89 protein-coding genes, 4 tRNA genes and 1 pseudogene (2 of these 94 cut by a window edge) are annotated in these 115,343 nt (G+C 49.6%); 24 read left to right on the top strand and 70 right to left on the bottom strand.

Features of this window, described 5'->3' with window-relative positions; genetic code table 11:
* Both AC1EK1_RS02290 and purB read left to right on the top strand, forming a co-directional pair.
* Positions 1–549, top strand: the 3' portion of a protein-coding gene (locus tag AC1EK1_RS02290; RefSeq protein ID WP_480305449.1) for a hypothetical protein. 429 nt of this gene lie to the left of the window's left edge; only the last 549 of its 978 coding nucleotides appear in the window; its start codon lies off the left edge, out of view; its stop codon occupies positions 547–549.
* A 15-nt stretch (positions 550–564) separates the two neighbouring features.
* Positions 565–1,932: an adenylosuccinate lyase gene (purB, locus tag AC1EK1_RS02285; protein ID WP_480305448.1), complete on the top strand. Its 1,368-nt coding sequence runs from the start codon at positions 565–567 to the stop codon at positions 1,930–1,932.
* Between the two features lie 182 nt (positions 1,933–2,114).
* On the opposite strand, the gene AC1EK1_RS02280 is transcribed toward purB, so the two are convergent.
* The 12 genes from AC1EK1_RS02280 to AC1EK1_RS02225 form a co-directional block, all read right to left on the bottom strand.
* Positions 2,115–2,471, bottom strand: coding sequence for a hypothetical protein (locus tag AC1EK1_RS02280; protein WP_480305447.1), 357 nt, complete (start codon positions 2,469–2,471; stop codon positions 2,115–2,117).
* Positions 2,472–2,532: 61 nt separating this feature from the next.
* Entirely contained in the window at positions 2,533–3,114 is a 582-nt protein-coding gene (locus tag AC1EK1_RS02275; RefSeq protein WP_480305445.1) for a hypothetical protein, read from the bottom strand.
* 290 nt (positions 3,115–3,404) lie between these two features.
* Entirely contained in the window at positions 3,405–3,695 is a 291-nt protein-coding gene (locus AC1EK1_RS02270; protein WP_480305444.1) for a hypothetical protein, read from the bottom strand.
* A 30-nt stretch (positions 3,696–3,725) separates the two neighbouring features.
* Positions 3,726–4,670: a tyrosine-type recombinase/integrase gene (locus AC1EK1_RS02265; RefSeq protein WP_480305443.1), complete on the bottom strand. Its 945-nt coding sequence runs from the start codon at positions 4,668–4,670 to the stop codon at positions 3,726–3,728.
* Positions 4,667–7,780 carry a glycoside hydrolase family 2 TIM barrel-domain containing protein gene (locus AC1EK1_RS02260; RefSeq protein ID WP_480305442.1) on the bottom strand — a complete coding sequence of 1,038 codons (3,114 nt, stop codon included), beginning with the start codon at positions 7,778–7,780 and terminating at the stop codon, positions 4,667–4,669. The genes AC1EK1_RS02265 and AC1EK1_RS02260 overlap by 4 nt, the downstream gene beginning before the upstream one ends.
* Before the next feature lie 23 nt (positions 7,781–7,803).
* The gene (mutL, locus tag AC1EK1_RS02255) at positions 7,804–9,636 is read right to left on the bottom strand and encodes a DNA mismatch repair endonuclease MutL (RefSeq protein WP_480305441.1); all 1,833 of its coding nucleotides are present in this window, start codon (positions 9,634–9,636) and stop codon (positions 7,804–7,806) included.
* An 85-nt stretch (positions 9,637–9,721) separates the two neighbouring features.
* Positions 9,722–10,066 (bottom strand): hypothetical protein, encoded by a 345-nt coding sequence (locus AC1EK1_RS02250; RefSeq protein ID WP_480305440.1) that lies wholly within the window; start codon positions 10,064–10,066, stop codon positions 9,722–9,724.
* Entirely contained in the window at positions 10,035–11,834 is a 1,800-nt protein-coding gene (locus tag AC1EK1_RS02245; RefSeq protein WP_480305438.1) for an OstA-like protein, read from the bottom strand. Before AC1EK1_RS02245 ends, AC1EK1_RS02250 begins: the two co-directional genes overlap by 32 nt.
* A gap of 18 nt (positions 11,835–11,852) precedes the next feature.
* Complete coding sequence (locus tag AC1EK1_RS02240) at positions 11,853–13,232, bottom strand: peptidylprolyl isomerase (protein WP_480305437.1); 1,380 nt, start codon at positions 13,230–13,232, stop codon at positions 11,853–11,855.
* Between the two features lie 44 nt (positions 13,233–13,276).
* A complete protein-coding gene (locus AC1EK1_RS02235; RefSeq protein ID WP_480305436.1) occupies positions 13,277–14,968 on the bottom strand; it encodes a glutamine--tRNA ligase/YqeY domain fusion protein in 1,692 nt (563 codons plus the stop codon).
* Positions 14,969–14,993: 25 nt separating this feature from the next.
* Positions 14,994–15,722 (bottom strand): ABC transporter ATP-binding protein, encoded by a 729-nt coding sequence (locus tag AC1EK1_RS02230; RefSeq protein ID WP_480305435.1) that lies wholly within the window; start codon positions 15,720–15,722, stop codon positions 14,994–14,996.
* Complete coding sequence (locus tag AC1EK1_RS02225) at positions 15,719–16,462, bottom strand: MlaE family ABC transporter permease (RefSeq protein WP_480305434.1); 744 nt, start codon at positions 16,460–16,462, stop codon at positions 15,719–15,721. Before AC1EK1_RS02225 ends, AC1EK1_RS02230 begins: the two co-directional genes overlap by 4 nt.
* A 537-nt stretch (positions 16,463–16,999) precedes the next feature.
* On the opposite strand from AC1EK1_RS02225, the gene AC1EK1_RS02220 reads away from it, so the two are divergent.
* Together AC1EK1_RS02220 and AC1EK1_RS02215 are read left to right on the top strand one after the other, a co-directional pair.
* A complete protein-coding gene (locus AC1EK1_RS02220; protein ID WP_480305433.1) occupies positions 17,000–18,307 on the top strand; it encodes an MFS transporter in 1,308 nt (435 codons plus the stop codon).
* Positions 18,308–18,342: 35 nt separating this feature from the next.
* On the top strand, positions 18,343–19,341 hold the full coding sequence (locus AC1EK1_RS02215) for a glycoside hydrolase family 130 protein (RefSeq protein WP_480305432.1): 999 nt from the start codon (positions 18,343–18,345) through the stop codon (positions 19,339–19,341).
* A 98-nt stretch (positions 19,342–19,439) separates the two neighbouring features.
* Here the strand turns inward: AC1EK1_RS02215 and AC1EK1_RS02210 are convergent, their stop codons facing one another.
* Entirely contained in the window at positions 19,440–20,945 is a 1,506-nt protein-coding gene (locus tag AC1EK1_RS02210; protein WP_480305431.1) for a M16 family metallopeptidase, read from the bottom strand.
* Positions 20,946–21,433: 488 nt separating this feature from the next.
* Here AC1EK1_RS02210 and AC1EK1_RS02205 point away from each other — a divergent pair, with 488 nt between their 5' ends.
* From AC1EK1_RS02205 to AC1EK1_RS02190, 4 genes are all read left to right on the top strand, one after another.
* Positions 21,434–22,654, top strand: coding sequence for an L-serine ammonia-lyase (locus AC1EK1_RS02205; RefSeq protein WP_480305430.1), 1,221 nt, complete (start codon positions 21,434–21,436; stop codon positions 22,652–22,654).
* Positions 22,655–22,745: 91 nt separating this feature from the next.
* A complete protein-coding gene (locus AC1EK1_RS02200) occupies positions 22,746–23,462 on the top strand; it encodes a hypothetical protein (protein ID WP_480305429.1) in 717 nt (238 codons plus the stop codon).
* On the top strand, positions 23,462–24,067 hold the full coding sequence (locus AC1EK1_RS02195) for a response regulator transcription factor (protein ID WP_480305428.1): 606 nt from the start codon (positions 23,462–23,464) through the stop codon (positions 24,065–24,067). Before AC1EK1_RS02200 ends, AC1EK1_RS02195 begins: the two co-directional genes overlap by 1 nt.
* A gap of 3 nt (positions 24,068–24,070) precedes the next feature.
* On the top strand, positions 24,071–25,963 hold the full coding sequence (locus AC1EK1_RS02190; protein WP_480305427.1) for an ABC-F family ATP-binding cassette domain-containing protein: 1,893 nt from the start codon (positions 24,071–24,073) through the stop codon (positions 25,961–25,963).
* A gap of 4 nt (positions 25,964–25,967) precedes the next feature.
* Here AC1EK1_RS02190 and rodA read toward each other — a convergent pair whose 3' ends face one another.
* The 8 genes from rodA to AC1EK1_RS02150 form a co-directional block, all read right to left on the bottom strand.
* The gene (gene rodA / locus AC1EK1_RS02185) at positions 25,968–27,422 is read right to left on the bottom strand and encodes a rod shape-determining protein RodA (protein WP_480305426.1); all 1,455 of its coding nucleotides are present in this window, start codon (positions 27,420–27,422) and stop codon (positions 25,968–25,970) included.
* A gap of 2 nt (positions 27,423–27,424) precedes the next feature.
* Complete coding sequence (locus AC1EK1_RS02180; RefSeq protein ID WP_480305425.1) at positions 27,425–29,272, bottom strand: penicillin-binding transpeptidase domain-containing protein; 1,848 nt, start codon at positions 29,270–29,272, stop codon at positions 27,425–27,427.
* Positions 29,273–29,797 carry a rod shape-determining protein MreD gene (locus AC1EK1_RS02175; RefSeq protein WP_480305424.1) on the bottom strand — a complete coding sequence of 175 codons (525 nt, stop codon included), beginning with the start codon at positions 29,795–29,797 and terminating at the stop codon, positions 29,273–29,275. It abuts the gene before it with no gap.
* Positions 29,798–29,828: 31 nt separating this feature from the next.
* Positions 29,829–30,689: a rod shape-determining protein MreC gene (gene mreC, locus AC1EK1_RS02170; protein ID WP_480305423.1), complete on the bottom strand. Its 861-nt coding sequence runs from the start codon at positions 30,687–30,689 to the stop codon at positions 29,829–29,831.
* A gap of 24 nt (positions 30,690–30,713) precedes the next feature.
* A complete protein-coding gene (gene mreB / locus AC1EK1_RS02165) occupies positions 30,714–31,733 on the bottom strand; it encodes a rod shape-determining protein MreB (RefSeq protein WP_480305422.1) in 1,020 nt (339 codons plus the stop codon).
* 53 nt (positions 31,734–31,786) lie between these two features.
* Positions 31,787–33,313, bottom strand: coding sequence for a bifunctional phosphoribosylaminoimidazolecarboxamide formyltransferase/IMP cyclohydrolase (gene purH / locus AC1EK1_RS02160; protein ID WP_480305421.1), 1,527 nt, complete (start codon positions 33,311–33,313; stop codon positions 31,787–31,789).
* Between the two features lie 382 nt (positions 33,314–33,695).
* Positions 33,696–33,768: transfer RNA gene (locus AC1EK1_RS02155), tRNA-Thr, on the bottom strand.
* Between the two features lie 204 nt (positions 33,769–33,972).
* Positions 33,973–34,045 (bottom strand) — tRNA-Gly (locus AC1EK1_RS02150).
* A gap of 542 nt (positions 34,046–34,587) precedes the next feature.
* Between AC1EK1_RS02150 and AC1EK1_RS02145 the strand changes: the two genes are divergently transcribed.
* From AC1EK1_RS02145 to clpX, 5 genes are all read left to right on the top strand, one after another.
* Positions 34,588–34,664 (top strand) — tRNA-Arg (locus AC1EK1_RS02145).
* Between the two features lie 111 nt (positions 34,665–34,775).
* Entirely contained in the window at positions 34,776–34,961 is a 186-nt protein-coding gene (locus AC1EK1_RS02140) for a hypothetical protein (protein ID WP_480305419.1), read from the top strand.
* A gap of 360 nt (positions 34,962–35,321) precedes the next feature.
* Positions 35,322–36,854, top strand: coding sequence for an NAD(P)H-hydrate dehydratase (locus tag AC1EK1_RS02135; protein ID WP_480305418.1), 1,533 nt, complete (start codon positions 35,322–35,324; stop codon positions 36,852–36,854).
* Positions 36,855–36,923: 69 nt separating this feature from the next.
* A complete protein-coding gene (gene clpP / locus AC1EK1_RS02130; protein ID WP_480305416.1) occupies positions 36,924–37,616 on the top strand; it encodes an ATP-dependent Clp endopeptidase proteolytic subunit ClpP in 693 nt (230 codons plus the stop codon).
* Positions 37,617–38,912: an ATP-dependent Clp protease ATP-binding subunit ClpX gene (gene clpX / locus AC1EK1_RS02125; protein WP_480305415.1), complete on the top strand. Its 1,296-nt coding sequence runs from the start codon at positions 37,617–37,619 to the stop codon at positions 38,910–38,912.
* Positions 38,913–39,082: 170 nt separating this feature from the next.
* Here the strand turns inward: clpX and AC1EK1_RS02120 are convergent.
* Positions 39,083–39,155, bottom strand: a tRNA-Gly gene (locus AC1EK1_RS02120).
* A 276-nt stretch (positions 39,156–39,431) separates the two neighbouring features.
* On the opposite strand from AC1EK1_RS02120, the gene ppdK reads away from it, so the two are divergent.
* The 8 genes from ppdK to AC1EK1_RS02080 all read left to right on the top strand — a co-directional run bounded on the left by ppdK (position 39,432) and on the right by AC1EK1_RS02080 (position 49,400).
* Positions 39,432–42,173 (top strand): pyruvate, phosphate dikinase, encoded by a 2,742-nt coding sequence (ppdK, locus tag AC1EK1_RS02115; RefSeq protein ID WP_480305413.1) that lies wholly within the window; start codon positions 39,432–39,434, stop codon positions 42,171–42,173.
* A gap of 563 nt (positions 42,174–42,736) precedes the next feature.
* The gene (locus AC1EK1_RS02110; protein WP_480305411.1) at positions 42,737–43,585 is read left to right on the top strand and encodes a hypothetical protein; all 849 of its coding nucleotides are present in this window, start codon (positions 42,737–42,739) and stop codon (positions 43,583–43,585) included.
* A 22-nt stretch (positions 43,586–43,607) separates the two neighbouring features.
* A complete protein-coding gene (locus tag AC1EK1_RS02105) occupies positions 43,608–44,894 on the top strand; it encodes a mechanosensitive ion channel family protein (RefSeq protein ID WP_480305409.1) in 1,287 nt (428 codons plus the stop codon).
* Between the two features lie 149 nt (positions 44,895–45,043).
* A complete protein-coding gene (hemG, locus tag AC1EK1_RS02100) occupies positions 45,044–46,453 on the top strand; it encodes a protoporphyrinogen oxidase (protein WP_480305407.1) in 1,410 nt (469 codons plus the stop codon).
* A complete protein-coding gene (locus AC1EK1_RS02095; RefSeq protein WP_480305406.1) occupies positions 46,450–46,806 on the top strand; it encodes a putative signal transducing protein in 357 nt (118 codons plus the stop codon). The genes hemG and AC1EK1_RS02095 overlap by 4 nt, the downstream gene beginning before the upstream one ends.
* Positions 46,803–47,012, top strand: a complete 210-nt coding sequence (locus AC1EK1_RS02090) for a hypothetical protein (protein WP_480305405.1) — start codon at positions 46,803–46,805, stop codon at positions 47,010–47,012. Before AC1EK1_RS02095 ends, AC1EK1_RS02090 begins: the two co-directional genes overlap by 4 nt.
* Before the next feature lie 49 nt (positions 47,013–47,061).
* Positions 47,062–47,904 (top strand): pantoate--beta-alanine ligase, encoded by an 843-nt coding sequence (gene panC / locus AC1EK1_RS02085; protein ID WP_480305404.1) that lies wholly within the window; start codon positions 47,062–47,064, stop codon positions 47,902–47,904.
* Entirely contained in the window at positions 47,901–49,400 is a 1,500-nt protein-coding gene (locus tag AC1EK1_RS02080; RefSeq protein WP_480305403.1) for a glycoside hydrolase family 10-like protein, read from the top strand. Before panC ends, AC1EK1_RS02080 begins: the two co-directional genes overlap by 4 nt.
* A gap of 213 nt (positions 49,401–49,613) precedes the next feature.
* Here the strand turns inward: AC1EK1_RS02080 and AC1EK1_RS02075 are convergent, their stop codons facing one another.
* From AC1EK1_RS02075 to AC1EK1_RS01955, 25 genes and pseudogenes are all read right to left on the bottom strand, one after another.
* Positions 49,614–50,951 (bottom strand): MATE family efflux transporter, encoded by a 1,338-nt coding sequence (locus tag AC1EK1_RS02075; protein WP_480305401.1) that lies wholly within the window; start codon positions 50,949–50,951, stop codon positions 49,614–49,616.
* Between the two features lie 198 nt (positions 50,952–51,149).
* A pseudogene (locus tag AC1EK1_RS02070) lies at positions 51,150–51,563 on the bottom strand (YqaA family protein); the annotation flags it as partial.
* A gap of 3 nt (positions 51,564–51,566) precedes the next feature.
* Positions 51,567–52,451: a hypothetical protein gene (locus tag AC1EK1_RS02065; RefSeq protein WP_480305400.1), complete on the bottom strand. Its 885-nt coding sequence runs from the start codon at positions 52,449–52,451 to the stop codon at positions 51,567–51,569.
* A gap of 4 nt (positions 52,452–52,455) precedes the next feature.
* Positions 52,456–53,727: a phosphoribosylamine--glycine ligase gene (purD, locus tag AC1EK1_RS02060; protein WP_480305399.1), complete on the bottom strand. Its 1,272-nt coding sequence runs from the start codon at positions 53,725–53,727 to the stop codon at positions 52,456–52,458.
* A complete protein-coding gene (locus tag AC1EK1_RS02055) occupies positions 53,724–55,871 on the bottom strand; it encodes a S9 family peptidase (RefSeq protein ID WP_480305398.1) in 2,148 nt (715 codons plus the stop codon). The genes purD and AC1EK1_RS02055 overlap by 4 nt, the downstream gene beginning before the upstream one ends.
* Positions 55,872–56,238: 367 nt before the next feature.
* Positions 56,239–56,553 (bottom strand): thioredoxin, encoded by a 315-nt coding sequence (gene trxA, locus AC1EK1_RS02050; RefSeq protein WP_480305397.1) that lies wholly within the window; start codon positions 56,551–56,553, stop codon positions 56,239–56,241.
* A 91-nt stretch (positions 56,554–56,644) separates the two neighbouring features.
* Positions 56,645–60,280 carry a DNA polymerase III subunit alpha gene (dnaE, locus tag AC1EK1_RS02045; protein WP_480305396.1) on the bottom strand — a complete coding sequence of 1,212 codons (3,636 nt, stop codon included), beginning with the start codon at positions 60,278–60,280 and terminating at the stop codon, positions 56,645–56,647.
* 16 nt (positions 60,281–60,296) lie between these two features.
* Positions 60,297–62,342: an NAD-dependent DNA ligase LigA gene (gene ligA / locus AC1EK1_RS02040; RefSeq protein ID WP_480305394.1), complete on the bottom strand. Its 2,046-nt coding sequence runs from the start codon at positions 62,340–62,342 to the stop codon at positions 60,297–60,299.
* Between the two features lie 5 nt (positions 62,343–62,347).
* The gene (locus AC1EK1_RS02035; RefSeq protein WP_480305392.1) at positions 62,348–63,082 is read right to left on the bottom strand and encodes an SIMPL domain-containing protein; all 735 of its coding nucleotides are present in this window, start codon (positions 63,080–63,082) and stop codon (positions 62,348–62,350) included.
* A gap of 284 nt (positions 63,083–63,366) precedes the next feature.
* Positions 63,367–66,165: a putative LPS assembly protein LptD gene (locus AC1EK1_RS02030; RefSeq protein WP_480305391.1), complete on the bottom strand. Its 2,799-nt coding sequence runs from the start codon at positions 66,163–66,165 to the stop codon at positions 63,367–63,369.
* Positions 66,166–66,246: 81 nt separating this feature from the next.
* Positions 66,247–67,437: a M24 family metallopeptidase gene (locus tag AC1EK1_RS02025; RefSeq protein ID WP_480305389.1), complete on the bottom strand. Its 1,191-nt coding sequence runs from the start codon at positions 67,435–67,437 to the stop codon at positions 66,247–66,249.
* 341 nt (positions 67,438–67,778) lie between these two features.
* A complete protein-coding gene (gene purE, locus AC1EK1_RS02020; protein ID WP_480305388.1) occupies positions 67,779–68,294 on the bottom strand; it encodes a 5-(carboxyamino)imidazole ribonucleotide mutase in 516 nt (171 codons plus the stop codon).
* Positions 68,295–68,297: 3 nt separating this feature from the next.
* Positions 68,298–68,678 carry a glycine cleavage system protein GcvH gene (gene gcvH, locus AC1EK1_RS02015; RefSeq protein WP_480305387.1) on the bottom strand — a complete coding sequence of 127 codons (381 nt, stop codon included), beginning with the start codon at positions 68,676–68,678 and terminating at the stop codon, positions 68,298–68,300.
* A 64-nt stretch (positions 68,679–68,742) separates the two neighbouring features.
* The gene (gene rpoN, locus AC1EK1_RS02010; protein ID WP_480305385.1) at positions 68,743–70,194 is read right to left on the bottom strand and encodes an RNA polymerase factor sigma-54; all 1,452 of its coding nucleotides are present in this window, start codon (positions 70,192–70,194) and stop codon (positions 68,743–68,745) included.
* Positions 70,181–71,203 carry an FAD:protein FMN transferase gene (locus AC1EK1_RS02005; RefSeq protein WP_480305383.1) on the bottom strand — a complete coding sequence of 341 codons (1,023 nt, stop codon included), beginning with the start codon at positions 71,201–71,203 and terminating at the stop codon, positions 70,181–70,183. The genes rpoN and AC1EK1_RS02005 overlap by 14 nt, the downstream gene beginning before the upstream one ends.
* 2 nt (positions 71,204–71,205) lie before the next feature.
* Positions 71,206–72,183: a glycosyltransferase family 2 protein gene (locus tag AC1EK1_RS02000; protein ID WP_480305381.1), complete on the bottom strand. Its 978-nt coding sequence runs from the start codon at positions 72,181–72,183 to the stop codon at positions 71,206–71,208.
* Positions 72,180–72,728, bottom strand: coding sequence for a DUF4199 domain-containing protein (locus tag AC1EK1_RS01995; protein ID WP_480305380.1), 549 nt, complete (start codon positions 72,726–72,728; stop codon positions 72,180–72,182). The genes AC1EK1_RS02000 and AC1EK1_RS01995 overlap by 4 nt, the downstream gene beginning before the upstream one ends.
* Positions 72,729–73,159: 431 nt before the next feature.
* Positions 73,160–76,177 (bottom strand): protein translocase subunit SecDF, encoded by a 3,018-nt coding sequence (secDF, locus tag AC1EK1_RS01990; RefSeq protein ID WP_480305379.1) that lies wholly within the window; start codon positions 76,175–76,177, stop codon positions 73,160–73,162.
* A gap of 152 nt (positions 76,178–76,329) precedes the next feature.
* The gene (locus tag AC1EK1_RS01985; protein WP_480305378.1) at positions 76,330–77,154 is read right to left on the bottom strand and encodes a hypothetical protein; all 825 of its coding nucleotides are present in this window, start codon (positions 77,152–77,154) and stop codon (positions 76,330–76,332) included.
* A 323-nt stretch (positions 77,155–77,477) separates the two neighbouring features.
* Positions 77,478–77,825 carry a 50S ribosomal protein L20 gene (rplT, locus tag AC1EK1_RS01980; RefSeq protein ID WP_480305377.1) on the bottom strand — a complete coding sequence of 116 codons (348 nt, stop codon included), beginning with the start codon at positions 77,823–77,825 and terminating at the stop codon, positions 77,478–77,480.
* Positions 77,826–77,953: 128 nt separating this feature from the next.
* Positions 77,954–78,148 (bottom strand): 50S ribosomal protein L35, encoded by a 195-nt coding sequence (gene rpmI / locus AC1EK1_RS01975; protein ID WP_480305376.1) that lies wholly within the window; start codon positions 78,146–78,148, stop codon positions 77,954–77,956.
* Positions 78,149–78,224: 76 nt separating this feature from the next.
* Positions 78,225–78,794: a translation initiation factor IF-3 gene (gene infC / locus AC1EK1_RS01970; RefSeq protein ID WP_480305375.1), complete on the bottom strand. Its 570-nt coding sequence runs from the start codon at positions 78,792–78,794 to the stop codon at positions 78,225–78,227.
* Between the two features lie 98 nt (positions 78,795–78,892).
* Positions 78,893–80,869, bottom strand: coding sequence for a threonine--tRNA ligase (gene thrS / locus AC1EK1_RS01965; protein ID WP_480305373.1), 1,977 nt, complete (start codon positions 80,867–80,869; stop codon positions 78,893–78,895).
* A 165-nt stretch (positions 80,870–81,034) separates the two neighbouring features.
* A complete protein-coding gene (locus AC1EK1_RS01960; protein ID WP_480305372.1) occupies positions 81,035–81,532 on the bottom strand; it encodes a hypothetical protein in 498 nt (165 codons plus the stop codon).
* 391 nt (positions 81,533–81,923) lie between these two features.
* Positions 81,924–82,490 carry a type IV toxin-antitoxin system AbiEi family antitoxin domain-containing protein gene (locus AC1EK1_RS01955; protein ID WP_480305371.1) on the bottom strand — a complete coding sequence of 189 codons (567 nt, stop codon included), beginning with the start codon at positions 82,488–82,490 and terminating at the stop codon, positions 81,924–81,926.
* Positions 82,491–82,674: 184 nt separating this feature from the next.
* Here AC1EK1_RS01955 and AC1EK1_RS01950 point away from each other — a divergent pair, with 184 nt between their 5' ends.
* From AC1EK1_RS01950 to AC1EK1_RS01940, 3 genes are all read left to right on the top strand, one after another.
* The gene (locus AC1EK1_RS01950) at positions 82,675–83,292 is read left to right on the top strand and encodes a type IV toxin-antitoxin system AbiEi family antitoxin domain-containing protein (protein ID WP_480305370.1); all 618 of its coding nucleotides are present in this window, start codon (positions 82,675–82,677) and stop codon (positions 83,290–83,292) included.
* Between the two features lie 254 nt (positions 83,293–83,546).
* A complete protein-coding gene (locus AC1EK1_RS01945; RefSeq protein WP_480305369.1) occupies positions 83,547–84,512 on the top strand; it encodes a helix-turn-helix transcriptional regulator in 966 nt (321 codons plus the stop codon).
* Positions 84,512–85,027 carry a 3'-5' exonuclease gene (locus AC1EK1_RS01940; protein ID WP_480305368.1) on the top strand — a complete coding sequence of 172 codons (516 nt, stop codon included), beginning with the start codon at positions 84,512–84,514 and terminating at the stop codon, positions 85,025–85,027. The genes AC1EK1_RS01945 and AC1EK1_RS01940 overlap by 1 nt, the downstream gene beginning before the upstream one ends.
* Positions 85,028–85,071: 44 nt before the next feature.
* Here AC1EK1_RS01940 and AC1EK1_RS01935 read toward each other — a convergent pair whose 3' ends face one another.
* From AC1EK1_RS01935 to coaBC, 23 genes are all read right to left on the bottom strand, one after another.
* Positions 85,072–87,552 (bottom strand): alpha/beta hydrolase family protein, encoded by a 2,481-nt coding sequence (locus AC1EK1_RS01935; RefSeq protein ID WP_480305367.1) that lies wholly within the window; start codon positions 87,550–87,552, stop codon positions 85,072–85,074.
* A complete protein-coding gene (ispE, locus tag AC1EK1_RS01930) occupies positions 87,549–88,337 on the bottom strand; it encodes a 4-(cytidine 5'-diphospho)-2-C-methyl-D-erythritol kinase (RefSeq protein WP_480305365.1) in 789 nt (262 codons plus the stop codon). Before ispE ends, AC1EK1_RS01935 begins: the two co-directional genes overlap by 4 nt.
* Positions 88,334–89,188 (bottom strand): deoxyribonuclease IV, encoded by an 855-nt coding sequence (nfo, locus tag AC1EK1_RS01925; protein ID WP_480305363.1) that lies wholly within the window; start codon positions 89,186–89,188, stop codon positions 88,334–88,336. Before nfo ends, ispE begins: the two co-directional genes overlap by 4 nt.
* Positions 89,185–90,918: an alpha-L-fucosidase gene (locus AC1EK1_RS01920; protein ID WP_480305589.1), complete on the bottom strand. Its 1,734-nt coding sequence runs from the start codon at positions 90,916–90,918 to the stop codon at positions 89,185–89,187. Before AC1EK1_RS01920 ends, nfo begins: the two co-directional genes overlap by 4 nt.
* Before the next feature lie 53 nt (positions 90,919–90,971).
* Positions 90,972–91,829: a CPBP family intramembrane glutamic endopeptidase gene (locus AC1EK1_RS01915; RefSeq protein ID WP_480305362.1), complete on the bottom strand. Its 858-nt coding sequence runs from the start codon at positions 91,827–91,829 to the stop codon at positions 90,972–90,974.
* A 406-nt stretch (positions 91,830–92,235) separates the two neighbouring features.
* Complete coding sequence (locus AC1EK1_RS01910; protein WP_480305361.1) at positions 92,236–93,186, bottom strand: NAD-dependent epimerase/dehydratase family protein; 951 nt, start codon at positions 93,184–93,186, stop codon at positions 92,236–92,238.
* 33 nt (positions 93,187–93,219) lie between these two features.
* A complete protein-coding gene (locus AC1EK1_RS01905) occupies positions 93,220–94,110 on the bottom strand; it encodes an MlaD family protein (RefSeq protein WP_480305360.1) in 891 nt (296 codons plus the stop codon).
* A gap of 23 nt (positions 94,111–94,133) precedes the next feature.
* Positions 94,134–95,228, bottom strand: coding sequence for an N-acetylmuramoyl-L-alanine amidase family protein (locus tag AC1EK1_RS01900; protein WP_480305359.1), 1,095 nt, complete (start codon positions 95,226–95,228; stop codon positions 94,134–94,136).
* Positions 95,225–95,866, bottom strand: a complete 642-nt coding sequence (pdxH, locus tag AC1EK1_RS01895; protein WP_480305358.1) for a pyridoxamine 5'-phosphate oxidase — start codon at positions 95,864–95,866, stop codon at positions 95,225–95,227. The genes AC1EK1_RS01900 and pdxH overlap by 4 nt, the downstream gene beginning before the upstream one ends.
* A 24-nt stretch (positions 95,867–95,890) precedes the next feature.
* The gene (locus AC1EK1_RS01890) at positions 95,891–97,399 is read right to left on the bottom strand and encodes a TrkH family potassium uptake protein (RefSeq protein ID WP_480305357.1); all 1,509 of its coding nucleotides are present in this window, start codon (positions 97,397–97,399) and stop codon (positions 95,891–95,893) included.
* Positions 97,400–97,405: 6 nt separating this feature from the next.
* The gene (gene trkA, locus AC1EK1_RS01885) at positions 97,406–98,749 is read right to left on the bottom strand and encodes a Trk system potassium transporter TrkA (protein WP_480305356.1); all 1,344 of its coding nucleotides are present in this window, start codon (positions 98,747–98,749) and stop codon (positions 97,406–97,408) included.
* A complete protein-coding gene (gene dxs, locus AC1EK1_RS01880; RefSeq protein WP_480307223.1) occupies positions 98,746–100,689 on the bottom strand; it encodes a 1-deoxy-D-xylulose-5-phosphate synthase in 1,944 nt (647 codons plus the stop codon). Before dxs ends, trkA begins: the two co-directional genes overlap by 4 nt.
* Positions 100,690–100,973: 284 nt before the next feature.
* Positions 100,974–102,602, bottom strand: coding sequence for a M16 family metallopeptidase (locus tag AC1EK1_RS01875; RefSeq protein WP_480305355.1), 1,629 nt, complete (start codon positions 102,600–102,602; stop codon positions 100,974–100,976).
* Positions 102,565–103,812 carry a M16 family metallopeptidase gene (locus AC1EK1_RS01870; RefSeq protein WP_480305354.1) on the bottom strand — a complete coding sequence of 416 codons (1,248 nt, stop codon included), beginning with the start codon at positions 103,810–103,812 and terminating at the stop codon, positions 102,565–102,567. Before AC1EK1_RS01870 ends, AC1EK1_RS01875 begins: the two co-directional genes overlap by 38 nt.
* A gap of 15 nt (positions 103,813–103,827) precedes the next feature.
* Positions 103,828–104,562, bottom strand: a complete 735-nt coding sequence (gene tsaB, locus AC1EK1_RS01865) for a tRNA (adenosine(37)-N6)-threonylcarbamoyltransferase complex dimerization subunit type 1 TsaB (RefSeq protein ID WP_480305353.1) — start codon at positions 104,560–104,562, stop codon at positions 103,828–103,830.
* The gene (gene topA, locus AC1EK1_RS01860; RefSeq protein ID WP_480305352.1) at positions 104,562–106,913 is read right to left on the bottom strand and encodes a type I DNA topoisomerase; all 2,352 of its coding nucleotides are present in this window, start codon (positions 106,911–106,913) and stop codon (positions 104,562–104,564) included. Before topA ends, tsaB begins: the two co-directional genes overlap by 1 nt.
* Before the next feature lie 143 nt (positions 106,914–107,056).
* The gene (locus AC1EK1_RS01855; protein ID WP_480305351.1) at positions 107,057–108,430 is read right to left on the bottom strand and encodes a membrane dipeptidase; all 1,374 of its coding nucleotides are present in this window, start codon (positions 108,428–108,430) and stop codon (positions 107,057–107,059) included.
* 82 nt (positions 108,431–108,512) lie between these two features.
* Entirely contained in the window at positions 108,513–110,480 is a 1,968-nt protein-coding gene (gene gyrB, locus AC1EK1_RS01850; RefSeq protein ID WP_480305350.1) for a DNA topoisomerase (ATP-hydrolyzing) subunit B, read from the bottom strand.
* A gap of 555 nt (positions 110,481–111,035) precedes the next feature.
* Entirely contained in the window at positions 111,036–111,416 is a 381-nt protein-coding gene (locus AC1EK1_RS01845) for a Rid family detoxifying hydrolase (protein ID WP_480305349.1), read from the bottom strand.
* 23 nt (positions 111,417–111,439) lie between these two features.
* On the bottom strand, positions 111,440–112,183 hold the full coding sequence (rlmB, locus tag AC1EK1_RS01840) for a 23S rRNA (guanosine(2251)-2'-O)-methyltransferase RlmB (protein WP_480305348.1): 744 nt from the start codon (positions 112,181–112,183) through the stop codon (positions 111,440–111,442).
* Position 112,184: 1 nt separating this feature from the next.
* Positions 112,185–113,858 (bottom strand): DNA repair protein RecN, encoded by a 1,674-nt coding sequence (recN, locus tag AC1EK1_RS01835; protein WP_480305347.1) that lies wholly within the window; start codon positions 113,856–113,858, stop codon positions 112,185–112,187.
* On the bottom strand, positions 113,855–114,742 hold the full coding sequence (locus AC1EK1_RS01830; protein WP_480305346.1) for a type IX secretion component PorD family protein: 888 nt from the start codon (positions 114,740–114,742) through the stop codon (positions 113,855–113,857). The genes recN and AC1EK1_RS01830 overlap by 4 nt, the downstream gene beginning before the upstream one ends.
* Before the next feature lies 1 nt (position 114,743).
* On the bottom strand, positions 114,744–115,343 hold the end of the coding sequence (coaBC, locus tag AC1EK1_RS01825) for a bifunctional phosphopantothenoylcysteine decarboxylase/phosphopantothenate--cysteine ligase CoaBC (RefSeq protein ID WP_480305344.1). 603 nt of this gene lie beyond the right edge of the window; only the last 600 of its 1,203 coding nucleotides appear in the window; the start codon falls outside the window, past its right edge — the gene reads right to left on this strand; its stop codon occupies positions 114,744–114,746.

The raw sequence follows: 115,343 nt of genomic DNA, 5'->3' as shown, positions 1-115,343 counted from the left end.
CCTCTAGCAAAGCACATGCTCCTCAATAGCGAGATCCACGCCTACTCGGTGGCCGGGAAGACGGAGTCTTTCTCAAGATCCAAGCCCGAAAAAGGACTTAGCTATGACGTGATTTTTGACACCTTTCAGGTCAATCAGCCACTCGGACATAGCCATGTCAGCGAGATCAAAACGACCCTGGCGGACCTCCAAAAAAGTTTTCGACAGGAGGTCAATCTGATCCCACTACGTGGTGGCTTCAATCGAGGGCTCTACACCACGACCTATATGGAGACACCGGTGGAGCTCAAGCAGATCCGCGAGATCTATGAGAGCTACTTTGAGGACCATTCCTTCGTGCGTATCGTCGAGGACTATCCGGATGTCCGCGATGCGATCAATACCAATAATGTCCTGATCCACCTCAGCAAGCATCACGGAAAGCTCCTGATCGTCAGCACTATGGACAACCTGATGAAAGGGGCCGCCGGCAATGCCATACATATCATGAACCTCATGTGCTCGCTTGTGGAGACCACCGGCCTTCAGATCAAACCCACTGTATTCTAAACAATCACACCCCTTATGACCCTTTCATCCCTTACTGCTGTATCACCAATCGATGGCCGGTATCGCCGTCAGATCACTGAGCTAAGTGCCTATACTTCTGAGTATGCATTGATCCATTACCGTGTGATGGTAGAGATCAAGTACCTGCTTGCCCTCAGCAAGGTCCTACCTGTGCTACACAAGCTACAGGAACCACACTACATAGAGGAGCTCCAGGCGATCTATACTCACTTCTCTGAAAAGGATGCCGAGCGGGTCAAGGCAATAGAGGCAGTGACAAACCACGATGTCAAGGCTGTCGAGTACTTCATCAAAGAACGGCTAAAGGACTCAGACTTGGACGATGTCTTGGAGTTCGTACACTTTGGGCTAACATCTCAAGATATCAACAACACCGCACAGCCAATGATGTTGCGAGATGCCCTCCACCGATATTGGCTCCCCCTGATGGACCAGCTCACAGCTAGGATTCGACACTATGCGGAAGAGTGGAAAGATATCCCCATGCTGGCGCGTACACATGGGCAGCCGGCATCACCTACTACGTTGGGAAAGGAGTTTCGGGTCTTTTCGTACCGTCTTGAGCAACAGCTGGATGCGCTCCAAAAGGTGCCACAATCTGTCAAATTTGGAGGTGCCACCGGCAATATGAATGCCCACCACATTGCTTATCCGGGCATTGATTGGCGTCACTTTGCTCGCAATTTTGCTGAGCAGGATCTGCAGATGAAGCTGGAGGAGTACACGACCCAGATCTCCAACTACGACAACCTTGCCGCACTCTTGGATGCCATCAAGCGACTCTGTGTCATCCTCAAGGACTTTGCACAAGACATGTGGCTGTACATCAGTGAGGAGTATTTCAAGCAGAAAATAAAGGAGGGTGAGGTCGGGTCCTCAGCCATGCCGCATAAAGTGAACCCTATCGACTACGAAAACGCCGAGGGAAACCTTGGGATCGCCATCGCCTACCTCGAGCATCTCGCCCACAAGCTACCGGTCTCTCGTCTCCAGCGTGACCTCACCGACTCCACAGTTATGCGCAATATCGGGATGCCACTTGCCTACAGTGCTATAGCCATAAACAGCCTGCTCAAAGGCTTGGACAAAATCCTGCTCAATGAGGCTAAAATCCTCAAGGATCTGGACGATGCACTCCCGGTTATCGCTGAGGCACTACAGACCATCCTCAGAAGAGAGGGCTACCCCCAACCCTATGAGGCACTCAAGGCACTGACCCGAACCAATGAGAAGCTGACACGCGAGCGGGTAGACGACTTCATTGATCATCTGGATATCTGTGACGACATAAAGGCAGAGATGAAGCGTGTCACACCTCGCAACTATACCGGTGTCTACTCCTCAACCGAAAATCAAGCATAGGTAGGGAGTTTGGCTCCATATGATGATGCCATTGATAATCTGAGGATTATTTTTACAACTCCCGATTTGAGGCATTCCCCAGATTAACGAAAAAGAGCTCGGCACAATACCGAGCTCTTTCTTTTACCGGAAAGTGTTTAGCCTATCCAACTTTTTGGAGAAACTTCATGTCGATACGTCTATCAGACATATCCACGTGTCATCAATTTGTAGATCAAGACGCCAACAGTCTCAATACCTATAATAACAAGATTAAGCCCCAGAGAAATGAAAAGCCTTTCACGAGCAGTCTTGACATCCAGTAGTATTCTTTTGATGACGGCAAAGAGCAACATTGTCAAAGACGTTACAAATGAAGTGACCATAAACGAAACGCCTCCTTTAATGAAAATAATACCAAGAGGATTGCTGTGATATATTTCGATAACATCTTCTTTACTTCCCAATGAAAAGTAGGATAGAAAGATGATTATTGGAAACTCAATCACAGCAAATGCTACGGTCATCGTCCAGCTATTATTTTTTAGTGCCGTTTTCATTAAACACGATGATTGTTCTTCACACGAACGCCATTCCTCCGCCAAGTGAACATACAAATTCTTAGTTTAATTTGTCTATAATTATTTTAGGCAGAAAAGCTTCGGGGATGTTACTTGAAATTAAACTCAAAGAACTATCCAGTCCATAAGTTTCGTGTATGGTATCTTCTATGGTATCATCTTCCAAGTTTCTTTTTATCTTACGAAAGATTTCAACCTTATCACCTCTTAGCTTGTAAAAGATTGTAGGTGTATCACCTCCAATAGAACTGTATACATGGAGCTTGTATGCTATTTTATCTTCGGATTCGATGTAAGAAGCTATATAGCGATCTATTGAGTAACCATCTGTTATTTCATACATTAACAGCCAATAGTTTCTCGCTTCGACTTTGCAAACAGGAAAATAGCGTAACTTATATCCATTCTCCGGATTAATAAAACAATCATTTCTGGTATTGCATAGGTAATCCGAAACGACACTTTCAGGGATTGGCGACACCTGAGCAAGAGCAAACCAATCTACAGAGTCGGGAAATACTTCTTTCTTATCCCAATAGTTGAGAACTTTATCTTGACCAAACATTAGTGTTGAGCTTGAAATAAGCGCAAGCGCCAAAAAACAGATTACTTTCTCTTTCATTTACCTTTATTCCTTCTTATTTCAGTTACCATGTATAAGAGAAGACTCCACACCCCTAAGCACCGCACAGTTCCTAGAGTTTCACAGTTTGGAAAGTGTATTGCCTTTAAGTGATTAGACCTATGGGCAAAATTATCCTACCTGGAAACAGATCGCTACTATCCGTCAAATCATTTTCTTTCCTACTGGAAACATTTCCCTTCTATCCGTCAAATTTTTTCCCCCTCCCCGAGCGGCAAAAATAGGGGGACTTGATGCCTTGTCGTTTTCCGTAGTTTGTCTTCCATGCGCTACTTGATGTCGTAATCAGCTCCAAACTCATATACTATTGTAGCCTGCCCTGTCTCTCCATAAAGAGTCGTAATGCTCTTTGATATTTTCCCGTTTACATAAGTTACTTTAGCTTCTGCACCTTCACTGCTTATTCCTTCGATATTATACGTGATTATTGTTTCATTTGTCGCTGTACTAAAGTATGAGTCGCCACTTGCCTTCTTCTCTGTCTTATGTATGAGATTACATGACGCAAACGAAAAAGGCAGAAGAAACGCAAGGAGTAGTCGGATTGTTGTATACTTCATCTCCTTACGGTATTAAAAAGGTGTTGGGGATTACTCTTCTCTGTTCCTGGGGTGGGCTTGGTAGTTTTTGCGAAGCTCTTCAAAGGTGGTGTGGGTGTAGATGGAGGTTGTCGCCACATCTTCGTGTCCCAGTAGCTCCTTGACACTCATGAGGTCGGCACCGCCATTGAGTAGGGCGGTGGCAAAGCTGTGTCGCAGGATGTGCGGGCTCTTGTGGTTGTACTGGCTAAGTGGCTCCAATGCCTGTGTGACAACTCGATACAAAAAACTGTGTGTGGCGGCTTTGCCTCTACTGTTGAGCAAGAAGGCCGGCTCGTCGGGTGTAGCCGGGGTGCGGTAATGGGCTAGGTACTCGGACAGAGTGTTGAGGATACCGGGTCCAAGTGGTATGATTCGCTCTTTGTTGCGCTTGCCCAGTACTTTAAGGGTCTGTGTACCAAAGTTGATGTCCGTGACTCGAAGCCCACATAGTTCGGCAGAGCGCATGCCGGTTTGAAACAGTAGGTCAATGATAAAGGCCTGCATCCAAATCGCCTGCTTTTCTTTGGCATCCTCGTTTTGCCTATCGGCTTCCTCGTATAGTTCTTTGATTCGTCGTGTGAGTGCGTCGGGGTTGAGAAACGTTGGGAGCTCCTTGGAGCTTTTGGGAGGACGTACAGATCTGAAGGGATCAGTGCTGACCACTCCATGGCGCAACAAGAACCGATAAAACGAACGAATAGAGGCCAAGCGACGGCGCACTGTGCGTGCGCTGTCGCCGGCTTCCATGAACTTTAGGACCGACTTGCGTGCTGTACGGGTATCTACCGTCCGAACCATCAACTCAAGGGTGGCGTCATCGGAGGGGTCGTGCCCCTCGACGATGAGCCACTGATTCAGGTCGTTTTGGTAGGCCTCTACTGTGAGCGGAGATGCACTCTGCTCGTAGGCTAGGTACTGAAAAAATTGATCGCGCCAGCCGGTAGTGGTCGTCATTGTCTATTGCGAGTGATCTTGATTGGTGCGATCAGGACGCTCTGGGTATAGCTACGTTCCTTTAGGAGGTAAGCATCCAGAGGCCATGAACCCCATGAGTCGATGCCACCGATTCCGGCACTGTGTGAGTCAATGTTGACAAAGAGTGAAGTCGGATCTTCTTCTAGGAGCTCGGTGTGGCTTTGTCCCTTTTCCGGATAATCTTCGAGTTGCTCGATGCTATAGGGTAGGGTAGATGCGTAGAAGGGGCGATCCGAGTAAAAGGCTATTCCACGATTGTCGAGGTCGCATGCCGCCCAATATCGTACATCACTGTGTACCCCTGAGTCTTGGGGCCGGTTGTACTGATGGGTGAAGGTGTCAACGGCTCGTTGTTCGTAGATTCCGATGAAGTCTCCATTGGTTCGGTCGGAGTAGTTTTCACGCGGTCCTCTGCCAAAGTAGACGAGGTTTTCGTACCTCTTAGGGATTTGTACTCGGATTCCGATCCTAAAAGGAAGCGATGAGGTGTTGTCATCTCGTCGATCAAGGCGTTGGCGGAGTAGGAGCTTGCCGTCCTGGTCAATGGTGTATTGCATGGACAGAGAGGCATTGGGCTCAGGTAGCTCGTATTGTGCCACGACTTGTGCCTGCCCGTTGTCTGTGGTTTTGTACTCCAGAGACAAGAGACGTAGTGTGGGGTTGCGCCATGCGCCCCAGTGTTTTTGGAGTCCGGCTCCCATGTCATTGTCGTTTGGCGCACGGTAGAAGCACGGCTCTAGGCTGGTCCCCGGGGTCATGTAGACGGTCCCATCTACTGTGTACTCGGATAGTAGCCCTGTCTTTTTATCGAAAGAGATCCGTAGACCCTTGGGCCCTGTAATGACAATACGGCCCGCTGTCTCCTCTGTGATCTGGGTCGTCCCTTGAGTACTCAGCTGTGGCATAAACAGAGCCTCGTGCTTGAGCTCAAACTGCTCCTGTGCGGCAATCCAGCCTTTGTCAATGAGGGGACGGTACTGGTTGAGGCGATAGGTGACGTTTAGGAAGGCATCAACCCCGGTGGGTAGATCGGGCAGAGTGATAGCTAGTCGCTCAGTCTCCTGCGGTGCAACGCTTGGGCAGGGGATGGTCTCACTGTAGATGGTCTCTCCGTTGACTGTTACTTCGTAGGTCAGGGATAGGTCAGCCAATGGTTTGAAGACAAAGTCATTGGTGATCAGGAGTTCGCCGGTATTATTACCGGTTTGCTCAAACTTTGTACGTACATTTTGGTAACCATACTTTGCCTCGTAAGCAGGAGACTTGGGGGTCTTGTAGATGGAGAAAAGTCCGTTGTTGCAGAAGTTATTGTCTGAGGGGTCGTAGTTGTTCCAGTCACCACCGTAGCCTTGTACCCGTATTCCGTTGATGTATTTGTATTGGCTTTGGTCGATGAAGTCCCAGATGAATCCTCCTTGTAGTACATCGTAAGTGTGGTACAGCTCTTGGTACTCTTGGAAGTTTCCGAGCGTATTGCCCATAGCATGTGCGTATTCGCAGATAATGTAGGGCTTGGTAGGATTGTTGAGTGCATACTCCTTTTGGACCTGTGGTGTACGGTACATGATGGCGTAAATGTCTGTGTTGTCGCCATTCCAAGCTCGCTCCAGCATGATTGGGCGAGTATGGTCTATCTTGAGGAGTTCTTGCCGTGCTACTGTGAAGTTTTTCCCATCCCCGGCTTCGTTGGCCATGGACCAGATAATGATGGAGGGGTGGTTGTATAGCGTGCTTACGTGCCTGGTGTTGCGCTCAACGTGTTGTTTTTCCCAGAGTTCGTACTTGGCTAGGCAGAGATCCTCATAGCCCATGCCATGTGACTCGAGGTTGGCCTCTGCCAATACGTAGATGCCGTACTTGTCGCAGAGTTGGTAAAAGTAGGGATCATTGGGGTAGTGAGAGGTACGGACAGCGTTGATATTGAAGTTTTTCATCAGCCGTATATCTGCCAGCATCTCATCGCGAGATACGATAGGACCACTCGCAGGTGACATGTCGTGGCGGTTTACCCCTTTGACGAGGATGCGACGACCGTTTACCAGGAGGATGTTGTCACGGATTGCGATGTTTCGAAATCCAACCTTGTGTTGCTGGATCTCTGTTTGGACTCCATCCACGTAGCTTTTGACGAATAGCGTATACAGGTTGGGTGTCTCGGCGGTCCAAGGCAATACATTGGGTATAGTCGCAGTCACGGTGTTTTGCCCCATTCCTGCTACTTCGTGGCGCCAGACGCTACGCCCATCAGGATCACACAGCTCAAGGCGGTAGGTTGGGGCTCCGGTGGACTTTAGGCGGACGCAGAGGCGACCATCGCTATAGTTGTTGATCAGATCTTGATCGATGCGGATGTCTTCGAGGCGTTCTTTTGGGCGAGCTTGGAGATAGAGGTCGCGAGAAAAGCCTGTGAAGCGAAACATATCTTGGTCCTCCATGTAGCTCCCGTCGCACCACCTAAATACACGGAATGCAATCAGGTTCTTTTCGCCCAGCTTGATGTACGGTGTGAGGTCAAACTCAGCGGCCAGCTTGCTATCCTCACTATAGCCGACAAAGTGACCGTTGACCCAGATGTATACGCAGCTGGTCACGGCACCAATGTGCAGGGTCACATCTTTGCCCGCCCACGTGGTGGGCAGTACGAACGACTGTCGGTACGAGCCCACAGAGTTGTTGGTAATGGGTACAGGGTTGGGCTCCTGTGGTTTGTTTTGAAAGTGTCCACGCCATGCGTACCCGACATTGACGTATAGGGGTTCGTTTACTCCATGGTGCTCCCACATGCCCGGAATCGGCATGGTCCGCCAGGCCGAGTCATCGTACCCGATCTCAAAAAAGTCGGTAGGATAGTCTCGTGCATCCTGTGTGTACGAAAACTTCCAATCGCCATTCAGGCTTAGGACATCCTTTGATCGGTATAAGTCATCGTCGAGAGCATCCTCTAGGAGGTGGTATGGGTGAAAGTCGGTGCGAGCCGGTAGTCGATTGATGGCATTGACCGTTGGGTCCTGCCACTCCATAAAGGTTTGTGCCGTGGTTGAACCAAGCGCACAGATACTGATCAAGATGGTGTGAAGTAGCTTATGCATAATAAAATTAGTATATGATAGGGTTATTTGAATCTGGTCCGTAGTTCTTTTGGTGTGATGATTGAGATAATTGTTCGCCCATTTTTGGCAACCAGGTACTCGGGTAGGCGGAGGAGATCAGAGATGAGTTCTTGAGCCAGTGCCGGGCTGGCGGGTGTCTGAGAACTCCGGATACGGTGTTGTACGAGGGTCTCTAGGAGTTTTTCGAGGAGAGCCTCTCCACCACTTTTGGCTGATTCACGACATGCCTCCAGCATTTCGGCAAGGAGTTGCTCCTCGGATCCGGCCGTGATACCGGTTGGAACAGCATTGATTGAGATACTTTCTTGGCCCATCTGGGAGATGTCAAAGCCTAGTGCCACCAAGTCATCCATATGTGTTGCCAGCACTTCGGCATCCTCTATCGATAGCTCCATCAATCCGGGAAAGAGCAGAGGGGCTGAGGGGATTCCACCACTCTTGAGTGCTCGCAACAATTGCTCATAGAGCACTTGGTAGCCGGCGTGACGAAGGTGGACGATGTAGATGTTTTCCTGGTAGGGAAGTAGGGCATACTCACCTAGCAGGATCGGCTCCTCAAGAGTGACTGGAGCGGGTGTGTCGACAAGCGAATGGACTACCGGTGTCTGCTTGGAGCGGTTGCGCTCAAAGTTGCTGTAAAACTCCTCCCAGTCGGATAAGTCCGGCATTTTGCCCAAATCGGTGTTGATACTACTGGGTAGGATTGTATGGTTGATCCGGCTTCCCACGTTGCGATATGAAGCCGATGTTGGTGGTTCACCTATTTCGCCCGGATCTCCAGCCCGTGCAACCGGTATTTGTAACCTCGACTCAGGTGAGCTAAAGTCCAAAGTGGGCACTGCGGCTCCCTGCATCAATGCTCGGCGGATGGTGGAGAAGATGATAGAGCCAATGTCGTTTTCGGCCTCAAACTTGATCTCTGTCTTGGTGGGCGAGATATTGACATCGATCCCGGCCGGGTCCACCGATAGATAGATGAAGTACTCCGGTTGCTCGCCCTTGGAGATCATATTGCCATATGCATTGAGCACCATGCGATGAAAGTACGGGTGCTTCATGTAGCGTTCGTTGGCAAAAAAGTACTGCTGCGCACCTCGCTTGCGCGTGTGATCGGTTTTTGAGACAAAGCCTCTCAAGGTCACCAAAGGGGTGTCAGCGTCAATGGAGATCAGTGTGTCTTGCAACCTCTTTTTGCCAAAAAGGTCTAGGATGCGTTGCTTGGGGAGTGTCGCTTCCAGCGCAAGGGTGACTTGGTCGTTGTGCTTGAGTGTAAAGGCTATCCCGGGGCGAACAGCAGCGATGTTGCGTACCTCATTGAGAATGTGCTGAAACTCGGTTGAGTCTTGCTTCAAAAACTTCCGACGTGCCGGTACGTTGAAAAATAGATGACGCACCGAAAAGTTTGCCCCTGTCGCACAGACTACCGGCTCGGTCGATACCACTTTGGATCCCTCAAGTTCTAGTTTGATTCCCTGTGGCAGGTCTTCGGTCCGCGTCTGAAGTGTGATGTGGGAGACGGCTGCAATGGAGGGCAAAGCCTCACCTCGAAATCCTAGTGTACTCAGGGCGAAAAGGTCGTCAGCAGATCGAATCTTGCTGGTGGCATGTCGTTCAAAGGCCATGCGTGCATCCATTGGGGCCATGCCCTTGCCATCGTCAATCACTTGTATCAGAGTCTTGCCGGCATCCTTGATGTCAATAAGTATCTTGCTGGCCCCGGCATCTACCGCATTCTCCACCAGCTCCTTTACCACTGAGGCGGGACGCTGGATCACCTCACCGGCGGCGATCTGATTGGCTATGTTGTCCGGAAGTAACTTGATGAGACTATCCATGGGCTAATAACGAAGGTTTGTTGGCAAGTGGTTTGAGGCTTATTATTTTGAGGAAAATGGGGCTGCGGAGGGAATAGGAACTTAGTTAAAAACCAAAGAAAGAAAAGAAGCGGATGCCGATATTATCGTACAACCATAGAAATAGGACGAGTAGGAGTATGAGAATGAGGAGTATGGTCCAGTTTTTTTGTTGCAACGCACCTCGGAGATCCTCTCCACGCTTGTAAGAGCCTAGCACATCCGACTGCTGGTGAAAGGCGCCTCTGAGCTTGTCTTTGACCAGCTCGGCTTCTTCTTTGTCGCCAAACTCCTCGGGATAGTACTTACGTCGCGCTCGGCTAATGCGCTTTTGCATCTCCTCCTTCTTGGCATCGTAGTACCGGTAGGTGTATCTAAATTTACTTGGCTTCCTGGGCTTGTAAAAGTTCATCAGTCCCATTGCTCTCTTCCTTCTTTGTGGGTTGTGCTTCTGTGGTTGGCTTCTCTTTTTCTTTCTCTTTTTCTTTTTCTTCCGGATCGGGCTCGTAGAGTAGGCTACCCTGTGGTTTGGCGGCCTCTTTCAGTTCAGTGCTCATAGAAGCACCGGGGAGAGGTGTGTTGCGGAAGATATCTAGGCTTCCCAGTGGGCGTCCCTCGGGAAACCATACAAAATTGGTGTAGATCAGTTGATCTGATGTCAGGAGTGGCACCGGGGTGATGGTGCCCACGGTTTTGTCCAATAGCATGATGCGCTCTATCTCTTGATTGTCGAATTGCATCAGTATTGCACTACTCTGACTCCGTATTTGCTCGGTTAGGAGACTGTCAGCGTTGAGGTTGTAGTAGATGCTTTCGGCATTTCCTCGCGCCCATAGGGAGTCCATCTTGTTATCTGAGAAATAGGTCAAGACCTCGCGTCCTCTGAGTTGATTGAAGTAGTTGTCACGTACTTGGTCAGAGAGATAGGCATTTTGGCGGATGTGAGCATGGTGGAGGGCACTGTCTGCAAAGTAGAGGGTGATGCTGTCTCCCGTGACTTGTGACGATCCACTCCATATATATGGGGAGCCTATTAGGTGGAGTAGCGAATCTGCTGTGAGGTAGAGTAGACTGTCCGCCACGGCTTGTATGTCACTTCGGTAGAGTCGGACGTTGCCTTTGCCCTTGTAGACACTGTGGAGGGAGTCCACTTTTAGGAGCTCCAGCTCTTGTGCATGTGCCCATAGGGTGTCGGGCTCGGAGTACTCCATGATATAGGCGCTATCTTTAGCCAGCCCATGTCCTGTCCCCTCGTTGTACTCAATATAGTTGCCTCTGAGGTCCACTTTTTGTGCGGTGTCACGTAGGACTACGTGTCCATGGAGCTCGGCAAATTGGTTGGGGCGATCGTACCTCAGGGAGTCGCCGGTCATCCAGTACTTGTCGCTTGTGATCTCGGCTCGGTCTAGGAGGTTGGCGACATCTCGTTCGGTGTCGTATGTGCCTCGTGTGGCCGTGATGACCCCACTGTCTCCGACTATCCTGGTTGGACCCAGGATGGTGGCTATGTGCGTGTTGGTGTCGTAGAAGAGGGTGTCGGAGTAGAGCGTGAAGTTTTCGTTTTCTAGCTTTACATTGTTGTTGAAAGTCGCCGTCTTGGTTGTTGTGTCGTACTCTCCATAGACGGAGGAGAGGACATTTAGGCTGTCGACGATAGTGCCGTGATCTGCGTAGTACCCTATGCCTAGGCCTCTGTCGTAGTCGAGGCTATCGGTGTAGAGCGTATTTTGTCCGTGCTCCATCCTCACCAGATAGCGGAGTCGGGCTAGCAGAGTAGGTCCGTCGTAGTCAAGGTAGTGGCAGTAGATGTGGAGGGAGTCTCCCTGCTCGATGTGCACCTCTCCATAGGCTTCAAACCGGTTGGACTTTTCGTACAAAAGCGCACTGTCGCAGTACATGGTTGCGTCATTGTGCTTGAAAACCACGTTACCACGCAGTACTTGAGCGTCAGGGTTGAGCTCTTTGTCGTAGCTCCAGACATCTACATGGTCGATGATGATCTGCTCTTTGGTCGGGCGGCCAGTGCTGTCTTGTATAGATGAAGCTATGCTGTCCCTCTCACTGAGCAAGGGGAGTCGACCGGTCGTGGCGATACGGTCTGCACCGCTGGCAATCATACCGACCAGTAGGAGCCCGGCACTGAGAAGAGTCCTGAGTATGGGGCGCTTATCCCGAGACATCTGCTTGGGTACGATGTGTTAGTTATCGAGGACCCAGCCGGGGTATTGAAAGTCACAATCGCGATACGCCGGGCTGATGCGTACGTAGGTGGTTTTTTGCTTTTCGCGTATCCACTCATCTAGCACTTCGGCTCGTTTGCGTGCCTCGACGATACTTTTCACGACTTGGTAGTCGTCCACTACGTTTGCCCGATGTCCTTCGTGTCGCTCTTTTAGTCGGACAATGGCCATGACCTCGTTGTTGTTTTTGTTGTACATCCTAAAAGGCTTGGAGACTTCTCCCACCTTTAGTTTGGCAACGACGGAGGAGATCTCTTGGGGAAGGTCTTCGAGTTGAAAGCGCGAGGTGCCATATTGGTTACTCTGGCTCTTGTCGTTGACCATTTGTCCATTGCTGAGGCGTGTGTCCTCGTCGGTCGAGTAGTACATTGCGGCTGTGCCAAAGTCAAGACTGTCCACCCGGATCAAGTGGGCGATGGAGTCTAGTCGTTCGGTAGTTTTGTCAAGCTCAGCAAAATCAACATTGGGGCGCAACATGATGTGACGGACATTGATCAGGTCATCTCGTCGGTCAATCAGCTGGATAATGTGATAGCCACGCTTGGTTTGGACGATACGGGAGACTTTGGAGGGGTCGCGTAGGCTGAATGCCACGTTGGCAAACTCCGGCTCCAGTTCGGCGCGCCCTAGGTATCCCAGCTCGCCACCTTTCATCGCTGTCGCTTTGTCTTCGGAGTAAAGGCGAGCAAGAGTCTCAAAAGACATCTTGCCACTATTTATCTGATTGGTAAAGTCCACTAGCTTGGCTTTGACCCGATCGACCTCGGTCATTGACAATTTGGGCGTAAGGGTGATGATCTGTACTTCGACAGCTTGGGGAATAAAGGGTAGGGAGTCCTTGTCCACCTTGTCGTAAAAGCGAGTGACTTCGCTAGGTGCTATCACGATTTCGCCAACCAATTGACGTTGCATTTGCATCACGGTAAACTCCTCGCGTACGACTTTCATACGGTCCTCTCTGATCTGTGTGTAGCGTTGTCCCAGGTACTCCTCGACCTTGTCACGTCCGCCAAGCTCAGCTGTGACAGACTCGAGCCAGCGATTGACCTCTTGGTTGACCATCTGTTCATTGGGCAGCACGCTGTCAATCTCCGCTTGGTTCAAAAAGAGCTTTTGGACGGCCATCTGCTCGGGGATAATGCAGCGTGCATTGCCCGGAAAGTGCTGCCCCATGCTCTCGTAGTACAGTCGCTGTCGCTCAATATCGGAGCGAAGGATGGGTTGGTCTCCCACTATCCATGCGACCTCATCGATCACGTTGGTTTTGTTTTGTCCGTGAGCGATGGTGGTACATGCGAGTAGCAGGAGCAACAGGATATCTCTTGTGTATCTATACATTGTGGTAGTCTTGTCTCCTTGGATTAGGCTTGGTCGGGTTGGGGTTACTTGTTATTTTGTTCTTTTTTCCAGCTGTCTTTCAGCGTCACGGTCTGTACAAATACCGGTTTTTCGACCGAGCTGTCTTTGTCTTTCACGAAGTAGCCTTTTCGGACAAACTGGTAGTGATCGCCTACTTTTGCCTCCTTGAGCCACTCTTCTGCATAGGCGGTGGGTATGATCTGCTCGCTGTCAGGGTTGACCAAGTCTTGGAGGTCATCGTACTTCTCCTCTGCTGGATTCTCCGAGAGGAAAAGTTTGTCGTACAAGCGTAGCTCTGTGGGGATGGCATGCTTGACGTTTACCCAGTGAATGGTCCCCTTTACCTTACGAGAGGCACCCGGCATACCGGTGCGAGTATCGGGGTCGTACTCAGCGTGTACTTCGATGATGTTGCCATCTGCGTCTTTCACACACCCGGTGCACTTCACGATGTAGGCACACCTCAGTCGGACTTCTCTGCCGGGGGTTAGGCGGAAGTACTTCTTTGGTGCATCTTCCATAAAGTCCTCGCGCTCGATCCAGAGTTCTCGTCCAAATACGATCTCGTGTGTCTTTGTCTCCGGATCCTCGGGGTTGTCCACTGCTGTCATGGCTTCCTCTTGGCCTTCGGGGTAGTTGGTGATCACCAGCTTTATCGGATCCAGGACTACGGAGGTGCGGAGTGCACGCTTATTGAGGTCTTCGCGCACGGTGTGCTCCAGTAGCTCGACATCCACGGTCCCCTCGTACTTGGTGTACCCGATGGCGTCGATGAAGTTGCGGATGCTCTCCGGCGTATAGCCTCTCCGCCTCAATCCCACCAGCGTGGGCATCCGAGGGTCATCCCACCCGTGGACGATCTTGCGTTGTACCAGCTCTAGGAGTTTTCGCTTGCTCATCATCGTGTGGGTGATGTTTAGGCGGTTAAACTCATACTGCCTCGGCCTGTAGTCGTCCGTCTTTAGCAAATCTATGAAGTAGTCGTACAGTGGTCTGTGGACGACAAACTCCAGGGTGCAGATGGAGTGGGTCACTCCCTCAAAGTAGTCACTCTGGCCGTGAGCAAAGTCGTACATGGGATATACCTTCCACTTTGTGCCGGTACGGTGGTGTGGGTGGTGCATGATGCGGTAGATGATCGGGTCGCGGAAGTGCATGTTGGAGTGCCCCATGTCAATCTTTGCCCTCAGAGTCATTGCTCCGTCCGGAAATTCTCCTTGTTTCATCCTTTCAAAGAGGGCTAGGTTCTCCTCTACCGGTCTGTTTCGATAGGGACTCTCTATTCCCGGCTCGGTGAGCGTCCCTTTCTGTGCGGCGATTTGCTCGGAGGTTTGCTCATCGACGTAGGCCAAGCCACGCTTGATCAGATCTACGGCAAAGTCGTATAGCTGATCAAAGTAGTCCGATGCGTGATAGACGTGGTTCCACTCAAAGCCGAGCCACTTGATATCTTCCATGATGGCATTGGTGTACTCCACATCCTCCTTGACAGGGTTGGTGTCATCAAACCTTAGGTTGCACGTCCCTCCGTACTTTTGTGCGATTCCAAAGTCGATACAGATAGCTTTGGCGTGACCTATGTGTAGGTAGCCGTTGGGCTCCGGTGGAAATCGTGTCTGGATGCGTCCATCGTTTAGACCATTTCGAAGGTCATCCTCCACTATTTGCTCGATGAAGTTGAGCGACTTCTCGGTTTTTTTTGTCTCCTCGGTCATCTCGTTGTCTTACTTATATTTGGTGTTACAGTTGGCTGATGAATACAAAGTCCTTTAGTGGCTTATTGTCTGAGTGTTCGATGTCTACCCCTCGTCCCTCCCACGATACCTTGCCATCGTTGAGAAAGATCACTTTGTCGCCGATGTTTTTCACTGAGTTCATGTCGTGGGTGTTGATGATTGTGGTGATACTGTTTTCGGTGGTGATTTCCTTGAGCAGCGCATCGATCACTTTGCTGGTCTCGGGGTCCAGTCCACTGGTCGGCTCATCGCAAAACAGATATTTTGGACTCATTACGATGGCTCGGGCTATGGCGGTGCGTTTTTTCATTCCCCCGCTGATCTCGTCCGGAAACTTGTAGCGTGCATCCCACAGTTGGACTCGGTTGAGGCACTCCTTCACACGTGCGTTCCGGTCGCGGCGCTTGAGGGGGCTAAACATTGCAAGCGGGAAGAGTACGTTGTCAAAAATACTCATGCTGTCAAAGAGTGCCGAGCCCTGAAAGAGCATCCCCATCTCCTGTCGGAGCTTGGACTCCCGCCCGGCATTCATCCTCAGCAGGTCTTGGCCGTCATAGAGTACCTGCCCCTCGTCCGGCGTCTCCAGCCCAACCAAGCACTTGAGCAAAACCGTCTTTCCGGCACCACTCTTGCCTATGATCAGTGAGCACTCTCCTCTGTCAAATGTGGCATCCACACCACAGAGTACGGCTTTGTCGCCAAACTGCTTTTGCAACCCTTTCGCCTGAATCATGTCAGTAGTAGTTGGGTCAGGACTAGGTCGCTGACGAGTATGGCAACATTGCTGTACACGACCGCTTTGGTCGTGGACTCGCCTACCTCCAGAGCACCACCATCCACGGTGTACCCAAAGTAGGCACTGATTGTCGTGATGAAAAAGACATAGACCTCACCCTTGGTGATCGAGTAGAGGATGCGTGACTCACGAAAGTTTAGCTGCAAGCCGGAGATAAACTCTGTCAGAGGAATCTCCGGAGTAATCAGAGCTCCGAGATACCCCCCCAATATCCCGACAAACATGCTGACAACCACCAGGATGGGTACAAAGAGCATCATCCCTATTACCTTGGGGAGGATAATGTAGTTGGCTGCATTGACCCCCATGATATTCATGGCATCGATCTGCTCTGTCACCCGCATGGTCCCGATCTCGCTGGCGATACTGCTACCACATTTGCCGGCCAAGATCATGCACATGATCGTACTCGAAAACTCCAATACTATGATCTCGCGGGCTGAGTAGCCCATGATGAACTTGGGGACCAGAGGAGTGGTCACATTGATCCCCAGCTGTATGGTGATGACTGCACCGATGAAAAACGACACGAGCATCACGATCCAGAGAGACCCAACCCCCTGGAAGTGCACCTCACGAACTAACTCGCGAAAGAACATACTCCAGCTCCGAGGGATCCTAAAAACCCTGCCAAGGAGGACGATGTAACGTCCGACCGGTTCGATATAGCTCCTCATTTACTCTTTTGTCATCCAAGTAGGGTGTGGAATCATACGCACACTAATGTACAAATATACCCTTTTGTGGCGAAAGTCGCACCTTCCCCTGCTGACCGCCCTCCTGTGGGCTGAGCATTTGGGGCTCGTGGCGGGAAGGTCGTGAAGGGCTTCGGGCCTTTCGGAGGACAATTTTGGACGGGAGAAAAAGATGATGAGGTCGGAGAAAAAGGTGCGTATGTCCGAGGAAAAGATAAAATCACTAAGTGATTTCTTCAAATCACACTGTGACGCGAAGAAATCACTCAGTGATTTGAACAAATCACATAGTGATTTTGAGTTTTTCGACCGGGGAAAATAGTTTGGAAGTACATAGGGAGGACTTTTGATACCGAGGGGTGTACTTTTTGATCACCTCTGGGTCGGAATACTCTCCTCCACCGGTGTCGCTCCTTCCCGGATGGTGTTCCGATCCGGTGGGCTAGTATGTGCATCTTTTGTGTATCTTTGGAGCGGTGAGGGGGACAATGTAAGTGATACGCATAAGCAACGAAACGGATGACGACAGATTCGCTCACTCCTCGCAGTAAAAAGATTAGTCCCATACTGTGGGTGGCAACAGTCTACTTCAGTATGGGATTGCCGTATGTCCTGATATCGGATGTATCGGTGTTGGCTTTCAAGGATCTTGGGATTTCGGATGCCCAGATAGCTTTTTGGACTTCGCTTTTGGTTTTGCCTTGGAGCCTAAAGCCTTTGTTTAGCCCCATCATGGAGCTGGTGGGGACCAAGAAACGGTATGTTTTTGCCACGGAGCTGATCTCATCGGTGGTCCTCGGGGTGGTCTGTGCCAGTCTTGGTCTCTCCGACTTTTTTACGATCACCTTGGTGCTCTTGGCGATCATGGCTCTCTCCGGCTCGATCCATGACATCGCCGGTGATGGAACCTATATGGCTGAGCTTGCCGCTGATGAGCAGAGTGAGTATATAGGTTGGCAGGGGGCTTTTTATAACCTGGCCAAGATTTTGGCCAAGGGGGGCTTGGTCTACTTGGTGGGGCTGATGAGTGTCGATATGGGTGTCCTCAATGCTTGGCGTGTGGTTTTTGCACTTGGTGGGGTGATCATGCTGTGTATGGCTGTGTACCACTTTTTTGTCCTGCCGGGGCGTTTGAGGGTGGCTCAAGAGGCCGGTCGGTCCCGGACGATGCGGGAGGCGATGCGGGAGTTTCTGGATATTTTTCGCTCTTTTTTTGAGAAAAAGTACATCTGGTACTATTTGGTATTCATATTGCTCTACCGTTTTACGGAGGGTTTGGCCATCAAGGTGGCGCCTCTTTTTTTGAAAGCCGATATCGCAGTCGGTGGCATTGGTCTGACGAATGAGAAGTTCGGGCTCTTTTATGGCACTATAGGTACCGCTTGCTTCATCTTTGGCAGTATCCTGAGTGGCTACTTCATCCGTTACTTTGGCTTGAAGAATGTCCTTTTTGTGCTGGCACTGATCTTTAATATCCCTTTCATTGTCTTTTTCTTATTTGCGCAAATGGCACCTGTGGACGAGGTGTGGGTTGCCACGGGCATTGCTTTTGAGCAGTTTGGCTACGGCTTTGGTTTTGTGGGGCTGAGCCTTTTCATGATGCAGCAGGTGGCTCCGGGACCTCATCAGATGGCGCACTATGCGATTGCCAATAGTCTGATGAACCTCAGCGTAATGATTCCCGGGATGATGAGTGGCTTTATCAGTGACGCTGTCGGGTACAAGACTTTTTTCTTGATCGCTGTGTTGCTGGCGATACCGGGTATCATTTGTGCCAAGATTGTGCCTTTTACGTACGACCAAAACGGAGCTAAGATTTCGAAATAAATATTTTTCCAACCAACTAAAGCAAAATCTGAATAATGAGTAAACTAATCATCCACGGTGGGGCACTCCCCAATATGCCCTGGCAAGATCGCCCGGAAGGGTGTAAGGAGGTCATGTGGCGCTATACCGAGAACCCGGTGATCCGGCGAAATGCGTTGAGGACCAGCAACAGTATCTTCAATAGTGCTGTTGTCCCCTTTGGCGATGGCTATGCCGGGGTTTTTCGTTGCGACGACACCAATCGACGCATGCGCCTGCATGTGGGGTTTAGCAAGGATGGTCTCAAGTGGGACATTGAGGAGAATAAGATAGAGTTTGAGTGCCGGGATGCTGAGATAGGAGAGTGGGTGTATGGCTATGATCCTCGGGTTGCCTTCATCGATGACCGCTACATCGTGACCTGGTGCAATGGCTACCATGGACCCACTATAGGGGTGGCTTGGACCAAGGACTTCAAGACTTTTCATCAGCTGGAAAATGCTTTTTTGCCTTTCAATAGGAATGGGGTGATGTTTCCCCGCCGGATCAATGGCAACTATGCGATGCTGAGCCGCCCTAGTGACAATGGGCATACTCCGTTTGGGGATATCTTTTACTCCGAGTCTCCTGACCTTGAGTACTGGGGGCGTCACAGGCATGTGATGGCTCCTGCCGCCTTTGAGGATAGTGCTTGGCAGTGCCTGAAGATTGGTGCCGGACCTATCCCCATAGAGACTTCGGAGGGGTGGCTGATGATTTATCACGGCGTGCTTCGCAGTGCCAATGGCTATGTCTACAGTTTTGGCTCTGCTTTGCTGGACTTGGAGAAGCCTTGGGAGGTTTTGGCTCGCAGTGGTCCTTACCTTATTTCGCCACAGGAGTACTACGAGTGTGTGGGGGATGTCCCCAATGTCACGTTTCCTTGCGCTGCGTTGCATGATCCGGAGAGCAAGCGTATCGCTGTGTACTACGGATGTGCGGATACGGTTACGGGGCTGGCTTTTGGGTACATTGATGAGATCATAGCGTTTACCAAGGAGACAAGCATCCTATAGCGAGGGTTGCTTTTGCCCTTGATGTGCAAAAATATAGGCGGGGAGCGTACAAGCTCTCCGCCTATATTTTTGTTTGCAGCTGTAGGCCTTGACCGGAGTTATTGGTGAAAGGCGCGCCTAAACTGCCGAAGAACGGTGTTGCCGGACGGGATGGCCATTCCGCGCTTTTGGGGTAGGACCACAACGATGGTTAGGCTTTGCTTGTCGTTGACCAGTAGTCGGAAGTTTTTGTTGACCGTCTCTAGGGTCACCTGCTCTGCGATGGCGGAGAGTAGTTGACTCTGGAGATCCACTCCGGGTGCGTAGCCTCCTCGGGTGAAGTAGTTGGTGTAGCGTTTTGCCAGTGCACTGTTGGCCAAGTGTTCATCGGCGACGAAGCCCTTGACGCGCTCCAGTAGCTTGCTCTCTGCCTCTCGATACTCTGTCTCCGAAAACCCCTTCTCCAGAGTCTGCCGTATCATTCGGACTGTTGTCTCAAGAGCTTTTTGGTATCTGGTTCCCTCTGCTGTCACTCTGAGGGTGTAGGCATCTTCTGTCATGGCGATGTCCAAAAAAGGGGTGTACCTAAAGTTTGCTTGTAGGATTGGTGAGTTGCTTGATCCGATCAGTTTTTGGAGCCTTGCCTCCATCATCATACTGATCATCTGGGTGTTGTAGTCCATGAGGAGTCCGGCTGCGGAGGCCTTGATCTCTGCCGGTGCCGCAGTGTGTGCCCAGCTGATCAGGAGGGTTGTGTTTTGGATGCCTCGGTCGGTGATGACGATGGCATTGGGCTCATGGTGCTCGGGGACTTCCGGATAGGTGCGCTCTATGGTGGTGTTGGGCTTGGGGATGTTGCCAAAGGTGGCCTTTAGCCTACGCTCCACTTTCCGGGGATCAATATCGCCCACGACGATGATTCCCTGTAGGTCGGGACGGTACCACTTGGCATAAAAGTCTCGCAAACTTTGGTAGGAAAAGGATCGGAGGACCTTGGGGTTGCCTACCGGAGTGTGCAAGCCGTATGGATGGTCTATAGGGAGGACACGCTCCAGTATCGTGGAGCGGATACGAGATTCAGCGCTATCCCCGGCCTCGATTTCGCCAATAATTTTTTGGCAGACCTCCTCTACGCTATGCGAGTCGAGCACTAGCTCGTTGCTCCAGCCCCTGATGACTCCCAGTAGGTCGCTTAGGTCATCCTGCCCACCGGTTGGGAAGTCATGTATGGTGTATAGGGTCTCGTCGTAGGTGACTGTGGCCTTGACTCCTTGGTCCAGTGACAACCCCCTGGCCGAAAAAAACGCTGCAAGCTCTGTCGCCGTGTGACGTTTTGTCCCCTGTAGCACCATCTGAGACAAGAGGTTGGAAAAGCCGGCCTCGTCTGCTCTTTCCACGCTAGAGCCTACTTTGACCGCAAAGGTCAGGTCTGCCCGTCCGGGTGAGGTGGTGTTTCGTCGGATAATGTAGCTGAGACCGTTGTCAAGTGTGCCGGTCACGGCTTCGGGGTCCATGGGGAGTGGTGGGATCTCATCTTCCTGTGCCCATGCGCTGTGAACCCCCAAAAAGAGGATAGCTGTCAGTGTCAGGGATCGTAGGTATTGTATAGGTCGTAGATGTGGCATTTTTGTCGCTCCGATTGTTTGTTGTCCTTGTCTGTGTGTGAGTTTTAGGTAGATTGATTCGGGGTGTCTGCCTAGGACTTCTCCTGCTTTTGGACTAAGCGTCCTTTGACAAATGTAAGATTAACTTCGGAAAAAACGAATTTAGGCTTCTCCTTTTGCACTTTTTGTGCAGAGAGCAAAGGTCCCCATTAGGTCCGTCTACTCGTTTGCTTCTATCCGTGAAAAGTTTTGCTTCTATCCGTGAAACCGTTTGCTTCTATCCGTGAACCTTTCGTCCCTTTGCAACTGCTTGATTCTCTGTCTGTCGTAGGCCGCTAACAATGGTCTGAAAACCAAGCCCCCGTTTTTGGCTACTTTGAGGATTGCTTTTTCGCTGAGTGAAGAGCCGAAATTCCTCCTATTTGGAAAATGGGTAACTTTGTGCTACAATGGCTGAGTGGATGTCTTGAAAAAATCTACAGAGCCGTGTTGTAGAATAGTAAGCGAGAATGGAGTCGATAAAAACAATATACAAGATAGGAAGTGGCCCATCCAGTAGCCATACGATGGCTCCCAAGCGAGCGGCAGAGATGTTTGCCGAGCGTTTTGACCAAAAAGGGGCACCCCACAGGTTCAGAGTGACACTGTATGGTGCTTTGGCCGCCACGGGCAAGGGACACTTGACTGATGTGGCGATCCAGAATGTCCTTGAGCCTATAGCCCACACCGAAATCCTCTGGGAGCCTAGGACGGTTCCCAAGTTTCATACCAACGGAATGAAGTTTGAGGCACTCTCGGAGAGTGGGGAGGTCGTGGAGGATTGGATGGTCTACAGTATAGGTGGGGGAGCGTTGGCCAACGAGACTTTTGACGAAAGCCGTACGGAGGAGGTTTATCCTCACAATACGATCGCTGAAATCATGAACTACTGCTTTGCCAACCATCTGAACTACTGGGAGTATGTCCTTCGGTTTGAGAAACCCGGTCTGAACGAACACTTGGAGGAGGTCTGGGAAGTGATGAAAGCCGCAGTGGAGCGTGGTCTGAGGACGGACGGAATCATACCTGGTGGGCTCAACCTCAGACGCAAGGCCGGTGAGTACTTGATCCGTGCCAAGACGTATAGTAAGAGTGTGAAGTCCAGAGGGCTTGTCTATGCCTATGCGCTGGCAGTATCCGAAGAGAATGCATGTGGGGGAGTGGTCAGTACAGCTCCTACCTGTGGTTCGTCGGGGGTGTTGCCGGCCGTCCTCTATCATCTCAAGACATCGAGAGACTTCCCGATGCGCTCCATCCTAAGGGCTATGGCCACTGCAGCATTATTTGGAAACATTGCACGCACCAATGCCTCCATTTCCGGTGCTGAGGTGGGGTGCCAAGGTGAGGTCGGTGTCGCATGCTCTATGGCTGCTGCGGCGGCCAATCAACTTTTTGGTGGAAGTCTGAATCAAATAGAGTATGCGGCAGAGATGGGGCTGGAGCACCACTTGGGATTGACGTGCGACCCGGTCTGCGGGCTGGTCCAGATCCCTTGTATGGAGCGAAATGCCTTTGCAGCGGCTAGAGCCTTGGATGCCAATACGTATGCCACTTTTTCGGACGGCTATCATAGGGTGAGCTTTGACCAGGTGATCGAGGTCATGAAGCAGACCGGACACGACTTGCCTAGCCTGTACAAGGAGACTTCTGAGGGTGGGCTGGCGACCTCGTATAGTCGCTCTCACATGTAGGAGTGTAGATATGCCGGTGCGTCTGTGACACACCCTGTATTCCATCGGATGGCGCACTCTTTTTTTTCTATAACAGCAGTCCTTTTTGCACATGGCACCTATCACATCATCGAGTATACTTAGCGATATTGTCCTTGAGAATACATCGGCTCTTCCTATGCTCAATCGCTTTGGGTTGAAGCTCGGATTGGGCAATGCCACGGTGCAGGAGGTGTGCAGGACTCATGGGATCGACATGAGCTTCTTTTTGCACATCGCCAATAACTACCTGCACCCCAACTATATTGGCTCCCTCCACTTATCACCGGCACACATTCCCTTGGTCGTGGATTATCTGGAGAGGGCGAATAATGACTATCTGCACTGTCAGCTCCCCAATGTGCGGATTCATGTGGAGTCCTTTGTGCGCCGAAGTGGATCGGATAGCCCTATAATGGAGAGTATCCCTCCTATCCTCGTGGAGCTGGAGGAGGTACTACAATGTCGGATACGGAGGGATCGGGAAGAGCTCTTCCCGATGTTTCGGAATCTGGCCCGGGAGCTGGGCGGTGATATCCATGCGCTCACTCTGGAGCATCGAGTGCCTATAGAGCCGGAGGATGATCGACTGGAGAGTATTGTGGCAGATGTCATGCAAGTGCTGATACGCCACATAAGAGGTAACTACGATGAAAACTTATTGCACGGGGTGATCTATAGTCTTCAGATGCTCAGAAATGACTTGGCCGCCAACAACCGCTTGCGCTCAAGAGTCTTTATCCCCATGGTGCAGACGATGCAAGCACAACTGCACAAGATCGACCGGTGATGAATACGCCTACTACTCATATCGCACTTATTACCGAGGATACATTGCAGATGATTGGCCTGAAAACGCTGATCAAGCAACAGAATGAACAGGCTGTTGTCGAGCTTTTTGGGTCGTTGGGCGAATTTCGAGACAGTGACCTTGAGACTTTTGACATTCTCTATGTGGAGGATGGTGTGATCGCCCTTGGGGGAGACTTTTTCCGGGGTAAGCGTTTTTGCGTGATCCCTATCATTACGACCTTGTCTCCGGAGCAGGCTCTTCTCGGGCTGGGAGGCGACCAGCTGGTTATTCACCCCAGGTGGGACTGTGAGACACTGAAGCGTGCGATCAGGGAGTCTTTTAGGACTAGCCATGTGATCAAAGAATCCACAGCTGAAAAAGGACTCTCGTCACGCGAGGAGGAGGTGCTGAAAGAGGTGGCACGGGGCTTGACGAACAAGGAAATAGCCGATGCCCTCAACATTAGTATGAATACCGTGATGACCCATCGCAAAAACATTACGTCCAAACTCAATATCAAGACGGTATCGGGGCTGACCTTTTATGCCCTCATGAATAACCTCATCTCCGGAGAGGAGGTGGTAGAGCGTGCATCGGACTAACTTATGCTGGCACTCAATAATATATCGGTCTCTTTTGGGGCTGATGTCCTTTTTCGGGACGTCTCTTTTCAGGTAAGCCCACGGGAGCGTATTGCCCTTGCCGGCCGAAATGGCTCCGGCAAAACAACACTCCTCAATGTCATTGCCGGTCTGAGGCAACCAACCGGTGGCAGTGTTTCGTTCCCGAAGGATGCATCCATCGGCTACCTCCCCCAGCACATGCTTACTCGGGATCACCTCACGGTGCGAGAGGAGGCACGCAAGGCTTTTGCGAGGGGAAAGGAGCTACAAACTCACGCTGACCAACTCACCGAAGAGATGGCCTCTCGCACAGACTATGAGAGTGTAGAATACCTCGAGCTGGTACAGCGGCTTGCCAACGCCACAGAGCTACTCGCTATGTACAAGCCTGAGCAACAAGAGGCGGAGCTGGAGCGTACACTCAAGGGGTTGGGGTTTGGACAGGAGGATCTGGATCGTGGGACTGCTGAGTTTAGTGGAGGCTGGAGGATGCGGATCGAGCTGGCAAAGATCCTGCTGGCACGTCCTGACCTTTTGCTCCTCGATGAGCCAACCAACCACCTGGACATGGAGTCCATCATCTGGCTTGAAAACTTTGTCTCCGAGACCCATGCGGCCGTGATTCTCGTCAGCCATGATAGGCGCTTTTTGGACAACACCACATCGCGTACTATAGAGCTCTCTTTGGGGCAAGCCTTTGACTACAAGGTGAGCTACTCGCGCTATGAGGCTCTCCGACAAGAACGCTACGAGCAACAAATGCGGGCGTTTGAAAACCAGCAAAAGCTCATCAAGGAGACAGAGGACTTCATAGAGCGTTTTAGGTACAAAGCGACTAAAGCAGTGCAGGTACAGTCGCGTATCAAACAACTGGAGAAGCTGGACCGTATCGAGGTGGATCAGATCAATCGCCAGGCGATTCACTTTACCTTCCCCACAACGGTACAGAGTGGTGCGTATCCACTGATCGTAAAGGACCTTCGGATGGCGTACGGTGAGCATGTCGTCCTGAGTGGGGTAGACCTGACAGTGGAGCGTGGAGACAAGATCGCACTTGTGGGAAAAAATGGATCTGGAAAGACGACTTTCGTACGAGGGGTGATGGGAGAAGTGCCACATGAGGGAATGATAAAGTTGGGCCATCAAGTGGAGACGGCCTACTTTGCACAAAATGAGGCTACGCTCTTGGACCCCAACAAAACCATATTTGAGACAATCGATGATATCGCGATTGGTGAGATACGGACTAGGATCAACGATATTCTTGGCGCATTTATGTTCGGTGGCGAAGTCTCAGAAAAGAAAGTGGGTGTCCTCAGTGGTGGTGAACGTAGTCGTCTGGCTATGATACGTTTGTTGCTCTCTCCGTCCAATTTTTTGATCCTTGATGAGCCAACCAATCACCTGGACTTGAGTAGTAAGTCGGTGCTGAAGGAGGCTATTCAAAAGTATGAGGGGACAGTACTCATCGTCAGCCATGATCGAGATTTCTTGGATGGACTGGTAGATAAGGTGTTTGAGTTTAAGGACAAGGCTGTCATCAATCACCTGGGGGGCATGGAGGAGTATGTCCGAAAGCTACAAGTCAGGGAGTCCGGCGAGGAGACCAAGGCAGAGGGTGACAGTACCCAAAAGGTCTCAACCGGACAACTCGCCTATCGGGAGCAGAAGGAGCAACAGCGTCTCGAACGTCAGAAGCAACAGCTTATTGAAAAACTGGAAAGGGAGATTGAGGAGAACGAAAAGGAGCAAGCCAAGATTGAGCATGACTTGAGTATGGGGGATACCTCTCCCGACTTACTGAAGCGGTATGCCGAATTGTCCGACAAGATGCAAAATTTGATGTCTGAGTGGGAGCAGGCCTGTGGTGAATAGAATCTTATGGATCGATACTACGCGTAGCATCGAGTCTCAGAAGGATAAATAGGAGGATGGTAAAGCTAAGAAGCGAGGAGCCTCCGTAGCTGATATACGGAAGAGGTATACCGATCACCGGTATCAACCCCACCACCATCCCGATATTGATCGTCAGATGAAAGAAAAGAATACAGGCCACACTGTATCCATACACTCGCCCAAAACGTGATGTCTGGCGTTCAGCCAACCGGATCAGTCGCAACAACAGCATGAGATAGATCAGAAGCAGGATCGTACTTCCGATAAAGCCATGCTCCTCTCCGATTGTGCAGAAGATAAAGTCCGTGTCTTGTTCCGGAACATAGGAGAGTTTGGTCTGTGTACCGTTTAGGTACCCCTTGCCAGTAAGCTCTCCGGACCCAATGGCGATAAGACTTTGGCGGACATTGTAGCCGACACCGGCGGGGTCATCTTTGAGCCCGAGGGAGACCAAGATACGTTGTTGCTGATGTTGCTGGAGGATGTTTTCAAAGAAGTACTCCACTCCCGATTGTAAGCTGATGGACAGTAGACCAAATAGCACAAGTGCCCAAACGTGCTTTCCGCGCCTTCCGAGGGCTTGAAATCCCACAAAAGCAATGAGCAATCCCAAGGAAATAAGCGCAGGATAGGCGAAGCTAATCGGATGAAATGCGTTGACAAGCAGGCTAATAGCAAAGCAAGACGGTGCTATGATGAGTGCCGCTAATCGCATGCTCCGTACTTGGCAGTAGATCTCAGATGCGATGACTGTGGAGAGGTATACAAAAAGTGGTACCACTACCCATACAGCTTTGGTTAGTCCCCACGTTGTTTCGGCAAAGGCGAGGGTAAGGACAAAAAGAATGATCAAAAAAAGACCAAACATGTGTATGGCACTCGTCAGTCCTTCTCGATAGAGAACCAAAACAAATACAAAGAAGACCAGCGCAGATCCAGTCTCTGATTGTAGGATGATGATGCTCATCGGGGCCAAAAAGATCAAAAAAGCGACCAAAAGATCTGAGAAGCGAGTGATACTAAACTCAAAGCGATCTACCCACCATGCAAGCATTAGGGCTGTTGTGACTTTGGAAAACTCGGCCGGCTGTAGCCTGATTGTGTCAGTCACGACAAGCCAGGAGCGTGATCCCTTGATATCCGGGGCCAAAAAGATAGTTGCTACCAATACCCCTAGCATCAATAGGTATAGGTAAGGAGAGATTTTTTTGTATAGTGCGGTGTCGAGTAGTAGTGTTGCCATTGCGGCACAAAGAGATACACCCATCCAGATCAATTGGCTGGTGATTCGACCTTCGAGGGTGATCCTGCCATCAAGTTGTACGTCGTAGCTTGCGGCGTATATGGTGAGCCAACCTATGATGGACAGGGTCAGGTAGAGTAGGATGGTGAGGTAGTCCAGATTCCTAAAGAAAACGGTTCCTTTGTTCTGTGCCATACTCAATGAGCAATTATTGCATTTAGCATGTTGGTCTCATATTCCTTGGAGGATTCTGATATTGTCCCATCATGCAAGTAATAGTCAATCATTAGTCGCCCAATAGGCAGTGCAAAGGTGGCACCAAACCCAGCATTTTCCACCAGTACCGCAACAGCCACTTGTGGATCCTCCTGTGGAGCATATCCGATGAAGAGTGAGTGGTCCTTGCCGTGAACGTTTTCGGTTGTTCCTGTTTTGCCACAAACCTTGATGTCCGGTATATTGGCTCGTCTACAAGTACCTGAGGTGACAGCCATGCGCATCCCTTGGTCAATGACGTCAAAGTGATCGGACCTTATCCCCGTTTGGTGTAGTTTTACCCCAATAGAGTCTAAGGGAAGTCCTTCAATCTCTTTCACCAAGTGTGGCGTGTAGTAGTAGCCACGATTTGCCACAATGGCAGCAAAGTTGGCCATTTGTAGAGGAGTTGCCAGTATCTCTCCTTGGCCGATAGATATGGAGATGATCGATGATGATGTCCATCGCCTTGCATAGATGGCATCATAGACTTGGGCATTGGGGATGTATCCACGGTTTTCGGAGGGAAGATCGACGCCTAGCTTATACCCATACCCCATGCTGACAATGTGTCCTTTCCAATGCTCAAAAGCCTCTTGTATAGTAGGGTAGTGGGCCCTGTTGTCCAGTAGCTCACGGAGTCCCCAGCAAAAATAGGCGTTGCAAGAAGTGGCCAGTGCATACCTAAGGTCTAGTGGAGAGGCATGACCGTGGCAGGCCGGACGACCGCCGAGCAGTGGGTACCCACGGTAGCAAGTGTATGTGGTTTCGGGACGAATAGCCCCTTCTTGTAAAAATGTGGCGGCTTGTACGGGCTTGAATGTGGACCCCGGGGAGTAGGTTCCCATTGTGGCACGATTGAATAGTGGCTTTTGTGGATCAGCCTGAAGGGCAAGATAGTTGGCACCACGGTTTCGGCCTACGAGTAGTTTGGGATCATAGGATGGAGAAGTAACCATTGCTCGGATTTCTCCTGTTTTGGGTTCGATGACCACTATGGCGCCTCGCTTTCCTTTCATCAATCTCTCGCCATATTCTTGTAGGAGTATATCCAAACTCAGGTGGAGGTCGTGTCCGGACGTTAGTTCTTGGTCCAGCCTGCCATCATCGTATTGTCCTTGGATCCTTCCGTGCGCATCCCTTAGCAGGACAGAGGTTCCTTTCTGCCCTCTCAAAAAGTGCTCATAGCTTCTTTCGATACCGGTAGTACCTGCATAGTCACTTGGTACATAGTATGGATCACGATCAATTGTCGTTTGATTTACTTCACCCACACTTCCTAGGACAAGGGCACCGGACGGGTAGTTGTAGTCTCGTGCGGTGCGGTGGTTGATGTAAAATCCGGGGTATTTATAGAGTTTTTCTTCTAGGAGACTTGCTTCCGAAAGGGTGATTTGTGAGAAGAGTTCTTGAGGAGTATAGGCAGAGTAGCCTCTGTTTTTGCGTAAGTCTTTTAGATCAGAAAAACGCTGCTCCAGTTCATCACGTGAGATTTGGAGTATTGAACAAAACTCTAGGGTGTCAAAGGGTACAACTTCCCTCATGATGACCTGAATCGTAGCCGTCGGTCGGTTGTAGACGACTAGGCGCCCCTTATAGTCGTATATGAGTCCTCTAGACGGGTACAGGGTTTTTCGGTAAAATGCGATATTGTCAGCCGCATACTTGTACTCAGGGTTGAGCACTTGTACATAAAACAGGCGTACTACATAGACAAGCACCACCAGGCACATGATGCTCCCGATGATGTACTGTCGATGTTGGTACTTATTTTTGTGGATGATTGGCATTTAGTTGTCCGTTGTCCTAAAGCTGAGAGCGTCAAATAGCAAATACAGTGCTGTAGATAGGACAGTAGCTCCCAAGATGTAGGGAATGGTTGCCACAAACAATCGGACCGACAGCGCCTCAAGAAACATCAACACTGTGGTATGTAAGAGGGTAAAGAGGAGTAGGTAGAGTAGATATGGTGCCACCCTGATAGACCTTGCCCCGGGGATGAGCAGCCCGTCACTTTCGTCTATGGTCTCCTCTGTCGTCAAGGTCCTCAAAATTTGAGGTCGCATGTAGACAGTCAGTGTTGCGGCAGCCATGTTTAGTCCGGGAGTGTTCATCATTAGATCTAGGACAAAACCTGTGATGGCGGCAGACAACGTGAGAAAACTTCTGGGCGCCTGATAGGGCATCTTTACAAAACCATAGAGGTAGATGATTGGCAGGAAGTAGTGAAAGAGGCGCAAATGGTTCAGCAGTATAGCCTGAAGAAATAGCAGTACTGCCGTGCTCACAAAAAGTCGGGTGTATTGATTCAGCATCTTAGTCTCTCAGAGGGTTCGGTTGTCATCATCAATGTTTTTCCCAGACGGTGTATTCCTCTACTTCTCGTCGTTCTTCCAGCTCATAGTTCCTCAAGACATAGACGTACTTGAGGGTAGAAAAGTTTGTCGCCAACTTGACGTCCAGCGCAAAGAAGCTATCATCTGTTGATTTGCCACGTCCGCTGACGGTCCCTACAAAGAGGTGCTCCGGAAAGATGGCAGAGTAGGCACTCGTGAAGACAGAGTCTCCGACCTCGTACTTCACATGCTTTGGAAGGTTGGTCAGCTGTATCTCTCCTAGGTCGGGCCCTGCCCAGTGAAGGGTACCTGTGTAGTCGGTGCTCGATAGTTTGCAGGTGAGACTAAATTGTGGGTTGGTCAGAGGAATAACTTTGGCGTACTTTTTACCAACTGCCTCGACCACCCCCACGATACTATTAGCCCCTACGACACCCATGTCCGGTTTCACACCATCTGCTTCACCGACATCCAGGGTGATGTAATTTTTTTGCCCGAATTGGGTGTTCCCAACCACTTTGGCTATCACGTAGTCGTACGGAAAAGTGCGATCCACAGTGTCTTTGGACAACCTTTTCCAAGAGAGAGAGTCCACCGTCAGGCGATCCAGGATACTCCTGAGCCTGAGAGCCTCCACTTCTAGGTCAGCATTGCGCTGCATCAGCTCTACATTGGCCTCTTGTAGTCCCATGTACCTATTGGCCGTGTGTGACAGCTCCATCACGTCTCCTATGGCACTATTGGCGGAGCTAAGGAAGACACTGCTACGGTACTTGCTCCCGCTGATTAGCAGGGCTATGGCAACAAACTCAAGGACCAAAAAGAGCAACGTGTGCCCATTTGCCTTGAGAAACTCTATGAGCCGTTCCATGAGACTCTATAGGCTGTAGATAGGTTACTTGAAAAGCAGGGTGTATTTGTCCGTGTTTTTCAGTGCTATATGTGTGCCTTTTGCAACGGCATATAGAGGATCCTCTGCTACGATGAAAGGGATCCTAAACTTGTCACTCAGGCGTCTGTCAAGTCCCTTGAGTAGCGCACCACCACCGCTGAGGTACACCCCATTCTTGTAGATATCTGCATAGAGCTCTGGAGCGGTGTTGTCCAGCGCATTGCCGACTGCTGTTTCAATCTTCAGGATAGACTTGTCGAGACAGCGTGCGATCTCCTTGTAGTTGACCTGTATGGTCTTGGGGAGGATACTTGCGAGATCTTGTCCGATGACTTCAAAGTCCTCAGGCTCATCCTCCAATACTTCGAGTGCAGAGCCTACATTTTTCTTGATCTCTTCAGCGGTGCGCTCTCCGATTCGGATGCTGTGCTCCGTCTTCATGTAGTCCACGATGTCGTTTGTCAGCTCGTCTCCGGCAACTTTTATGGACTTGTTGTTCACGATACCACCTAGGGATATGACGGCTATCTCAGTCGTTCCACCGCCGATGTCTACGATCATGTTCCCCATAGGCTCCATGACGTCCAATCCTATACCAATAGCGGCCGACATGGGCTCATAGATGAGGTATACTTCGTTGGCACCGGCCTTCTCTGCCGCATCGCGTACGGCGCGAATCTCCACGTCGGTACTGCCCGATGGTACGCATACGACCACTTTCATTGAGGTGGGAAAAAAGTGGCGCTTGTTGTCCGCCATCTTGATCATACCTCGGATCATATACTCGGTTGCCACCAAGTCTGCCACGACACCATCACGCAGTGGACGGACGGTCATTAGGTCGTTGTTCTCTTTCTCAAACCGCTTGTAGGCTTCATCGCCCACCCACTCGACTTTCTCAGTCTTGCGGTTGATTGTGACGTAGCTGGGTTGGTCCACGATGATCTTGCCATCCTTGATGATAACGGTATTGGCCGTCCCGAGGTCTATGGCAAGTTTCTTAGTAAAGGAGAAAAATCCCATATTTGAGTTGCTTGAATATTCTGTTAAAATGTGTACCGGTTATCCTCGTGGAATCAGTGCCTAAAGTGGCGCACACCGGTCATTACCATTGACACTCCGTTTGCATTGCAGTAGTCGATGCTGTCTTGATCCCTTACGGATCCACCTGGCTGGATGATGGAGACTATCCCTGCTTCGTGTGCAATCTGCACACAGTCGCTAAAGGGGAAAAAGGCATCAGAGGCCATGACGGCTCCCTTTAGATCAAAGCCCATCTCATTCGCTTTGGCAATAGCTTGTCTCAGTGCATCTACTCGAGAGGTTTGCCCGTATCCGGCACCGAGTATCTGCTGACCTCGTGCTAGTACTATCGCATTGCTTTTGCAAAACTTTACCGCTTTCATCCCAAAGAGTAGATCGCGTATCTCCTCAGGGGTGGGGCGTTTTTCGGTAGCGTAGGTGAGGTCATTTTCGGTCTCGATGCTTCTATCTCTCTCTTGCGCCAATATTCCACCAAGTGCACTCCGGTAGGAGTAGATGGAGGAGTCTTCCCCAATTTTGTCGACTAGGATTACCCGATTTTTCTTCTGAGTCAGGAGGGCTAGCGCACCTTCGCTGTAGCCGGGAGCTATGAGTACCTCTATGAATAGCTTGTGCAGTTCTTCTGCAGTGGCATCGTCTACCACACGATTGAGGACAACAATACCACCATATGCGGATACCGGATCACACGCCAGAGCTGCGACGTAGGCCTCGCATATCGTGGGTCTTACAGCAAGCCCGCAAGGGGTGTTGTGCTTCATGATGGCAACAGCCGGCTCTTTCAGCTCCTCTATCAGTTGAGTGGCGGCATCGATGTCAAGTATATTGTTGTAGCTCAGTTGCTTTCCGTGGAGATGCTCAAAGCGATCCTCAAAGGCGCACCCGTAGTAGGTCCCTTTTTGGTGCTGGTTTTCACCATAGCGCAGGGGAAATGCGGGAGCTAGGGTGAGGGTCTCCGGAGCCTCCGACTGGCCCACGAAGTAGTCCATGATGTGTCTGTCGTAATCCGATGTGCAGCGGAAGGCCCTTGTGGCAAAGCTCTTTCTCTGCTCAAGCGTGGTACAACCATCTTGAGTGTCGAGGAGGTCAATGATCTCACGATAGTAGTTGCGTGACGAAATGATGGTGACATCCCGGTAGTTTTTGGCTGCCGCACGGATGAGAGCTATCCCCCCCACATCGATCTTCTCAATCACCTCAGCTTCGCTACCACCATCTCTCACCGTCTCCTCAAACGGGTACAGATCCACGACGACTAGGTCGATTGGTGATATGTCGTACATTTTGCACTGACGGTCATCCTCGCTGTTGTTGCGCCTCGTCAGGATACCCCCAAAAATCGCAGGGTGCAGGGTCTTTACCCTGCCTCCAAGGATGGAGGGAAAGCTGGTCAGGTCTTCTACGGCTGTACAGGCGTATCCGAGACGGTGAATGTACTCCTGTGTGCCACCGGTGGATACCAATTCAACATGGTGTTCTACAAGACATTTGATGAGGTCATCGAGGCCGTCCTTGTGGTAGACGGAGATGAGGGCTTTTTTGATCCTTGTGTCGGACATAGATTTCTTGCGAGTCTTTTTTAGAGAAAGGGAAAGCACGCCACAAATTAGGAGTTGTGGCACTATCCCAATAGATCTCCGCAAATTTACTCAAACAATTAGACTTCTGCTAGCTGGATACCTTTGAATAATTGGGGGTAATGAAAAAAGCCCTCTCTCTTTTCAGACCGTTGCATAAGGGCTCGTTTTTGGGGCCCCCTTTTGACTGCAAGACTTTACGGATTGCTCCTGAGAATTTGCGGCGATTCGCAAATAAACACACCCTCCACCCATTTGTGCCCAAATACACCGCTCAGGTGGCACTAAAGTCGCTGAGAGATAAAAGAAGAAAGGTTGCTAAACAGCGTATGAAACACTGACTAGCAACCTTTTATATCTACAGAGCCTCTTGTCGGATTCGAACCAACGACCTACTGATTACAAATCAGTTGCTCTACCAGCTGAGCTAAAGAGGCGGGTGGGCAAGCTGTCTACATCGCGTCGCTACAACCAGCTACCCTTGCTGCGATCAAGCCCTGGGGGAGTTCACTAGGAGCTGACCGTGTAGGACTTGCCCCTGTATTTGCGCTGTATGAGCTCTGAAATAAATCTTATGCCCTGATTTTGCTGTGCAAAGGTACCAAATAATACTTATTTGAACAAACCTCTGGCACAACCAGAGCGGTAGGCGGGGGTCGAACCCGTGACCTTCGGCTTGGGAAGCCGACGCTCTACCAACTGAGCTACTACCGCAACTGTTACTTTGCTTGCGCAAAGATACTTATTTTTCAAAAACTACCAAATGGCCTTGGTGAGGATCAAAGGATGCAAGGATCCTGTGAACCTCAATGCGAAAGTGTCTCTAACCTAGGATGCTAAAAGCCTGGAAAATAGGGTCTTTTTTGTGAAAACGCCCTGCTTGGAGGGGTTGGTAATCAGGTGGTTGCAGGTGGCCTCGAGTTTCACGGATAGAAGCGATCGGTTTCACGGATAGAAGCATAGCTTTTCACGGATAGAAGAATTTGCTTTCGCGGCTAGAAGGAAAAGCTCCTTGATGTCCTGATGAGGTATGTGCTGAAAAAGGGGATCGATGGCTAGTAATAAGTGTCTCTATACAGGGTTGTCTTTTGATACTAGATGTTTTTTAGGGACGTAGTGGCGTGCATTTCTGTCGGTCCGAGGGTGCAGTCAGTATTGGCTCTTATTGGGGTGAGTTGCCTCCATGGTTGAGAAAATGTGTGCTTATGCCCGGTATGTTTGAATTTATTGGTAACTTTGTGTCACACGATTGAAATGGCCCGGTAGCTTAGCTGAATAGAGCGTCAGATTCCGGTTCTGAAGGTCAAGGGTTTGAATCCCTTCCGGGTCACCATTTTTGTCACGAGGATTGAGGCTTCTCTCTATGGGAGCATTGAGTGTTGTGGCAAGTGATACGATAGGAACAAGGTCATACGACCGTAGAAAACTTACAAGAATAACGACTATGAGATATATCGGGATCATCATGATGATTTTGGGAGCAATCTTTTTGATGCTTATCGCTTTTTTTGACATCATGCCCCAGTCCAATGTTGCCCTCGTCTGTGGTTTGGGTACAGTCATCCTAGGCTATGTTTTGCATATCTTTTTGGATAAACGTGCCGAGGCTGATATGTCTAAGGGGAACTGATCATCCATAGTGACGCAACACGATCGAGGGTTTTCGACTTGTTGTGGTGTATAAGGTTAGTTGAGAACCAGAGGTTTTCCCTTTTTCTATGAGAGGGGGAGGCCTGATGGTTCTCATGCTTTGTATGGGGACTGTAGGTTGTGCTTCTGCTCTTCCGTGAAATCAAGCTTGGACTTGCCGGCCTTTTGGGATTGTCTCTTGCCTCACTTGGCAAAACCACAGAGAAGGGATTGGCGATGTTTTCGTTTGGAAAAGGGCGTGCCAGAGAGTCATTTGACACCCTGAAGTAGGTGCAGAAATCTTGATAGGGCTTGTCTTGAGCCTTGATACCGCAAAACTGAATATCTAAGACTAAAGGTCATGCTAAAAGTACTGAACCGCAAATCGCAAGAGGCGATAGAGAGTAAGGCAATGATGGGGGTTGGGGCACTGACATCCGAGGAGATCTTGGAAAAACTGGCTAGCGCCTTTAGTGTCCAATACCAAAGGGATTTTAGGGGGCGGAGTAGGATGGTGGCCTTTGCCGGGCCCAACCGTACCGGAGCCCTTGCACTCTTGATAGCGGCCATACTGGCTGAGCAGAAGCATCCGGTGGAGGTGGTTTTGCTCAATCCCACCGGTACACTTCCCGATATTGTCTTGTGGGCCAAAAAAAGGCTTTTGTCCGGTAATGTTCCGACGCTTGAGGTCGTGACAGACTTTCATCCCCCGGTGATTGATGACAAGACGATTGTCTTGGATGGAATCTGTGGACTGGATCAGACTACTCCGTTTACCGGTGCTTTGGCGAGTGTGGCCAGCTATATAAATGCTCAATCCGGAACGGTGGTGGCACTGGAAATCCCATCGGGGCTGTGGGCTGAAGATAATGGTAACAACAGCCTTGCCAATGTGATTCAAGCGGACTACACCTATACGTTTCATGGGCCGAAGCTCTGCTTCTTTTTTGCCGAAAATGAGGCCTATGTCGGTCGCTGGAAGGTGATCAATGCCGGTCTTGACGATGGAGCGGCCACGCCAGGGGTGGATGATTGCCTGTTTGGAGAGGCAGAGATGTCCGGGATACTGCGTCAGCGTCCACGCTTTTCCAATAAGTACGACTATGGTAGGGTGTTGCTGATCGCCGGCAGTAGGGGAATGATGGGTGCCGCTGTCTTGTCGGCCAAGGCTGCGTATACTGCAGGGGTGGGGCACTTGACTGTCCACGTCCCCAAGGGTTTTGGACCGGTCCTATATACCACTGTACCGGAAGCACTCGTCCATGAGGATGCCAACGAGTCTAGCCTGAGCACTTTGCCAGAGCTGGAGGGGTACGATGCTATTGCGATCGGTCCCGGGATAGGACGATCCGTGCAAAGCCGGCAAGCTCTCCAAAACCTGCTAAAAAACTACCGGCAACCGATCATTTTGGATGCAGATGCCCTGTACCATTTGGCTGAGGATCACTCCCTGCTGAGTCTTTTGCCGGTAGACTCGATTATTACCCCTCATGCCGGTGAGTTTGATCGCCTTTTTGGACGGTGCCACTCTGAGTACGAGAGGTACCGCAAGGCAAAAGAAGTGGCTGTGGAGTACAAGATCAATGTGGTGCTAAAGGGTGCCTACACGGTGATATGCGCTCGTACAGGACTTGCTCTATTCAACTCCTCGGGAAATCCCGGTCTCGCAACAGCCGGTACAGGCGATGTCCTCACCGGCATACTGCTTGCCCTCCTTGGCAAAGAGAAAAATGCGCTTTTGTCCTGCCTTGAGGGGGTGTATATGCACGGCTACGCGGCAGATCTTTACCGATCGGAGTACCAGGAGGAGTCTGTGACTGCTAGTGAGGTGATCAACTATTTACCGATGGCGATGCGTGCCTTTTTGGACTACAATGGTCCGATCGGCTTTTGATAGACGAGCCGGAGCCCATATCCTTTTGCCACCCTTATAGTGAAGTAACAATTATAGGAAGATTAAAATATGAATAACAACGAGTTTCAAAAGTACGCAACCCGGCATCTAGGGCTGAATAGTCAGGCCTTGGATGACTATACGAAGTTTACCAGCCAAGCATCGAGTGGTTATATCTCCCCTACAATCATAGAGGAGCGTCAGCTCAATGTTGCACAAATGGACGTTTTTAGTCGCTTGATGATGGATCGTATTATATTTTTGGGAACTGCGATCGATGATTATGTGGCCAACGTGATACAGGCTCAGCTGCTCTTTTTGGAGACCAGTGACCCGGGCAAGGATATTTCTCTCTACATCAATTCTCCCGGTGGCAGTGTTTATGCAGGGTATGGTATCTACGACACCATGCAGTATATTGACTGTGATATTTCCACCATTTGCACCGGTATGGCGGCGAGTATGGCATCTGTGCTTTTGGTAGCCGGCAAGGAGGGCAAGCGCTTTGCGCTACCCCACTCAAGGGTCATGCTACACCAGCCACTGGGAGGTGCGCAAGGGCAAGCAAGTGACATGGAGATAACCGTGCGAGAAATCCTAAAGATAAAGAAAGAGCTCTATCAGATCCTATCCAAGCACTCCGGCAAATCCGTGGCCAAGATAGAGAAAGACAGCGACCGTGACTACTGGCTCACTGCTCCGGAAGCGTTGGAGTATGGATTGATCGACAAGGTCCTCACAAAAAGTGAAGATAAAAAGTAAATGGCAAAAAACTCGAAGTCAAGGTACAGCCACACCTGTAGTGTCTGTGGCCGGCCGGAAGAAATGGTGAAGTACCTCATCCCCGGTCCGGTAGGTTACCTATGCAATGAATGTGCTGATGCAGTGCACTATGCTGTCAAAAACGCTGAGGAAGCAGAGAGCAAAAGAGCGCGCTTTAGCTTCCCTGATCTGGAGGATCTGCCTAAGCCCAAAGAGATAGTTGAGTTTTTGGACGAGTATGTCATCGGACAGTCGGAGGCCAAAAAGAGTATTGCTGTCGCAGTCTACAATCATTATAAGCGACTTTACAGCAAGGGACTAAACAAGACCGGAAAGGCTAAACAGAAGCTCAACAACCCCGAGGATCAAGATGTCGAGCTCGACAAAAGCAACATGATCATGGTAGGACCCACCGGCACCGGAAAGACACTGATTGCCAAGTCGGTCGCACGGATGCTCAAGGTCCCATTTACGATAGTGGATGCTACCGTTTTTACGCAGGCCGGATATGTAGGAGAGGATGTCGAGAGTATCCTCAGTAGACTCCTGCAAGTGGCAGACTACGATGTGGAGGCGGCTGAGCGTGGGATTGTCTTCATCGACGAGGTGGACAAACTTTCACGCAAAGCGGATAACCCCAGTATCACTCGTGATGTAGGGGGCGAAGGCGTACAACAAGGCCTGCTGAAACTCCTAGAAGGGGCCGATGTCAATGTCCCTCCAGAGGGTGGACGTAAGCATCCGGAGCAAAAGATGATACTGGTCAATACCGAAAACATCCTATTCATTTGTGGCGGAGCTTTTGATGGCATAGAGCGAAAGATAGCCCAGCGTCTCAATACTAGGATGGTGGGCTACAACAGCACCACTCGAGGACACAAAAAGGAGGAGGGTGATGACCTCCTAAAGTATGTGACACCGGCCGACCTAAGGTCCTACGGGCTGATACCTGAACTGATTGGTCGACTTCCGGTCCTGACTTACCTTACTCCGCTGGATCCTGACTCGCTCAAGAGAATCCTGACCGAACCCAAGAATGCCATCTCAAAGCAGTACCGCAAGCTTATGGCAATGGACGGTGTCGATCTCAAGATTGATCCGGAGGTGTACGACTTCATCGTGGAAAAAGCGGTGGAGTTCAAGGTCGGAGCCCGTGGCTTGCGGAGCATATTTGAGTCAATCATGACAGATGCAATGTTTGAAGCTCCCTCCTCTGGTAAAAAGTCACTTCACATTACTCGCAAGTATGCAGAGGAGCACTTTAGGGCGACCTCTCTGCAGTCAGTAGGTAGCTGATTCTGAGCGCTCCCGACTAAAACAAAGAAAGGTAGCTTGGCAATGTCTCGTGAGTGAGAGTTGCCAAGCTACCTTTTTTGATGGCTTATTCGTCCACTCCAACCCTTTCGAAACTTACAAAAAAGTGCTATAGGTCAATCGACCTACAGCACTTTAGAGTTCGTGGAATGAGCGGAAGACGGGACTCGAACCCGCGACCCCAACCTTGGCAAGGTTGTGCTCTACCAACTGAGCTACTTCCGCAATTGCTACGCAAAGATAGGAAATATTTGTCAATAACGCAAGCGTTCGGATGGCCACTTGTTCGCTTGTAGGAAAAGTACGCCTTTTCGACTCTCGGTTGTCGCTTAGTTGTAGATGTTTTTTGGGGGCTGCATAGCTGTTCCCTATTGTGCAGAAGCGAAATCGTTTAGGGCTAGAAGCAAACGACTATATTGGGATATTTAGTTATCTTTGAATGCCTAGAACCCATATTTCTATGGTATTCTTGGAAAAGAATGGTTAATTAGTAATAGTATTATGAGCGAATCAAAGAAACGCATTTATTTTTTTGGAGATGGTACTGCCGAAGGTAGTGCCGACATGCGCATGTTGCTTGGCGGAAAGGGTGCCAACTTGGCGGAGATGAATCTGGTCGGTGTACCGGTTCCTCCCGGCTTCACCATTACCACGGATGTGTGTCATGAGTTTTATGATAAAGGTGAGGGAGCCACAAAGGAGGCTATCCTGCCTGAGATAAAGGAGAATATGTCGAAAGTGGAGCGACTGATGAGGTCTACCTTTGGCGACGTGTCCAATCCTCTCCTTGTCTCCGTCCGCTCCGGTGCTCCGGCATCGATGCCCGGTATGATGGATACCATTCTCAACCTCGGACTAAACGATGAGGTAGTAGAAGGGCTGGCAAAAAAGACCAACAATCCACGTTTTGCCTGGGACTCGTACCGTCGTTTCGTACAGATGTACGGTGACGTGGTCCTTGGACTAAAGCCTGAAAATAAAGATGACATTGATCCCTTTGAGGAAATCATAGAGAAGGTAAAGAAAGCACGGGGAATAGAGGAGGATACTGAGCTGACAACTGAGGATCTGCAGGAGTTGGTGGCACGCTTCAAGAAAGCGGTCCTGGAACGTACCGGGAAAGAGTTTCCGACTAATGTTTATGACCAGCTGTGGGGCGCTATTGGAGCAGTGTTTGGCTCATGGATGAATGAGCGTGCCATCGTCTACCGAAAGATGGAGGGAATCCCTGAGGAGTGGGGTACAGCCGTCAACGTCCAAGCTATGGTGTACGGCAATATGGGCGACACCTCTGCCACCGGAGTCTGCTTCTCACGAAATGCGGCTACCGGAGAGAATCGCTTCAATGGCGAATATCTCATCAATGCACAGGGAGAGGACGTTGTAGCCGGTGTGCGTACCCCACGAGAGATTACTCTGGAGGGCTCACGCCGTTGGGCCAAGTTGGCCGGTATATCAGAGACGGAGCGTGCCGAGAAGATGAGCTCCATGGAGGAGGCTATGCCCGAGATATACAAGCAGCTCTTTGATATTCAGCACAAACTCGAGCAACACTATCGGGACATGCAGGATATGGAGTTTACCGTACAAGAGGGTAAACTCTGGTTCTTGCAGACCCGCAACGGCAAGCGTACCGGCAAAGCGATGGTCAAGATTGCCACGGACCTCTTGCATGAAGGGCTGATTGATGAGCAGACAGCTCTACTTCGGATCGACCCCAATAAGCTTGATGAGTTGCTCCACCCGATTTTTGATGAAAAATCCGAGCGAAAAGCCAAGGTGATCACTCAGGGCCTGCCGGCATCACCCGGAGCGGCGACGGGTATTATCACGTTCTTTGCAGAGGATGCCAAGCGTTTGCGTGAGGATGGTGCCCATCGTGTCATATTGGTTCGCAACGAGACTTCACCCGAGGATCTGGTCGGTATGCAAGTGGCAGATGGTATCCTGACCGCGCGTGGCGGTATGACCAGCCATGCCGCTGTGGTTGCTCGCGGTATGGGTAAGTGCTGTGTGTCCGGCGCAGGTGCACTGGTCATTGACTACAAGGCTCGCACACTGACTGTGGATGGACGCACCTACAAAGAAGGAGACCACATCTCCCTCAACGGAACCACCGGAGTGGTATACGAAGGTGAAATAACGACCAAGGCGGCAGAGCTGGATCCCGACTTCCAGGAGCTCATGGATCTCTGCGAGAAGTACACCAAATTGATGGTCTTCACCAACGCTGATACACCTCGTGATGCCAAGGTCGCACTGAACTTCGGTGCCAATGGTATAGGTTTGTGCCGCACGGAGCATATGTTCTTTGAGGGCGACAAGATCAAGGCTATGCGTCGCATGATCCTGGCCGAGGATGCCGAGGGACGCAAAGAGGCTCTGGCACGTATCCTCCCCTACCAGCAAAACGACTTCCGTGAGATACTGCGTGTGATGAATGACAAGCCGGTCATCATCCGTCTACTCGATCCGCCTCTGCATGAGTTTGTCCCTCACGACCTTCATGGTCAGGAGGAGATGGCAAAGGAGATGGGTATTTCGGTACGGAAGATCCAGGAGCGTGTCGCCAGCCTAAGCGAGCTCAACCCTATGCTGGGTCACCGCGGTTGCCGTCTGGGCAACAGCTATCCTGAGATTACGGAGATGCAGACCAAGGCCATCATCGGAGCCGCACTGGACCTAAAGCGCGAAGGGCTCAACCCAATCCCCGAGATCATGGTCCCACTGACAGGTATCCTGTATGAGTTCAAAGAGCAGGAGCGTGTGATCCGAAGCACAGCAGAGAAGCTTTTTGAGCAATATGGCGACACTATTGAGTACAAGGTCGGGACGATGATCGAAGTGCCGCGTGCCGCACTGACAGCTGACCGGATAGCCTCCTCTGCGGAGTTCTTCTCATTCGGAACCAATGACCTGACACAGATGACCTTTGGCTACTCAAGAGACGATATAGCGTCGTTCTTACCCGTCTATCTCGAGAAGAAGATACTGAAGGTCGACCCATTCCAGGTCCTCGACCAGCATGGTGTGGGACAGCTTATTCAGCTGGCCACCGAGCGTGGTAGGTCCGTCCGCCCGGATCTGATTTGCGGTATCTGCGGCGAGCATGGTGGCGAGCCGGCTTCTGTGAAGTTTTGCCACAAGGTGGGCCTAAACTATGTCTCTTGCTCTCCGTATCGTGTGCCTATCGCCCGACTGGCGGCTGCACAGGCTGCGGTAGAGGATATGCGTAAGAACTAAGTACCTGCGCAGAACCGTATGGAGGTGGGGAAACTTTCCCCTGCTCCAAAAAACAATAAGCCTACTCCGAAACTTTAGCGAGTTTCGGGGTAGGCCGTTTTTTTAGCCCCCTCCTTGAGTGGGTGCCGTTCCGCAGGTTATTATGGCTTGTGCCGGGTACTTCGTGACGGTCTCCGGGCTTCCCGACAGACAATTTTTGCCGGGACAAAAAGCCGGCGAGGTCGGAGAAAAAGGTACTTATGTCCAAGGAAAAGATAAAATCACTGTGTGATTTCTAGAAATCACACAGTGATCTGAATAAACCACTTAGTGATTTGAATAAATCACATAGTGATTTCGAGTTTTTCATCCGGGAAAAATAGTTTGGAAGTACATAGCGTGGACTTTATAACCCTTGCTTTGGACATTGCGACCGTTCGGAAAGTAACGGGTTCGTTCGTACCTTTTGTACCGCTCCTTACTTGCAAAATCTTGAGGTGAACTCTAGGACAGGTAGTCTGCTGAAAAATGACTACCTTTGTGATGGGTGGGAGTTTCAACAGCACATAGCGATAGGAAAAATCATGAATGGACAAAACACCAACAGTCAGAATAACAGCACGCTGAAAAGCCTCCTAATGCTTGGCCTCGGAGCCGGTGCAGGTATCTTGGTATTCGAACTCGTCCGGAGGAGGTTGAATCGCACACGCTCTGCCAATGCCTTTAGTCCATTGGTAGACTCCATCATCGTGACCAAGGATGGTGTGACATCCGGCTTGATGACCTTTGGCTGGGATGATGAGGAAAATTGCTCCTGGGCCAGGTATGTTACGGTGGACGGATCCGGTGCGGTAATAGGCGAGAGCTTGATAGAGGTGGAGGTGTACGAGGATAAGATCCTCACCTTCCAGGGAACGGGCGAGATAGGAGACACCCCTATAGTGACCAACTATAATCTCGATGAGTATGGGATGGTCGACCTTGTATCCGTGCGTTGTACGGGAGGAAAAGAGCAGAGGTACGACTCTACTGTCGTCGGTGCGGAACTCAAAAAGTCGGTCACCGATGATCGGGTGATATCCTATGAGTGGCAGGATGGCAACCTCGTGGGTATTCGGACTACCGGTGGAAACAATATTAGAATGTCCTACTATAAGAATGTGGAGAACCATCTATTCCCTGACCTCAACGCACTTTCTATGCCTTTTGCACCGGATATGCTCATGACCTATGTGATGGGCACTAGGTCACGCAACTACCTTGCAACGATGGAAATAGAGGCTGAGGATCGTATCGAGCACTCATCTTTTTCGTACTTGTGTGATAAGTATGATCGCCCGGTACAGATCATACAGGAGACAACAGTGGTCAGCGAGCCTGAGGTCAGCGACCACACCAGAACCACCTACGATATCAAGTACCTCAATAACTAATCACTAAAAAAAAAGAAACAAAATGGACGAACTAAGATGGCTTGTCTCGGGACTCATCGATAGCTTCCCGATACAACTTGAGGAGGGGTCGGTACTATACATTCTGTCCGTACTTGGACTTGTGGTTGTCACTGTGGCAATCATTGAGCTCTTGTTGCGGATCCTTTTTTTGCGCTCGATTCCCAGGGTTTTGTCCAAAATAAAAGGATTTGAGGGTGTAAACATTGTCAGTACGAACATTGTCCCTCGTCTGATTAGGATCGTATCGGTATATCTTTTTTCTCAGCTGCTTAGCGTACCATTTCCCAATGCTCATATCGTCAAGACCATCCTCGGAACCTTGGCTGCCGTCTATATCTCTCTCTTGATCGTACGGATAGTCGCCTCGGTCTTGGATGCCGGACGCAATTGGATGCTTGCGCATGAGCAGTATAGGGACAATCCTTTTGTGAACATGTTTCAGGCAATAAAGGTGATCGTATACTTTATTGTCTCTCTCTACATTGTCTCTCTGATTTTCAGCATCGACATGCGTACCATTTTTGGTAGCTTGGCGGCTCTTTCTGCCGTGCTGATGTTGGTCTTCAAGGACACGTTGCTTGGGTTCGTGGCCAGCATCCAGCTATCCGGTAATAATATGGTAAAGGTGGGTGATTGGATCACCGTCCCGGGTACTGAGGTAGATGGAGATGTGGAGGATATATCTCTCACGACGATCAAGGTTCGGAGCTTTGACAAGACGATATATACAATCCCCCCATATACCCTTATCTCCAGTCCTTTTCAAAACTGGAGTGGCATGCAACAGTCCGGCGGTAGGCGTATGCAACGCAACCTTTTTGTCGATGTGAAGACGATCAGCTTTGTGGACGAGGACTTTGTCACCAAGCTACACAACACTCCGGCTCTACAGCCGGCATTGGACAAGGTCAACCTTGTAGAGGAGCTGGATCACTTTAGCAATGTGACGAATATCCGGCTTTTTAGGAGGTACATTCAAGCCTATTTGTTGAGTCTGGACACGGTCAAAAAAGAGGGCTTTACCTGCATGGTGCGCCATCAGGCTATGGGTGATCAGGGGTTGCCGTTGCAGCTTTACTTCTTCACCAACACCACAGAATGGGCAGTGTATGAGCAGATTGTCAGTGAGATATTTGAGCACCTGCTTGCTGTCATCCCCTATTTTGGACTGGAGGTATTCCAGAGAAGCAGTAGTCGTGACCAGCTTAGGCTGAATATAAACAGTGAGGATGGTGACACGCATGTACATGTGGATTCGACTAAAAGTCACGAAGACAACCGTAAGTGAATTGGCCTGAAAAGTAGAGAAGGGTCGAAATCAAACGAAGGCTCTGAATTCGGTTGGATCTAACTATTCAGAGCCTTTCTTTTACTAAAATTGGTCGGTGTTTTGTGTATGCCTTATTCGCAAGTAAGTCCGGCTAATGGATGAATCAGATGGAAGAGAATAAAAACGGCATAGATACCCCGGTGGTCATTATCGGCGGTGGGCTGACAGGGCTTGCCGCGGCCGCACAGTTTGATAAGTGCAACGTACCTTTTATCCTACTGGAAAAGTCTCATCGCTTGGGTGGTCAGATTCAGACGAGACACCAATCCGGATATACCTACGAGGTCGGTCCCAATACCGGGAGTGTGTCCGCTCCGGAGGTGGTTGAGCTTTTTGACTACGCCGCACCTACTGCCAAGTTGGAGGTGGCTGATCCGGCCTCCGAAAGTCGATGGATCTGGAAAGGAAGTCGCTTTCATGCCTTACCCAACGGGCCGGTAAGCGGACTGTCTACTCCACTTTTTTCGTGGAGAGACAAGCTCTCATTGCCGTTCGAACCCTTTAGAAAAAGAGGGACCGACCCCAATGAAACCGTCGGGCATCTTGCCCAACGGCGTTTGGGAAAATCTATGGTCGACTATGCTGTTGACCCCTTTATTGGAGGTGTTTATGCAGGTGATCCGTATCACTTTATCACCCGTTTTGCGTTGCCCAAGCTGTATGCGTTGGAGCAGAACTATGGTAGCTTCATAGGAGGGTCAATCCGCAAAGCTTTTTCGGAAAAGAAAACAGCTCGCGACAGGCTGGCCACCAAAAAAGTCTTTTCGGCCGAGGGTGGGCTGGACAACTTGGTGCAGGGGATCTACCTCCGTGCTAAGCAAAAAGGGCTATTTGTCCTGAGTACTCGTGATATTTTGCTCCAAGAAGGTCCGAACAAAACCTGGCAGGTTAGCTATCTTGATGAGTCGGACCGGAGACACACGCTTACCACACAGTTTGTCGTGACAACTGTCCGTGGTGACCAATTGGTCCCGATCTTGCCTCCCGCAATAGCGGACGAAGCCGGTGTGCTGAGTGATTTCCCATATGCCCCAATGATCGAAGTCGTTGTCGGATTTGATCATTTGCCAGGGGTTACACGAAACGCTTTTGGTGGGTTGGTGCCTAGCCGGGAGCACCGCAACGTCCTTGGGATTCTTTTTCCGAGCTCCTGTTTTAGGGGTAGGGTGCCTCACAGCGACAGTGCACTTTTTACCCTATTCATGGGGGGAATGCGTGACCGCCACCTCTTTGATGGAAAGTCTCGGGATGAGATTATCCGGATGGGGCTCGACGAACTCTATACAATGATGCAGATACCAAGCGGTATCGAGCCATCCCTACTGGATATGGTGCAATACACTCATGCCATCCCCCAATACGACCAGAGCTACGAAAAGCGCTTCCAAGCCCTTGAGCGTATTGGCCGTGCTTATCCGACACTTGTGATTGCCGGTGGAATGAGGGATGGTATCGGTATGGCCAAGCGCATTGCGCAAGGTATGGAGGTCGCCAAAAAGGTTGTGGAAAGCCTATGAGAGAAGCCTGTGACGTAGTCGTCTACAACAGCCTAAATGCTGTGGACGTACATCTGGCCAAGGCTCGGCTGGAAAGCGAGGGAATACGAGCCGTTGTCTCGGGTGAGACCCTCAACCAAGTTTTTGGCGGTGTGCAAGGGATTACTCAGGGGGTATCGCTCATGGTCAGTGAGGCTGATGCACAGTCGGCTGTGCGTCTATTGCGTGCCGAAGGCTATCTAGCCCTCCCCGATCCATCTGAGGCGATGGACAGCACCCCACTCCCCAAGACTGCCGGATCTATCCGGACCATCATTGTCCTGATACTGCTAGTACTTCTGCTACTGGCGATCTACACCTATATTATAGGATGAGTACAAACAAATATCCTCGCCGTCCCAGACGCATGGGGACGCTACAGATGGCTTGTCTGTTGGCGCTATGGGGATTCCTAGTGTACATTGTCTTGCTCACGAATAGACGCATCGATGGTTTTTTGGTCTATACGATCATCATGAGTGCAGTCTTGGTGGGATTGCCTATTTACAGAGAGTTGAAACGAAGAAAAGACCAAAACTAATGGCCCAACTCAGAGTGGACCATACAATAATAAGGATCAATTGAAAAATATGAAAGTAGTACGTACCCAAGAGGAGCTCAAGCAGGTTCGAGCTCACTATACCAATGAAACGATAGGCTTTGTCCCCACGATGGGTGGGTTGCACGAGGGTCACCTCAGCCTGATCAGGCGTTCGCTAAGTGAATGCGACTGCACCTTTGTCAGCGTCTTTTTGAACCCAACTCAGTTCAACAACCCCACGGACCTACAGACCTATCCGCACAATGATGAGGATGATCTGCGTCTATTGGAGTCGGCCGGTGTGGATGTGGTGTTCATGCCAACCCCCGAGGCGGTTTATGAGCCGAACGAGTGCCCTCCTCAGTATGATCTCGGTCATGTGGCCGAAGTGATGGAGGGGCAGTATCGACCGGGTCACTTTCAGGGTGTTGTGTGGATTGTCAGCAAGCTTTTCAGGTTGGTGCGTCCCACGTATGCCTATTTTGGTCTTAAGGACTTTCAGCAGATCGCAGTCATTGCCCGAATGGTGGAGCTATCACCGGACATAGATGTCAAGATAGTCCCTTGCCCAGTCGTCCGGGAACCGGATGGGCTTGCCATGAGCTCGCGTAACAATAGGCTTACGCCTGCCGAGCGTGCGGTTGCCCCACTTATATATAAGGCGCTTTTGGCAGGAAAGGAGCTAAAAGAGTCAGGCGCATCTGTCTCCGAAGTGCGAGAGGCGGTGGTACGTATGATCGAAAAAGAGCCACTGCTCCGGGTTGAGTACTTTAGTATTGTCGATGGCACCACGCTGGAGGAGCTCCGGGAGTGGGGGGAGAGCCGGGAACCTGTCGGAGCTATTACCGTCTACTGTGGCGAAGTGCGCTTGATAGACCACGTCGCTCTATGAGGAAATGTGGGCTGTGGCTCACAGCTTTTTTATTGCTTTTCCTCGTAGTCACCAACACTTTCTGTCCGGATGCACACGCCGGGCCTCACCGCCCCAAGTACGAGATGAGGGCTGTCTGGCTGACCACTGTCTACGGTTTGGATTGGCCGACCTCCTCCGATGAGGGGTATCAAAAGCGAGAGTTGACTCAACTATTGGACCGCCTACAAGTAGCCGGGATCAACACCGTGTTTTTGCAGGTGCGAGGGCGTGGGGATCTGATCTATCCCTCGTCGGTGGAGCCGGGTAACCCATTGTTTGCAAGACAAGGAAAGTTTGGATACGATCCCCTTGCCTTTGCAATCAATGAGTGTCACAAGCGGGGAATGGCCGTGCATGCGTGGCTAGTTGCTCTCCCTCTCGGTGGTCGTTGGTACCGCCGCTCGCTGGCCTCCACGGCTTATGTCAAGGTGTGGCCACGCAAGGTCGTTGAGTACAAGCGTGAGGCCTATATGGATCCGGCTAATCCGGCCACGGCCGATCATCTCCGGCGGATTGTATCGGAGCTACTACAAAAGTATGCGCTTGATGGAATACACCTAGATTACATCCGCTATCCCGAAAACACCCGATCTTTCCCGGACCGCCAAGCCTACCTCAAGGCCGGTACGTCTCTCTCCCTTCGGGATTGGAGGACCCAAAACATTACCGCTATCGTCCGTGCTGTCCATGATGAGGTCAAGCGACAGTGTCCTGCTGTGCTCTTTAGTTGTGCCACCCTGGGGACCTATCAGCGTCACATAGCCGGTCATGATCAGAGGGGGGCCTGGACAGCTCTTGATGATGTGTGCCAAAATCCCGTGGCTTGGACCAAGGATAGTCTGGTGGACTTTATTGTACCGATGCACTATATTCGTGGGCGGAGCTTCCTCCCGATCATTGAGGACTGGAAGTCTCGCGTGGATCTACCCATCGTCATAGGACTGGGGGCATATCGCATGCTTCCCGGTGATGGGCGTTGGCCTGTGGAGGAGGTCTTGGAGCAGGTCGCCCTAGTCCAGCGTGACAGTACGCTGGCCGGGGTCAGCTTTTTTAGGGCGGATCAGGTGGCCAACCTATCTCTTCCGCTGCATCGAGGCCTCCGCGACTCTCTCTTTGTCGCCCCCGTACTCCCGCGCCCGATATGGTGCCGAGCCGATAGTACCTGCTCACCACCACCGCCTGCTCCTGACATCTTAGCTTTGGAAAAAACGGACAAAGGACTCTCTGTGACTTGGACTTCTCCAAGCAATGAGGAGCCTCGTCTGCTCTACTCGGTCTATTGTCGGAACCATGGTGCCGATCCTGACACCGACACCGGCGACAATCTGATTGCTGTGACGACCGAATGTCAAGTCGTAATCCCCTGGGAAAGGTTTGAGGACGAAGACCTGGTCTCCCTATCTGTCGGTGCCTATGATATCCATACGGGGCAAGAGTGCATCTCTCCACCGGTTGCCTACTATCGGCGTCCTTAGTCTCTGCGCTTTTTGGGAAAAAGCCCCTCAGAATACCAACATTCCCCCAATGCAAGTAGTCTCCTTCGCATGAGACTACAGTCTCTTCCGTATGAAACTACAGTTTCTCCCCGTAGAAACTACAGTCTCACCCGATGGAACCTAGAGTTTTGTCGTAGGGAGCTACGTTTCTTTCGAGAGGGGATTTTTCTAGCAGTAGTGGATACTTTTTTACTAGAGTTTGCTCCACTTCTCCTTTTGGACAAAGCGGATGCTGAGAAGTGCAATGAGCGCATAGTAGCAGATCTCCACAGCGAAGCAAAGGTGGACAGGTGCGTGTAGGACATATACAAGTACCGTGGCAAGCCCTAGGTAGAGGACTATGCTGATTAGCTCGATGAGAAAGACGCGCTGGGTCGCACCGGTGGAGCCGACTGCACTAAAGTACATGGCGCCAAGGCTACATATCATTAGGGCTATGCTCACGACTCGCAGTGAGGGAATGCAGGCCTGGATGAGCTCCGGTTGGTTGGTGAATATGCTGAGAAAAAACGATGCAAAGCTATTGACGACCAGGAGCAGGAGGAGCATGGTGGTGCCAGATATTTTTAGGGCGGTGTGGAGGTAGCCGTGGATCTTGGAGGGGTCGCCGGTACCGAAGATGTGACTCACAGTACTGCGTACTACGGTGCTGTAGGAGTTGATGGGAATGAAGAGTAGGACGTAAAAGCTACGGACGATGGAGGCGACCGCCAGCTCTCGCTCACCAAGGCTTTCGATCATGAAAAAGAAGACCGTCCAGACGGATTGGCTCAGCATGGCTTGTAGGACGAGGTAGATGGAGAGGTGCACCAGTTTTTTGAGCAAGTCACTGTCCCAATCAAGGAGGTTTGCCCTGTCGATACCATAGAGTCGGAGGTCCACTTTTCGCCTCATGTAGATGATGTAGAAAAGTATGCCCGACACTTCTGCTAGCACACTGGCAACGGCCGCTCCCTTTACGCCCATTGCGGGGAGTCCGAGATTGCCGAAGATCAGGGCATAGTCCAGGGTGATATTGACGATGGACATGACGACTGAACTGTAGGTGAGTACCTTGGTGTCGGAGGTGCCTACAAAAAAGGAGCGAAAGGAGGAACTGGCAAACGCGAATGTGAACCCAAATGCGCGGTATTCCCAGTATTGGATCGCTGAGGCTGAGACGGCGTCGCTACTCAGTAGTGTGGTGAATAGCCAGCGACCCAGCGGAAAGCCCAGTATGGTCATCGCTATGCCCACTCCGCAGAGTAGGAACAGGCTTTGCCCAAGCACATGCCCTATGCTCCCCCATTTGCCGGCACCGTATCGGTGTCCGATGATGATCTGGGTACCACTGGCTAGACCAAAGCCTATCGTGTAGATGCAGAAGTAGACAAGGCTTGCCATAGAGGCACCTCCAAGTTGTACTTCGCCCAAGCGTCCTAGGAAGGCGGTGTCCACGACCCCGATCAGGTTGTGGGCCACAAAGGAGATCATTACCGGGCCGGAGAGCCGGAGTATTTCTTTGCCGCTGAGGTTGATAGATTGAGCCATTGGCCGTGATTGCACCGTTTATTTGGGGGAGGCTTCGTTGTCGGTTGAGTGGCGTTTTTTGGACCAGCGGACAAGGATGAAAGCCAGGGCACCAAGTAGTATCGCAACCACTATAAGGCTAATGAGAATTGGCTCGTCGTGTGCAAAGTCCACAATGCTACTCCAGTGCTTGCCCGTGAAGCGGATTCCCTCTCCCAAAACTAGGTAGCGGAGGAGCTTGCCGGCGGTCATGAAGCCCAAGACTGCCCATACATTTGCGCGCAGGAGCCCCAGTGCGACGGCAAAAAAGTCTCCCACGCCCGGTATGAAGACAAAGAAGGCCATCCAGGCACCTTTTCCCTGAAGGTAGTTGGTCCACTTGTCGACTTGCTTTTCGGGCATCCGCAGGTACTTGGTGATCCAGTCACGCTTGCCTAGGGTGCCCAGCCAATAGCAGGTCATACCGCCTAGGACATTTCCGATGGTTGCGGCTATGATGAGGGTGACATAGTTCGCACCGGTGGCCATCACTCCGGCCAATACCACTTCGCTACTGAAGGGTAGGACGGTTGCCGCCAAGAATGCCGCCAAAAATACACCAATGTAGCCGTAGCTGATGAGGAAGTCGAGCATAAATCAGGGTTGTGAGATAGTGGAGAACGCACCAATCATGCAGAGTAAGACCCCCGCAAGTAAAGCCCACTTGAGTGCCGGAGAGCTGCCGGAGTCGGTGATAAGGTAGTGGCAGGCACTGCTCCCAAAAAACAGAGCACTGATGAGATAACAACTCTGCGTGCTGTAGAGGGCGTACAAGATAAGCAGCACCCACATCATGAGGAGGTGCAACAGTAGCATCCAGCGGTAGCGTGACGTAGAACGTCGTTGCGTAAAATAGCCTTGAGCGGACAGTGCCGGCACGATGATACCAATCCCTAGCATGGAGGTGATGGGAAGCACCGGAAGTGTGGGTGTCACTCTGAGTGAAGAGATATACCCCAGCATCGTACTCCTCAAGGCAGTCCACTCGGTCGGGGCACTCAGCATGAGGACCACAAGGAGTGTCGTCACCAGGCCGAGTGTCAGGGCAGATAGGTGTCGGGGCGTATTGACTTTCAGTCGCTCCGCCTTTTGGAGCTGGATGAGCAGGAGTGCCAAATACCCCGGGTGAAACAAGCTAAGTGTCGCAATAGTGACACCGGAGTTGAACGAGATGAACGGCGAGTTTTGCCTGGCGTACGAGATCACTAGCAGTTCAACGAAAAGGACCACCAAGGCTGCGCTTATCATCGGTATGGCACTCATCTTTGCCATCGTTACTTCCGGCAATGAGAGGATGATAAGCCCGAATAGGAGCAACGGCAGTAGAGGTGCTTTTCGTGAGCCATAGCACAGCAGACAGTGGCGATAGAGCAGGCTCATAAGCCCCAGCCCCACCACAACCACTGCTATAGGCCTGGTCAGCAGTGTTTGCAGTGTCTCCGGAATCCGAGGGAATAGCTGCTGCAGTATGGAGTGCGGCATAGGTTCAGAGCAGGTCGTTCCCGATGTCGTGACGGTAGTAGGCGTTGCCAAAGCCGATCCCCTTCAGTACATGGTAGGCTTTTTCATGGGCATCCGGGATGCTGTCGGCCAGGACTGAGACGGCCAGCACACGTCCTCCGGCACTGACAGTCTGCTTGTCGGCATTTACTTTTGTCCCCGCATGGAAGACGACGATCTCCTCTGTCGGGGCCGGTATGTCGGTGAGGATGGTCCCCGTCTGATACGCACCGGGATACCCATCGCTGGCCATGATTACTGTGAGAGCCACGTTGGCCCTTTCCTTGATGTCCGGGAGGGTCCCCAGCTTTTGCTCCTTGAGGGAGGTGAGGTAGGGGACAAGGTCATCGTCTATCCGTAGCATCACCGCCTCGGTCTCCGGATCTCCCATGCGACAGTTGTACTCGATCACGTAGGGGGTTCCTTCCACATTCATTAGGCCGATGAAGACAAATCCTTGGTAGCAGTCGGGGCTCAACCCTTGGATGGTCGGTTTTACGATCTCCTCTTCCACTCTTTTCATGAAAGTTGTGTCCGCAAAGGGGACCGGTGATACCGCCCCCATGCCTCCGGTATTGGGACCGGTGTCTTTTTCTCCTATGCGCTTGTAGTCTTTTGCAACAGGCAGGATCTTGTAGTTAGTCCCATCGGTGAGTACAAAGACGGAGCACTCGATCCCTTTCAAGTACTCCTCGATGACAACTGTGGAGCCTGCCGCCCCAAACTTTCCGTCAAGCATCTCCTCAACCTCACGGCACGCTTCATTCAGGTCGTCAAGGATCAGTACGCCTTTCCCGGCCGCCAGTCCGTCGGCCTTGAGTACATAGGGGCCACTCTTTAGACCTCTCAAAAACTCCTGAGCCGCCAATGCCTCTCCTCGCTTGAATGCTCGGTAGGCGGCTGTGCGTACGCCATTGCGTTTCATGAACTCCTTGGCATGTTGCTTGCTACTCTCCAGCTTGGCGCCTTCGGCTGTGGGTCCTACGATATGGACATTGGGGCAGAGCTTCGACAGCTTGTCGACCAGCCCATCCACCAAGGGTTGCTCCGGTCCGACAACGATGAGTCGGACTTGGTGCTTGGATACAAAGTCCGCTATCTCTTGCGGATGACCGAGGTCTAGGGGGATGTTTTGGCACTTGGAAAGTCTGCCGGCATTGCCCGGAGCTATGTAGACTGTGTCCACGGTGGAGCTTTGGGCAATCTTCCATGCCAAAGCTTGCTCGCGTCCGCCACTTCCGATTACGAGTGTATTCATAGGAAATCTTTGAAATATCTGGTGATGGTCATATAGAGGTGTACTCGATCCGGACCAAGTACATTGTGTTCGTGCGTTGGGTAAATCATGTAGTCTACGAGGACTCTTGAGCGGATAGCATTGTGGACAAACTTTTGGGAGTTTTGCCACACCACGACGGGGTCGACCGATCCGTGAATCAGCAGGAGCCGACCCTTGAGGTCTTGTGTCCGAGTGGTCAGATCACTTTGGGCGTAGCCTTGGGGGTTTTCTTGTGGTGTGTCCATGTACCGCTCGCCATACATTACTTCGTAGTAGCGCCAGTCCATGACGGGGCCTCCTGCGACTCCGACCCTAAACTTGTCGCCATGCGTCAGCATCAGATTGGTTGTCATGAAGCCCCCAAAGCTCCAGCCAAACACTCCCAGGCGATCCATGTCGGTGTATGGGAGACCGGAGAGGTATTCCACTCCTTTCATCTGGTCGGCCATCTCGCATACTCCCAGCTGTCGGTGTATGATGCTCTCGAATGCGTGCCCTCGATTGGCTGAGCCACGCCCGTCTACAGTGAATACGATATAGCCTTGCTCCGCCATGTAGTTGTCCCAGTTGTAGCGGAGCGACGACCACTTATTGGTTACCAGCTGTGCGTGTGGTCCTCCGTAGACGTAGAGAATCACCGGGTACCGCTTTCCCGCCTCCAGTGTGCGGGGGCGTGTGAGCTTGTAGTACAGATCGGTCACCCCATCTGCCGCTTTTATCGAGCCCAGCTCCACCACCGGTCTCGTGCTAAGATCTTCCGGGACGGGGCAAGTCTTCAGGGTGTGGAATTTTACTTGGCGATCTAGGTTGAGGATCGTCGCTATGCCGGGTGTCTCTTTGGACGAAAAGGCATCGTATGCAAGGGAGCAGTCTTGTGCGAGCTGTACGAGGTGTGTGCCGGCGCCTTGGGTCAGTCGTTCGATACGGCCACTCTTTAGGGCGACGCGGTATAGGTCGGAGCAGGTAGGGTGCTCTTTGTTGGCTATGAAGTAGGCATACTTTCCGCGCGGATCTATTCCCTCGAAGTCCATCACCTCCCAAGCTCCTTTTGTCAGTTGGCGAACCAGCTTGCCTGCCGTGTCGTAGAGGTACAGGTGGTTGTAGCCATCAATGCGACTCAGTCGTACAAAAAGGTTGGGCCGAGTGGGTACAAACTCTATTTTGTGCTGTGGCTCAATGTATCGTTTGTCAGTTTCGACCAGTATTGCATCCCCCTGTGGGTCGCCGGTCTCTGTGTCGTACCTACGTAGCTGGCAACTCTCCTGGTCTCGGCTGACCTCATCGAGGTATAGGCTTTTTTCGTCCGGGCTCCAAGCGAGGTTGGTCAAGTAACGATCCTCCGGAGCTCCGGTTTTTAGGTAGATGGTTTTGTCGGTTGCCGTGTCGTATATACCGATAGTGACCTGCTGTGATGCTTGCCCGACCATGGGGTATTTGATCGGGTCGTACTTGGCGATCGGATCCTCTAGTCGTACGATAGGGTAGGTGGCCACACGGCTCTGATCGATACGGTAAAAGGCTACAAATCGTCCTGAGGGAGATAAAAAGACACCTGACTTGATCCCAAACTCAAAGCGGTGAGCAGCTTGTCCATACACGAGGTCCGAAGAGGCATCCGTGGCCAGTGCTGTGGGCTTGGTGCTACCGGGTCTCAATATATAGAGGTTGTGGTGGTCCGTAAGGATGAGGTAATCTGCATTGGGACTGGGGTAGACTTCTTGGTATAGGTCTCGTGGAACATCAAAGTCTGCGACCAACTCATGGGAGCGGTAGTTGAGGAGGTATACATGGTTGCCCTCTCGGATTTGCAGGTAGCGTCCATCAGAAGTGGGAACGGGTACCGGCAAGGTCTCCAGTGTGGTGCCACTGATGGCTTGCCACTCCCGTGCGGACAGTATCTCTGTGGAGGTTGTGCCATTGTTTGCCACAATGCGGTTGCCCTCATGGACCAGTACCCCATCTGCGACAACCCCCAGGACCCTGGGCATCTCGGGTTGATGATCCCACCAAGTGCGTCCTCCGGGGATGACGTCGTCCAAGGTGAGCGGTTGCTGGGCCTGTGCTTGCACGGCACTATGGGTCAAAAATAGAGTCATCAATAGAATACCAAACCTACTGCTCATGATTTCTGTCTCTTTTTGGGAATTGCTATAGGACAAAGATACAAACGTTATGCTAAAATCCCCATTGCCACAGTCTCCTACGCATGAGACTAATGTCTCCTCCGCATAGGACTGAAGTCTTTTCTGCATGAGACTGCAGTTTCTCCCCGTGGAAACTACAGTTTCTCTCCGTGGAAACTACAGTCTCACGGCTTGGGACTGCTGTTCTCGGCCGAAGTGTTTTTTCGGCCGAACTTTTGGAACTTATGCTGAGGAGGACCGGATCGCTTATTACTTAGGAGGAGCCGATGGGCTTTTGTCGTTGAGGTACAAAAAAGGCGTAGGCGAGAATACTCGCCTACGCCTATGGATTGTTCGACTCGCTTTTTTAGAGCAGCTTGTCTACTGCTTCTTTGAGGGATGCTTTGCTCTGTGCTCCGACCTTACGCTCTACCACTTCGCCATTTTTGATAAAAAGGATGGTTGGAATGTTGCGTACTGAGTGTTCGGAGGAGGAATCGGGGTTTTGGTCCACGTTGAGTTTGCCGATCAGTACTTTGCCTTCGTACTCTGTCGCCAGCTCTTCGATAATAGGGGTGACCATTCTGCATGGTCCACACCATTCTGCCCAAAAGTCAACCACCAAGGGGCGTCCGCTTTCGATTTCTTTTTTCAGGTTTTCGTCTGTAAATTCAAATGCCATAGTTTGTTGTTGTTTTTTATTGATGTTGAAAATATTGGTTTTGGATGATTCCTTTCTACTCGTCTTATTCAAAAACAGTTGTTGTGCCTTTTTAGTTCAATTCAAACTGAATGTCTTCGTACTGGTTGAGGCGTTCTATGAGATCCATGGTAATCTCTTTTTTTGCTTTTTGTGGTGTTAGATGTAGCTCGACTCTCTTGACGGGATCAAGGAGTATGATCTCGACTTCGACGTTTCCCTCCTCTGTTTCGCAGAGTGCGGGGCCTATCTCGTTGTAGAATTCTTCGGTGAGGGCATACTCGGGGATGATGATGCGCAACTTGGTGATGAGGGATTGGTAGACTTCGTCGAGTAGCTGGATAGACTTGATGTCTAGATACATACGTGTGCCATCACGGTTGGGGGTGACGTGGGCGGTCACATAGATGTAGAGGCCCTCTTTGCCATAATTGCTGTATTGGACAAATTGCTTGCTGAAGAGAGCTAACTCGCCCTCGCCCTCGTAATCTTGGATCTTGATGATCCCGTAGGGATTGCCGGTGCGTGTGGTCCCCTCACGATAGGAGGTGACTATTCCTCCGAAGGTAATCTCTTTGTTGGCATATTCTTCCAGGTGCGCCAGTTGTGGGCAGCGGATGTTGCACTTGTACTGTAGAGCCAGTGCGTACTTGTCCAGAGGGGAGGCTGTGAGGTAGAGACCAAGGAGGTCTTTTTCCTTGCTCAGCCGGTCGATGTCGGACCAGGAGGGCATGCGTACTTCTAGCTTTGGCTTGGACATTTCTTGGAATGCAGTATCTCCAAATAGTGAGATTTGTGCTGATGCTTTCTCGGATTGCTGGCGTTGGTTGTACTTGATGAGTTGGTCTAGGAAGGCTTCATCTTTGGTTCCTCCTCCGGGTGTCAGCAGGTCTTCGCGACTAAAGTTGTCAAAAGCATCAAAGGCACCGGTCAGGACTAAGAACTCACAGACCTTTCGGGTGGCGGCTGTGGCCGGAATCCTCTCAAAAAAGTCGTAGATGTCGGTGTATCGTCCGTTTTTTTCTCGCTCCTCAATAATCGCATTGGCGGCGGCTTTGCTGAAGCCCTTGATGGCACCAAGCCCGAAGCGAATGTCTCCCTTTTTGTTGACAGAAAAGGCGTATTCCGACTCGTTGACATCCGGGCAGAGAACCTGGGTGTTGATCTTGTGGCACTCCTTGATGTATTTGCTGATCTCGGTGATGTTGTTTACGTTTCGGCTCATCACGCCGGCCATGAATTCGCTGGGGTAGTGGGCTTTGAGGTATGCGGTCTGGTAGGCTACCCATGCATAGCATGCGGCGTGGCTCTTGTTGAACGCATAGGAGGCAAACTTTTCCCACTCACTCCATATCTTTTCGAGGACCGGTAGGGGGTGCCCATTGGCTTGACCACCCTCTAGATATTTATCCTTGAGGCGCGCCATCTCCTCGAGTTTCTTTTTACCCATGGCTTTTCGTAGGTTGTCGGACTCTCCGCGAGTAAATCCCGCAATCTTGCGAGATAGAAGCATGACCTGCTCTTGATAAACGGTGATGCCGTAGGTCTCTTGGAGGAACTCCTCCATATCCGGGAGGTCGTACTGTATCTGCTCTTCTCCATGCTTGCGTGCGATGAAGGAGGGAATGTTGTCCATGGGCCCCGGTCGGTAGAGGGCAACCATGGCGATCAGATCCTCGAATGTGGAGGGACGCAACTGCATGAGTGACTTTTGCATGCCAGGGGACTCAAACTGGAAGACTGCCGAGGTGTGCCCTTTGCTGAAGAGCTCATAGGTCAGTTTGTCATCGATTGGTATGGAATTGATGTCCAAGTCTATATTGTGGCGGAGCTTGATGTTGTGCAACGTTTCTCGAATAATCGAGAGCGTCTTTAGCCCAAGAAAGTCCATCTTGATAAGCCCTGTGGACTCAATGACGCTACCCTCATACTGAGTGACCAGTATGTCCTGGCCGGTGTCGCTGTCTTTGGTGATCCAGGTCGGTACAATGTCCGATATGGGTACTTTGCCGATGATGATGCCACAGGCATGCACCCCGGTATTGCGTACTGTACCCTCTAGCTGCATGGCGTAGTCGAGTACCTCGTGCTTTAGCTTGTCGTTGCCGTAATAGGCCTCCTTTAGCTCAGTGACATTGTCTATGGCGACTTTGATGTTGATTTTCTTGACACCTTCGATTCGATCCGGAATAAGCTTGGCAAGCGCATTGGTCTCCGCCAGTGGAAGCGAGAGGACACGTCCGACATCCTTTAGCGAACTCTTGGAGGCCATCGTCCCGTAGGTGACGATATGTGCCACGTGATCTGCTCCATAGCGCTCAGTAACCCATTCGAGGATTTCTTGGCGACCATCATCGTCAAAGTCCACATCAATATCCGGAAGTGATATACGGTCGGGGTTGAGAAATCGCTCAAAGAGGAGACCATACTTGAGGGGATCCAGGTCAGTAATCTTTAGGGAATAGGCGACTAGTGACCCTGCTGCCGATCCACGACCAGGTCCAACGGCAACCCCTAGCTTGCGTGCGGCAGCGATGAAGTCTTGGACGATCAGGAAATACCCCGGAAAACCCATGCTCTTGATCGTGTTGAGCTCAAAGTCCAGTCGCTCTTGGACCTCCTGTGACAACTCCTGACCATACCTCTTTTTTGCTCCCTCGTAGCTAAGGTGGCGTAGATAGTCATCTGCGTTGTCAAATTCCTCTGGTATGGGGAAGTTGGGCATCAGTGGCGGATTATCTATTGAGTAGAGCTCCACTTTGTTGAGAATCTCCACTGTGTTGGTGATCGCCTCGGGATGGTCGGAGAAAATCTCTGCCATCTGATCGTAGCTTTTTAGCCACTCCTGCTTGGTGTATGTTAGGCGATTGGGGTCATCGAATGTTTTGCCGGTGCTGAGGCAGATTAGCCGTTCGTGTGCTTCACCATCTGCCTCTGTTGCAAAATGGATGTCGTTTGTCGCAATGATTTTGACCCCGGTTTCGTCGGCCAGTCGAATGAGTACATTGTTGACTTCCTTTTGCCTTTCGTAGGTTTCTTGATTTCCTCTCGGCTTATCGGTCTGGTGCCTCTGTAGCTCTATATAGTAGTCGTCGCCAAAAAGATCTTTGAACCAAAGTATGGTCTCTTTGGCTTCATTGATCTTTCCGTTCATGATCAGCTGAGGTACTTCGCCACCTAGGCATGCACTCGATACAATCAGCCCCTCGTGATACTCCTCCAGTAGTTCTTTGTCGATCCGTGGGCGATAGTAAAATCCCTCAGAGTAGGATCGGGAGATCATCTTGATGAGGTTTTTGTAGCCCTTGAGGTTTTTTGCCAGTACGATTAGGTGGTATCCGCTGCGATCGCTCTCGTTACTTTTGGACAGACGTCCATTCTTCGCACAGTAGCATTCGCAACCTATTATTGGCGTAAATATCTTGAGTCGTGTTGCTTTGAGTTGCTCTGCTATCTCCGGTGACGGATCTTCTGCCATTTTGGCCTCAAGTTCCTGGATCTCTTTTAGTATCGGTTTGTTGAGCTTGGTGGCATAGTCCACAAACTCTTTGATCCCAAACATGGCACCGTGATCCGTCAAGGCTAAACCCCTCTGTCCATCTGCTCGTGCAAGGTCAACAAGTTTTTTTACCGGTGCTTGCCCATCCAAGATGGAGAAGTAGGAGTGAACATGAAGGTGTACAAAGGGTTTGTAGGTTGTTTGGTCCATTTTTCTGTGTGCTGTGTTACTTCAGGTCGGGGTAGGTTTCAAAAAAATCCATTTCGGGCATCAGTTTGACCCCTAGTTCTTCTGCTTTCTGTCGCTTTGCAGGCCCCACATTATCTCCTATGATCATCAGGGTTGTCTTTCCGGTCACGCCACTTGCCACGCGTGCACCGTGACGCTTCAGTAGTTCTTTGAGTTCGTCTCGTCCAATATGGTGAAACACTCCGCTGATCACGATGGTCTCACCTTCGAGTTCGTTGCTTCGGCTCTGGTTTTCCTCAGTCTTTTCAACCTGAAACTTCAGCCCGGCTTGTTTTAGCTTTGCGACAAGATCCCGGTTACGCACTTCGGAGGCATACCCCATGATGCTATCCGCTATCATAGGGCCAATGCTCTCTATGGAGGTTAGCTCTTGTGTATCGGCGTTGAGCAATTTGTCCAGTGATCCAAAATGCTGTGCCAATTTTTCGGCTACTTGCACGCCCACTAGGCGTATCCCCAGTGCGTAGAGTACCTTTTCAAAGGGCTTTTGCTTGCTCTCTCGTATACTGGCAAGTAGGTTGGAGACACGTTGTTTTTTAAACCCCGGGAGAATCTCCAAATCTGTACCGGATAGATCATATAGTGCTGCTGGGTCCTCTATCTGCAATAGAGTTGTGAGTAGGTGTATTGTTTTGGGCCCTATGTTGATGTCCATTGCATCTCTTGAGCAAAAGTGCTCTATCCGACCCTCTACTTGCGCAGGACAGTGCCACTTATTGGGGCAGATGGTTGCGGCCATTCCTTCCGGACGTACGAGAGAGGTACCACATGTCGGACAGACCTTGGGCATGACAACCGGTGCACCCAGAGAGTCGTCTCTTTGATCTTTGCGTACACCGGTGATCTTTGGGATGATCTCTCCGCCTTTTTCTAGGGTGACGATGTCACCGATATGTAGATCTAGCTCACTGATGATGTCGGCGTTGTGCAAGCTGGCGCGTTGTACCGTAGTGCCCGAGAGCTGTACCGGCTCTACATTTGCCACCGGGGTCACCACACCGGTACGAGCCGTCTGGAAGCTCACGCTTAGCAATCGCGAAACCGCCTCTTCTGCCGAAAATTTGTAGGCCATTGCCCACTTGGGAGATTTGGCTGTCCAGCCTATTTCATCATGAAGTCTATAGTCATCTACCTTTACCACAATTCCGTCCGTGGCTACCTCTAGCTCATGCCTATGTAGATCCCAGTGGTCGATATATCGTTGTAGGTCACTTAGATCCCGGCACAGCTTGGTGTGATTGCTCACCTTGAATCCAAGGTGCTCCATCAGCTCTAGTCGCTCGTGGTGAAGATTGGGTAGCCACTCTGTGTCCTCGCTCAGTAGATAGTAAAAGTAGCAGGTCGGGTTGCGGTATTTGATCAGATGTGGTATGTCTTCTTTGGTTTTGATTGTGCCGGACACTGCGTTTCTGGGGTTGGCAAAGGGCTCCAGTCCCTCCTCATCTCGCTCCTTGTTGATTCGCTGAAAGTCTACCCAGGGGAGGAGTACCTCACCACGTACTTCTACGTAGTTTGGGATTTTGCTTCCTCGAAGGCTGAGAGGAACCGAACGTATGGATCGTATGGCGAGTGTAATGTCTTCTCCGCTACGGCCATCACCACGTGTCACGGCGCGCGTCAGTTGTCCATGTTCGTAGATGACGGAGATGGAGGCACCATCGTACTTGAGTTCTGCCACGAGGTCGGTATCCTTACCTATTGCTTCGGTGATCTTTCGGTAAAAGTCCTCCACTTCACTCCAGCTGTAGGTATTGCTAAGTGAGAGCATAGGGATGCGGTGTGGAACTGTGGTGCCAACTCTGCTGAGGCCATCCTTTACAAACTCCGATCCTACTCTTTGCGTCGGTGAATCCGGCGTGATCAGTTCGGGGTAAAGTCTCTCTAAAGCCTCGAGCCGATGCATCAGGTTGTCAAATTCACGATTGCTTATCGTTGGCTGATTCAGTACATAGTATTCATACTCGTACCGGACCAGTAGTGCTCGCAGTTTTTCTATTTGGTTGGCTACGGTTGGGTCTGTCATTTACTTTACTTGAGGATGAAAGTGGAAGTGACTGTAATGGTTGCTGTCTTTTCGATACTACTGGTGTTGAATGTTCCTCCCCATGAGTATTCGTCATTGGAGTATTTTCCGAGTATTTGAAATACGCCCATGCTGGCACTCTTTAGACCACTTAGTTTGCTCATGCTCTCATTAGAGATTTGTTCGGCTCTACGGTGTGCATCTGCCGCTGCATCAGCGAGCATCTCATGTTTGAGCTCTGTGAGTCCGGTATAGTAGTAGTCCGGTGCACTGTTTTCGAGTTGGATCCCAATTCCTAGGAGTTCGCCTACCGACTTGGATACTTGGTCTATCTTGTCCACATCTTTGCTGGTGATGGTGATCCCTTGTTTTACTTCATATCCTTTGTGGACTTCGATGTATCTTTCGGCATTTTTGTCGTAATAGCCGTCTGTGAGCTCTGTGTATGAGACCGGCCCATATTCTACCTCACTATTTGTAACTCCATACTTTTTCAGAAAATTGGTGGCTTTTTTGACACGATCCTGCATTGCTAGGACATCTTCGACCACATTCTGAGTCTGACTGGTAATGGTGAGGGTATAGACGGCCAGGTCACTTTTGAATGAACGTGAGGATTGTCCTTTTACAGATATGGTCTTGAGGCCGTCATTGCGGTGAATGACCGCATTTGAGGCAATTAGGACTGAGATGATAATACTGACAGCAATGATGATGGAGTGAATGTAGTTGCTATTCATATTGTGCAAGGACTATTGGTTATGTAATAGGATCATTTTTCTAGAGACCAAGATACGTATTTTTCCCTAATGTCCGGTTATCCTGACTTTGAGGTATCGGGTTATGAAAGGCGGACTAAGCTGGTGTTTAGGATGGGATGAATGGTAATAAACTATCACATGCTTAGAGATTTATCTGTCGGTGGTTTTTGTCTGCAAAGTGAGACAGCGTTGATAGATAGAAGAAAAAGTATTGGTCGGCGATAGGTGAGAGATCTCACGACAGGTGACATCGGTATAGTGAATCAATACCAGAGGTTTCGTCGGCTTGGGTGGCTGTTCTCTTGATACTTGAGGTCGTGGAGCAATTGAGACTTCACAGCTATCATGAAGTTGTATGACTTGTAGGGCCCAACCGGTATGAAGCTGGCTGTCATTGACCAACAGTGCAGGTCACGGGAGATGTTGCAGGACATGTTGGTTATTTTTTTTAGATCAAAGTTGTAGTTGGCTGAGAAGTTGAATCGCCAGTTCTTTGTGAAGTTGAGATTGCCATTGAAGCTCAAGTCGTGCCTGAGCTTGTATCGGTATTCCTTTGTCTTGATATCAAAGTCTTCCGGCCCTCCCCAACCCAATGAGAGGTTGTAGTTGAATCCAAAACTCCAGTCAATATTATTTTTGCTATAGCCATAGTTGTCGTACTCGAGATCATCTTGGTTACTTCGGGCAAATAGGGAGGATTGTCCTTGTCCTTTGTCTCTTTTGTCCCTTAGGTTATCATCTGGGTCACGATCTTTTGGAGACGCTGATTTTTGGTCCTCATCATTCTTTTCTGCAAGTCCGACTTTTGCTAGTAGTCCCTTTAGGGTTCCGGGGTTGAGGGTGTATGAAAACGAGGTACTTGTACCTCGCAGGCGTCCGAATCCCCTCCCGGTAAAGGCTCGTAGTTTGTCCACTCGATAGGGTACAATACGGTTGTCGTGCTCGTGGTAGTCATAGGTGTAGGGGTCAAACTGTCCGGACAGGCGCAAGGTAAAGTCCTTCGTTAGTCGTAGTGATATGGATGCTGAGATGTCCGACCATTGAAAGGAATCAGCAGCAAGGTTGTAGCTTGTGGAGAGTGATAAGGCTTCAATCAGGCTGATCTTTTTGAACTCAACGGAGTCCTGCGGAGCTTTTACCTTAGCTTCAAGGTTGTTGTTGACTGATAATCCGATACTACCACTTTTGCCTCGTCCCGGGACTCCAAACAGTTGCCCATTATAGGGCGAATACTGGGTCTCTATCCGTCGGCCATCTGTGGCGATATAGTTTAGTTGCTCCCAATAGCCAAATCGTGGGTTGCCAAAGTCCGGTCGATAGTTGATGGAGATACTAGGCTCCATGCGGTGTCGGATCATATTGACGTAGTCTCCCAAGAAGGGTAGGGGCTTGTAAAATCCGTAGAGCGTTGTGGATAAGGATAGGGAGGCGTTGAAGTCATAGACCCGATAAAAGCCAAAGGTTGTATCGACCGGTACCACGCGGTTGAGATCCGGATCATACGCCTGTTGTATGCGCTGAGTGTACCAGCGTTCGCTGTAGTTGAATGAAGGGGTGATCTTGAAGTAATCAAAAAGATCAAATGATGCTGAGACGGGGATTTGGTGAGTCATCCCGTTTCGCCAATCTCTCAGAAAGTTGGACTTTAGGAGCTTGCTCTCTTTGGTCTGTATAGAGTTTCGGAGTTGACCAGAGTAGGAAATGGATATTTTTTCGTACCATCTGTCGCCACCGACCTGCTTTTTGCGCTTGAAAGGGTAGATCCTGCTCATGCTGATCGAAAGGTTGGGCAGGGTCACATTTACCGTGCTGTCCTGTGAGCGTTGTGCAATATCCATGGACCCTGAGATACTCCAGGGACTATTTGGAAAGCGTTGGGTAAAACTGATCGATGAGCTTTTGGTGTTTTGCCCCATTACGGCTTGATTGTAGAGCGCATTTAGATCATTGTGGTTGTACGAACTGGTTGAGAAGTTGACGTTGGCCGAAAAGGTCCTGTATGGATTGGCTTTTGCATCTTGCTGGTGCGTCCATGCGATCCTAAAGTCTTTGGCGACAGATAGGTCACCGGCGACTTTGTCACCCCGTTTGGTTACGAGGTAGCTGGCATCAACAGCCCCACTGTATTTGTAGCGCTTTCGATAGGAGGATCGGGTATTTACACCCCATGATCCTTTGGTATATAGATCTCCTGTGAGTTGTAGATCTACGTAGTCGTTTATAGCCAAGTAGTACCCACCGTTGCGAAGGTAAAAGCCTCTCTCCATCTCGTCTCCATAGGTCGGCATGATGAAGCCACTGGATCGTGTTGTCGTAAATGGGAAAAATGCAAACGGTAAGCCTACCGGTAGCGGTACATCAGCAATGACCAAGTACAGTGGCCCTGAGACTAAATCCTTTTGTGGCCTGACTTTGGCTTTGGTGAGTGAGACGTAAAAGTGTGGATGGTCGTGGTTTTCGCAGGTGGAGTACTTCCCGTCTTCCATATAGAGGTCGGAGTTTTCCATGCGTTTTGTCCGTGCGGCTGTGATGTACCCTTCGCCTTGTTGCGTGATAACGTCTGTGATGTAGCCTCTGGAGGACTTGAGATTATAGCTGATGGACTTGGCTTCGTAGGTCTCTTTTTCGCCGTTTTGAATTTTGGCATATATGGGTTGTTTACCCAGAGAGTCAGGGTAGTCGATGTAGGTAGAGTAGATTGTCCCTGAGTCGGTTTGCATGGACATGTAGTCGCCCTCAAGTTGTTGAGTTTGGTACTTTACCTGCGCATGACCGTACATCTTCACATACTTTTTCTTGGGCAGTATGACTATGGAGTCGTTACTCTCAAAGGTCATTGGTTCCTTTAGCTCACTAAGTATCGTGTCTTTTGCTACGGAGTCAGTGCTGTGAGTAATGGAGTCAACACCCAAGGGGGGCTCCTTCTCTCGCTCGCTTGTCACGGTGTCTTGTCGCACTTCCCATGCGGTATTGGCACGGTCAGTCCCGTATCCGATTTGGGCAGATACCAGTATGTACCCCAGTATTGTGAGAGGGGCAAGGTAGCGACGCAGTCGTTTCACGAGTGGATACTTTTTGGCCAATGATTCAATTTTGGTTTCAATGAATGCACGAGTGCAAAGGTATAAATAATAGTCCTCAAATCAATGTGCCAAAAGTGGAATAAGTGATGGGTCAAGCGGTGAAATGTTGTCGGCCTTGTCTTGTGTGATGATGTATGTGTTTTCAATTCCGGCTGGTCCTGCACCCGGAATAACAAACTTGGGCTCAAAAGCGATGACCATATTTGGCTCAAAACAGCCCGGCCATCTGGAGGTCAGTACCGGTGGTTCGTTGATCTCTAGCCCAAGGCCATGTCCTACAAACTTACTCTGCCACTCTGTTCCCATAAAGTACTCGGCTAGGTTTTCGGAGCGGACACGGTCCAGGCAGTAGTTGTAGACCTCTTGGATTTCGACCCCGGGCTTGACATTTTCCTCAAACCATGTATGTAGCTCTACCGATAGGTTGTGTGCTTTTTGTACCAAAGGGTGGACTTCGCCTATGGTGTATGTACGCGTGATGTCGGTCGTGTATTCACTATAGTTGCCGGCCATGTCGACCATGATGGACATTCCTCTTTGGAGGAGAGTGCCATCTGCGCCAAATGGCATCGCCATAACCCCAGCTCCCCCCATGGCAAAGTCATAGGGCGCAGGAGACTGAGCGTTGTCACCGGCAACAAGGTTGCCCATGTGGATTTCCATACGCCAGCCGTAGCACCTGAAAGTACCTATGGAGCCTCTACGGCGCATCTGGTACTCTAGTCGGTGCTGCCATTCTCGGTCGGTCATTCCCGGCTCGTACAGCGAGGGTGCCAGTCGGTACAGCTCCATGTGGACTTCGGCGTTTCGGCGAATCTCTGCAAGTTCCATATTGGTCTTGATAGAGCGTACATTTCGCATAAGCGTGGATGCGTCTACATCGGAGACCTGCCCGCCTTGAGCCAGCTTGCGTAGTCGTCGAAAGTCTGCTACGGGCATCACCCCTAGCTCGAGAGCTGTCTTTTCGGTCAGTGACCATCCATACTCAGTGAGTAGATCAGGAATGAGCTCAGGCTTTCGGACCAGATGAATACGTTCGTCATTGTGCCATGGCTTGCGGCTGGAGGGACGTTCCAAGAAGAAAAGGGGCTCCCCCTCCAGCGGTACAAAGATATAGCCCTGCATCACCGTCCCGGTGAGGTAGAGAAATGAGGGAATACTACGAAGAAATAGGCTCTCGAGCTCCTGGGATTTCATGGCTTGCTGTATCTTTTGGAGTCTCAGCTCTTGCTCTTGGCGCGTGATATTCATATGGTGTTTCCTGTGTGAAGCGTGTCTTGTTATCTCACCTCCCATCTTTGACAAATGTACCAACAATTTTACTCCTATTCCGTTTCAGAAGCTCGGGAATACACTCCCATGCGAGAGGACTTTGGTCTCTTGTATAGAAGACAGGCTCTCTTGGGGAAAAGGTCTCCTTTTTCAGGAAGAATTCATGCTCTTGTTCTGACTCTTCGGAAGGGTCAGAATCAAAATGTAAGGAGGGTGTGCTAAACTGGGATTTAGCACACCCTCCTTTAGTAAATAGAAGTGTTGTCGTACACTCAACGTTCAGGATAGGCCATTATTAAGTTGCTCTTGAATAGGTCGTGTTAGTTGAGTTTGTACCGATAGTCCTTGATCTTAGCAAGTTCTTCGTTCGCCTTGACGATCTTTTCCTTCAGGTCATTTTTGTACAAGCGGAAGCGTGTGGCCACCTCTTTGTCGCTAAGTGCCAAAATCTGTACGGCTAGAAGTGCGGCGTTTTGGCTGGCATTGATGCCCACGGTGGCGACAGGTATTCCGGGGGGCATCTGTACAATAGCCAGTAGGGCATCCATTCCCTCTAGGGTCGACTTTATGGGGACACCTATGACAGGGAGTGTCGTCATGGAGGCAATGACACCACACAGGTGTGCCGCCATCCCTGCCGCCGCAATGATTACTTTGATCCCTCTACTTTCTGCATTTTTTGCAAAGGTCTCCACTTGTTCCGGAGTGCGGTGTGCGGAAAGTGCATGTACCTCAAAGGGGACTTCCATTTTTTCAAGCACATCAAGTGCTTTGGTCATGATGGGCAGGTCGCTCGTACTGCCCATGATGACACTAACGATAGGTTGTTGTGCCATGGGTTATTTCTCGACTAGCTTCTGATACTCATCTGCAGACAGCAGATCGGAATATCCCTCTGTGTTGAGGACCTTTCCCTTTATGATCCAACCCTTTCCGTAAGGGTCTTGATTGACTAGCTCAGGTGCATCTTCTAGTTCAGCATTGACTTCCGTCACTTCTATTTGGACGGGAGTGATGAGGTCTGAGACGGTTTTTACGGCTTCGATAGACCCAAACGGCTCACCGGCATTCACTGTCTCACCTTCGGTATTCACATCCACAAATACGATGTCTCCCAGTTCGCTTTGTGCAAAGTCAGTGATTCCGATGGTAAGCTCATTGTCCTCGATGAGTATCCATTCATGGTCTTTTGTGTACTTTAGGTTTTGGGGAAAGTTCATGGTGTTTGGTGTTTTAGGGTTGTATTATGTGATGGTTTTTTGCTTCGCCTTGTTACAAACAAAGTTATATTTCTTTTCTGAGTCTTGCAATAGGCAGACTGAGTTGATCTCTATATTTTGCGATAGTCCTGCGCGCCACCGTTATCCCCTCTTTTTTGAGCTCGGCTCGGATCTCTTCGTCCGAGAGTGGTGTGCGCTTATCCTCCTTCTCAATGATGTGGCTGATGAGGTCTCGAACATGATGGGTGGAAATCTCCTCTCCGGAGTCGGTGACTGTAGCGTCGGCAAAGAAATATTTGAGAGGAAAGGTCCCATAGTCTGTCAAAACATATTTGGTGGATGTGACCCGAGATATTGTACTGATGTCGTATCCTGTCCGATCTGCAACATCTTTGAGGATCATGGGGCGTAAGTAGCGAGCATCGCCTGTAAGAAAAAACTCCCGCTGGATATCAACGATGGTGAGCATGGTGTTCATTAGTGCATTTTCTCGAAGTTTGAGCATCTGCACAAATGACTTTGCGTCCTCGATTTTTTGCCTCACAAATCGCCCTGTTTCTCGTTCTTCTTTAGGCAGTGTCCGAAGGTCTCCGGTGTACTCTTGCATGTTTTCCTGAAAGGTCCTATTGATCCTGACCTGAGGAATGTCGCCATAGAAAAGAGTGACCTTGAGGTCACCGTCCTGCTCGGTCACTTCAAAGTCGGGGATGACGGTCTGCAGTGTCTCTGTGAGTTTTGTCTCAAAGTCACGGCCGGGCGATGGGTTGAGTGACGTGATGAGGCTGACAGCGTCTCGCAGTGCATCGTCGGATACTCCGAGGTTGGACATTAGTAGCTCATACCGCCTTTTTGCAAAGTCTTCAAAGTGATTGGAGACAAGTTCTGTCGCCAGTCGAGTGGTCGGCGTGTCATCCTTGCGACTGAGTTGTAGCAAAAGGCACTCCTGGAGATCGGTTGCAAATGCTCCTGCCGGGTCTAGAGTCCGGAGTGTCTTGAGGATATGCTGTAGCTTGTCAGTGGTGACTTCGACCCCTTGGTAGATGGCCAGATCGTCAATCAGACCCTCCGTTGTTCGCCTCAGATATCCGTCGTCATCAAGGCTGCCGATGATGAACTTGGCAATCTCTTGCTCTTCCTCATTGAGAGAGGTGAGGGGAAGTTGGTCCAAGAGTGTTTCTTGGAGTGATGGCTCTTCGGCAAATGGTATTTCGCTAGCCGGAGTCCGATACTTCTCGTATTTGTCAAGGGTGGTATCCGGGACATCATCTTCGCTGGCATAGTCGCCTAGTACCAGTTCGCTCTCAGTGATGTTTGGCTCGTCGTCGTCTCGGGGCCGTTCTTCGGCGTAGTCGCAACCCTCCTCAAGTGCCGGGTTTTCTTCCAGCTCGCGCTTGATTCGTTGCGAGAGGTCAGTGATGGGCATGGTGACCATGCTCATCAGCTGTACCTGATGAGCGGAGAGCTTCTGTGACTGACGGAGCTTTTGGGTTCCGAATGACTCTTTACGGTTCATCATCAATGGCACTGACATTTAGTCCGTTGTCGTAGCTCACAAGTTGGCCTGCATTGTCAGCGTAGATGAAAAGGACACGGAGCTGTGGCTGTGTGGTGAGTACCTTTTTGCTTTGTTCGAGACCGATGGACATAAATGCTGTTGCCCATGCGTCAGCTTCCATGCAGGTCGGGGCTACTACCGTTGCGCTCAATATGTCTTTGTGTGCCGGGTACCCTGTGGTCACATCAATGGTGTGAGCTACTTTTTTTCCATCAAGAATCTTGTGGTTTCGGTAGTCTCCACTCGAAGCGAGCCCGGTTTTTTCACAAAGTTCGACTTTGTACGCAAGGTCGTCACTGTCTTCCGATGTGTTATCCTCAGAGGGCTTGCTTATGCCCACGGTCCAGCATTTTCCATTGGGGTTCTTGCCTTTGCATACGATCTCTCCTCCAATCTCGACCATATAGTTTTCGACCCCATATTCCTCCAGTGTCTTAGCCACAAGATCGGTAACGTAGCCTTTGGATATAGAGCTGGGGTTGATGATGAGTCGTGGGTCATCTTTTGTGAGACGGTTGTTGATGGTGTCGAGGTGTATTTTGGTATATCCGACAAAGGACATTACACTGTCCACCTCTTCTTGGGTCGCCATACTATTCACGCCCTTGCGAGTCCCAAACCCCCATAGATCAAAAAGTGGTGCTCCGGTGATGTCATAAGCCCCATCCGTAGCCTTGCTGATTTCCACAGCTTTTACGACAATATCTTTGAGCATAGGGTGTAGGGAGTCGGTCTCGTTTCGATTCCACTTGGACGCATAGGCTTCGGGGTCAAAAACATTGAGCTCGGCATTGAAGGCACTCATTGTCGAGTCTATCACCTCCGTGAGAGGCGTGGTCGCCTCATACGTAATGTGGTAGTAGGTATGGAATCGCTCCCCGCTTTCTTTGAAGTATTGTTGGCTTTTGTTGCTACATGCCCCAAGAATAAGGGGCAAGGCAAGTATAAAGAGTGACTGTGGACGTATCATATTTATATTTCGTCGACAAAAATGTACTTATTTCGTGTCTTGGACTGCCTAGACAGTAGTTCGCCAATGAACCCCGCCAAAAACAACTGGACACCCAAAACAATGGATAGAATGCAGAGGTAAAAGTAGGGTAGGTCGGTTACCAAGCGTGCAGGTATACCTTGAGAGAGGCAGATGTACTTGTGCAGAAGGATGGCAAACAAGGCTATGAAGCCCAATACGAACATGAGACTGCCCCACAGCCCAAAGATATGCATAGGCTTGCGACCATATTTGCCGACAAACCAGAGGACAAGGAGGTCAAGGTAGCCATTGATGAAACGGTTGAGACCAAACTTGGTCTTGCCGTACTTCCTTGGGTAATGATGAACCACCTTCTCTCCAATCTTGCCAAATCCGGCTAGCTTGGACATATAGGGAAGAAAGCGGTGCATGTCGTTGTAGACCTCAAGGTTTTTGACCACATGGTAGCTATAGCTCTTGAGACCGCAGTTGAAGTCATGAAGCGGAATCCCGGAGAAGAGTCGGACTGTGGCATTGAACAGTCTGGTGGGGATTGTTTTGCTCAGAGGATCGTACCTCTTTTTTTTCCATCCACTTACGAGGTCATATCCCTCTTCGTCGATCATGCGGTAGAGGTCCGGTATTTCATCGGGCGAGTCTTGTAAATCTGCATCCATCGTAATGACCACCCGCCCTCTGCTCTTCCGGAACCCCACATGAAGTCCTGGAGACTTGCCATAGTTTTGGCAAAATCGTACTGCACGTATGTGTTCATCGCTTTTTGCAAGCTCCGCAATGACATCCCATGATCCATCGGTACTGCCATCATCAATGAGGAGTAGCTCATACGAGATACCCATCTTTTGGACCACTTGTGTTACCCACTTGTATAGCTCCGGGAGGGACTCGACTTCGTTGTAGAGAGGGATAAGTACAGTCAGATCAAGCTCAGGTAGATAGGAGTGCTTTTGCTTCATGGGCGCTTTACGAAAATAGCGGCAATGTAAATGTAGATCATTCCCAAAAAGAGGGAAAATGTGGTCATCTGCACCGTCATGCTTCTCGGTGTCAACTGACTAATGGACAGCAGGAGTTGGTTCTTTACTTCTGGGTCGTCTTTGAATAGGATCATAGTCATATTTGCACTTTGATCAATGGCTTGTGCAAAGGAGGGTGACTGGAATAAAAAATAAAAAACCACAAAGTAGGTGACGGCAGAGATCAGATTAGCAAATAGGTAGGTCCAAAGCATAAAGTTCACTGCCTGAATATAGCGAATCTCTCCGCCGTGGTATTGGTCTCGGTGCCGGTTGGCATAGACGACCAGTAGGATAGGGATCGCTACGAAGCTGGCAAGGTAGATAAGGCTGCCTATGAGTCCACTTGCGAAAAGCAAGAGTGAGAGGGCTTGTAGTACAAATACAAGTCCAATCTTTGCCCCGGCATTCATGGACTCCTGAAAAAAGAGACGCCGACTTAGTTTGGGCAAGGTTGATTGGTTGTTTGTCTCCGGTTGTTCCATTGTTGTTCCTTTTGTGGTTAAAGATACAATTTTTTCCTGACCTCTTGCGGACTTTGCCCAATAGGAATAGAGCGAAACTGATTGCGAATGGACTTTCCTCGGAAGACCTTAATCCTCAAAATCTCCACTTTTTAGCCTCGTTTTTTGCTATTTTCGGGAAGCCTTGTAACTGTCAGTGAATCAGCCCATTGTTGAGGACCTTGAGTTTCACGGATAGAAACGACCGGTTTCACGGATAGAAGCGAAACTTTTCACGGGTAGAAGCGAATGCTTAGACGGATAGAAGAAAAATGGCGTCTGGATTTAGAGATTCCTTGGATGTTGGATCTGCTCTGTTGTATGTGGGGACTTCTTCGCTCAAAACAGCAGGAGGGTGTGCCAAAACAGAGTTTTGACACACCCTCCTAAAGAAATTGTGGAAATAAAAATCCTTATTTGATAGCCTCCTTTTTGGCAAACTTGCGTGAGTTGATCAGGTAGGCTATAGGAGTCGCAACAAATAGTGTACTAAACACACCAAATACAATACCTATGATGATGGCAAAGGTAAAGCTCCTCATGCTGGCACCTCCGAAGAAGAATATGATGAGGACAACGAGTAGGGTACTGGTCGTGGTGTTGACGGTACGTGACAGAGTCGTGTTTAGTGCATCGTTGAAGACCTTGCGACGATCTCCATTGGGGTAGAGACCAAGTTCTTCGCGAATTCGGTCAAATACGACAATGGTATCGTTGATAGAATAACCAATGATCGCAAGGACTGCCGCTACAAAGTTTTGGTCAATCTCCAGAGTAAAAGGCATGACCTTCCAGAGTAGGGCATACAGTGCAAAAATGCTGAGCGAGGTAAATGTCACTGACGCAAAAGCACCTACACTGAAGGCAATATCCCTAAAGCGAATCAAGATGTATACGGCCATCACGATCAAAGAGAAGATCACGGCAATGACTGCTCCGGTCTTGATGTCATCTGCCATAGAGGCACCTACTTTTTGTGAGCTTTGTACGTTGTCTTTGATGAAAGTATCAAAGGTGGTACCATTTGCTAGCAATGGTGTCAATGCCTCATACAGCTTTTGCTCAATCTCTGCATCTACTTCTGGGGTGTTTTCCTCTACCTTGTAGTTGGTGGAGATACGTACCTGATCGGTAGTGGAAATAGTAATGACTGTGACTTGCCCATTGAAGGACTCACTGAGGAGATCGGTTACCTCATTAGTTGTCACAGGTTGGTCAAATTTTACAACATAGTTGCGTCCTCCGGTGAAGTCGATACCAGATTTTAGCCCGACAGTGGCAGTTGCGATGCCCCCAAGTACGAGTACAGTCACAGCCAACGCAAAGCCTTTTTTGCGATTGCCCACAAAGTTGATTTTGGAATCGACTAGGAAGTTTTTGGAGAGTGACGTGGTGAAGGTGGTGTTCTCCATCTTTCCGCGCTTAGCATACGACTCAAAGAAGAGACGTGTCAAGAATACCGCAGTGAGGAACGAGCAGATCAGACCTATGATAAGGGTCGTCGCAAACCCGCGAATGGGGCCTGTACCGAAATAGTACAAGATAATACCGGTGAGGATCGTTGTCACGTTTGAGTCAATGATCGCCGATAGTGCGTTGCCATAACCCTCTTCTATAGATTTTTGGATGGACTTGCCTTTTGCTAGCTCCTCCTTGATTCGCTCAAAGATTAGGACGTTGGCATCGACAGCCATACCCAGAGTCAGCACCATACCTGCAATGCCAGCCAGCGTAAGGACTGCGTGAAGAGAGGCTAGGATCCCAAGGGTGAGGAAGAGGTTTAGTACGAGTGCGACATCGGCTACCAATCCCGGTAAGAATCCATAGATGATGCACATGTAGATCATTAGCAGGATCAAGGCGACGATGAACGAAATAATACCTGCTTTGATCGCCTCTTGTCCCAGTGTCGGTCCTACGACATCCTCCTGTACTATCCGCACTGATGCGGCCATCTTTCCAGAGTTGAGCGTATTGGCAAGGTCATTGGCCTCATCCACGGTAAAGTGTCCACTGATGCTGGATACGCCATTAGGTATCTCATTTTGGACATTGGGTGCAGAGTACACCACATCATCCAGGACAATAGCAATGGGGCGTTTTATGTTTTCTTTGGTGAGACGAGCCCATTCTTTGGTTCCTTCGGAGTTCATAGTCATGGTGACTTTTACCTCCTGACGTCCTTGGATGTTCTCTATCGTGCTCTCGGAGTTGGTTACGACCTCCCCTGCTAGAGCTGCTTGCCCATCACGTCGTGTGGACTTGATAGCATATAGCTCAAAGGTATTGGAGCCCGGTGTCGCTTCCTTTACGCCCCATAGGAGTTTCAGGTTGCGTGGCAGGATTTCCTTTACCTTCGGAAGGTTCAGAAGTGAGTCCACTTTGTGCATGTCGCTGGCTTTGGCATATCCTACGATTGCCGATGGAGCTAGCTGACCTTGGTATACATTGGGTTGAAGTAGGGCAAAGAGTGGATTCTCCTTGGCAAACGCACCTTTGTTGGCCTCGTTAGCCTCGGTGGCAAGTGGTTGTTGATCAGCAGTCACTTCGTCCACAAGTGCGGTCAATTCGTTGTCTACCGTTGCTGAGTCGGTCTCAGTGGCTTTGTCCTCTGTGGTTGCATCTTGAGCCTCATCGGTAGTGCTAGCGCTTACTCCTGTTTCTTGGGTGCTCATGGTAGCCAAGAGTTGGTTGGCACGACTTAGGTGCTCGTACACCTCCGGCAATAGATAGGTCTCCCAGAACTCTAGGTTTGCACTACCTTGGAGGAGCTTACGCACACGCTCCGGCTCCGTGATACCGGGCAGTTCGACAAGGATGCGATCGCTACCTTCAAGTTTTTGTATGTTGGGTGCGACAACTCCAAATCGGTCAATACGGTTACGGAGTACCTTGTGAGAGCTTTCGATGGCTTCTTTTAGTTTAGCGCGTAGTACCTTTTCCACTTCGGCGTCGCTACTGTTGGTGGAGATCTTGTCCTTCATGTCAAGAGTCCCAAACACCGCAGAGAGTCGTGCTCCCGGATCTATGGAGTGAAACTCATCGATAAATAGGGTGATGAAGTCCTTCGTAGAGCGATCCTGCTTGGCTACAGCGTTTTCCAACGCTTGTCTGAATGTAGGATCTTGGCTGTGTCCTGAGAGGTTGTCGATTACCTCCGAGGCATTGAGCTCTAATACCACGTTCATACCGCCTTTGAGGTCCAATCCTAGACCAATCTCGTTTTGGCGTACCTCCTTGAGGGTGTAGCCAAGCCAAACCTTTTCGCTGGACAGTGAGTCAAGGTATGCGATCTCCTTGTTTACATCTCCACCGGCATACTGTTTGGCTTTTTTGCCATAGTAGGACGATACAAGTGTAAACGAAAGGTAGAACGCACAGATAACTACCAAAATGATAGCTGTCCACTTTACTAAACCTTTGTTTTGCATCTGTTTAAATGATAATCTTATTGCTTATTTGTATATCTCCTGTCTTGATACCACAAAAACCACCTCTGTCGGTGGAGTGAGTGGTTGCTATTGCGCAAATATACTTAAAAAATAGGACCCACCGCTCTATCGCTCTTGCTCTCTGCTTGAGCTTATCTCTGTGCTGCCCCGGCTAGGTGTGAGAGGATGATCTCTACCTCTTTGTCCATTCGAGGAACTGCCACGCAGTGGTACTTGCTGAATGCTGTGCTCAGCATCACCAAGTGCATCTGCTTTATGTTGAGCCCATAGCTTTGCTCGAGGATGTACCGGTATAGATTTTGTTGTAGGCAACCTATAGTGAAAGGGGTTGAGGAGAGGTGTTCTAGACCATTTATTCCATTTTGGTGTGGATTGTAGGTGTTGGGCTCAAAGTCATACCCGTTTTCTTTCCCCATCCGCTTTGAGCGTTTCCAGTCAAAGAGGACAAAGTCTCCGTTGTGATTCTTGGCGAGTAGGTCAAGTGTTCCAGCCAAGTGGTGTTCGTCGTTGTACACTTTCCACTCTGTCCGAAAAGGAATAGGGCGCACATCGTAGACAAAATCGTCAAAGTATCTGAGTTCATCTGAGATGTTTAGGTCTAGGACTTCGTTCGGGCCGATCGGGAGTTCAAAGCCTTGTTCAATAGGACGACCGTTGAATTTATTTTCAATCTGCTTATGCATGAATGTCCCTAGGTTACGCGCAATCTGCCCATTGCGTTCCCACTCTTTGATCACATCATCCTGGGAGCGTCCCTCCCTGAGGGATTTTTGCAATGACCATGAGTCAATGTCAAATTGCGGGAAAAACGTAGAGACCACATTCGTAACAGAGTGGAGCGGACAGGGGTTGTTCGCCAAGGTGTACGTGTGGGTGGCGGAGTCAAAGTCTAAAAACTTATCCCGTTCAAAGGTGTTTTGCTGATTAAAGTCTGTAGGACTTTTGGTGGTATTCATCGGGTGGGTTTTGGTGTAAAATCTTTGTCGCACCTAGCTCTCGCATGCGACAGCGTCCACAAAGGTATTATTTATCCATCAGTTGTACAAACTAAAGACGGCCGATAAATACTTAGCTGTGACTGCATCGATAGATTTATATTCGTCAACGCACCGGAGAGCAGCACTTGAGTAGCACTGTGAAGGGAGCTATGCTTGCTTACAGGGCTGACTGACTAGAAGGCATGGGGGGATAAAGAAACAAGGGGGGTGTCAAAATCGCAGTTTTGACACCCCACTTGTTGTGTGTTGAGGTCAGGGGATAATCCTGATACCTATTCCGATCAAGCGCGTGCCTGATCCACAATAGCCTTGAATGCCTCCGGGTGGTTCATCGCTAGGTCAGCAAGTACCTTGCGGTTGATTTCAATGCCCTTGGCGTGCAACAGACCCATTAGCTTGGAGTAAGAAAGTCCCTCTTGTCTTGCCGCTGCGTTGATACGCTGGATCCACAAAGAACGGAAATTGCGCTTTTTGGCTTTCCTGTCGCGGTAGGCATAGGACAGCCCCTTTTCCCATGTGTTTTTTGCTACAGTCCACACGTTTTTGCGTGCACCATAGTATCCACGGGTAAGCTTCATTATCTTCTTTCTTCTAGCTCTGGATGCTACGTGATTAACTGATCTTGCCATTTTGTTTAATTCTTTTGGGTGTAAGCGATGGCTACGTTACGAGTCACCATACTTGCGAGCTATCACCCTGTTATAAAAATCATTAAGGTTTTACTTACTTTAGTCTTAGGCCCTTTGTCCTAGAATACTTACATCGCTAGAAGCTTTTTGATCCGTGCCTCATCAACTTTGTGTACAAGACCGCTGTTGGTTAGGCGACGCTTCTGCTTTTTGGTCTTCTTGGTTAGGATGTGACTTTTGTAAGCATGCTTGCGCTTGATTTTACCTGATCCGGTGAGAGTGAACCTCTTCTTAGCACCGGGATTAGTCTTCATCTTTGGCATTTTCGTCGAAGTGTTAGTTTATAAAAAATATTGAATGTGTGTCGCAATATGTTTCTGTGCGCCGTGAGTAGTTGGTTTACTTCTTTTTGGCGATTCCTTTTTTAGGAGAGAAAAGCATGGACATACGCTTTCCCTCTAGTGTGGGCATCTGCTCTACTTGTGCATAGGACTCAAGGTCGCTGGCAAATCTCAGAAGCAATAGTTCGCCCTGATCTTTGAATATGATGGAGCGTCCTCTGAAGAATACATAGGCCTTGACTTTGTTACCATCTTCCAAAAAGCCCATAGCGTGCTTGAGCTTAAAGTTGTAGTCGTGGTCATCTGTCCTAGGTCCAAAGCGTACTTCCTTGACCGTTGTCTGGACTTGATTGGCCTTTCGTTCTTTTGCCTTCTTCTTTTGCTGGTATAGAAACTTTTGGTAGTCTAGGACTTTACATACAGGGGGCTCTGCTGTCGCTGCGATCTCAACTAGGTCTAGTTGTTGATCTTCTGCAATTTTGAGCGCTTCTTGTATGGAGTATATACCTTGCTCCACATTTTCTCCTACCAGACGCACTTCTCGAGCACGTATTTGGTTGTTGACCCTGTTCTGCTGTTCTTGATCTTTGATGCTAGGGGAGGTGCTCCGTTTTCTCCGTATGGCCATTCAGTCCTGTGTTGTGCTAGTGTATAGTTCTGTATCTGTTGTTGTCTCTTACTTTTCTTCTCTTCTTTTTGCAAATACCCGAAATGTGCGAAGTGGTGTTACTTGGTTTTGTCGTTTTCGTACTGCCAAGCATTCATCTGCGCATCTACCTCATCTAATATTTGCTGTGCAAAGGTACCAATTTCTTTCGAACCTTGATCGCCTTCGCCCTGCATTCTTATCGAAACAGTGCCTTCATTGGCTTCTTTTTCGCCTACGATGAGCATGTAGGGGATCTTCATTAGTTCGTTGTCGCGGATCTTTCGGCCCACTTTTTCTCCGCGGTCATCTACTTTGACACGAATGTCCTTCTTGATCAATTCACTTGCTACGCGGTATGCGTAGTCATTGAATTTCTCAGATATTGGGAGAATAACCACTTGGTCAGGAGCAAGCCATAGCGGGAACTTGCCTGCTGTGTGCTCAATCAGTACTGCCACAAACCTCTCCAGGGAGCCAAAGGGAGCTCTGTGGATCATGACAGGCCGGTGCTTTTTGTTGTCCTCTCCGGTGTATTCCAGCTCAAAGCGCTCTGGGAGGTTGTAGTCCACTTGTATGGTCCCAAGTTGCCACTTTCGTCCCAGTGCATCTTTGACCATAAAGTCTAGTTTTGGGCCATAAAAAGCAGCTTCACCATATTCAATCACTGTCTTGAGGTTGGTTTCTGCGCAGGCTTCGATGATTGCTCGCTCTGCCTTCTCCCAATTCTCCTCGGAGCCAATGTATTTACTGTGATCATTTTGGTCGCGGAGGGAGATCTGTGCTTCGTAGTTTTTGAAGTCAAGGGCTTTGAAAATAATGAAGATGATCTCCATTACTTTTTTGAACTCCTCCTTGATCTGGTCTGGACGACAAAAAAGGTGTGCGTCATCCTGCGTAAAGCCTCGCACACGAGTCAGTCCATGTAGCTCACCACTCTGCTCGTAGCGGTACACGGTTCCAAACTCTGCTATCCGGACCGGCAGGTCTCGATAGGAGTGAGGAGTTGCCTTGTAGACTTCACAGTGGTGGGGACAGTTCATCGGCTTGAGCATGAATTCCTCCCCCTCCTGAGGAGTTTTTATCGGCTGAAATGAGTCTTTGCCGTACTTGGCATAGTGTCCGGAGGTGACATAGAGCTGTTTGCTGCCGATGTGTGGGGTGATTACTTGCTGGTAGCCATAGCGTTTTTGGATTCGCTTGAGGTAGTCCTCCAGCTGCAGACGAAGCTGTGTCCCTCTAGGTAGCCATAGGGGAAGCCCCGAGCCTACATTTTCGGAAAAGGTGAATAGCTCAAGCTCTTTGCCGATCTTGCGGTGGTCTCGTTTTTTGGCTTCCTCGACCATCTCAAGGTATTCATCAAGCATTTTCTTTTTGGGAAATGTGATCCCATATACTCGGGTGAGCTGCTGACGATGCTCATCTCCCCGCCAGTACGCTCCTGCGACACTGGTTAGCTTTACGGCTTTGATTAGTCCCGTATTGGGGATGTGTGGTCCACGACATAGGTCTGTGAAGTCTCCCAGAGTGTACGTGGTTATGTGCCCATCTTCCAGACCTTCGATCAGTTCTTTCTTGTACTGGTCACCCTTTTGGTCCCAAAAGTAGTGAAGTGCATCGGCCTTGGAGATGTCTTTGCGGATCAAAGGTGCCTTGTCAGCTGCAAGTCTGCACATCCGCTTTTCGAGATCCTCTAGGTCGGTCTCCTTGAGTTGTACTCCTTCCCCTAGGTCCACATCGTAGTAAAAGCCATTTTCTATCGCCGGGCCGATTCCGAATTTCACTCCGGGGTACTTCTCTTGCAGCGCCTCTGCCAAAAGGTGTGCACTCGTGTGCCAAAAGGTCTTTTTTGCTTCCGGATCCTCCCACTTGTGTAGCTTTATGGATGCGTTTTCGTTGATGGGGCGCATCAGGTCGTAGACCTCGCCATTGATACTTGCGCAGTAGACTTCTTTGGCTAGTCGTGGGCTTATGTTCTCTGCTATTTCCAGAGCCGTAATGCCTTTGGGGTATTGCTGCTCGGAACCGTCGGGTAACGTTATCGTAATATCTGCCATTTTACTGTTTTTCGCTCTATTTGTTCGTTTCGACAAAGTTACCTATTTTTCTGTAGTATCTTGTCAAATTTACTTTTGGCCGGCATTGGGTATTTCCAAAAGTGAGGGTGAGCCCCAGGACTCACCCTCACTTTTGGTGTTGTGCAAATTGCTGTGTGGCGGTTCTTAGAACTTGAATGACGCACCTATATTCAGCACAGAGAGTCCGTATCCGGTCTCGGCGAATACACCGATATTGGGTTGAAACATATAGCGTACACCTACATGAATGGATGGGTACAACCAGTTTCTGTACGTTGTTGAGTCACCGATGTGTGTTTGCGAAAATCCCACGAAGAGTGCTGTATAGGTGTCTAGGTTGGGAATAAAGTGGTAGTGCAATCCCACCTTTGGGCCGACTTGAAAAACACTAGCCCCCTCCATTACAGAGGTGCCCAGATAGCCGCCAATTGTGAGTGCGCTTTTTTCGTCCCACAGATTATCCAGCCAACCATATTCGTAGTTTCCGCTGAGCGTAAAAGCCGGGCTGCTGAAGGTTGTCGGATTCAGGCCTACACCTACGCTTGCGATACTTGTTCCTTGCTCTATGACATTTTGTGCATTTGCTCCTAGTCCAAAAAGGCAGAGTGCGATGGTTGCAAGAGCTGTTCTGAATTTTTGCATAATTAGTAAATGTGATTCTGTTGTGAAAACTTTCTTCGCCGATCCTTAAATATCGGTCTAGGCTTCTTGTCCGCAAAGATAGCTAAAACACAAAACAACAAAAATGTGAATCAATGTGGACTTGTCCTATCCATCTGAGCGATCGCTTCTATCCGTGAAAAGTTTCGCTTCTATCCGTGAAAACTTTTGCTTCTATCCGTGAAATCAATTCCCTTGTGTAATCGTTTGGTTACCTGTTGTTTGCAAATATGCAAATTTGGTGCTGAAAACAGGGCTCATCCGTAGGATTTTGGAGGAGTTTTTACCTCCGACAAAAGCCCTCCCAAAGCATTTGCCTGATTGCCGAATGGAGTGTATTCGGTGGAACTATTGTACGGAGGTGATATCCCTCTCACAATGACAAGATGGATGAAATGCGCTTTGCCAATGATTTGTTGTCGTAGATGGGAAGTAGGTCTAGGACTTTTTGGACATTTATCGGGGCGATATTCTCATAGGTTCGCCATTTGTCGACATAGCACAAGTCTAGAAATGCACGCTCCACAGTAGCGATGGTGTAATGAGGGTTGATGATCTTGCCTTTCTTGTTGATTAAAATCGAAGTGGCCAGTTTCCGAAACAAAAACACTTCACCTGTAGGGTTATAAATAATTTTGGGTTGGTAGGAGGCGAGTGTAATGGAGTTGTCGTATTGAAAGATAACCCCATGCTTTCTCAGAACCGTTTCCATAGATATGTAGGATGGCGCTTGAATCTTGCAAGCAAACTCCAGTGGGTCGTATGATGGCAGGGCATACACCCCTTGCCTTAACCTTAAGAGCTCACCCTCCAATACTAAGCGTGATAATCGATTAGGCAACGCAGACGCAACGATGACCCCATACGTAAGGAGCCTTATCTCTTGGGTGCTAAATACAGTCTTTCCAGACCTATACAGTATGCCTATTAGTGTTTTCATGGCACAAACGTAAGTTGAAATTACCAAATGTGCAAATTTCAGCTCAAATAATAGAGGCTGTTCGCCCTGTATGTAGAAGAAAAGTTGTGTCTGGGCCTATCCCTTTAGTAGGATATTGAAATGGCTATTTTGTTTCTGATGTTTTGTACTTTTGCTAAGTAATAGAAACAAAAAGTTCTTGAAGATGAATATCCATGAATTTACAAAGAGAGTGGTGCCTGGAGAGCCATTTACGATCCATCAAGCTCGGGCTGCCGCTCCCGAGGTAGCACCAAGTACGCTTACAAGGTGGATACAAGCAGGATACATCATTCGGCTTAGGAGAGGGCTGTATGCTTTTCCGGATGATGCACAAAAGCCGGGAGCTTATTTACGATTTTCCAATCTAATCTACCAACCCTCGTATGTGAGTACCCATACGGCGCTCTCTTTCTATGGTTTTATTCCCGAGGGGGTGGTTCAGATGACAGCAGTCTCTCCACGGAAGACCATCTCTTTCAGCAATGCTTTGGGGTACTATGTATATCAGACTCTTTCTGAGAGAGGTTTTTGGGGCTGGGATTATCTTCCCGAAGGAGATTCCGGCTCATATCTGCTGATTGCACCTCCGGAGAAGGCCTTGCTGGATCTACTGTGGCTCAATACGCAATATCGTACAGAGTCAGATTATCTCAATTTGCGTTTGGATTGTGATTTGATGCAAACGGATTTTGACCGAGAGAGGTTTCTAGCCCATGCCGAACGATTTGAGAGCCCAACACTTCTGGAGCGCGCCAAGCAATTGATCCACGCTTATGAATAAAGGAGAACTGCCTGTTTTGGGGCAAACAATCAGCCTTTTTTATTGAAGACTCCTATCATAAGAGTCTTTCGTGAAAATAAGGGCATAGTGTAGTAGCTTTTGTCAGAGAAAACGACAAGCAATACCGTCCTAACTCTACCACACTGGGAGTGCAACAAGGGATAGTATAGAAACAAAATAATCTTGATACTTGTGCCATGGAATGGCACAGCCAATTTCTTATCTTTGTGTCAAGTAAAATAAAGAAATAGGTTATGGCTAATATTTTAGGAAGATATGTTTGGTTGATAGAGCAATTTCGGCAGTATGGACGACTTACTTTTGAGGAGATCAGTCGCCACTGGGAGGATAGCGGCTTGAGCTATGGCGACCCTCTCCCGAAGCGAACCTTTCACAACCATCGTGAGGCAATCTTTGATATCTTTCAGGTGGAGATCCTATGCGATCCCAAGGATGGGTATCGCTACTACATTGATAGCCCCGAAGAGCTTGAGGGGGATAACCTCCGTAGCTGGCTCCTAGACTCCTACACGGCTCTCAATCAGATCCAGGCCGACAGTAAGCTACAAGGGCGGATCCTCTTTGAGCATGTACCATCGGGCCGAAAGTGGTTGCGCACCATAACCGAAGCGATGCGACAGAACAAGGTGTTGCAGATCACCCATCAAGGGTTTGGCAAGCAGGAGCCAACGAGCTTTGATGCTGAGCCCTATTACCTCAAGGTGTCGAATCGTAGGTGGTACCTCCTCGCCCGTAGCCCCTATTACTCAGACCTCAATCAGCGGCGGAATCAAGAGGATGGGGGGAGCCGACCTAAGGATGTCTATCAAGTTTATGCACTGGATCGTATCTTGGAGTGTGAACCTTTGGAGCAGAGCTTTGAGATGGATCCCGATTTCGATATAGAGACCTACTACCGGGGCTGTTGTGGGGTGATTCATTCGGGTGAGGAGCCGGTGCAAGTGCTTCTCAAGGCCTATGGACATGGGGCTGACTACCTCCGTACATTGCCACTCCACCAGTCGCAAAAGGAGGTACCCTCAGATCGTCAAGGGGTGGCTTGTTTTGAGCTAGAGGTGTGTCCCACCTACGATCTCTACCAAGCACTGCTCGCATTGGGCGACCAGGTGGAGGTGCTACGGCCTCAGTCGGTAAGAGAGGTTATGGCTAATTTTGCCAAGAATGTCAATGATTACTACCAGCCTACAATCGCAAAGTGATGGGCCCATTGAACTTTATAGCTATAGACTTTGAGACAGCAACAGGCCGACGTGACTCCATCTGTGAAATGGGGATCTGCCTAGTCCGCAACGGTGAGGTGACCGAGACACGCTCCTGGCTGGTGCGACCGGAGGGGAATCGCTACAGCTACTGGAATACGCAGTGCCACGGTATTACTCCCGAAGACACAGAGACCGCTCCAGCCTTTCCGGAAGTATGGCGTGAGATGGAGACGATCTACCTAGGTGAGGTCAATACCTTAGTTGCTCACAATGCCCCTTTTGATCGTAGTTGTCTGGAGCGATCAGCAGAGCTCTATCAGCTCAGGTTGCCTGATCTGAATTGGATTTGCACCCTCCGATACGCACGCCAAATCTACTCATTTGGATGCAACACGTTGGCTTCTCTCTGCCAGCAACTCTCTATCCCCGAGGGACAACACCACCGAGCCGGTGATGATGCCGAGATGTGTGCCCGCCTTTACCTCCGTATGCGACAAGATAGTAGCAGATAAAAGTGTGATCTAGTGCCACTTCCTGCGACCATTTGGCGAAAAAGTCACAAATGAATCTCCGGGTATAGGTGATCCCACCATGAGGGGTCACCCTTTAGCCATTTTTGGAACCATGCCATAGTTGTCTGCATCCATTTCCGCTGTTGTTGCAAGTCGGTGATATGGTGGTCTTGACCATATACTCGGACCAACTCTACCTCTTTGTTGAGAATCTTGAGTGCATTGTACATCTGTACACTTTCTCCATACGGCACATTGGTGTCGCTGTCTCCGTGTAGGAGGAGTAGGGGAGTGTTGATTTTGTCGGCACTGAAGAGAGGGCTCTGCTCGGTATAGAGCTTGGGGTTGTTCCAAGGATAGCTGTGTGCACTTGCAACGGTACTATATCCTACTCCCCATGTTCCTTGCCCCCAGTATGAGGTGATGTTGGAGATCCCGGCATGGCTCATGGCGGCTGCAAAGAGATCTGTCTGGGTCAAAAGATACTGGGTCATGAACCCTCCATAGCTGGCACCAAAGCAACCTATCTTGGTTGTGTCCACAAAGTTTTTTTCTTGGCAAAACCCCTTGACTGCTGATATAATATCATCCGCAGTCGGATCTCCCCATGCATTGACATGCCTAGAGGCATACTCTTGTCCCCATCCTGTCGTTCCACTCGGGTTGAGCACGAGGACTACATAGTCTTGCGCAGCATACATGGGCGCAGAGTAGTACCAGCTAAACATCCTGCTTGAGGGTGATGTGCCACCATAGTAGTAGACTATTAGGGGGTATTTTTTATCGGCCGAAAAGGTAGGCGGTAGGTAAAATCGCCCCGGCACTGTCTCGCCACCTGACTTGGTGTATTTCCACGCATGTACTTCGCCCAGACGGATGTTTTTTAGACGATCTCCGGCTAGATCGTAGAGGCATCGGTTGTCGAGGTATAGTCGCTCCGAGTTGTTGGCACTCTCCCCGGAGTAAGCTATGTGATGAAGGTCTCTGCTTGTCGTGAATGAGCGGATGTTTTCCTCTGCAGTCGGTAGAAGCTTGATCTTGCCACAGGAGAGATCAAGTAGGTATAGGCGTATGTAGTCCTCGTCCTCGGCTTTTAGGATGGCTTGGTAGGTGTCTGGGGAGGTCCGGATATCTACTATATTGGGGGCAAAGTCTTTGGTTAGGGGTTGTGTGTGACGGGTCTTTCGGTTGTACAAAAAGAGCTGCGTGTCGAATCCATTGGCTATTTTCCCATCCGGTAGGTTGCGCCCAATACCACCAAAAGCATCGGCATCTCCCAATACCAGGAGCATCTCCGGACGAGAGGTATATAGGATGCCTGATATATGTGAGTCTTGCGAAAATAGAGTGTCTGCCTGCATTGTCTGCAGGTCTGTGGCGATATAATCTGTGATGGCGAATGGACTATCATCGACACGTGAGGGGCTGGAGTAGATAATCTCCTTGCTGTCCGGCGCTATTGCTTGGAGGTAGGTGCTACGGTATCCATAGGTGATGGGATAAAAAGCCCCCGTATGTAGATCAAATGAGTAGAGAAATGAGCGGTCGCGTGAAGAGTCTGATCCTTGATGATCATCTCGATTGAGTACACGCTCTACGGTATTGTCTCTTTGTGGCCCTTTTGTGAGTTGGGTAAAGATAATAGTCTTGCTATTGGGGGCCATGACGAATGAGCCATCAGGAATGGACTCAATAAGCGTATCCGATGACAAATGCTCTGGATCAATCGTGACGAGCGCTCTTCCTGTATTGGTCTCTCTGGCTTGCAACAAGCGGTCTTCGGAGGGCATCCATTTTGCGAAACGAAGTTCGTCGGGAAGTACTGCAATGGGCTTTTCTCCTTTGTACATTATACCGCTGTACGAGTACTGATCCTTGATGACGTCACTCATCCATACGACCATATATTTCCCACTGGGTGAGATGTCTACGCTGTTGATCTTTCGCCCCGTTTGTGTAAACTCCATACTCATGTAGGCTTCTGAGTCCGTGCGAAGTCGGAGGGTGCTGTTTGCACCGACCTTTGGAGCCAAGCTCAGGCGCAAACTTTGCGGTGAGTTTGTGATGATACGTAGTGCTAGGTTGTGCCCAACCGATGGCGTGAGGCTTAGTGTATGCGACTGAGGACCCGGTGTGGAGTCGATACACCTCCCAATCTCTAGGCCATCCAGTGTGATAAGGTAGGGGGCTGTACACTCTACAATGAGCGAAACTTCTTCGTAGCGAGTAGTGACTAGCGAAAGTTGTATGGTATGAATAGCGTTTGCCCCTAGGGCAATGTCACCATCCACCGATGCAGTCTTGGTCTCCAGTAGTGGCTGATCGACCTGTAGGGTGGGGAACTTTGCCAACAGCATAAAAGGATCATACTTTTTGCCATAAAGATTGATGCTGTCGTTGAGTACAGGCCCGTCCAACAATGGCTGACTAAGGGTGCGGTATGAATGTACGGGTATGGTGTCTGTTTGTGCGTATACTGCGGTGCAAAGTAGTCCTGCTATAATCGTCAATATGTGGCATCTCATAGTCTGATGGTCTTGGTTTTTTCGTTGTGAATGTCCAATGGTGTTCGGCTAATCCCATACATTGCGGATCCGGATCCGCTGAGGGAAGCAAAGAGTGCTCCTGCCTCATAGAGTGTTTCTTTGATTTCTGCGAGGACGGGATAGGTGGAAAAGAGGCTTTTTTCAAAATCATTGTGGATCCACGCCTTCCACTCGGATATCGGTCGGCGGAGTGAAACCCGTAGGTCCTCATCGGGCTGTGCTATGATGACTCCGGCATATGCCTCTCGTGTGGAGATATGAAGGCCGGGAAAAACAAGTGTCAAATAGTAGCCTGTCAGATCCAATGGAAAGGGCTCCAAGATTTCTCCAATACCTTCCCCAATGTGTGGACTGTCTTTGAGAAAAAAAGGACAATCGGCACCAATACTGCTTGCTAGAGTGTGCATAGTCCTATCATCCATGCCAAGCTCAAAGAGACTATTCAGCATCTTTATTGTAGCAGTGGCATCGGAGGAGCCACCTCCCAGTCCGGAGCCCATTGGGATCCGTTTGCGCAGGAAAACAGTGATAGCCGGCAAGGATGGAAAGTAACGTTGTACAGCTCGGTAGGCCTTGATGACAAGGTTATCTTCCGGTATCTGTGCCGTGCCGTCCCACTGCATTTCTTGCTCAGAGGGGATGATCTCAAGGGCATCATATAGTGGGATTTTCACAAATAAGGTCTGAAGGTCATGGTATCCGTCGGGACGTTTGCCGGTGACCCTCAGACCTATGTTGATCTTAGCGGGTGGAAAAGTGATCATGCGTCTTTGACAAAACTTCGTAGCATTGCTATCTCTTCGGGCCAGCGATCCGGATCAGGTGTCTCCAGTATGATGGGTATGTGGTCTGTCCGCTTGTCATTGACCAGCGTCTCAAAAAGCGTCATTCCAATGTACCCTTCTCCAAGAGAAGCATGCCTATCCACCTTGCTTCCAAGTTCCTTCTTGGAGTCATTGAGGTGTATGCCTCGTAGATACTCAAGCCCAATGATCTCATCAAGCTCCTTCATTGTCCTACGATATCCCTCGGCTGTGCTGATGTCATAGCCTGCCGCAAAGGCGTGTGCGGTGTCAATGCAGACGCCAATCCGACTTTTGTCATCCACTTGGTCTATGATCTCTGCTAGGTGTTCGAAGCGGTATCCAAGGTTTGTCCCCTGCCCGGCGGTGTTTTCAAGTACCGCAACCACACCTTTTGTACGTTCGAGGGCAATGTTTATCCCCTCAGCTATCCGAGCAAGACAGTCTTGCTCGGATATTTTGTTGAGGTGACTACCGGGGTGGAGGTTCAGCAGCTTGAGACCCAGGAGTTCGCAACGCTTCATCTCATCGTTGAATGCGTGGCGACTTTTTTTCGTCATTTCCGGGTCCGGTGATCCTAGGTTGATCAAGTAGCTGTCGTGAGGGAGTATGTACTCCGGTGAAAACCCCAGCTTTTGGATGTTTTCTTGAAACTCTTCAATGTCCTTGTCCTCAAGAGGCTTGGGAAACCACTGCCGCTGATTTCGAGTAAATAGCGCAAAGGCATTGGCTCCAATTTTTTCGGCATTGATTGGTGCATTTTGCACTCCTCCGGAGGCTGATACGTGTGCCCCGATGTATTTTTTTCTCATTTGTCGGTATAGAAGCCTATTTGGCCTTGTTCGGGCATGACGGTTGTGCCACTGTTGTTTGTGAATCGGAGAAGGACCTCACCAGACACTTTCTTTTGGAAAGGAATGTATTGGGGGATGGGGTTGTTCTTGATGTTACCAAACTCTCCAGAGACCAGAGTGTGTCCGTCTTGAACCAGTTCGTAGTTGGTGATTGTGTTTTCGCTGTTTGGGAAAAAGCAGAATCCATCAGCGTCTTTCGTAAGGATTGTCTTCGTGAATCCGTCTTGCCCTTTGCACAGTTGCCAGTCTTCTTCCGGCTTCAGCACATTCACAGTCTCAGCATCTGAGGAGCTTCCTAGGGTGGGGCGCTTGTAAGCCCCAAGCATTAGCTCTGTGACAGGACCTCGTACGCTTGTGAGGGTTACTCTTAGCTTTTCGGCTTGGATTGGTGAGTCGGTGAGGAGGATTCTTTTGTAGCCTATTGTTGTTCCCTCTGCTACTTTTTCCCAGGCACCGTTTGCATATGCTTCTACAATAAAGTTCTCTACTCTTTGACCCTTTGTGATGTCTTCTTGCAACATGATGGCATCAAAGGGTTGGGATGCGTCCAAGTTGATTGTAGCCATTTGGTCGGCAACCTTTGCCCATCCTTCGTCTACCGATACTCTGCTCTCGTTGAATGCTTTTACATACTTCCCAAAAGCTTTTATTTGAGCCACATCTTTGGCATCTAGCAGTCCATTGCGATCGGGTGGAATATTGAGCAGCAGGCTAGAGTTCATCCCTACCGACTGGAAGTAAATGTCCACTAAGTGCTCTACGCTCTTGGGGTTTTCGTTTTCGTGGAAAAACCATCCCGGACGTATGGATACATCCACCTCACTAGGGTACCAAAACATTTCCTGAGCTTGTTCGACCATCTTTCTACTGCCTAGGTCTTTGGTTTGTGCGTTGATCCCCATTCGCTTTTCGATCTCTTGGGAGCGTTTGAGAGCACTTGGTGGAAGGATCGTTGAGCTCCACTCGGTCGCACGACCTAGTCCACTCTCGTTGCCTACCCAGCGCACCTCGGTACCCATGATGGCAGTGACGGCATCCGGCTGGAGACGACGAATGGTACTCAGGACTGCATCCCAGTCGTACTCTTGCTTTTTGCCATTGGGGCCTTCGCCGTTTGCTCCATCAAACCACACTTCGTCCACTTTTCCATAGTTGGTTAGGAGTTCTGTCAATTGCTGGACGTATACTTTGTTGTATGCTTCACCGGAGCCATATGTGGGGTGATTCCTATCCCATGGAGATAGGTACAAGCCTAGCTTCATGCCATATTTTTTGCAAGACTGTGCCAGATCCGCCACCACATCTCCTTTGCCCTCTCTCCATGCGGATGAGGCTACGGAGTGGGAGGTTGTGGCTGTGGGCCAGAGACAAAAACCGTCGTGGTGCTTAGCTGTGAGTATGATCATCTTGAATCCGGCATCCTTGAGGGTGCTGACCCATTGGTCTGTGTCTAGGTTGACGGGGTTAAAGACATTTGGGTCCTCTGTCCCATCGCCCCATTCTCGATTAGTGAATGTATTGACTCCAAAATGGATGAACGCTGTCAATTCGAGCTGTTGCCACTGCAGTTGTTGGGGCGAAGGAATGAGGCGAGAGGCCATATCGAGCTTTTGATCAAGCGTGGCTCCTTCTGGAAAAGTAAGGTGTTGCTCATAGTAGGTCACTTTTTTACCGGACGAGCAGGCCATGAGCCCTCCGCTAAACAGAAGGATGGCTAATGCGTTCTTTAATACGTTCATTTTCATAGGTCTGTTTGGTTTTTTAGACGGTTGAATATTCTAATGGTGATCCAAATGCATGCGACAGAGGCGATGCTGTATAGGATGATTTCGATGGGGGAAAAATCCGGGTGTTGTAGGGTTGTCCATCCACTCAGCAATGCTAGATAGACGATGAGATTGTTGGCAACGTGGATACAGATAGCTGTTGGTATCCCTCTGTAGACTGCAGTGTACCCAAGAATCAGCCCCAAAAAGATACGGGGAAGCACCCCACTCCACTCTAGATGAATTACCCCAAATAGGACTGCTACCAGACCAACACTCAAGTGGATTGACTTGCTCTTGGCCAGCATCCAGCCCTGAATGGCTCCTCTGAAAAAGTACTCTTCGGCAACTGGGGCAATAACGCAAATTGCCAATAAGGCTAGTGCGATGTCAAGCGAGCCTCGTGAGGTGATGAGAAGTTTTGTGGTGGCGGCTATGTCGGTCTCAAGTGCCTGCAACATAGCGGGAGCGGGGAGTAGCCCCATGACCCATGTGAAAAAAACACAGACAGGCTGTGCCAGGAGCACTAGGAGGAGGGTGAGCCCTAGGTCTGATAGGGTAATGCTTGGTTGGACAAGGTGTATGAACGGCTTTTGTCGCTGAACTTTTTGGTAGGCAACGATTACCATTGGTGGTACCATGAAGACCAAAAGGCCTGTGAGGATCTGTGCGATCTGTATACGCCTGACCGGGTCATATATCGTTAGATCCAAAATAGGGCCAACGAGTGTCCCCGACACCCAAGTCATCAGACACACGACCCCTACCAGGAGTACCATTTGTCCGAGAGTGACGGGCGAGTCCGTATTGTAGCTTTTTGAAATCTTCCCCATATTTAATAGAAGCAATTTACGCAAATATAATGAAAAAAAGGGTCTTTTACCCCACCTAATTCGGCTGACTGTTTTCCATTGGAGTTCTCAAGAAAATGGGTAAAATACGGAAAAAAGGAGCTTTTTGGGGAAAATAAAAAGGCTCCTTTGGAGGTGCTGATAATCAGGTGTTTGCAGAGGACTTTGAGTTTCACGGATAGAAGCATTTGCTTTCACGGATAGAAGCAAAAGTTTTCACGGATAGAAGCAATCGCTTAGACGGACAGAAGAAAAAAATGAGCCTTTTTTGAAAACAAAAAGCCGAGCAGATTTTGGTGCAGAAAAACATAAGTGGAGGGGGTGTGTCAAAGGTAATTTTGACACACCCCCTCCGGTGTTATTGAACTCTTAGGCAAGTATCAGTTATTTACTTTAGTCTTTTGGAGAGTTTGGCAAGCATGTCGCGCGTCATGCTGTCTAGGTCGTATGTTGGCTTCCAGTCCCACTCAGCACGGGCGCAACTGTCGTCTAGAGAATTGGGCCATGAGTCCGCAATTTGTTGTCTCAAGTCATCAATCTCATAGGTCATTGTAAAGCTTGGCATCTCCTTCTTGATGGCAGCGTAGATCATGTCCGGCTCAAAACTCATGGAGGCGATATTGAATGAGTTCCGGTGTTTTAGTCTAGTCGGATCTGCCTCCATCAATTGGACCATCGCATGGAGTGCATCGGGCATGTACATCATATCCATATAGGTGCCGGCCTTGATGGGGCAGACAAAACTACCCTCTTGGATTGCTTTGTAGTAGATGTCTACGGCATAGTCGGTTGTTCCTCCTCCGGGTAGTGCGACGTTGGATATTAGCCCAGGAAATCGTACCGACCTTGTGTCCACGCCAAAACGTTTGTGATAGTAGTCGCCGAGTAGCTCTCCCGAGACTTTGGTGACACCGTACATAGTCTGTGGACGCTGTATGGTGTCTTGTGGTGTCTTGTCCTTGGGAGTTCCCGGACCAAAAGCTCCTATAGAGCTGGGGGTAAATACCGCACACCCTTTTTCCCGAGCCACCTCTAGTACATTGAATAGGCCACCCAGTCCGATGTGCCATGCCAGCTGAGGCTTTGCCTCTGCTACTGCAGAGAGTAGTGCGGCTAGGTTGTAGATGGTGTCAATCTCATACTTTTCTACGGTATCAGCGATCTGTTGGGCGTTTGTGATGTCCACGACTTCGGCAGGACCACTCTCGAGAAGTTCTTTTTTGGGCGGAGCTGCCGGGATGTAGCCGGCCACTACATTTCCGTCGTAGAGATTTCGTAGGTGCATGGTGAGCTCTGTACCGATTTGTCCGGTAGAACCGATGATGAGGATATTTTTCATTTTTTTTGATGTTTTGTGGATGGTAAACCGATCTTAAAAAATAGAAATCTTGACGTATCGTTTTGGATTTTTCTTGATGTCTGTCATTAAGCTATCTGCAGACTCGATAGTCCGCTGTAGTTGGAAATACATGGTAGAGTCATTGAGTAGTCGCCCCAGTGTCCCATTGGTTTGATCTAGTTCGGCTGTGGCTTTTTGGAGGTTGGTGACGACAAGCTTGAAGTCTTGTATTGTACCCTCAATATCAGATGCTTGTATGGCGCCCGCCACATTGTGTAGCGATTGTGTGGTAGCATCTATGTTGTCAACAATTGTCGGTAGCTTGTGTCGCATGAGGTTGTTGAGCTGGTGCGATGCTTGTCGAATATTTTGGGCCGAGGTATTGATTTCTGTGAGTGTCTCCGGGATGGTAGGGTCCGATACTATAGTATTTAGCTTGGAGATGAGTGTGTCCATATTGGCAATCATCACGGAGATGTTGGGGACGATTTCGCTTTCCAGCCTAGAGAGGAGTCCGATGGTGTTGAGAGACTGGATGGTGTCTCCTGACTGTAGCATGGACTGGGAGTTCCCTACCTTTAGTTTGAGCTGTGCCCCTCCAAAAGGATTGACGTACACTTCTGCAGAGGTGTCGATCGGAAGTTTCAGATTTCGGTCTAGTGACAGCGTGGCAATAGATTTGGACATGCCGGAGTAGTCGAATTGAATATCGCTGACATGCCCGACTCTGTATCCGTTGAGGGTGACTGATGATGATCTGCCGAGCCCATTGGTATCGTTGAGGGTGACATAGTACGTATGGGAGCGACTAAAGATGTTTTTCCCTTTGAGATAATTGATACCGAAGAAAAAGAGTCCGGCCGTGATGATGGTCACAAGCCCGATTTTGAACACTTGGGAGCTATTGCTGTTTTTGGGTTTCATAGGGTGTCCTCTGTGGCGTCTTTTTAGTAATAACTTCCGACTTTGTTTCCGGTGGAGTCAAATCCAACAATGAAGCAATCCTTGAATTTTTTTCGGAGCTCAATCTGGTACTTCTTGGCTTCTTGGAGGTCCGGGGTATCATAGATGGTGTATTTGTAGTACTTACCCTCCTTGTACCACTTCACCTGACCCGCATAGTCTCGGTAAATCTTGGAGCCGGATGGTAGGCGCCGTGTATCAGCTATGACCTGTATGCGGTAGGTGATCGTACTCTCTGTCGGAGTGCTTGCTTCCGGCTTTTTCCCTTCCGAGGGTGCCGGTGTCGTGGTTGTAGGCGAGACAGTCTTGCCACTCCTGAGTGCCACGTCCGTCTCGTACTTGACTATTGCGGAGGCTATGTTTTTGGCCAATGTGTTCTGACCGCTTTGGGAGCACATATAGCTCTCTTCATCGGGGTTGGTGATGAATCCCAATTCAATAAGGATGCTCGGCATTGCGGCTTTTCGTAGCACTAGGAATCCGGCTTGTTTTACTCCCCGGTTGTCTCTTCCTGCACTGACCAGCCCCCCTTGCACAAGTTGTGCAAGGCGAATACTGGAATCAAGGTGTTTGTTTTGGATAAACTGAAATATGATGTACGATTCGCTCGACTGTGGGTCAAAGTCCTCATACTTGGTCGAATAGTCTTTCTCAAGTAGGATGGCACTATTTTCTTTCATGGCTACCTCCAGGTTGTCCTTGGAGCGGTGAAGTCCTAGTACATAGGTCTCGCTTCCTCTGACAGACCTACTTTTTGTGGCATTGGCATGAATGGAGACAAATAGGTCGGCATGCTTTTTTATGGCGTAGTTGGCGCGCTCGTCCAGTCCAACAAACTGATCCGTGGTTCGCGTATAATAAACCGTGATGTCGGGCCTTTTTTGTTTTAGTTGTTCCCCAACTTTTAGTGCAACAGCCAGGGTAATCTCTTTTTCTTTGGACGTACGACCCTTTGCGCCACCATCGTGTCCGCCGTGTCCGGCATCTATGACGACAATGAAATGCCCATCTTTGTCTCGTCCAAATGCACTTGGGACGAGTAGTATGAGTGAAAGTAGTATGGAAATAATTCTTTTCATGGTGCTATGCGAAATAATGACCATGTCTTGTCTTCTTGAAGCTCGTAGAGAAAGCGGTCATGCAACCTGCTTTCGCGTCCCTGCCAAAACTCAATACGTCGAGGGGTGACCTCAAAGCCTCCCCAGTTTTCCGGCCTGGGAACATCAAGCCGATACTTGAGTGCCTCTTTAGCAAAGGCGGTGATGATGAACATACGGTTGGGGATGATCTTGCTCTGTGGCGAGACTCGTGCCCCAATCCTACTTTTGTACGAACGCTGGGCAAAATAGGCATCAGAAACCTCCGGTGCTACCGGCTTGCACACACCTTCTATATGTATCTGACGCTCTAATTGGTGCCAGAGAAAAGTGAGGCTGACTTTTGGATTTTCTCTGATCTGCTCTCCTTTTCGACTCGAGTAATTGGAGTAAAAAATGAAGCGCCCATCATGTATCTCTTTCAAAAGCACTGTACGTGTCGAGGGCTGTAGGTCAAGCCCACATGTCGCAACAACTACGGCCGTGGGCTCAATGACCTTTAGCCTGATGGCTTCTTCGATCCAGCTTTGGCATTTCTCGATGGGATCTGCCGGCATGTCTTTTCTAGAGAGGTTGCCGACTTTGTATTCCCGCCGTATGTTTTGTACTTCCAGATCCATTTTTTTAGTTATTTGGCTTGCAAGTTAGTTTTTCCAAAAACTTGGGTGTAGTATGGTCAATAAAGTGAATATCTCTAATCTGCCCATCACCATAAGGATAGAAAGAAAAATCTTGGTGGCTCCGGATAATGCCCCAAAGCCAACCATTGGTCCAATCTGCCCCAAGCTACCCCCGGAGTTTGAAACACATGACACAGCTCCGACAAAGGACTCCATGAAGCTATACCCCTCTATGGATATGACAAGGGCACCAACAATGATCAGCCCCGTGTATGCAAATGCAAAAGTGGCAACCTGTTGTACAATATCGGCACTCAGTGCTTTCCCGCTAATCCGTACCGGAATAACTGCATTTGGGTGCGTCCTTTTTCTCAGCTCTACCCCAAGGCTCTTGACCAAAACTTCCAAACGAGCGACCTTTAGACCACCTGATGTGGAGCCGCTACAGCCGGCTATAAACATGGTTAGGAATGCAATGATCGCAAAAAATGGGCCCCAATTGTTGTAGTCATCAACGGCAAATCCGGTACTTGTGATGAAACTAATAACCTGGAAGGTACTCCGTCGTAATGCACCCCAAAAGCTATAAGCACTGATATTGTTGGAATAGAGAGCTATCGCACTGGTGATGGAGAAGAATGCGATCAATGCAATAAACCACTTAAACTCACTGTCCTTTCCCAATCTTTTGGGCTCTTTTCTTGCAATTGTAAAGTATAGTGTCGTGAAGTTTATTGCTCCGATCAGCATGAATAGCATCGCAATTGTCTCAACGTACTCTGAGTGCCACCATGATATCGAAGTACTGCGAGTGCTGAACCCTCCGGTAGAGATACTGGTAAGCGCATGGCAGGTGGCGTCAAAAAAGCTCATCGGACCAACCCAAAAAAGTAGGGTTGCCATAGCTGTCCCCACGACATACATTCCGATCAACCACTTGGCCATGACACCAATGCGTGGAGTGAATCGCTCGTGTGTGACTCCCGGTGTTTCGTTATTGAAAACTCGACCGGCATTTTCGCCCGTCATCGGTACAAGTGCAACCATGAAAACGATGATGCCTATGCCTCCTTCCCATTGTGTGATGGAGCGCCATAGCAATACACTCTTGGGGAGTGACTCGATGTCGGACAGAACGGATGCCCCTGTGGTGGTGAATCCTGATATGGTCTCAAAAAAAGCGTCTGCCGGAGTCTGAGCATATCCACCAAGGTAATAGGGAAGCATGCCGATGACAGAGACGATAAACCAGCTGAGGGTCACCGTAATCATGCTCTCCCGTCGCCCCGTATGGTAGTCATCGCTATGCCTACCTATCTGAACCAATGTGATGCCAGCGAGTAGCATCATGCCCATCGTGACCAGAATCGGTGTCTGTCCCTGATCGTGGTAATATATGGATACACCCAATGCCAGAGCCAAAAATGCTACCTGGAGCAAACAGAGTATGCCTATTACAGCAGATACGAAACGGTAGTTCAGGCTTTTGGTGGCTCTTTTGCCCTCTCTGATATGTGATCGAAATCGTACCATCTCCTTCTATCCAAAGAATTTCAGAATCTGGCTTGCCGGAGTGTCGAGTGTGAATACCATCACAGAGTCCCCGGGTTGGATTTGGGTATCACCATCTACCAGCATTACCTTTCCGTCACGCATATATCCTCCAAGGGTAATGGTGCGAGGAAATTTCAGGTTGCGTATGAGATCCTTAGTGATCCGAGATCCTTCTTTTACATGTAGCTCGAGGACATCTCCTTTCCCTACGGATAGAGTCTTGGCGTTGGAGATATCTACTTGTAGCAGGTGTCTGAAAATAGCCGACGCCGCGATGAGTTTTTTATTGATCAGATTGCCGATTCCCATTTGGTTGGCCATGTCCAAATAGTCGATGTTTTCTATCTGGGCTACAGATCTTGGTACTCCGAGCCTTTTGGCATTCAGGGTGGCAATCATATTGCTCTCGGAGTTGCTGGTGAGTGCCAAAAAAGCCTGTGTGTTTCTGATCCCTTCGGATCGGAGTAGGTCTGCGTCTCGACCATCTCCATGTATGATGAGTGTATTCTCACTGATCACCTCAGAGAGTTTCTTGCATTTTTCGTAATCCTTTTCTATGATTTTGACGCTCCAATCTGCGGGAAGTTGCTCTGCTGTGCGTAGTGCAATCCTACTTCCGCCCATGATGATCACTTTGCGCACATCTATCTCTTGTTGGCCACAGTATCTGCGCACAATGTCAAGTTTTTTAGGCTCTGTCGTAACCAGAACAATATCATTTACATGGATGACATCGTCTCCTCCGGGGATTATTGTTTCATCATCTCTGATGATGCTGACGATATGAAATAGTTTTTGCTCCAAATAGCTGAGCTCTAGCAGTTTTTTGCCGGCTAGTGGTGAGTAAGGGCCTACGCGTACAGCCACTAGGTCTAGGTTCCCATTGAAAATGCTCCAATACTGCTTGGTCCATGGGAGCTTTAGTCCGTTGACAATTTCTTGAGATGCCAGGGCTTCCGGATAGACCATGTCGTCTATACCCAGCGCATTGAAGTACTCAATGCTGTTGCTCTGTAGGTACTCGCTATTATTGATGCGGGCCATGGTCTTGGCTGCTCCCAGTTTGCTGGCTAGCATGCATGCCACGATGTTGGAGCTTTCTTCGGGGGTTACGGCTATGAACAGCTCGCTACCTCCGGCATTGGCGTGACTAAGATCTTGCACGGAGGTCGGATTTCCGATCACCGGCATAATCTCAAGGCTGGCATCGTAGGCAAACTCTACTCTGGCCGGATCTTCATCCATCAGGACGATATCATGATTTTCGCGGGACAATAGTGTTGCGAGATGTGTTCCTACCTCTCCTGCTCCTGCTATGAATATCCTCATATATTCGTTTCTGAGTAAAGCTTACGTACTTTGTTTGCAATGCTTTCAGGGTCGATGCCCACATACGACTCTTGGAGTGATACCGAGCCATGTCGTACGAATTGATCCCTCACCCCCATCCTATGAACATGGGTGTCTGTGCCTAGGTCCGAATAGTATTCAAGGATGGCACTACCCATCCCCCCTGCAAGTGAGCCATTTTCGATAGTCACAATATGATCATACTTCGTGGCGATGGTTTGTAGCAACTCTTGGTCAAGGGGGTTGACGAACCTAAGATTGATATGCCCGGCGCTAAACCCCTCGGCCTCTAGGAGATCCAGTGCCTGCTTGGCGTTGTTGCCGATAGGCCCATAGGTAATGACGCATACCCTCTCCCCCTTTCCGAGGACTTGTGCTTTCCCGATCGGAAGTTCCTCAAAGTCTGTACGCCAATGTCCATTGGATCCCTTCCCTCTTGGGTATCGGATGGCTATAGGGCCAATTTTGCCAACCTGCTTGTATGCGGTGTACATCATTTGGCGGAGCTCTTCCTCATCGTAGGGTGACATTAGGGTCAGCCCGGGGATTGTCCTGAGGCTTGGAATGTCGTAAAGTCCGTGGTGAGTCACACCATCTTCTCCCACCAAGCCGGCACGATCTAGACAAAGGATGACAGGTGCTTGCTGCATAGCAATGTCGTGTATCACTTCGTCGTAGGCTCGTTGCATGAATGACGAGTAGATGCAACAAAACGGGATCATTCCTCCCATCGCCAGACCGGCGGAGTAGGTGGCCGCATGTCCTTCTGCTATGCCTACATCAAAGACACGATCCGGGTATGCTTTCATCATCTCGCCGAATGAACTTCCACTTACCATCGCAGGAGTCACACCGACGATGCGGTCGTCAAGCTGTGCTAGCTCCAAGAGTGTTTTGCCAAAGACGTCTTGAAACTTTTCCGGCTCATCAGGTTGTTTGGCGACTTGGATTCGTTCGCCAGTCGTCCGATCAAAGACACCGGGTGAGTGCCAGACCACCGCATTTTCTTCGGCTGGTTTGAATCCCTTTCCTTTTTCGGTCTTGAGGTGCAATAGCTTGGGGCCCTGAAAGTCCTTGAGTATATTTAGACGTTCGATCAAGTCGAGTACATTGTGCCCATCTACCGGCCCAAAGTAGCGAATGCTGAATCCCTCAAAAATATTGGGTTGTTCTCCGTTGATCAACCCTTTCAGACTATTATGCACACGCTGAATGTTCTGCTTGCGTGTCTCATTGATGAGGTTGAGTTTTTTCAACCCCTGATAGCCTTTGTCGCGGACGGTGTTGTAGAGTTTGTTCGTCGTCAGGTCTACAAGATACTTACTGAGTCCTCCTGTGATTGGGTCAATTGATATGTGATTGTCATTTAGGATAATGAGTAGGTTGTTGGGCTGTGAGGCAACATTGTTTAGTCCCTCAAATGCCAGCCCACCTGTCATAGCGCCATCACCGATGATGGCGACTACCTTGCCTTTTTTTCCACTAAGGTGGTTGCTTACAGCCAAGCCAAGTGCCGCCGAAATGGAGTTGGACGCATGGCCCGACACGAAAGAGTCGTATGGGCTTTCCGATGGATGTGTAAAGCCCGATAGCCCCCCCCAATGGCGAAGCGTGCTAAAACTGTCTCGCCTTCCGGTAAGGATCTTGTGCGGGTAGGATTGGTGTCCTACATCCCATACTAGTTTGTCCTCAGGCGTGTCAAAGACATAGTGTAGTGCCACGGTTAGCTCCACCACGCCAAGACCGGCCGCCAAGTGTCCGGGAGTTTGGCTTAGGATATCAAGCATGTATGCCCGGATCTCTTGGCAAAGGTCCGGTAGCTGATTGAGCTCTAGTTTTTTTACATCCGCCGGCGAGTCGATCTTACTGAGCAGCGGGTACTGAACATCCATTCTATCCATTGATACAAAGGTACTCATTTCCGCCCATTCGGTGGTAGACCCAAATGATTATTGACCTACTCGTTTGGACAAAAAGTAGGCTGGAAGGACCCCTTTTTTGTCGTTTTTTAGGGTTGGTCCTAAGTTCCTAAGTCTGTGTGTGTTGCACGGACGAAAAACTTTGACGGATAGAAGCGTTTTGTTTTACGGATAGAAGCAAAACTTTTCACGGATAGAAGCGTTTTGTTTTACGGATAGAAGCAAAACTTTTCACGGATAGAAGCGATCGCTTAGCCGGATAGAAGGAAAATGGTCCACCCGTATTAAGCTTGCTTGAATAGGTCTTTGGGTGAGATCTCTTGGTGGGTATAGCTAGTTTTTAGGGAGGCAAGGTCAATGGCTTGGGTATTACCAACTACGGCACAGGCTAGAGGTTTATTAGCGATGTGTTTGTTGTAAAATGCACTCAGATCCTCGAGACTGGACTGCTCGCTGATGTCCAATAGTTCCTTTGCGTAATCGTCTTTGTACCCTGCTCGGATAAGGCTGGCGATACGAGTACTCTTTTTCCGCAATGTGGGATAAAGCCTTCCGACGTTACTCCGGATCTCGTTTTGCGCGTTTTTGAAGCGCTCAATAGTTAGAGACAGATCATTTAGGATATGGGTGAGCAGCTGTATAGCTTCGGCTACTTTGTCATGCTGGGTACTCATGCCGATGAGTAGATGTGCAGTGTGTGCGGAGTCTACCGGCTGTGGCCTGATAAGCGTACACCAAACATAGTAGGTCAGGGAGCGGTACTCCCGTGTCTCCTGAAAGAGTACAGAACCCATACCACCTCCGAGGTAGTGGGAAAAGAGTGTCGCTTGTCGAAGATCTTTGGGTGAGAGATGCCCAAGCGAAAGGTAGGACCGAATGACTGCTTGTGTGGCATCCGAGTCGTGGAAGGTGTAGATACTAGGCTCAGCGATTGGTTGAGCATCTAGGTATATGGGTGGCTCTGCAGGCTTGGGTGTTGCTTGCGGAGGTGGAAGCATTTGGCCAATGACTTTGGCTACAACCGTTTGGGAAAGAGAGCCTGAGTAATGGATGTCCACTTCCGTTGCCAGTAGTTCTTTTAGCTCCTTTTGAAGGTCTTGGAGGGTTATTTTGTTTGCTTCATCCGGGCTAAGTGCTTGTCGGTATCCTGCTTTTGTGCCAAACCTTATGTAGCTGGTGAGCCAGTCACATAGTGTCTCCGGGGTGGTCTTGCTGATCTCATCAGCGAGTAGGATCTCGTGCCGGACTTCTTTTAGGGCATCTTTGTTTTCCTCCGGAGCCCTAAGGTAGCCACTAAGCAGATCCATACTCTCGCAAAAGTATTTGTCGGATCCCTTTAGCTCAATCGTAAAGCTGAGATCGTTTGTGCTAAATGAGAGTGTCGCCCCGTACTGATACAGGCGGTCGTAAAATGTCGCGGCTTCCAGCCCCGCACCGCCTACTTGCTCCAAGTAAGACGCTAAAAGATCAAGGATAGGGTGTGTGTACTCACTTCTATGGTAGATGAGGGTGAGCTGAAAAAGGTCATTGTATGGACAGTGGGTGTAGTAGAGCGTGGTGCGTGGTCGTTCGCTGAGAGCCAGAGTGTCCTTGTCTTGATTGAGGTTGAGGGTACGTATCTCCCTTTGCCGGTAGGGAAGCGTCTGGAGTTGCTTAGCGAAAAGCGAAGTCGCATTTGCGGAAGTCCCTGTCACTGGGGTGTATGGAGGCTTGGGCAGTGAGGTGTTGGGGTATCGCCCTAGGATTTTGGTCACTTGTAGTTGATCTTGCCCAAGGTATTTGTTGGCGATGTCGGTTAGTTCGCTCTTCGTCATTTTCTCTAACCGATCGAGCTCTTGTTCAGTCTCTTTTAGAGTAGAGTAGGAGGCAAATAGGTTAGGTCTGTCGAGCTTTCGGATTTTCAAAGATCTCATATTGATGGCGGAGTAGGGCAAGCTTGGCTTGGCTAAACAACTCATCACTAAAAGTACCCTCTTTTACTTGCTTGATCGCTTGCTTGAGTTCGGACTGGGCTTGCTGTCCGGATGAGGTCCCGTCCTTTGGTATTGCCATGATGCCAAAAAATCCACAGTCATTCAGTGAAAAACATGTGGATGTCGCTGATGTTGCTTTTTGGCTGAGTACCATTTTGTCCAGCAATCCGGTTTTGCCACTGTTGTTGAGCAGTGCGCCAATGAGTTGGAGTGGTAGCTGGTCAGGGTGGTTGTTGGGTACTGTGTGCCAAAGTGTCCCCACGACATTTAGGGAGGGGGTGGGGTACATGATTTCAAAAACTTCTTGGCCTTCAAACCGAGCTGGAGGACCGTAGGTTGGGCGAGAGGGTTTCCCTGGCTTTACTCTGCCAAATGTTTCCTCCAAGAGTGGCAAAAGCTGGGATTTCTCGGGAAGGTCTCCCGAAAGAATCACCGCCATGCTTCCTGCTGTGTAGTAGGTGTCAAAAAACTGTTGCATGGCGTTTAGGTCAGGTGTCTTTAGGGCCTCTGTACTGCCAATGATCGGGAATTGGTAGGGATGTGGAGCAAAAACACGGTCAAAGAGGTGCTGAGTGGCTGAAGTGACCGGGTTGTTGGACTGCATGTTTTTTTCCTCGTACACAGTCTCTAGTTCGCTCTGAAAGAGTCGAAATACAGGTGCCACCAGTCGCTCAGAGTATAGAGCACACCAATGCGCTAGGTACTCAGGCTGAAATGAGTTGTAGTAGGTGGTATAGTCATAGGAGGTACCGGCATTGAGTTCGGTACCACCATATTTTCTGATCAGGTTGCTGAAGTCATTGGGTATCGCATAGGCTGAGGCCTCTATATTCAGCCTGTTGATGGTCTGCTGGATTAGGTCTCGCTCTGTCTGAGTCCTCGCTTTTCCCAGTAGGGCGTATTGGTCTACAATTTTGTCAAGGAGCGTTTTTTCGGAACTGTAGTCGGTTGTGCCAATTGTGGTTGTCCCCTTGAACATCATGTGCTCAAAGTAGTGAGCAATGCCACTATTGGGTGAATCTTTCGCTCCCGCTCGTACAACCACAGTCCCTCTGGCCAAGGGTTGTGTAGTATCTCGGATAACCCATACGGTCAGTCCGTTCTGTAGGGACAACTCTTCATAGTCACCCCCGACCTTTAGTGTCTTCATGCTGTCAGCGAAGCGTTAGCGGTTGGGTGAGCTACTCGCCAGTACTTTGTTTTGGCTCATCCTGGCTACATACTCCTTGAGGTAGTACGGCTCCCAGTAGGCAATGTCGACGACTTCTCCTGCTTGGATCTTTGCCAATCCCGGAGTCGCCATTGCTTTTGCATGCGGAAGTATATTGGGCAAAAAGTGGCTGGTGGGCACTTGCGTGCTGAGTATTTCTTGTGCTTTTTCGGCTCCTGAGCCAAAGTACACAATACGCCTGCCCTTTGCGTATTGATCCAGCTCTTTGACGGTTGTTTCGTCGGTAAGAATCGCTGCTTTGACTTCCGATAGTGCGCTTCCTTTGTGATCGTACAGTGCAGTGTACACTTCCATACGTCGGGCATCAATCATTGGTAGTAGCAGCGTGGTTTCATCTAGGTCACTATCCTGACATATAGCGGTATGTACGAGCACCTCGGTAGTCGCCATGGTTGCCAATGGAATTTCTAGTGTCCAGCATAGTCCTTTGGCATACGCAGCGCCAATCCGTAGCCCCGTGTAACTACCCGGGCCTTCAGCGATCGCTACTCCGCTGAGCGACTTTTTCGGAATAGAGGATAGTAGCTCGTTGATATAGTTTGCCAGGACTTCGGCATGTTTGTTGCCTCGGAAGTCTTCTCGAGTGTCAAGTACTTGAGCATTTTCGTCACAGAGTGCTACTGAGCAGACTTCGGTAGAGGTGTCGAGGAGTAGGTAGTACTTAGCCATCACTTTTTGGACTTTTGGGACTTGGTTGTTTTGGTTGAGTTGCTGCGCTTGGATGTTGTCGCCTTCCCCTCGTTTGATATGATTGTGAGTGCTAAATCCTCTGTGAGGTCGGTGGCATTTTGATCCTTCGGGATCTTGTAGTTTTTCCCTTTGTACTTGATGTATGGCCCGTATCTACCATTGAGTACTTCGATTACATTATCTCCACTGCCAAACGTAGCGATATACTTGTTGCGCTCTTGTTCTTTTTTGTGGTTGATCAAGGGGATTGCTTCCTCGAGTGTAATCTTGTATGGGGATAGCTCTTTGGGGATGCTCACGTACATTTTGCCAAACTTGACGTATGGTCCAAAGGGTCCAATATTTACTAGGAGCGTATCGCCTTCGTATTCACCGATCTCACGGGGAAGGTTGAAAAGTTTTAGAGCTTCCTCTAGTGTAATGGTCTCAATGGACTTGTCTTTGGGCAACGAGCTAAACCTAGGCTTGGGAGCACCTTCTTCTGACTTTCCAATTTGGATCATAGGACCATATCGGCCGATCTTGGCAAAAACAGGTTCTTGGGTTTTGGGGTCTATGCCTAGTTCGCGCTCGCCAATGCGATGCTTCCCTTTTTCGGAAATGACTTTCTCTATGTTGTTGTGAAAGAGCTCGTAAAAGGTGGCAATGACACTCGTCCACTCTTTCTTTCCTGCGGCTATGTTATCAAACTCCTCCTCAACATCTGCAGTGAAATTATAGTCCAAGACTTTCGGAAAGTTTTCGACCAAAAAGTCTGTTACCACTAGCCCGGTGTCCGTCGGAAACAGTTTGTTGCGGTCTGCTCCGTATGTCTCGGTGCGGGTGTGTTGAGATAGCTTCTCGCCTTTCAGCTTCAATTGCATAAAGTCTCGTTTTTCGCCATCAATAGACCGGGTCTCTATATACCCTCTCTTCTGTATGGTTTGGATGGTAGGAGCATAGGTGGAGGGGCGTCCGATGCCAAGCTCCTCCATCTTTTTTACGAGACTGGCTTCGGTGTAGCGTGCCGGGCGTTGGTTGAATCGCTCAGTCGCTGTGATGAGATTAGGGGTGACGCGATCTCCCTTGGTCAGCATAGGGAGGAGATTGGTGTCTTCATCGGTGTCGGATTCGTCGTCTGTTTTTTCTAGGTATACTTTCAGAAATCCATCAAATGTGATCACCTCGCCTTTAGCTACGAAAGTGATACCGCTGTCGCTGTCGATATTGACTTGGGTACGCTCCAGCTTGGCGTCCGTCATCTGTGTGGCTAGCGTCCGCTTGCGAATCATTTCGTATAGCTTGCGCTCTCGTATGTTGTTTCCGGCTATTGGTACAGAGATGTTTGTCGGCCGTATGGCTTCGTGTGCTTCCTGTGCGCCTTTGGTATGGGTCGAAAAGTTACGTGCCTGTACGTACTCTTTGCCAAATTCTTTTTCGACCTCTGCACAAGTTGATCCTATCGCAAACTTGGAGAGATTGACAGAGTCCGTACGCATGTATGTAATGTGTCCGGCTTCGTATAGCCCTTGTGCAAGTCTCATGGTCTCCCCTACAGAATACCTTAGTCTCCTGGAGGCTTCCTGCTGTAGCGTGGAGGTCGTAAACGGTGCGGCCGGCTTTCTCGTCACCGGCTTGATGTCTATATTCCCTACTGTGTAGTGATTGCCTTTGAGCGAGCTTAGTAGTCTTTCGGCTTCTTCTAGGGTTTGGGGTCTAGCGATGATCTCGGCACTAAATGTTTCTCCTTGATCGGTCGTAAAGTCGCCTACTATACGATAGCTGCTTTCGGCTACAAATGACTTGATCTCTCGTTCGCGTTCAACAATGATACGTACGGCCACAGACTGGACTCGTCCAGCTGAAAGATTTGGACGAATTTTACGCCAAAGAACGGGAGATAGCTCAAAGCCAACTATGCGATCCAGTACCCTTCGTGCTTGTTGAGCATCCACCATCTTGAGGTCGATGCTACGAGGATTTTGTAATGCACCTTGTATGGCAGATTTGGTGATCTCGTGGAATACGATGCGGTTTTTCTGGGACTGATCAAGTCCTAGTACCTCTGCCAGATGCCATGCAATGGCTTCTCCTTCGCGGTCTTCATCGGAGGCTAGCCATACGGTTGTTGCTTTCTTGGCGGCTTTTTTTAGGTTATCGACTACCTTTTCTTTGTCCTCGGATATCTCGTATTGTGGTACGAAATCATTTTCAATATCTATGCCCATGCCTTTCGTTTTGAGGTCACGAATGTGCCCAAAACTAGAGAGTACCTGATAGTCTTTGCCCAAAAAACCGGCAATGGTTTTTGACTTCGCAGGTGACTCTACTATGACTAGGTTGTTTGCCATATCGTTGTACTTCGACTTTTTCGTGCTGTTGATGGGGCGTTTTTGAGCCCCCGATTGATCTGTGTGCAAAAGTAATCAAACTTTCTTACACTCTTCGTTCAAAGGTGACTTCCTCCATTTTATTTGTCGCATCCATTCACTACTTAGTCATCGGAAAGACGCTCTAAATGTGTCTCGTTGTCGGTCAGGACATCCAGGACGTTTCGTCCTAGGATGGATGCTATCTTGAATGCCGGCATCCCCATCCGACATAGTTCCATGGTCACCTTCATCAGCATAGCAGGAGTGTTTACCCCCGACCAACGGTGGGTACATAATCCGGTGGAGATGCCGATGTGAGGGTATCCGCAGAGTGCTTCTACATGTGCGACCATCTTGGCCAAGTCTTGAGCATTATTGTCGGGGGCCTCTCCAGGCAGTGTGAGCATCAAAACTCCACCTGCTTCGGTGATTTCTTGTAGGATCCTGTCGGACCGTATCAGAGTAGATGAGTGATTGGCAAATTTTTCACAGACTACTCCGGTGTCGATCACCGGTTGACTACTTATCCGGAGTATTTCTCGCGTACTTTGGGCATCGCATCCGGAGATATCTATGGTCATGCCGAGTTCATTCATCTGCTCGATCATCTTTTTTTCTTCTCGACTCAGTGGTGTCGAGAGCCGTCCGGTTCTTTGGCTCGTAGCCCTTAGGGATAGATATTTTATTTGCAGTGCTGAAAGATCAGATAGCTGCTTTTGACTAAGAGGCGTCTCTGTCGTTTCCAGCCCCAAGATCACGGCTTTCGAGCCGGTGAGCTGATAGCTCAGGGCATCATCAAGGTCCGAGACGATCTCGATGGAGTTGTCCTTGGCACGTAGCTCTCTTTTGGCCTTTTCTATCTTTTCTGTCAGGCAGAGGTGCCCACTCTGTTGATCTCTATCAACAACAGTGACGCATAGGTAGTCTATACCACCATCGACTAATGTGGCGTGTAGTGGTCTGCCAAGTGGATCTATCAGTCTATGAGTCGGAGTACATCCAGTTAGGACCACCTCACTGTCATGTAGGTCGCGAGCCACGTGGTAGTGCTGTGCTTGGCTGATCAGTTGATGGATTACTTTGTCGTTGAGGCTGTTGATGGTTGGTACACCAGCTATCAAATAATCGGTGTTGAGATCCGTTAGTTGGACGCTTTTGTCGGAAAAACCGTAGGGTATTGAGAGGGTATCCAGTACTTTACCAATCACTATAGTGGGCACTCCCAGCCTCAGAGTGGCGATAATCGCATCGGTCACTTGATTTTGTGTGGATGTATCGGACTCACTTTGGAGAAGTATCACCCCATCGCATCGGTATAGGATGCTTAGCAACCTCGTACTATCCGCTAGGCCCGGTATCAATACAGCAATTCCGCCGGCTTGTCGGACCTTTGGCAATATCTGGGTTATCACTTTTTCGCACTCATTGGATACGACCCCGATGAGGGGGCGTTCTTCGGATGCATAGGAGGTGTCCGTTAGCAAGTGTTTTGTCATATCTCTCCAAAAAAAAAATTGAGAAGAGAGGGAGCTTCAAAGACTCCCTCTCTTCCATATCTATAGTGCTATCGTCTTTTGTCTAAGCATCAACTGTTGCATAAGTCGCATTGTCTTCGATGAATTCGCGTCGGGGCTCGACGTCTTCTCCCATAAGCATTGAAAAGACCCTGTCGGCTTCCACTGCATTTTCTATCTGGACTTGTTTGAGGTGGCGTTGGGTAGGGTTCATTGTTGTCTCCCATAGTTGGTCATGATCCATCTCTCCCAAACCTTTGTATCTCTGAGTGACGATCTGCGACTCATCTCCATCTGCATACCTTTCAATAAACGCCTGGCGATCAGCATCGTTGAAGCAGTACTCTTTTACATCTCCTTTGCGACACTGGTAGAGTGGAGGGGTTGCTAGATAAATGTACCCTTTCTCGATAAGAGGACGCATGTGACGGAAAAAGAAGGTCAGCAACAAAGTGGCAATATGCGCTCCATCGACATCGGCATCGGTCATGATCACTACTTTGTGGTAGCGGAGCTTTGTGAGGTTGAGTGCCTTGGGATCTTCTTCGGTACCGATACTAACTCCAAGAGCTGTGTACATGGACTGAATCTCGGCATTTTCAAAAACTCGGTGAGGCATTGCCTTCTCTACATTCAGGATCTTTCCTCTTAGGGGAAGGATGGCCTGAAACATGGAGTCTCTTCCCTGCTTGGCTGTACCTCCTGCAGAGTCTCCCTCGACGAGAAACAACTCACACACCTCTGGATCTCGGCTGCGACAATCCACCAGCTTGCCAGGGAGACCACCGGAAAACATAGGCCCCTTGCGCTGTACCATCTCTCGAGCACGCTTTGCGGCAACTCGTGCCTTTGCGGCAATGACGACTTTGTCGACAATCATGCGAGCTTCTCTGGGGTGTTCTTCCAGGTACTCCGCCAATGCATCACCGACAGAGGAGTCTAGGACCGAAACGATCTCCGAGTTGCCCAACTTTGTTTTGGTTTGACCCTCAAATTGTGGCTCTGCAACCTTGATGGATATTACTGCAGTCAGCCCCTCTCGAAAGTCATCTCCGGTTACTTCTACCTTTTCTTTTTCCAAGATTCCGGAGTCGTCCGCATACTTCTTGAGCGTACGTGTCAAGGCGCGCCTAAACCCGGTGAGGTGGGTGCCACCCTCTATGGTGTGGATATTGTTGACGTAAGAAAAAACATTCTCATTGTACGTCGTATTGTAGGTCATGGCCACTTCTACGGGGACACCGTTTCGCTCGGTTGTGAAGTGAATGACGTCCTCTATGAGGTTTTCCTTGGAAGCATCAAGGTAGCGTACAAAGTCTTCGAGCCCGTGTTCGGAGTGGTACTTCTCAGTTTTGGGATTTCCCTCTGCGTCACGGTTGCGAAAATCTGTGAGTGAAAGAGTGATACCGGCATTGAGAAACGAGAGTTCCCGCAGACGTTCGCTGAGCGTCTCAAAGTCGTACTCTGTTGTCGTAAAAATAGTACCGTCCGGCTTGAATGTGATGGAGGTTCCGGTGCGGTCGGTCTCTCCGATCACCTTGACCGATTCTTCGGGCACACCTCGGTGGTACTGTTGCATGTAAATCTTTCCATCACGGTATACCTCTGCCCTCAGCATGGTGGACAGGGCATTCACACAGGAGACACCCACACCGTGAAGACCTCCGGAAACTTTGTAGGATCCTTTGTCAAATTTTCCTCCGGCGTGAAGTACGGTCATAACCACCTCAAGTGCAGACTTGTGCATCTTTTGGTGCATATCCACCGGAATACCACGACCATTGTCGTGCACAGAGATTGAGTTGTCCTCGTTGATCTCCACTTCAATATGCGTGGCGTATCCCGCCATTGCCTCATCTATGGAGTTGTCGAGAACCTCGTTGACCAAATGGTGGAGCCCTTTCGAACTAATATCTCCAATGTACATGGCCGGTCGCTTGCGAACCGCTTCCAGCCCCTCAAGTACTTGTATGTTTGAGGCTCCGTAGCCATTTGTGCTCCCCTGCGCAACAGGTTGATTTACTTCGCTCATTCTTATGTAGTTTTGATAGTATACTCTGATTACCCTTCCTTGGGGTCGAATACAAAGTTACCAAAAAAAAAGCACCTCGCTTTCGGTAGCATGTTGCCTCATCACTGTCTGTATTGAGGAGTCGGTGGATAAAAACTAGGACCAAAGAACATACCTGACAGATCACCTATTAATTCTATGTCTGATGGGTAAAAGCAACAATCCACCTAACCAATCCTCGTTTTTTCTTCTATTCATCAAACCGATCGCTTCTATCCGTGAAAACTTTCGCTTCTATCCGTGAAACAGATTGCTTCTATCCGTGAAAAACACACCATCGTGCAATCGCTTGATTTTCACGTGTTCGCAGAGAGGAAATTTCGGGTGTTGTATTTTTTCGTTTTTTTGTGTCAAGGTGTTGATGATTAGAGGAATAGGGAGGAGTAGAGCTTTAGCGGTGTTTCCCTCTATTGGCAATATTTATCCCCAAAAGTGTGTGTTTAGTGCTTCGGTCTCCAACAGAGAACTCGAAATACACACTTTTGGGGATATACTACCGGTTTGGGAGATGAATTGTTACTCAGCGGCGATGACTTCTATTTCGACCAGTCCTCCGCCGGGTAAGTTTTTTACCGCAAAGGCGGCCCGAGCAGGGAATGGTGCCTGGAAATGCTCTGCATAAATGGCGTTTACTTTCGCAAAGTCATTGATGTCAGTCAGGAAAACGGTTGCTTTCACGACGTTGGAAAAAGTCATTCCCGCTTCGGTCAGGATGGCATTGAGATTTTTGAACACTTGGTTGCACTGGCTCTCCACATCGTTGCCGGCCAGTTTCCCTACTGCCGGGTCAATGCCAAGTTGTCCCGACACGAATAGTAGTCCATTGACTTTCACGGCTTGTGAGTACGGACCGATAGCCGCCGGAGCTTTCGGAGAGCAAATAATTTCTTTTTTCATAACTTGGTGATGTTTGAGGTTTGTTAGTTATTTGATTTTCTGTTGCGTACGGCTTCATATAAGAGTATCCCTGCCGCAACAGAGACGTTTAGGGATCCTATTTCGCCATAGAGAGGAATCCTGATGAGTTGGTCACACATCTTGAGCGAAGTGGTCGACAGTCCACGATCCTCAGCTCCCATAATCAGTGCGATAGGACCACTGAAATCAGCAGAGTCCATGAGCGCAGTTGATTTTTCGGTTGCACCAATGAGGGTGACTCCTGAGTCTTTCAGGTACTTTAGTGTCTCGTCGATCGAACGCTCGCGACATACCGGTAGTCGAGATAAAGCACCGGCGGACGTTTTGATGGCATCTGCTGTGACGCTGACGGAGCGTTGCTCAAAGATGACGATGGCATCCGCTCCCACGCACTCACATGTTCGTGCAATGGCCCCAAAGTTTCGGACATCGGTAATGCCATCTAATACTACGATGAATGGGTTGCGCCCTTTTTCATACAAAAATGGAATAATGTCCTCCAGCGTGTAGTAGTTTGTTGCTGACTTGATGGCGATTACTCCTTGGTGGTTTTTTCGAGTCAGGCGGTTGAGCTTTTCGATAGGTACTTTCCGTAACGGAATGCGTTGGTCACCAATGGCTCTTATGAGCTCCGACATTTGGTCGCTATTTGTTTCGCGCTTGACAAAGATTTGGTCAATCTCTTGTCCTGCGGCGATAGCTTCGCGTACGGCACGTATGCCAAAGATCATTTGGTAATCTTTCATATTATTTCTTTCTACTGGTTCCTAATAGTTCGCGAGCATTGCTTATGGCCGCCTCTGTTAGTTCGGCCCCAGAGAGCATTGTCGCAATCTGCCTGACTCGATTCTCTCCTGTTACGGGGATAATATCGGTCTGATAGTCGTTTTCTCCCTCTGTTTTTTGGACTACCAGTTGATGATCTGCCAAGGCCGCAATCTGTGGTAGATGGGTGATGCACAAGACTTGGATACTCTGACTAAGGCGACACATGACATTTCCCAATCGTCCGGCTATCTCACCACTTACTCCCGTGTCTATCTCGTCAAAGATAACCGTAGGCAACACCGTTTTTTTAGCCAATATGGTTTTGAGGGCTAGCATAAATCGTGAGACCTCCCCACCGGATGCTATTTCGTGAATGGGCTGTAGGTGTGTATGTTTATTGGTCGCTAGCATGAAGGATATTTCGTCGGTCCCGGTCGGCGTGAGTGTTGCCACTGTGCGTATGTTGACATCAAATGTTGCTCCGGCTATGCCGAGTTCTGTCATTAGTGTGTGTAGGTCGGGAAGAAGATCTTGTGCCGCTTTTGAACGACTGTCGTGGAGTGCTTTTGCCAGCGAATCAGCTTGGAGGTATAGACTTTTTACTTGGCTCTCCAGTAACTTTAGGTTTTCATCTGAGAAGGAGATTCGGTCAAGTTGAGACTTGTAAGCATCACGAATCTGAATGAGCTCTGTGTCGGTCTGGACATTGTGCTTGTACATCAAGGATTGCAGGAGGTCCAGTCGTTCTTCAAGCCTTTCTTTTTCTTTTGGATCTAGGTCAATGTTATCTCGAAGTATATCTGCCTCATGGATCACGTCTACCAGCTCGATGCGAAGTGATGAGACACGATCAGCCAACTCAGCTACTTTGGTATGGTGTGTCGACTCTCTTGCCAGTTGTCGGGAGACCATGATGATTTGCTCTTCTATACTTGGTGTCTCACCATGGTCGTCCCCCAATGCCACCAAAGCAGAAAGTGTCTCAATGATTTCTTGGACATGCTGGGCTGCAGAGAGTTGGTCTTCTACTTCAGTTAGTTCACCCTCCATCAGGTTGGCATCATCCAGTTGTGCAAATTGAAATCTGATAAAGTCTTCTTCTTTTCTCTGGCTCTCGATCAGTATTCGCTCTTCCTTTAGTTTTTTTTCGGCTTCACGATATTCGTTATATGAGTTTTGGTAGTCGTGAAGTAGCTTGTCGTTTCCGGCAAGCGTATCCAGCACAGAAAGCTGAAAAGCGGGATTCCCGATCAGCATATTATGGTGTTGGGAGTGTATGTCTACGAGGTACTCTCCGATTTGCTTGAGAATATTGGCTGTGACCGGTGTGTCGTTGACAAAAGCTCTACTCCCGTTGGGTGTCAGTTCACGTCGAAGGATGCAAGTCTGGGAGTAGTCTAGATCGTTGTCTTCAAAAAACCTCTGGATTTCCGGTTGATTTTGGACACTGCATTCTGCTTCGATGATGGCTTTTTTAGCTCCTAAACGTATGGCCTTTGACTCGGCACGTGCACCTAAAATAAGGCTAATAGCTCCTATAAGGATGGACTTTCCGGCACCAGTTTCACCTGTTATGGCCGTAAATCCTGGGCGTAGGTCAATGGAAAGTTCTCGGATAAGGATGAAGTCCTTTATGTAGAGGTGGCAGATCATTTTAGTAGCGCGGTAGTATAGGGAAATAACTGTGAAATATAGGGTTGGGCCTTGGCTTGGTTGGTCTGTGGCATTGAACCATAGAGTCTGGCAATCTCTGTGCTTTTTGTGTCACGGAGAAGCTGATACAGTGTGTACAAGTGGTTTTCAGAGTTGAGCTGAGCCAATTCTCCAAGAATAAATACTAGGTTTGAGTATCGCTTCGGGTTATCTGTCGCATCCACAGCTTCCAAATGATACATGAACCACAGATCTCTAAAGCGATCACCCCACTCACAAAAGATCTCTGGAAGCAATGCCTGAGGGTGGAGTGGAGGTAGGGCGGTGTTTGCTGAGCTTTTCCATGCCATGTCGTACTGCGCTTGCTTCTTTTGGAGGACTTCCCAAAAAGGATCTCCCCCATAGCTATCCATAGAGTCGTAGTATAGTGCTAGAGCAATGTAGGTGTAGTAATGCAAGCGGAGATAAAATAGGTCCTGGATTGATCCGACGTCTGTGTAGGTGTACACTTGCGAGGGCTTGTAGTCAATGTGGATATTGGGCTCATATGCGATGAAGATGAGTGTCTCCTCGTCTTGCTCAAAGATTGGGCGAAAGGCAGAGATCCGAAGGTCTGCAATGTACTCAGTCCCAATGACCTCTTTCATCGCAACATCTACCCTGTACGTAATTGGAACTATGGGGACTAGGTCAATTGACGCATCTGTCATCCGAAAGGAGCGGAGATAGGTGCTGATCTGTTGTGAAAACCCCGTTAGGCGGTTGGCGTCTTGATCCGATAGGGCATCCAGGTGGACCTCCACAACCGGCTCAATCCATCCTTGCGCCATAAGTTGCTGAACACTAAATAATAGAGCCAATAGAGCCAATATCGTAGTACGCATACTACATTGGACGATTGTCCTGGACCCAGTCTAGGATTGCTTTGGCCACCTCTTGTTTGGACAGTAATGGAAGCTCTAGTACTAGGCCATTTTTGTCCAGAAGCCGAACTTTGTTTGAATCTGTGCCAAATCCGGCTCCTTTATCGTCAAGGACATTTACGACTATTAGGTCAAAGTTTTTGTTCCTGAGTTTATTCATTGCGGCCTCTTCATCGTAGTTGACTTCTAGTGCAAAGCCGATATGAATCTGGTTGGCTTTCTTTTGTTTGCCAAGCGTTTTGGCTATGTCGGGGTTGGGCACCAACCTAAGTGTCAAGTCCGGTGTTTCTTCCCTTTTTAATTTTGTGTCAGCAGGCTCTGCTACTCTATAGTCAGCAACGGCCGCACAAAATATTGCGACATCATAGTTCGGAGCGATGGACTCACAGGTTTTTAGCATCTGTAGAGCACTATTAACCCTGTAAATCCTTGGAACATCCGGCAATACCAATCCCGGACCAGTGACAAACTCCACTGTAGCCCCTCGATTGTTGGCAACCTCAGCCAATGCTTTTCCCATCTTTCCGCTAGAGTAGTTGCCAATAAAACGCACAGGATCTAT

Source organism: Porphyromonas sp. C0026D3, from assembly GCF_056590775.1.
Note: the sequence above shows the minus strand (reverse complement) of the source record. Positions and strands in the feature narration are given on the sequence as shown.

Excerpts from the sequence above, each read along its gene's own strand:
- purE (WP_480305388.1), bottom strand. The coding sequence starts at position 68,294 with ATGGCACAACAACCTATCGTTAGTGTCATCATGGGCAGTACGAGCGAC.
- rplT (WP_480305377.1), bottom strand. The coding sequence starts at position 77,825 with ATGGCAAGATCAGTTAATCACGTAGCATCCAGAGCTAGAAGAAAGAAG.
- nfo (WP_480305363.1), bottom strand. The coding sequence starts at position 89,188 with ATGAGAAAAAAATACATCGGGGCACACGTATCAGCCTCCGGAGGAGTG.
- AC1EK1_RS01995 (WP_480305380.1), bottom strand. The coding sequence starts at position 72,728 with ATGGAACAACCGGAGACAAACAACCAATCAACCTTGCCCAAACTAAGT.
- AC1EK1_RS02215 (WP_480305432.1), top strand. The coding sequence starts at position 18,343 with ATGAGTAAACTAATCATCCACGGTGGGGCACTCCCCAATATGCCCTGG.
- AC1EK1_RS02005 (WP_480305383.1), bottom strand. The coding sequence starts at position 71,203 with ATGATACGTCCACAGTCACTCTTTATACTTGCCTTGCCCCTTATTCTT.
- AC1EK1_RS02250 (WP_480305440.1), bottom strand. The coding sequence starts at position 10,066 with ATGAACTTTTACAAGCCCAGGAAGCCAAGTAAATTTAGATACACCTAC.
- AC1EK1_RS02105 (WP_480305409.1), top strand. The coding sequence starts at position 43,608 with ATGGACGAACTAAGATGGCTTGTCTCGGGACTCATCGATAGCTTCCCG.
- AC1EK1_RS02025 (WP_480305389.1), bottom strand. The coding sequence starts at position 67,437 with ATGAATATCACGCGCCAAGAGCAAGAGCTGAGACTCCAAAAGATACAG.
- gcvH (WP_480305387.1), bottom strand. The coding sequence starts at position 68,678 with ATGAACTTTCCCCAAAACCTAAAGTACACAAAAGACCATGAATGGATA.
- AC1EK1_RS01910 (WP_480305361.1), bottom strand. The coding sequence starts at position 93,186 with ATGAAAAATATCCTCATCATCGGTTCTACCGGACAAATCGGTACAGAG.
- AC1EK1_RS02180 (WP_480305425.1), bottom strand. The coding sequence starts at position 29,272 with ATGCCAATCATCCACAAAAATAAGTACCAACATCGACAGTACATCATC.
- clpX (WP_480305415.1), top strand. The coding sequence starts at position 37,617 with ATGGCAAAAAACTCGAAGTCAAGGTACAGCCACACCTGTAGTGTCTGT.
- AC1EK1_RS02275 (WP_480305445.1), bottom strand. The coding sequence starts at position 3,114 with ATGAAAGAGAAAGTAATCTGTTTTTTGGCGCTTGCGCTTATTTCAAGC.
- AC1EK1_RS01900 (WP_480305359.1), bottom strand. The coding sequence starts at position 95,228 with ATGAAAAGAATTATTTCCATACTACTTTCACTCATACTACTCGTCCCA.
- AC1EK1_RS02265 (WP_480305443.1), bottom strand. The coding sequence starts at position 4,670 with ATGACGACCACTACCGGCTGGCGCGATCAATTTTTTCAGTACCTAGCC.
- AC1EK1_RS02090 (WP_480305405.1), top strand. The coding sequence starts at position 46,803 with ATGAGTACAAACAAATATCCTCGCCGTCCCAGACGCATGGGGACGCTA.
- AC1EK1_RS02280 (WP_480305447.1), bottom strand. The coding sequence starts at position 2,471 with ATGAAAACGGCACTAAAAAATAATAGCTGGACGATGACCGTAGCATTT.
- AC1EK1_RS02195 (WP_480305428.1), top strand. The coding sequence starts at position 23,462 with ATGAATACGCCTACTACTCATATCGCACTTATTACCGAGGATACATTG.
- ppdK (WP_480305413.1), top strand. The coding sequence starts at position 39,432 with ATGAGCGAATCAAAGAAACGCATTTATTTTTTTGGAGATGGTACTGCC.
- mreC (WP_480305423.1), bottom strand. The coding sequence starts at position 30,689 with ATGGAACGGCTCATAGAGTTTCTCAAGGCAAATGGGCACACGTTGCTC.
- AC1EK1_RS01915 (WP_480305362.1), bottom strand. The coding sequence starts at position 91,829 with ATGGGGAAGATTTCAAAAAGCTACAATACGGACTCGCCCGTCACTCTC.
- panC (WP_480305404.1), top strand. The coding sequence starts at position 47,062 with ATGAAAGTAGTACGTACCCAAGAGGAGCTCAAGCAGGTTCGAGCTCAC.
- purD (WP_480305399.1), bottom strand. The coding sequence starts at position 53,727 with ATGAATACACTCGTAATCGGAAGTGGCGGACGCGAGCAAGCTTTGGCA.
- dxs (WP_480307223.1), bottom strand. The coding sequence starts at position 100,689 with ATGAGTACCTTTGTATCAATGGATAGAATGGATGTTCAGTACCCGCTG.
- topA (WP_480305352.1), bottom strand. The coding sequence starts at position 106,913 with ATGGCAAACAACCTAGTCATAGTAGAGTCACCTGCGAAGTCAAAAACC.
- AC1EK1_RS02190 (WP_480305427.1), top strand. The coding sequence starts at position 24,071 with ATGCTGGCACTCAATAATATATCGGTCTCTTTTGGGGCTGATGTCCTT.
- mutL (WP_480305441.1), bottom strand. The coding sequence starts at position 9,636 with ATGGATAGTCTCATCAAGTTACTTCCGGACAACATAGCCAATCAGATC.
- secDF (WP_480305379.1), bottom strand. The coding sequence starts at position 76,177 with ATGCAAAACAAAGGTTTAGTAAAGTGGACAGCTATCATTTTGGTAGTT.
- AC1EK1_RS02175 (WP_480305424.1), bottom strand. The coding sequence starts at position 29,797 with ATGCTGAATCAATACACCCGACTTTTTGTGAGCACGGCAGTACTGCTA.
- AC1EK1_RS01935 (WP_480305367.1), bottom strand. The coding sequence starts at position 87,552 with ATGAGATGCCACATATTGACGATTATAGCAGGACTACTTTGCACCGCA.
- AC1EK1_RS02080 (WP_480305403.1), top strand. The coding sequence starts at position 47,901 with ATGAGGAAATGTGGGCTGTGGCTCACAGCTTTTTTATTGCTTTTCCTC.
- trkA (WP_480305356.1), bottom strand. The coding sequence starts at position 98,749 with ATGAGGATATTCATAGCAGGAGCAGGAGAGGTAGGAACACATCTCGCA.
- purB (WP_480305448.1), top strand. The coding sequence starts at position 565 with ATGACCCTTTCATCCCTTACTGCTGTATCACCAATCGATGGCCGGTAT.
- ligA (WP_480305394.1), bottom strand. The coding sequence starts at position 62,342 with ATGACAGACCCAACCGTAGCCAACCAAATAGAAAAACTGCGAGCACTA.
- AC1EK1_RS01920 (WP_480305589.1), bottom strand. The coding sequence starts at position 90,918 with ATGGCCTGCTCGTCCGGTAAAAAAGTGACCTACTATGAGCAACACCTT.
- hemG (WP_480305407.1), top strand. The coding sequence starts at position 45,044 with ATGGAAGAGAATAAAAACGGCATAGATACCCCGGTGGTCATTATCGGC.
- AC1EK1_RS01890 (WP_480305357.1), bottom strand. The coding sequence starts at position 97,399 with ATGGTACGATTTCGATCACATATCAGAGAGGGCAAAAGAGCCACCAAA.
- AC1EK1_RS01845 (WP_480305349.1), bottom strand. The coding sequence starts at position 111,416 with ATGAAAAAAGAAATTATTTGCTCTCCGAAAGCTCCGGCGGCTATCGGT.
- AC1EK1_RS02075 (WP_480305401.1), bottom strand. The coding sequence starts at position 50,951 with ATGGCTCAATCTATCAACCTCAGCGGCAAAGAAATACTCCGGCTCTCC.
- AC1EK1_RS01855 (WP_480305351.1), bottom strand. The coding sequence starts at position 108,430 with ATGACAAAACACTTGCTAACGGACACCTCCTATGCATCCGAAGAACGC.
- rpmI (WP_480305376.1), bottom strand. The coding sequence starts at position 78,148 with ATGCCAAAGATGAAGACTAATCCCGGTGCTAAGAAGAGGTTCACTCTC.
- AC1EK1_RS02000 (WP_480305381.1), bottom strand. The coding sequence starts at position 72,183 with ATGAAGCAAAAGCACTCCTATCTACCTGAGCTTGATCTGACTGTACTT.
- rlmB (WP_480305348.1), bottom strand. The coding sequence starts at position 112,183 with ATGAAAGATTACCAAATGATCTTTGGCATACGTGCCGTACGCGAAGCT.
- AC1EK1_RS02055 (WP_480305398.1), bottom strand. The coding sequence starts at position 55,871 with ATGAGCAGTAGGTTTGGTATTCTATTGATGACTCTATTTTTGACCCAT.
- AC1EK1_RS02135 (WP_480305418.1), top strand. The coding sequence starts at position 35,322 with ATGCTAAAAGTACTGAACCGCAAATCGCAAGAGGCGATAGAGAGTAAG.
- AC1EK1_RS02270 (WP_480305444.1), bottom strand. The coding sequence starts at position 3,695 with ATGAAGTATACAACAATCCGACTACTCCTTGCGTTTCTTCTGCCTTTT.
- AC1EK1_RS02065 (WP_480305400.1), bottom strand. The coding sequence starts at position 52,451 with ATGCCGCACTCCATACTGCAGCAGCTATTCCCTCGGATTCCGGAGACA.
- recN (WP_480305347.1), bottom strand. The coding sequence starts at position 113,858 with ATGATCTGCCACCTCTACATAAAGGACTTCATCCTTATCCGAGAACTT.
- AC1EK1_RS02205 (WP_480305430.1), top strand. The coding sequence starts at position 21,434 with ATGGAGTCGATAAAAACAATATACAAGATAGGAAGTGGCCCATCCAGT.
- AC1EK1_RS02110 (WP_480305411.1), top strand. The coding sequence starts at position 42,737 with ATGAATGGACAAAACACCAACAGTCAGAATAACAGCACGCTGAAAAGC.
- AC1EK1_RS01830 (WP_480305346.1), bottom strand. The coding sequence starts at position 114,742 with ATGCGTACTACGATATTGGCTCTATTGGCTCTATTATTTAGTGTTCAG.
- AC1EK1_RS02225 (WP_480305434.1), bottom strand. The coding sequence starts at position 16,462 with ATGAGGAGCTATATCGAACCGGTCGGACGTTACATCGTCCTCCTTGGC.
- AC1EK1_RS01945 (WP_480305369.1), top strand. The coding sequence starts at position 83,547 with ATGGCTAATATTTTAGGAAGATATGTTTGGTTGATAGAGCAATTTCGG.
- trxA (WP_480305397.1), bottom strand. The coding sequence starts at position 56,553 with ATGGCATTTGAATTTACAGACGAAAACCTGAAAAAAGAAATCGAAAGC.
- AC1EK1_RS01985 (WP_480305378.1), bottom strand. The coding sequence starts at position 77,154 with ATGAATACCACCAAAAGTCCTACAGACTTTAATCAGCAAAACACCTTT.
- AC1EK1_RS02230 (WP_480305435.1), bottom strand. The coding sequence starts at position 15,722 with ATGATTCAGGCGAAAGGGTTGCAAAAGCAGTTTGGCGACAAAGCCGTA.
- AC1EK1_RS02210 (WP_480305431.1), bottom strand. The coding sequence starts at position 20,945 with ATGCCACATCTACGACCTATACAATACCTACGATCCCTGACACTGACA.
- pdxH (WP_480305358.1), bottom strand. The coding sequence starts at position 95,866 with ATGGATCTGGAAGTACAAAACATACGGCGGGAATACAAAGTCGGCAAC.
- AC1EK1_RS02245 (WP_480305438.1), bottom strand. The coding sequence starts at position 11,834 with ATGTCTCGGGATAAGCGCCCCATACTCAGGACTCTTCTCAGTGCCGGG.
- AC1EK1_RS01875 (WP_480305355.1), bottom strand. The coding sequence starts at position 102,602 with ATGAGATCTTTGAAAATCCGAAAGCTCGACAGACCTAACCTATTTGCC.
- gyrB (WP_480305350.1), bottom strand. The coding sequence starts at position 110,480 with ATGAGCGAAGTAAATCAACCTGTTGCGCAGGGGAGCACAAATGGCTAC.
- rodA (WP_480305426.1), bottom strand. The coding sequence starts at position 27,422 with ATGGCACAGAACAAAGGAACCGTTTTCTTTAGGAATCTGGACTACCTC.
- AC1EK1_RS02035 (WP_480305392.1), bottom strand. The coding sequence starts at position 63,082 with ATGAATAGCAACTACATTCACTCCATCATCATTGCTGTCAGTATTATC.
- infC (WP_480305375.1), bottom strand. The coding sequence starts at position 78,794 with ATGGCCATACGGAGAAAACGGAGCACCTCCCCTAGCATCAAAGATCAA.
- AC1EK1_RS01955 (WP_480305371.1), bottom strand. The coding sequence starts at position 82,490 with ATGAAAACACTAATAGGCATACTGTATAGGTCTGGAAAGACTGTATTT.
- AC1EK1_RS02220 (WP_480305433.1), top strand. The coding sequence starts at position 17,000 with ATGACGACAGATTCGCTCACTCCTCGCAGTAAAAAGATTAGTCCCATA.
- ispE (WP_480305365.1), bottom strand. The coding sequence starts at position 88,337 with ATGATCACTTTTCCACCCGCTAAGATCAACATAGGTCTGAGGGTCACC.
- tsaB (WP_480305353.1), bottom strand. The coding sequence starts at position 104,562 with ATGGCTAAGTACTACCTACTCCTCGACACCTCTACCGAAGTCTGCTCA.
- clpP (WP_480305416.1), top strand. The coding sequence starts at position 36,924 with ATGAATAACAACGAGTTTCAAAAGTACGCAACCCGGCATCTAGGGCTG.
- purH (WP_480305421.1), bottom strand. The coding sequence starts at position 33,313 with ATGTCCGACACAAGGATCAAAAAAGCCCTCATCTCCGTCTACCACAAG.
- AC1EK1_RS01940 (WP_480305368.1), top strand. The coding sequence starts at position 84,512 with ATGGGCCCATTGAACTTTATAGCTATAGACTTTGAGACAGCAACAGGC.
- AC1EK1_RS02240 (WP_480305437.1), bottom strand. The coding sequence starts at position 13,232 with ATGTATAGATACACAAGAGATATCCTGTTGCTCCTGCTACTCGCATGT.
- AC1EK1_RS02260 (WP_480305442.1), bottom strand. The coding sequence starts at position 7,780 with ATGCATAAGCTACTTCACACCATCTTGATCAGTATCTGTGCGCTTGGT.
- AC1EK1_RS02095 (WP_480305406.1), top strand. The coding sequence starts at position 46,450 with ATGAGAGAAGCCTGTGACGTAGTCGTCTACAACAGCCTAAATGCTGTG.
- AC1EK1_RS01960 (WP_480305372.1), bottom strand. The coding sequence starts at position 81,532 with ATGCAAAAATTCAGAACAGCTCTTGCAACCATCGCACTCTGCCTTTTT.
- AC1EK1_RS02235 (WP_480305436.1), bottom strand. The coding sequence starts at position 14,968 with ATGACCGAGGAGACAAAAAAAACCGAGAAGTCGCTCAACTTCATCGAG.
- AC1EK1_RS01905 (WP_480305360.1), bottom strand. The coding sequence starts at position 94,110 with ATGAAACCCAAAAACAGCAATAGCTCCCAAGTGTTCAAAATCGGGCTT.
- rpoN (WP_480305385.1), bottom strand. The coding sequence starts at position 70,194 with ATGATGAACCGTAAAGAGTCATTCGGAACCCAAAAGCTCCGTCAGTCA.
- thrS (WP_480305373.1), bottom strand. The coding sequence starts at position 80,869 with ATGGCAGATATTACGATAACGTTACCCGACGGTTCCGAGCAGCAATAC.
- AC1EK1_RS01950 (WP_480305370.1), top strand. The coding sequence starts at position 82,675 with ATGAATATCCATGAATTTACAAAGAGAGTGGTGCCTGGAGAGCCATTT.
- mreB (WP_480305422.1), bottom strand. The coding sequence starts at position 31,733 with ATGGGATTTTTCTCCTTTACTAAGAAACTTGCCATAGACCTCGGGACG.
- AC1EK1_RS01870 (WP_480305354.1), bottom strand. The coding sequence starts at position 103,812 with ATGAAGACACTAAAGGTCGGGGGTGACTATGAAGAGTTGTCCCTACAG.
- AC1EK1_RS02140 (WP_480305419.1), top strand. The coding sequence starts at position 34,776 with ATGAGATATATCGGGATCATCATGATGATTTTGGGAGCAATCTTTTTG.
- dnaE (WP_480305396.1), bottom strand. The coding sequence starts at position 60,280 with ATGGACCAAACAACCTACAAACCCTTTGTACACCTTCATGTTCACTCC.
- AC1EK1_RS02200 (WP_480305429.1), top strand. The coding sequence starts at position 22,746 with ATGGCACCTATCACATCATCGAGTATACTTAGCGATATTGTCCTTGAG.